This is a genomic window from Actinomycetospora flava (assembly GCF_037400335.1).
Classification (GTDB): domain Bacteria; phylum Actinomycetota; class Actinomycetes; order Mycobacteriales; family Pseudonocardiaceae; genus Actinomycetospora; species Actinomycetospora flava.
Genome location: NZ_JBBEGM010000012.1, coordinates 112732 through 228074, shown reverse-complemented (window position 1 = coordinate 228074; position 115343 = coordinate 112732). Strand labels below are relative to the sequence as shown.

Genomic DNA, 115343 nt, shown 5'->3' with positions numbered 1-115343 from the left:
CGGATCGGCCCCGCCAGCTGGGAGAACTCCTGGATACGACGGCCGACGACGAGTTCGGACTCGTCGACCTCGTCCGGGGGTCGCTCGGCAAGAAGGGTCATCGGCCGTTTCGTCTCGATCCTCGTGACTGCACCGACCACACCGCACCGGCGATCGTCACGAGCCTCCCGTCGTCGTCCTACCCCTCGCGGGCCCGCGAGGGCGGTACCGCCGACGTGCCGTCCTCCTGTCCGGTCATCGGTCGTCCCGGACGCCTGGTGGTGTTCCAACCGCCCGGGAAACGGTAAGGGCATCACCCACCGTGCTCACCGAGGGGGACGGTTGTTGCTCCACCTCGTTGCCCACGACCAGCAGCATCGCCGAATATTCGCCCGACCGGGGGAAGCAAGACCGACTTCACACCCACATTCGCCCGTCCGGTGACGATGACGCACGGTAGTAGGTCAGCGACGGCGCGGCGCACCGGGTGGCAGCTCGTGTCGCCGCACCTCGGTCAGGACGCCGTCCCGGATCTCCGCGGACATGTAGGTGCAGACGGGCTCGCGCCGCCGCTCGGTCGGCGACCCCGGGTTGAGGAGCCGGACGCCGCCGGGGGTCGTCGAGTCCCACGGGATGTGGCTGTGCCCGAAGACGAGGACGTCGACCGGGGTGTCGCCGCCGGGCCCGAACCGGGCGTCGCACCGGCGCTCGCGCCCGTCCGCCGCGCCGGTCTCGTGGGTCACGGCGACGCGCAGGCCGCCGACCTCCTCGACGGCGGTCTCGGGCAGGCGGGCGCGCAGGTCGTCGCCGTCGTTGTTGCCCCAGCAGGCGACGAGCCTCGCCGCCCGCTCCTCGAACGCATCGAGCAGCGCGGGGTCCATCCAGTCGCCGGCGTGCACGACGACGTCGGCCGCGTCGATCCGCTCCCAGAGCTCGGCAGGGAGCTCGCGGTTCGGGTAGCGGGGCGTGAGGTGGGTGTCGGTGGTGAGGAGGAGGCGGAGGGCCGTCACGGGGGTCAGCGCTCCAGCAGCAGCGAGTGCAGGGCGATCAGCGCGAGCGGGGCGTAGGCCAGGACGACCGGGGCGGGGCCGGTGGTGCGCAGCCAGGTGCGGGCGCCGACGCGCGGACCGTCGTCCGGGCCGGGGTCCTCGACGCCGTGCTCGAGGTGCAGCGTGATCGGCCCGACCCGCACGCGCCACGACCAGGTGCGCGCCGCCTCGTCGACGGCGAGGACCTCGAACGGCACGTGCACCACACCGGCCGCCCGGACGGTCCCCTGCAGGCCCTGGTGCAGGCGGCGGTGGCCCCCGGTCACCGAGACCCCCGAGATCTGCGGTGCCCAGTGGCTCCAGAGGTCGAGGTCGGCGTAGCGCTCCCACGCCGCGGGGGCGGGCAGCGGGCCGGTGGCCCGGAGGGTCGTCTGCACGGTCGGGGACGTACCCGCGACGGCCCTGGACGACGAACACATACTCCGAGTATGGTTTCGGCGAGCTGCCGGTACGGAGTCGTACCAACCGACCGCAGGAGGCCGCCCGTGTCCCAGAACCCGCTCACCGCGCTCGGCACCACGCTGCGCTGGGGCGCCACCCACGGCCTGATGCGCGCGGCCATCCGCCGCCAGGTGCGTGCCGGCAACCAGGACGCCCGCCTGCTGCTCGACCCGGCGATGCAGGCCGACCCGTTCCCGCACTACGAGACGCTGCGCCCGGCGTACCCGTTCGCCCTCGGCGCCTTCGCGCGGCTCACCGTCCACCACGACGTGGCGACCGCGGTGCTGCGCAGCGACGACTTCGGGGTCACGCATCCCACCCAGGTCGTGCCCGCCCCGGCCAAGGCCGCGCTGGCGCTCGCCGGCCCGCCGCGCAACCCCGGCCCCATCGAGCCGCCCTCGATGCTCGCGGTCGACGCGCCCGACCACCCGCGCTACCGCAAGCTCGTGAGCCGCGCCTTCACCGCGAAGCGTGTCGCCGCCCTGCGCGAGCGCACCAGCACGGTGGCCCAGGAGCTCCTCGACGAGATGGACCGCGCCGCCCGCGACTCCGGTGACCTCACCGTCGACCTCGTCGAGCGCTACGCGAGCCTGCTGCCCGTCACCGTGATCAGCGAGATGCTCGGGGTGCCGACCTCGATGCGCGACCAGTTCCTCGCGTGGGGCGACGGGGCGGCCACCTCGCTGGACATGGGGCTCACGCGCAGGGCGCACGCCTCGATGGAGCAGAACCTCGCCGCCCTCAACGACTGGATGCGCGGGCATCTGCGCCGGCTGCGCCGCGAGCCGGGCGACGACCTCCTGTCGAGCCTCGTGGGCCTGGTCGACGACGACGGCGCCGGCCTGTCCGAGCAGGAGCTGGTCTCCACCGCGCTGCTCGTGCTCGCGGCCGGGTTCGAGACCACGGTCAACCTCATCGGCAACGGCACCAGCCAGCTGTTCGCCCACCCCGAGCAGCGCGAGCGCCTGGCCGCCGAGCCGGAGCTGTGGCCGACCGCGATCGACGAGATGCTGCGCTTCGATCCGCCCGTCGAGCGCACCGCGCGCCGGGCGAAGGTCGACACCGAGGTGGCGGGCACGCCCGTCGCGGCCGGCGACCTCGTCGTCACCGTGCTGGCCGCCGCCAACCGCGACCCGCGGGTCTTCACCGACCCCGGCGCCTTCGACGTCGGGCGGGCGAACGCGAAGGACCACCTCGCGTTCTCCAGCGGCGCGCACTTCTGCCTGGGGGCGCAGCTCGCCCGGATGGAGGGCGAGGTGGCGCTGCGGGCGCTGTTCGAGCGGCACCCGCGCCTCGCCGCGGCCGGCCCGTCGCGGCGGCGGCCCACCCGCATCCTGCGCGGCTACGCCGAGCTGCCGGTGCGCCTGGAGCCTGCGGTGGCCGGCGTCGGTTAGGTGAAGGCGCTGAGCCCGGTGATCTCCCGGCCCACGATGAGGGTCTGGATGGTCTCGGTGCCCTCGAAGGTGTGGATCGACTCGATGTCGGCCATGTGCCGCACGACGTGGTTGTCGAGCAGGATGCCGTTGCCGCCGAGCAGGTCGCGGGCGTGGGAGAGCACCCAGCGGGCCTTGCGCGTGTTGTTCATCTTGGCGAGCCCGGCGATCGTCGGCGCCAGGTCGTCGTCCTCGGCGAGCTGCGCGATCTGCATGCAGTAGAGCTGCATGCCGGTCAGCTCGGCGAGCATCTGCACCAGGCGCTCCTGGACGATCTGCATGCCGGCGAGCGGCTTGCCGAACTGCTGGCGCTCGAGCGCGTAGCGCAGCGCGGCGTCGTAGCCCGCGGTCGCGTGGCCGAGCGCCATCCACGCGCAGGTGCCGCGCGTGGTGGCCAGCACCCGCCCGGTGTCCTTGAAGCTCTCCGCGCCGGGCAGGCGGTCGCGCTCGGGCACCCGCACGCCGTCGAGGCGGATGTCGGCCTGCCACACCGAGCGCATCGAGCCCTTGCGCGGGATGACCTCCGCCTCGTAGCCGGGCGAGGAGGTGTCGACGAGGAAGCCGAGCACCGTGTTGGTCTCGGTGTCGCGCGCCCAGATCACGGTGCGCCCGGCGATGCTGCCGTTGCCGATCCAGCGCTTGCGGCCGTCGAGCACCCAGTCGTCGCCGTCGCGGCGCGCGCTGCTCTCGAGCGACACCGAGTCCGACCCGTGCTCGGGCTCGGTCAGCCCGAAGGCGCCGACGAGGTCGAGGCGCGCCATCGCCGGGAGGAACTCCTGCTTCTGCTCCTCGGAGCCCAGCATCGCGATCGACTTCATCGCGAGCCCGGACTGCACGGCGTGGAACGTCGCGAGGCTGCCGTCGCCGCGCGCGAGCTCCATGGCGACGAGACCGCAGGTCAGCGGGTCGTTCCCGGGGCAGCCGTAGCCGGTGATGTCGTCGCCGACGATCCCCAGGTCGGGCAGCCCGCGGATGACCTCCCACGGCATCTCGGCGGCGTCCCAGGCGGCGGGCGCGGCCGGGGAGACGACACGGTCGACGTAGCGGCGGACCGCCATGAACGTGTCCCACTGCGCCTCGGTGAAGCGGCGGCGCACCGAGAAGAAGTCGGTGCCGAGCGCCTCGGTGAGCGGGCCCTCGCTGTCGACGGTCATGCTCATCCCTTCCCCGCCACCGTGATCGCCACGCCTGCGCCCGACCTGCGTCCGTTCGTACTAGCGTCCGCGCCTGCCAGCACGTTCAGCATCGAGCGCGGAGGTAGCCGCATGGCGGGCAAGTTCGAGGTGTACGAGGACAAGGCCGGCAAGTTCCGGTTCCGGCTGAAGGCCAGCAACGGCCAGATCGTCGCCTCCGGCGAGGCGTACGAGACCAAGGCAGCCGCGAAGAAGGGCTGCGAGTCGGTCCAGAAGGCCGCTGACGGCGCGCCGATCGAGGAGACCGTCTGAGCCGGTCGCCGCGACGCACCTGAAGGATCGCGCGGCCCCGGTCGTCCGGCGGGATCGCGGGTCGACCGGGGCCGCCGTGCGCCCGACCGCGGTATCAAGGTTCCTCCGATCAGGCCTGCCGATCTGGCCACAGAGCGACAGCCCTGACACGACAGCGCAGAGTTCGTGGTTTGTCCTGTTCCGTTCGCCCCACCGCCGGGGTATATCCACAGTCCTTCGTCACCCGTGTGGCCGCATCGGCGGCCCGCGGATCACGGTGGACCACCGCTGGGCGCCGCCCACACCACCGTGACGGTCCTCCGGGGGGAGTGGATGGACGGTCAGGCACATCCCATGTACGGCAACTCCACCGACGGCTGCTCCGAGTACCTCGTGGTGGTCGTCGATCCGGTCGGTCGCTTCCGCGACGCCTACGGGCCCTACGCCCTGGCGGCGGCCCACCGCGAGGCCGAGCGGCACCGTCGCGCGCTGGCCGAGGCGGGTGAGTACACCGCCGACGTCCGGATCGCCCGGCACCACCCGGTCGCGATCCCGCGGCCGCGCGGCCCCTGGCGCCCGGAGCCGTGATCGTCGGGCCGTGATCCTCGCGCCGTGATCCTCAGCCGGTCATCCGCGCCAGCATCCCGGCCTCGTAGGAACCGCCGCGCTGGTGGACGATCACGGCGAGCCGGTTCGCGGCGTTGATCAGTGCGACGAGGCAGATCAGCGCGGCGAGCTGGTCGTCGTCGTAGTGCTCGCGCACCCGGGCCCAGGCCTCGTCGGACACGCCTGGGTGCGCGTCGGCGAGCCTGCTGCCCTCCTCCGCGAGCGCCAGCGCCGCCCGCTCGGCCTCGGTGAACACGGTCGACTCCCGCCAGGTCGCGACGAGGTGGAGCCGCACCGCGGTCTCGCCGGCGGCCGCCGCCTCCTTCGTGTGCATGTCGACGCACCACCCGCACCCGTTGATCTGGCTGGCCCGCAGGGACACCAGCTCCTGGGTGGACGCGGGCAGCGGCGAGCGCGTGATGACCTGGCCGGCGTTCGCGAAGCGCTGGGCGAACCGGCCGGCGACGTCGTTGCCGAACAGGTCGAATCGGGGGTCCATGGTCCTGGCCTCTCTCGTGTGCTGCGGCGGACGCCCTCCAGGCGCTGCCGGCCCGGTCCCCGTGACAGCCCGTTGGAGGTGACGCCGGTCACGGCGGTCGGGTGTCACGCGCGGCGCCGTCCCCGCGTCCGGTGGGCGGGAGATCCAGCCGTCACGGGGAGCGCAGCATGAGCGAGGACACGGCGACCGACACCTTCGTCACCCACCGCAACCTGCTCTTCACCGTCGCCTACGAGATCCTCGGTTCGGCGGCCGACGCCGAGGACGTCCTCCAGGAGACCTGGCTGCGCTGGGCCCGGGTCGACCTCGGCGAGGTCCGGGACCGGCGCGCCTACCTCGTGCGCATCACGACCCGCCAGGCCATCGATCGGTGGCGAGCGCTCGGGCGCCGCAAGGAGTCCTACGTCGGCCCGTGGCTGCCCGAACCCCTTCTGACCACGGCCGACGTCGCCGAGGACGTCGAGCTCGCGGAGAGCGTGTCGATGGCGATGCTGCTGGTGCTCGAGACGCTGGCGCCCACCGAGCGGGCGGTCTTCGTCCTGCGGGAGGTGTTCGCGCTGGGGTACGACGAGATCGCCGAGGCGGTCGGCAAGAACACGGCCGCCGTGCGCCAGATCGCCCACCGGGCCCGCGAGCACGTGGCGTCGCGCCGGCCGCGCGGCGTGCCGTCGGCAGCCGAGACCCGGTCGGTCCTCGACGCGTTCGGCCGCGCGATCGAGACCGGTGACGTGCAGGGCCTCCTCGACGTCCTCGCGCCCGACGTCGTCGTGGTGGGCGACGGGGGCGGGGTCAAGCAGGCCGTCCTGCGCCCGGTCGCGGGTGCGGACAAGGTGGCCCGCCTGCTCACCGCCGGCCTGGCCCGGCTGCCCGCGGTGACGCTGGAGCCCGTGCAGGTCAACGGCGATCCGGCGCTGGTCCTGCGGGTCGACGGGGAGATCGACACCGTCGTCACGGTCCGGATCGACGACGGGCTGGTCACCGGCCTCTACGCCGTGCGGAACCCCGAGAAGCTCTCACGCATGCGGGAGGCGACCGCTCTGCGGCGCTGAGCCCGGGAGTCACGCCTCCGTCGCGTCGCGGACGTCCGTGCCCTGCTCGGCGAACGCCTTGAAGTCGTTCATGTGCTGCCGTGACTGCCGGCGGAAGACACCGCGCAGGACGTGGCCCATCAGGCGCATCGGCACGCTGTCGAACCGGTACTCGTTCTCGCTCACCCAGAGCGTCGACTCGGGACCGGCCGCGGTCAGCCGCTCGCGCGCCGCGTTCCACATGCCCGGGGCGGTGATCTCGCGTTCGTAGTGGAGGACGCCGTCGGCCCGCTCCCGGCGCGTGATGGTCTCGGTGGCCTCCATCGTGTGCTGTCCCGTCCGCAGCACGACCCGCGACGTGGTGCCGACCTCCCCGTGCACGCCGTCCACGGGTTCGTGCAGCACCAGGCCCCGCAGCCACCGGGGCAGCTGCGCGGGATCGGCGAGCAGCGCGACGACCGTCTCCCGCGGCAGGGCGATCTCGATCGCGTCGGTGTACCTCATGGCGGGAGGCACGCTAGCGATCTCGACTATATAAGTGCAGACTTATTCCGACATCTCAGGCGATGTGGCGCCCCGAGATCGCGCGGGCGATGACGAGCTGCTGGATCTGCTCGGTGCCCTCGAAGATGTCGTAGATCTGTCAGCGGTCTTCACTGACCTGCATCACGGCGGAGCCGAACCCGTCTGACCAGCACCGATGGTCTCAGTACTTCTCAGCGCCACTCGGCCTCGCCTGACCTCTGACGGCCTGAGGACGGCCTGGCAGCCGCGAGACGCTAGCTTCCGCGTCGTTGAATAACAATCATGTAACTCTGCCGGGTGACACGCCTTGCGCGCGCTTGACAGGCGCGACGCGTGCGCGGAGGTTGTAGGCGTAGACCGAGCCCGGCATGTGCCGGAGGTAGGCCTACCGTCAAGGGGGCCCCTCGATGAGGGGCCCCCCTTTTATCTAGGCCAGACCACGATGCCGTCGGGACGGCTATTGGTGACCTCAACGAGTAGTCGGTCTCGAATTTCGGACCACATCTCAGCCGAGCAAACTGACGCCCTCTTGCCTTGAGGCGGGATGACGCGACGCGACGCGGCGTACGCACTCAAGTCAGCCATCTGGATAAAGTAGGAATGCTGCGAGTCCCGACTCACAGGGTCTTCAATCAGCAGGGGCGCCGAGACCGCCCTACTTTGAGCATCCCAGCTAATCCGGCGAAACCTCCGGTGAATCTTTCTAACCTCGTCATCCTGACCCCTATCGTGCACGACGATGATCGGGTGACCCATTGCTTCGGTCCTCATCCTGAGGCGTTGAAGAAGCCAAGTCCAGGTTCTGTCGTGAAGATCGAGGTCAGGATTTGTTACCTTCTCTTTCTGGATCACCACCGAAAACACACCAGATGAAACCACGCTCGTTAGGCGAAGGTGTCGCTGATAGATATCCCGCAGTTGACCGTCTCCGAGCCCTAGGTCTCTGAAGTGCTTCTTCACTCCGGCCAGCCACTCACCCTTGACCTCCTGCGCATGCCGAAGACCGTAGATTGATCGGAGATCGCGGCGAAGGTCCACCAGCATGTCGAGCCTCTGCGTCCAGTAATCTCCGGGTACCAGCACGCAACCGAGCGCAAAGGTCTTCGTGCCACCGCTTCCGAAAGCACCCGGGTCTCCAGAGTCGTCGACGTAAGCGAACTCGACCGACGGCTTGTCGTTCGATGAAAGTACCCGGTGCAAGAGTTCCGAGTCGAGCCGGCCAGAGGAAGACATGAGCCGGAGTCAACCACGGCCGTACGCGGCTTTGCCGTAAGACGCCCCAGCAGCAAGCAGGTGACTTGGCTACAAGCCGGCCCTGGCCCCGGCCCGCCGCAGCGGAGCGGTAGGCCAGGGCCGGAAGGCCAGGGGCCGGCGCGGCGCCGGAGGCGCCGCCTTGACTGATGAGAGGCCAACTCGGCAGTGGTTCAGGGACACTCGGGGGCCTCGCCGGGTATCGTGCCGATGTCGCATGATCTATCGCTGTCGGTGCCCTCATCTAGACTCGGAGTCGTCTCGGTTCGCAGAGAAGAGGGCGATGACGACCAACCCGTTCAGGCCAGAGCGTCCTAGATCGCCGGGAGAGCCCGTTCCCCCTCGCCGACCGCTGCCGCCCAGACCGACGCCACCATGGCCAGTAGCCAAGCCAAGGCAAGCAGCGAAGCGTCGCAAGTACAGGGGCGACATCGACCCGATGACGAGGCTGTTCCTTGCCCCGCCCGATCCGTACTCGTATCGCGGTCGAGCCGATGACGAGCCACCGTGGGAAGACGAGTACCAGAAGGCGAAGGAACAAGGCGCCCGATGGAGCAAGCGCTTCTTTCTTGCGGATGAGGTCAAACGGTGGCTGGACCGTTGCCCAGGAGTCGGGGCCCCTACCGCGGAAGCGTTTCGAGAGCACGGAATCGGTCCTCGTCTTGCCGCCACGCGTCTGTGGTACGGGAAAGTGAACCCGGGCCGACCCTCGCTCGCCGACCGGGTCACTCGTGGCGATCTTACCGCGGACTCTGCTGCGGAGGAGCTTCGGAAGGCCGGACTGTTGCGCTCAGATGACGAATGAAATCGGCGGAAAGGAAGCCTAGTCCGCGGCTACGCGCCGTACCGCGCGGGTCTCGGTCTGTCGGCCCCCGGTTAGGTGGCGGGGTGCTGCCCCCGCCACGCTCGGAGCTCCTCAGCACGGGCGTGGAGGCTCGCAGTCAAGAGCGGACGAAGTCCGTCGCGAAGCGATGCGAAGCACTCTTGATTGGGAGTCAGCCCGTGTGACGCTCCGGGGGCAGACAGAGCTACCGACGAAGTCGGGTCCACCTTTGTCCTTGGCCAGCGCGGCCTTGAGCGCGGAGTCATCATACGCTACGGAATCGACGGCAAGCTATTTATCTGAAGGAGCCAAATGGTAGGGGTCCAACCGCGCGGGGGCGACCTCAGAGTAAGTGGAATCAAGATTCCGCTCGACGGGTCCGATCCTCCGCCCGTGAAGATCACGCTTCGGACCGACATGTGGCCGCATTGGCTTCTTGTCGCGATATCAAACGCGGAGCTGGCGAATGAGGGTGCACACGCCGCGCGCGAGGAACAGACAAGCGACCACGAGCCGGATGGCGGCCTGGATGGCCTGACGCGCGAACTCCACCACAGTCTCCAAGCCGTCACTGCCTGTGCGTTTGCGACAGACTCGCTGTACGCGGCCGTCAAGGCTCGAGCACCAGCGCTGACGGTGGAAGCTACGTGGAGAAAGAAAAGAACGAAACGCACTGCACAGATCAGCGAGACGCTTCGACAGCATCTTGGCATCAAGCCAAAGCGTGCTGGCGAGGTGCGCCAGCACCTAGACACTCTGTTCAGGTATCGAGACTGGGCTGTTCACCCGGGTTCGAGATTCGTCGAACCCTACACGCGCAGCGACCTGCAAGTGGCATTGGATTGGCACTACTCGGCGTTTAGTGCGGTGAGTGCAGTGAACGTTACCATCGCGACGGTCGGTTTGTTTCGAGCACTTGTACCACTTGCGGAGACTGCAAAGCATCCAGAGCTGCGAGAATGGCACGCTGGGGCTGCCGACCACGTGGAACGAGTAAGGCAAACCATGCGGTCGAACTGCTGGGGCGACTATGCCGCAGGCAGCGATTAGGGGAGTCGCGGCACGTCGAGGTAGTCTTTGATCGGTGCGGCGCAACGGATTTCTTCCAGGTACTGGGTAGCTCTCGCAGCGTGCTCGGCCTCCAAGCGCAGCGCCCGGGGCTGTCGGCCCCGGCTAAGTCGCGGGGCCGACGTCGCGGCCATGCTTGGAGCGCAGGGACACGGACGACGAGGCTCGCGATCAGCCAGTCGGAGTCCGTTGCGTAGCGATGCGGAGCGCTCCTGATTGGGAGTCAGAGCCCATATGACGCTTTGGGGCGACAGTCTTCTCGATGAAGTCGGGTCCAATGTTCTTCGGCTCGGCCAGGCGCGGCGTTGAGGGCAAACCCAGCCGGAGGCTCAGACGAGGGCTGGCCCCGGGAACGGGGTGCCGTGCTCGAAGTAGGCGCCACTCGTGCCGCCTGTCAGGAGGGATCGCACTCGTCGGGCGAGACGTGGGATCAAGTAGTCGTCGAGCTGGTCGGCGGCGACCCACTCCCACCGGTCGAGCTCGGTGCCGTCGAGCTGGATGCGGGCCTCGTCGTCGCCGAGGGGACCGCAGTCGAAGACGAACAGGAGCTTGTCGCCCTCGCGCTCATTCGGCGCCCAGTCGACCGCAGCGAGCCGGCGCGGCTCTCGGTCGAGGGCTAGCTCCTCGCGAACCTCACGTTGACACGCGGCCGCGGGAGACTCACCGCGCTCGACGTACCCACCCGGGATGTCCCAGGTGTCCTTGTAGGTCGGGTGGACCAGTAGCGCCCGGCCGTCGGCGTCGACGAACAACGCCCCGGCGGCGACCCGTGGGGTGGCGAAGGTGTCCTCTGGTGCGGCCACGCCCCGAGGCTACTGGTGGACGTCAGGATGACGTCTGGCAGCGGTCAGGCGGCGAGTCGGAGCCGGTGTGCCAGCGCGCCCAGCTCGGTGGTGACCGTGCCGCGCGGATTCTTCATCCACGACAGGACGAGCTGGCGGCTGATGAAGTGGTGCCGAACCTGCTCGGGCGCCAACCGCTCAGCGTCGAGGACGGTGCTCAGCGCCTGGTCTCGACGGCCCGAGACCGACAGGGCGCGCGCGGTCTCCAGGGCGTGCCGGACGCGCCTCTCGGTCGGTAGCGCCGTGGTGTCGACGGTTGGCCCGAGGTCGGCGGCCACCTGGACGTCGCCGAGTTCCATCGCCGTCGCGACCCGGTGGATCGCGACGTTGGTCGGACCGAACGCGGTCCACATGTGGTTGGCGTCGCCGCCGAGATAGCCGGCTGCGCGGCGGGCCTGCTCGAGGAAGTCGCGGGTCATCGTCCGGTCGTCCATGCGCGACGACGCCATGGCGCCCGCCAGGAACAGCGAGCCGTAGACCGACCACAGGTTCGCGTCGGCGCCGCCGAGGGAGGTCGACAGGTAGTCCGATCCGTCCGCGGTGAGCTGGGCGGCAGCGTCGAAGCGACCGGTCGCGAGCAGCGAGTGGACCACCGACCGGAACAGTGACCCCATGACCGGCAGGCTCCCGGAGCGCTGCGCGGCGGCCAGGCCCCGATCGGCGGCCATCCACGCGAGGTCGCACTCACCGAGTTTGGTGAGGGTCGAGGCTGCGACCTGGTAGGCCAGCGCCAACATCGCGTGGGCGCGCTCGCCCTCGTCGCCCTCGTAGGTGTCCGCTGCGGTGAGCGCGTCGGTGAGCAGCAGCGGGACCCGGCTGGTGACGAACCCGAACCGCGACGCCTGGTAGGCGTCGAACACGGCCGCCACGTCCCGCTCCACGGACGCCATCGCGGGCGGCTCGCTCGCCGGTGCGGCCCGGCGGAGCACGGCGTTGAGCTGGCGGTAGTCCATGAGCGCGGTGCGCAGCGCTGGGACGGTGCTCGTGCCCGTCTCGGCGGTCCAGTCGAGGAGCGTGGGCTCCCCGAGGAGGTCTCCCAGCGAGACGTCGAGGACGTCCGCGAAGCGGCGGATGACCGAGAGCCGGTCCAGCTCGGCTCGGTTGTTCTCGATCTTGCCCAGCCAGTCCTCAGTGCGGCCGACGAGCCCGGCCACGACCTCCTGAGACAGGCCGCGACGACGGCGGTAGAAGGCCACGCGCTCGCCGATGGTCAGTGACTCGGTCATCCCTCGCATGGCAAGAACCTCCTCCCGCCCTCGCGGAGGACCCCGGAATTTTCTTCCGGGTCGAACGCCGGAACCGCTCTGACGCTAGCTGCAGACCCCGACACGCGGGGTCGGATTCAGCGAACTGGAGCAACAGAGATGGCGATCAAGCGGCGGCTTCGAGTCTCGATGGAGGACCTGTTCCCGCATGGGGCGTTCCTGACCGGCGACGTCGCGCCGGTCCGAGACTTCGACCGATCCACTCGTGAGCAGTTCGTCCAGATGGTCGACAAGGACACCGGCTTCCCGCTGTGGGAGGCGACAGGTCACGACCCCGATCCCGAGGCACGCAAGAACGACCGGCAGTTCACGATGAAGTTCGCGACCACCCACCAGCCGGTCCCACCCGAGGCGCTGCCCGGGCTGCCGTTCCGACCGGTGGAGTTCGAGGGCCTGGAGGTCACGCCCTACCTCGACAGCAACGGCCCCCGACCCAAGATCGCGTTCAGCCTGCGCGCCACCGGCATGCGCACGCCGACCCCGGGCGGACAGAACGGCCAGGCGCCGCAGGCCCGCCAGGCCAAGAACGGGGAGGCGGCCTGATGCGCACCCTGTCAGTCGGGATGAACCTCGCGGGTCGGGCCGAGGTGCATGTCCCCGAGGACATGCCGCCGATCCTGGACGTCATCGCCGATCAGCGGGTCGTGCTGACCCTGACCGCACGTCGATTCGACGAAGTCAGCGTCGAGGAGCTGGAAGCGGCCCGGTCGCTGCTCGCGGCGCTGGCGGTGTTCGTCGAGCACGCCGCCCACTGGCTACCGCCCACGACGGAGCGGGCGATCGGCGGTGCGGCATGAGCACCACCAGCAACGGCACCAAGAAGATCACTGAAGCGACCCCGACCCGTACCGCGCGCCGGCTGACCCGCGAGCGGCTGCGCGCCCTGGTCCGGGAGCTGGTCCTCGACGGGCACCCGGTGCCCGACTGGCACTCCCACGCCGCCTGCGCGGGGATGGACGAAGCCCTGTTCTTCCCGGTCGCCGACGGCGGACCTCTCGGGATCGAGCGGATCGAACAGGCCAAGCAGGTGTGTGTCGGCTGCCCGGTCCGCAACACCTGTCTCGCGGACACCATGGCCCGCGAGTCCCCGACCGCCCGCTACGGCGTCTTCGGCGGCCTCTCCGCGGGTGACCGGGGCCGGCTCTACACCGACCTGCGTACCCGAGCGTTCCCCCTCGACGACGCGAGCGACGAGTCAGGAGCAGTGGCGTGAGCCGCCCACCGGCCGGACCGCGCTGCGAGGTCTGCGCCGCCCGCCTCGACCCGAACACCCCGGCCAACCGGCCCCGGCGCTGCGCCGAGCACCTCGCGCAACAGGCCCTCTTCCCGCTCGCAGCCGTCCCCGGCCGACGTCGGTGCGGCCGCTCGGGGGCCGATGACCTCTCGCCCCGGCACGACCGCCACCACACGACCACCGGGCGCGGCCGCTCCGGAAGGACTGAGTTCTGATGCCGATCGGACACACGGTCGGGCGCGGCGCCACCATCCGGCGCCGCGCCGACGTCCAACCCACCCTCATCGAGCCCTCGCGCACTTTCCTCGGACGGCTGCGACGCCGCGGCCTGCTCGCCGTCGGGCGAATGTTCGTCCTGGTCGTGTGGGGCGCGGTCATGGCCGCATGGCTGCTGGCCTACGTCCCCGTCCTGGCCGCCGCCACTGCCCTGGTCGCGGTGGTGTGGTCAGTGCAGGGCCGCGGTGCCGGCCTGGCCGTGATCGCACTGGTCGGCGTGGCGTTCTACGCCTGGTCGCGCGCCCATCCCGAGACCTGGGAACGGTTCGTCGCGTCGCGGGTGTGGCGGTTCACCCGGCGCATCCGCTACCGCTGGGTCTGGCGAGACCTGCTCGCGGCCGCCGACGTCCGCGCCCGCGACGCCCACCACGTCATCCGGGTGCCGCGGCTGCTGTGGGTCCGTCTCGGGCGCCACGCCGACCTGCTCACCGTGCAGCTCTGCCCCGGGGTCACCCCCGAGCACCTGGAAGCGGCTGCCGACGCGCTGCGCGCCGAGTTCCGCGCGCTGGAGGTCCGCGTCCTGCCTCACCAGCGCCGCGGGTGGGTGTCGCTGCGGGTGATCTGCGCCGACACCCTGCTCGGCACCATCGCCCCGCCCATGGGGTCCGAGACCGAGCAGGCGCCCCATGGGGTGGACCTCACCGCGCTGCACCTCGGACGCCGCGAGGACGGCGAACCGTGGCTGCTGCGCCTGCTCGGGCGCCACCTGCTCGTGGCCGGCGCGACCGGAGCCGGCAAGTCCAGTGTCGTCGCCTCCCTGCTCGTGGCGCTCGCCCCGGCCATCAAGGCGGGGACGGTGCGGCTGATCGGGATCGACCCCAAGGGCGGCATGGAGTTCGGCCTCTACCGCGACCTGTTCCACCTGCTCGCCTGCGAGACCGAGGAGGACATGGTCCGCGCCCTGGAAGCCGCCGCCGACCTGGTCGCCGAGCGCGCCCGTTCCCTCGCGGGCGTCGTGCGCCTGCACACCCCCACGGTGGACGCCCCGCTCATCGTCGTCCTGGTCGACGAGATCGCTTCCCTGACCGCCTACATCAGCGACAAGGCGCTCAAGGAGCGCGCCAAGCAGGCGTTGGGACGGCTGCTCACGAAGGGCCGCGCGGTCGGGGTCTCGGTCGTCGGCTGTGTTCAGGACCCGCGCAAGGACGTTCTGGAGGTCCGGAACCTGTTCACCACCCGCATCGGGCTACGCCTGGCGGAGAAGACCGAGGTCCCGATGGTGCTCGGTGACGGTGCCCGCGAGCGCGGGGCGCTGTGCGACCGCATCCCGATGAGCACGCCGGGTGTCGGCTACCTCGTCGAGGACGGCTCCACCGTCGTCACCAAGGTCCGCGCCGCCTACGTCGACGACGAGCAACTGCGCTGGCTCGCCGCCACCTACCCGTCCCCGAGCCGCGAGGTGCTGCCCGAGGTCACCGACCTCCCCGACAAGCCGCGGCGCCGCAAACGCGCCGCCGGCGAGGATCGGGAGGCGTCGTGATGAGCAGCCACGAGCAGGACACCGCGGCGGCCGGGCCGACCCCGGTCGGGAAGCTCACCGGCCCGGTGATGCGCGAGGTCGCCCAGAGCGCCGCCGAGCAGGTCGGGGCCTGCATCCGCCCGCTCGCGGTCCGGCGGATCGACCGGGAGACCGGTGCCACGACCGTCGTCCCGATCCCGTGTGGGGCCACCCGCGCGTCGGTGTGCGGGCCCTGCGCGGAGCGGGCCCGGCGGTTGCGGATGTGGCAGGCCCAGCAGGGCTGGCACCTCGACACCGAACCCGAGACACCCACCGAGGAGCCCACGGTGCGGCAGCGGGCGCTGCTCGGTCAGCGGGCTGACCTCGAGCACGACCACGCCGCTGCGCTCGAGGCCGGCGAGATGGCCCGCGTCCTCGAGGTCGAAGCTGCCATCGAGCAGACCGACGAGATGCTCCGGGCCGAGGGCGTCCGCGGTGGCGACACCCGCGCCCGTGGCGAGGACAAGCCGAAGCGGCGTGCCCGCTCGACGAAGCGGCGTCAGGACGTGCCCGACCTGCCTCGGCTCCCGGTCCGGGCGACCACCACCGGGCGGGTGTTCGAGGCCCCCAACGGGCGCACCTTCCGGCCGTCCACGTTCGTCACCCTGACGCTGCCCTCCTACGGGCCGGTCCGGGCGCAGGACGGCGCCCCGAAGGACCCGACCCGCTACGACTACCGCCGGGCCGCCCGGGACGCGATCCACCTCGGGGAGCTGTTCGACCGCTTCGTGCAGAACCTCCGACGGGCGGTCGGGTGGAACGTGCAGTACTTCGCCGCTGTCGAACCCCAACGCCGCGGTGCCCCCCACCTGCACGCCGCCATCCGCGGCACCATTCCCCGCCGGCTCATCAAGCAGGTCGTGGCCGCGACCTATCACCAGGTGTGGTGGCCCGCCCATGACCAGCCGCTCTACACCGAGGACCACCCGCCGGTCTGGGACGAGACCCGCGACCCGGCCTGCTACGTCGACCCCGACAGTGGTCAGCCGCTCCGGACCTGGGAGCAGGCCCTCGACGCGCTCGACGACGACCCCGACGCTGCCCCGGCGCACGTCATCGAGTTCGGCACCCAGGTCGACATCCAGGGCGTTCTGTCGGGGACGGAGAAGTCGGACAAGGCGATCCGGTATCTGACCAAGTACCTGACCAAGAGCCTCGGCGAGACCGCCGAGCCCGAGACTCCCGCGGCCGCCGCGCATATGGACCGCCTGGTCGAAGCGCTGCGGTGGGAACCGTGCTCCGAGGCGTGCCCGAACTGGCTCCTGTATGGCGTCACCCCGGATAACCCGAGGCCCGGGATGGTGCCCGGCCAGTGCCGCGCCAAGGCCCACAAGCGCGAACACCTCGGCTACGGCGGCCGGCGCTGCCTGGTCTCCCGGAAGTGGTCCGGCAAGACCCTCACCGAGCACCGCGGCGAACGCCGCGACCACGTGCTCAAGGTCCTCGGCGCCGTCGGCGCCACCGCCGAGCACGACACCGAGGACGGCGACCTCGCCCGCTACGACTGGCAGCTCATCGGTCCCCGCGACCGTGATCAGCCGGACCGCTTGCAACTCCTGCTGCGCTCCATCGCCCAACGACGGCGGTGGCGCGAGCAGTACGACCAGGCCAAGACCGACATCAGCTCGGCAACTCGTGATCAAGGAGAAGCGGCGTGACAGCCAACGCGACGGAGGGCCTCTGGTCGGTCGACGACGTCTCGGCGTACCTGGGCATCCCCGTGAAGACGCTCTACCAGTGGAAGTGGCGCGGCGAGGGTCCGCCGGTGCGGAAGATCGGTCGCCACCTCCGGTACGCGCCTGACCAGGTCCGGGCCTGGGCGACCCAGCCGAAAGCGGCGTGATCGCCAATGGGCCACGTACAAGACCGTTGGTTCCGCACCGTGCGGGACGAGCTCACCGGCAAGCCCCAGCGAGAACGCACTGACCTGCACGGCACCGGGCTGCGCTACAAGGTCCGCTACGTCGATCCCGAGGGCCGGGAGCGGTCCAAGTCGTTCCCCGACCGCCGTAAGAAGGCGGCGGAGGACTTCCTCGGGGAGATGGAGTCCGGCGTCCGTGCGGGGACCTATCTCGACCCCGACGCCGGCAAGGTGCCCTTCCGCGAGTACGCGGAGAGCTGGGTCAAGGGGCAGTCCAGCGACGCGTCCTCGCGACAGTCGATCGAGAGCCGGCTGCGCAGCCAGCTCTACCCCTTCTTCGACCGGCGCCCGGTCGATGCCATCGGGCCGGCTCGCGTGCGTGACTGGCTCGCGTGGCTGGAGGAGCGCCGGCTCGACGGGACGTATCGAGCAGTCCTCTTCGACACCCTCTCCTCGATCATGAACGCCGCAGTCGAGGACAAGCTCATTCGTGACAATCCCTGTCAGGCACGGAGCATCAAGAAGCCCCGACGGTCCAGCCGGCGCGTCGTGCCGTGGCCCGTGGAACGAGTCCGCGCCGTGCAGGACGGGTTGGCCGAGCGGTGGCGTCTGGCGGCCGATGTCGGAGCCGGGCTCGGTATGCGCCAGGGCGAGGTGCTCGGCCTCTCGGCCGGTGACGTCGACACCGCTGAGGCCGTCGTCCATGTCGTTCGGCAATTGCGGATCATCCGCGGGCGGCTGGTCTTCGCCCCGCCCAAGGGCGGCAAGTCACGGACGGTCCCGCTGCCTGACGAGGTCCGCGCCGCCATCGCGACGCATCGCCGGTCGTTCTCCTCGCCACGGGTACGGCTGCCGTGGCTGGAACCCGGAGGACGCACCGTCGAGGTCGAGCTGCTGCTCTCGAACGAGCGCGGCGAGCCGCACTCGGGCGATCACTTCAACAAGGTGATGTGGCGCGGGGCGTTCCGGGGCGCCGGGCTCGCCTACGCACCGCGGACCGACGGCATGCACGCCCTTCGACACTTCTACGCCTCGACGCTCCTGGCCGGCGGCGTCTCCATCAAGGAGGTCGCCGAGTACCTCGGCCACGCCGACCCCGGCTTCACGCTCCGGACCTACACCCACCTCGTGCCGTCGAGCCACGCCCGTGCTCGGCAGGCCGTGGACGCGGTGCTCGGGGCCGGCGCCGATACCTCCGACGGCCTGAGGACGGCCTGATCATGAAGATGTCGACGGCAACCGGGCACCGAGGGCCACTCCTGGCCTGCACACGCGACGACGTTGGTCACGAGCACAGCCTTCGTGACCAGCGCCGATGCCGCCGCGGAGGGTCAGGCGATGTGCCGCCCGGAAATGGCGCGGGCGATGACGAGCTGCTGGATCTGCTCGGTGCCCTCGAAGATGTCGTAGATCTTCGAGTCGCGGTGCATCCGCTCGACGGGGTGCTCGCGGGAGTACCCGGCGCCGCCGAGAATCTGGATGGCGCGCTCGGTGGCCCACACGGCGACGCGACCCGCCTTGAGCTTGGACATCGAGCCCTCGCCGGCCTCGAACGCGACGTTGTTGCGCCCCATCCACGCGGCGCGCCACACGAGCATGCGGGCCGCGTCGATCTCGGTCTTCATGTCGGCGAGCGTGAAGGCGATCGACTGGTTGTCGATGATCGGGCGCCCGAAGGTGACGCGCTCCTTCGCGTAGTCCAGCGCGTACTCGTAGGCCGCCCGCGCGATCCCGATCGCCTGCGAGCCCACCGTCGGGCGGGACAGCTCGAAGGTCTGCATCGCCGACGAGCCCTTCGACTTCTGCCCTTCGCGGGCGCGCGCCAGGCGCTCGTCGAGCTTCTCCTTGCCGCCGAGCAGGCAGGAGCCCGGGACCTTGACGTCGTCGAGGAAGACGTCGGCGGTGTGCGACGCCCGCAGGCCCATCTTCTTGATCTTGCGGGTGGCCTCGAGGCCCGGCGTGTTCGGCGGGACGACGAACGCCGCCTGGCCGCGCGAGCCCAGCGTGGAGTCGACCACCGCCTGCACGACGTGGATGTTCGCGATGCCGCCGTTGGTCGCCCACGCCTTCGCGCCGGACAGCGTCCACTCGTCCTTCGCCTCGTCGTAGATCGCGCGGGTGCGCATCGCGGAGACGTCCGAGCCCGACTCGGGCTCCGACGAGCAGAACGCCGCGACCTTCACGTCGCCGGCGTCGCCGTAGCACTGCGGGATGAACTCGACCATCTGCTCGGGCGTGCCCGAGGCGAAGATGCCGGCGACGGCGAGGGTGGTCCCGAAGATCGCCATCCCGATGCCGCCGTCACCCCAGAACAGCTCCTCGTTGACGATGGGCAGGGACAGGCCCGTCTCGTCACCCCAGAAGCTGGCCAGGGTCTCGAAGTTGTACAGCTCGATCTTCGCGGCCTCCTGCAGGACCGGCCACGGCGTCTCCTCGCGCTCGTCCCACTCGGCGGCGGCCGGGCGGATGACGTCGGCGGCGAACCCGTGGGCCCAGTCGCGCAGGTCGGTGTGGTCCTCGGAGAGCTCCATGGAGAAGGTCATCGCGGGGCTCCCGTCACGCCGAGGGGATGGTGAACATCTTCTGCAGCGCCGTCGCGAACCCGACGTCGCCCTGGACCTTGAGCTTGCGGGTCATGAAGAGCGTGACCGGCGAGGCGTTGTTCGTGACGACCTTGAGGAACTGCACGCCGTCCATCGAGAGCTCGGTGCGGGGCTCCTCCGAGAGCTGTTCGGAGACCTCGCACGTACCGTGCTGCATGGCCGTCTGGAAGTCGTCGCTGCCGCCGGACGACGCGCCGGTGACGTGCCAGTGCACGACCTGGCGCTTCGCACTGGAACCCTTCGAGGAGTAGAACTCCGCCATCCGCCCGAAGATGGCGTCCAGGACGGGCCGGCGGACATCGGACGACATGACGGCCTCGAGCTGGCCCTTGCCGGTGCTCTTGACCAGCCGCGCGAACAGGGAGGGATCGATGTCCTTGCCCCCGCCCTGGGCCAGGCCGTCGCGCAGGGCGTCGACCAGCTGCTCGTCGGACAACGACTTGGGGTCGACGCTGCGGCCCAGCTCGTTGACGTCGATCTTCTCGGGCACGGGTTCACTCCGTAGTTTCCGGTACTGGCGGTCCCGCCAACGCGCCGTACTTTACGCGCCGGTAGATAAGGCGCAAGCGTGACCTCGGAGACGTCCCGCCCCGGGCGGCAGCGCCTCGCGCCGGAGGTCCGGCGGCGCCAGGTCCTCGACGCCGCGGTGGCGGTGTTCTCCGAGGAGGGCTTCCACGGTGCGTCGATGGACGCGGTCGCCGCACGGGCCGGGGTCAGCAAGCCGCTGGTCTACGTGCACGGGGGCAGCAAGGACGAGCTGTTCGCCGCGTGCCTGCACCGCGAGGCGGACCGCCTCCTCGACGCCGTGCAGAGCGCGGCCGGGGCGCCGGGCGAGGCCCCGCTCGTCCGCCTGCGACGGGCGCTGCGCGCCTTCTTCCACGCCCTGACCACCCAGCGCGCCGGGTGGACGGTGCTCTACCGGCAGGCGTCGACGGGGCCGTTCGCCGGCGAGGTCGACGCCCTGCGCCGGCGCATCGTCGAGGAGGCCGCGGACCTCATGGCCGACGGGCTCGGCGTGCCCCGCGCCGTCGCGCTGCCCTACGCCCACACGCTCGTCGGGGCCGCCGAGGGACTCGCCGACTGGTGGCTCGGCGACCCCGACGCCGCCGGGGACGGGGTCGCCGAGCCGGCCGACGTCCTCGCCGACATGCTCCTGGCCGTCGTCGGGCCGGGCATCGAGGCACTGACGAACGGGTCGAGCGGGTCGATCGCGTCGTCTTCGTCCGTCTCGGGCGAACGCTAGACGGGCTGATACGAGGCGATCGACGCCTCGCGGACCGCGCGCACCGGGCCGGCTGCGGCGCGGGTGGCAGCGCGAAGGGCGCCTTCGCTGCGTCCGAGGCAGCGAGGGCGCCCTTCGCTCCCGGCGCGCGCGAGGTCAGCGCGAGGTCGGCGCCCGGTGCCCGCGGGCGAGGGCGCGGGCGACGACCGGCGACAGCGGCCGCGTCGGGCGCGGCAGGTCGGCCACGTCGGGCGTGGCGTCCGCCGTGTCCTCGGCCGGCTCGTCGATCCCCGCGGGGTCGGCCGGGGCCTGGATCTCGATCCACCCGGGCGCGAGCAGCGTGAACCGGACGTTCGCCACGCCGAGCCCGTTCGCCATGTGGCGCCCGGCCTCCGTGGCGTCCTCCCAGATCTGGGTGGGCCTCAGGCGGACGGTGAAGCGCAGCGGCGGGCCAAGGTGGACCGCCGTGACGTCGGGGACGGCCATGAAGGTCCCGGTCGGCGAGAAGATCTTCTCGCCGAGCCCGCCACGGATGGCGGCGGTCTGCCAGAGGGTGCGGACCTCGTGCTCGGCGAACCGGATCTCGGCCCACTCCCGGGCCCGGCGACGGCCGCGTGACCCCGGCCGGGGCACGGCGGTGGCGATCATCGACATGGTGGCCTCCCGACCTCGGCGGACCCGCCTGATCGGCGCGTTCTCGCTGGTCAGAAGCCTGCTCGCGACGCGAGGACGTCACGATGGAGTGCGCCCCCGCACGGCCGGGGCCGACCCCCGGAGCGGGTGGGGACGCCCCCCGGGGGGCTACCGCCCCAGCCGGCCCTGGAGCTCGTCGCAGGTCCGCAGGGCGGCCTCGGACGTGATCCGCAGACCCCGGGTGGAGGCCGGGTGGGCGAGCCGGACCTGCCAGAAGCGGCGTTCCGCCTCGAGCGCCTCCGCGAGCGCGGACGGGTCGGCGTCGGGCGGGAGGTTCAGGCGCAGGTGGGGGAGGTCGCCGTCGCCGCCCCAGAGCCGTTCGGCGCGCTCCTGGTCGGCGGGCGCCAGGCTCGGCGGGCGGGCGAGCAGCTCCACCTCGACGAGCGCGTGGTTCCCGACCCGCAGGCCCTCGAGCCGGTAGCGCAGCCGGTCGGTGCGCGGGTCGCGCGGCGTCGCGCGCAGGAACACGTCCAGCGCCTCGACCGCGGTCCGGGCGCGCAGGACGTCGGAGCGCGCCACGAGGCGGCGCTCGACCGCGGCCGCCGACCGCTGCGGCGTCCCGGCCGCGACGAGGGCGTGCGGCAGTGGCGGCCGGGGGCCGGGCCCGCCGACGTCGGTCAGCATCACGACGCCGTCCGGGCGGGCGTCGTCGACCACGACCGTGCCGCGGGCGAGGTGCTCGCCGAGCATCGAGCGCAACGTGGGGGCGGGCGCCGGGCCGACGCTGGAGCGGACGGCCAGGCGCAGGGCGCCCTCGAGCCGGGTGCGCATCTCCGCGATGCGCGCGGCCTGCGGCCCGCCGGGCCACGCGGACCGGGCCTCGTCGAGGATCTCGCGCACCCGGTCGAGCAGCATCCGCCCAGCCCGCGACGGGGCGCCCGCGACCGGCGGCCGGATCGGCTGCGGGGGCCCTGGGACGACGGCGAGCGGCGTGAGCGCGGTGACCGGCTCCCGGCGCGGCTCCGGGGCGTCCTGGGAGATCGGGCCGGGCGCGGTGTCCGGCGTGCCGTCGGGGGTGGACGCGGTGTCGAGTCCGTCGTCGCGGTCCTGCCCGTTCTCGCGACCGCGCGGCGGTTCCGGCGTCTCCTCGGGCTCGGGCTCCGCCTCGGCATCAGGCTCGCCGGTCTCCGACTCGGGCTCGCCGGTCTCCGACTCGGGCTCGTCGGTCTCCGACTCGGGCCCGGCCGGCTCGGTCTCCTCCGGCGCCTCCGGCTCGTCCACCACGTCGGGCACCGCCGGGGCCGGCTCCTCGGCGGGCTCTTCGGGCGGCTCCTCGGCATCGGGCCGCCGGACCGTCATCGTCCGCGCGTCGGCGTCCGGCGCGCTCACGGCCCCCGCGACGCCGACGACGTCCGTCGCGGCGGGCTCGGGTCCGGACGAGGACGCGGCACGGATGACCGGGGCCGTCCGTGACGGCGGGCGTTCGGTCAGCGCGGCCAGGGTGAGCGTGCGGGGGTCGAGCAGCGACGGGCCGACGGTGCTGGTGTCCGCGTCCGACAGCGGTTCGGGCGGCGGTGCCGCCGCCGGCTCGTCCGTGGCCGGCGCGACCGGGACGTGGCCCTCGACCGTCGTGCCCCGCCCCGGCGCGGAGTCGAGGCTGATGCCGCCGCCGATGCGCACGATCCGCGCGCTGAGGTTGCGCATGCCCTTGCCCGCGGCGCCGCCGAGGGACGCGGGATCGAAGCCCGGGCCGTCGTCGCGCACCACGAACCGCAGCTGCGACCCCGAGGGTCCCGCCGACTCGCTGAACCGCACGGTCACGGTGGCGCCGGGCGCGTGCTTGCGCGCGTTGTTCACGGCCTCGAGGCAGCAGAAGTAGACGGCGGCCTCGACGTCGCCGTCGAAGCGCCGGCCCTCGGCGAGCTCGGAGGACAGCAGGACCGGCGGGTGCACGCCGTGGAAGTCGGCGGTCAGCGCCGGGACGATGCCACGCTCGGAGAGCACGAGGGACGACACGCCGGTGGCGGTCTCGGCGAGCTTCGACTCGGCGGTCGCGATGCGCTCGAGCGCGTCGGCGAGACGCTCGCGCGCCTTCTCGACGCGGCCGGCGCGCACGTGGTGCTCGACGAGGCCGAGGCCCAGGCGCAGCGACACCAGGTGGTGCTGGGCGCCGTCGTGCAGGTCGCGCTCGATGGTGCGGCGCTCGTGGTCCATCTCGGCGACGACCTGGCGCCGGGAGGCGGCGATGTGCTCGGCGTGCGCGCGGGCGGCGCGCAGCTGGCGCTCGAGGTCGATGCCGAGCCTGCTCGCCTCGAGCACCGGGGTGAGGCTGTCGGCGATGTCGCCGAGCAGCCGGCGCCGGTCGGCGTCGAGGCCCGCGCCGGCGCCGCGGTCGACGGCCAGGGTGCCGATCCGCTCGTCGCCGCGGCGCACGGTGACCTCGGTGCCCTCGTCCGGCTCGCCCTCGACGCCCGGGGCCGCCCACTGGTAGGTGCGGTCCCGCAACCCGGGCCGGGTGACCGTCAGGCGGCACCAGCGCGCGCCGAGCCCGACTCCCACCGCCTCGGCGATCGCGGCGACGTCGGGGCCCTCCTCCTCGCCCGGGCCGGTCAGCGCCACGATCCCGGCCAGCGCGCTGTACGGGGTGGGGCGACGGCCGTAGAGGAGCTGGTCGACCGTGCGCTCGATGCGCTCGGACAGCACGGGGTAGAGCCCGGCACCGACGAGGATCGCGATCACCAGCGCGGCCACGCCGCCGAGGAACCCGGCCAGCGCGGCCTCGACGATCACGACGGTGCCGCCCGCGAGGACGACGAGCAGCGCGAGGGCCAGCCCGCGCCCGAAGCGCCGCTCGGCCGACCACAGACGGGGGCGGTCGGCGGCGAGGAGCACCGCCACCGGGATCGCCACCGAGGCGAGCCGCGAGCTCCAGAACAGGGGCCCGGTCGGCGCGTGCGTCCCGTGGGCGGTCGGGTCCACGAGCTCGAGGCCCGGGCGCCCGAACACCAGCAGGACCACGGTCATGAGCCCGAGGACCGCCGTCGTCACGACCGCCGCGATGAGCACGCTGACCACGAGCCGGACCTGGGTCCGCTGCTCCGAGGTGAGGCGCCCCGACCGCTGCCGGTGGGTCAGCGCGATCAGGCCCGCCCCGGGGACGACCGCACCGAAGAAGAGCACGCAGCTCACGGTGTGGGGCAGCAGCGCGGTGCCGAACCCGACCACGAGCAGCCCGACCGACCCGGCCGCGACGACGAGGCGCCCGGTGGTGGTCCGCATGTCGACGCCGGGCCGCCCGGTGGGGTGCAGGAGCAGCGCGACCACGAACGCGAGACAGGCGACGGCGTGCAGGACGACCTGGTGCACCCCGCCGATCTCGACACCGACCGCGTCGCGGGCGGCCGCGGCCGCCGCGTGGGCCTGCAGGTTGAACGCGCCGGCCGAGCCGACCAGCGCGACGACCATCCACCGCGCGACCCACCAGCGCGGCGCCCGGCGCATCAGCGCGACGGCCAGCACGATCGCCGCCACGGACAGCACGTAGTCGACGAGCGCCTGCCCGGCGGGCTCGCTGCGCGCGGCGGCGTCGGTGATCGCCCGCGCCCAGGTCCCCTCCGCGGCGTCCGGGGCGGCGAGTCCGGGGACGTACGCGGCGACGGCGATGACCGCCCCGAGGCCCAGCCAGACGAACGAGAACAGCGAGGTGAGGGCGAGCAGCAGCCCCCACCCGAGCGTGGCGGGACGCGGACCGCCGGCGCGGGCGGCCACGGTGGCCGGCTGCGTGGGCACGGTGGTGGCGGTCATCGGCGGGCCTCCGGAGCGGACTCCACCACCGGCTCGAGGTCGTCCGGCACCGACGCGACCATCCGCAGGCGTCCGTGGTCACGTTCCACGTGGAGCCGGCCGCCGAGCGCGGCCAGGCGGTCGGCGTCCTCGGAGACCGCGGCGCGCAGCGCGTCGACCGTCTCGGTCCCCCCGTCGACGACCGCTCCCACCTGCACGGCGAGCTGCCCGCCCTCGTGGGTCAGCACGGCCTCCACCGGGCCCTCGCCGTCGCACCCGGCCAGGTGGGTCAGCGCGGCGGCGGCCACGTAGTACAGGCCGGACTCCACCTCCCACGCCAGGCGCCGGGGGAGCTTCCCGACGATCGTGGTCGGGCGCGGCAGGTCGGCGGCCATCTCCTCGAGCGCCCCGACGGGGCCCTGCGCGGTGAGCACCGTCGGGTAGACCCCGCGCACGATCACCCGGAAGCGGTCGATGAGGTCCTCGAGCCCCTCCAGCGCCCGGGCCAGCGCGGGGCCGGCCGGGGCCGGGTCGTCGGCGTCCAGCGCGGCGCCCGCCTCGTCGAGGGCCGCGCGCAGCGCCTCGAGCCGGTCGGTGGTGACGTGCGCGAGCTCGGTGACGAGGCGGCGGCGCTCGGCGTCGCGGGCGCGGGTCAGGCGTCGCCGGGACTCGGTGAGCTCGCGGCCCAGGTCGTCGGCCCGCCGCACCCGGGCGGTCAGCCGGGCGTTGAGGCGGGCGCCGCGCACGAGCAGGCCCGCGCCCGCGGCGACGTCGCGCACGAGGCGGCGGTCGGCGGGCGTCACGGCCTGCCCGGGCTTCTCGAGCACCAGCACGGCGCGCAGGTCGTCCCCGGTGCGCACCGGCACGGCGTGGTCGACCTCGGGGCGGGCGAGCAGGGCCGCGAGGTCGGGCACGAGCACCTCGGGGCGGGCGGGATCCGCCTCGGCCGGCACGAGGCCGTGGTCCAGCGCGAGCCAGATCGACGCGCGGCGGGCCCGGGTGCCGTCGGCGAGCACCTGCGCGAGCCCGGCCAGCGCGGCCTCGAGCGACTCGGCGCCGGTGCGGGCGCCGGCCGCCGCGAGGGCCGCGTACGGCGACGTCGGGCGGGGATCCAGGCGGGTGGCGACACGCTCGAGGGCGGGCCCGGCGACGCGCAGCACCACGACCGCCAGCGCCGCGCCGAGGAACGGCGCCCAGATCCCGGCCGTGTCGGGCGGGGTGAGCGCCGACGACACGGCCAGGACCAGCCCGAGCACGACGACCACCACGCCCGCGGTGATCAGCGGGCGGACGAGGTGGGCGCGCAGGGGCGCCGCCCCCACCGTCGTGGTGCTGCCCGCCGAGCTGTCCGTGGTCACCGTTCCGGCCTCCCCTCCGGCGCGAGGCTAGGGCGCGGGGGGCCACCAGAACCAGGCCGGAACCGGGCTCGTGTCAGCCGTCCTCGCGCTGCGAGCGCAGGTAGGTGAGGACCGCGAGGACGCGCCGGTGGTGCGCGGCCGTGTCGGCCTGGAGCCCGAGCTTGTCGAAGATGTTCGCGATGTGCTTCTCGACCGCTTTCGGGGTCACGAACAGCTGGCCGGCGATGCCGTTGTTCGACCGGCCCTCGGCCATGAGGCGCAGCACATCGATCTCGCGCTCGGACAGCGCGGAGATCAGGCCCTTCTTGTCGCCCTGGGGTTTCTCCACCAGCCGTTTCGCGAGCACGGGCTCGATGACGATCTCGCCGTCGTCGATGCGCTCGAGGGTGTCGGAGAGGACGTCGACGCTGCCGACCTTCTCCTTGAGCCGGTAGCCGACCCGCTCGGTGCCGATCCCGAGGATCCGCATGAGGTAGTGCGACTCGGCGTAGTGCGACAGGAAGAGCAGCCCCATGTCGGGGTGGAGCGCGCGGAGGCGCTCGGCAGCGGTGAGGCCGCCGTCGGGCTCGGGGGGCATCCGGATGTCCAGGATCGCCACGTCCACCGGCTCGGTGGCGAGCAGCCGGACGATCGCGTCGCCGTCGGCCACCGAGCCGACGATGTCGTGACCGGCGGCCTCGAGCAGCATCTGCAGGCCCTCGCGGAAGAGGGCTCCGTCCTCGGCCAGCGCTACGCGCACGGGATCCTCGCTGTCACGGCCGTCACGGCCGTCTCCGGGGACCCGGACGGTCCCGTGTCGGTGCGCCCGCCGAGCGAGCGCGCGGTCTCCTGCAGGCGCGCCGTGGCGCCCGGTTCCAGCCCCGTCACCGCGAGGACCATCTCGTCGCCCTCGCGGGTGATGGCCACCTCGACCGCGGGCGCGCCGACCGGCAGCGCCGCGAGGCACTCGGCGACCGCGAAGTACGTCGCGCCCTCGAGCGCGGTCCCGAAGCGCTCGGAGTTGTCGACGATCGCGACCGGGGCCTCGGCGTGCTCGGCGACCTGGCGCAGCGCGGGCCCGAGACCCGCCTCGTCCAGGAGCGGGGGGTAGAGCTTGCCGGCGAGGTTGCGCAGTTCCTCCAGGACGGCGTGCAGCTCGTCCTGGACACCGCTGATGCCCTCGGCGAGGGCGGGGTCCTGACAGCGGTGGCTCAGCAGGCCCAGGCGCAGGGCGAGCGCGGAGAGCCGCAACGCCGGCCCGTCGTGCAGCTCGCGCTCCAGCCGCATGCGCTGGTGCCAGGGGTCGTCGGCGCCACCGGGGAGGACCGCGGGGAGCGAGTCCGGTGCCATGGCGTCATCGTGCGGCGGCGGCGGCGCGGGCGGGAAGGGTGCCCACCCGACTGCGAGGTGGGGTTTACCCCCCTTGCGCAACCGCGGTGACGACGGTCCGCGACCGGACCGTCGCCGGGGCTGATCGATCAGGGCGATCACTCGGCTTTCCTCCCCTCTCCGGTTACGATCCGTAGCAATATCGGGGGAGGGGACCTGATGTACAGCCTCGGTGTCGATATCGGGACGACGTTCGTCGCCGCCGCGATCGCTCGGGACGACCAGGTCGAGATGGTCAGCCTCGGGGACCGGTCGGTGGCCACGCCCTCCGTCGTCTACCTGCGCGAGGACGGCTCCCTGCTCACGGGCGACGCCGCGGCCCGCCGCGCGGTCAGCCACCCCGACCGCCTGGGCCGCGAGTTCAAGCGGCGCCTGGGCGACCCCACCCCGGTGCTGCTCGGCGGCACCTCGCAGCCGGTCACCACCCTGCTCGCCGCCCTGCTGCGCGACGTGCTGACCAGCGTCACCGACACCGAGGGCGGCAAGCCGGAGCGGGTCGTGCTCACCCACCCCGCGAACTGGGGCCCGTTCCGCCGCGGCCTGTTCGAGGAGGTGCCGGCCCTCGCCGGGCTGGACAACCCGCCCACCGTCACCGAGCCCGTCGCCGCCGCCGCGCACTACGCCTCCTCCCACGAGCTGCGCGACGGCGAGGTCATCGCCGTCTACGACCTCGGCGGCGGCACCTTCGACGCCACCGTCCTGCGCGCCCGCGACGGCGGCGTGGAGATCCTCGGGTCGCCCGAGGGCATCGAGCGCCTCGGCGGCGTCGACTTCGACGAGGCCGTCCTCTCCCACGTCAACCACGCCTCCGGCGGCGTCCTCGACGACCTCGACCTGCGCGACCCGCAGACCACCGTGGCGCTCGCGCGCCTGCGGCAGGACTGCGTGCTCGCCAAGGAGGCGCTGTCGGTCGACACGGAGACCGTGGTCCCGGTCTTCCTGCCCGGCCGGCACTTCGACGTCACCATCACCCGCGGCGAGCTCGAGAACATGGTCCGGGCACCGCTCGAGACCACCGTGACCGCGCTGTCCCGCACCCTGCGCTCGGCCCACGTCGACCCGTCCGAGCTCAGCGCCGTCCTGCTCGTGGGCGGCTCCTCGCGGATCCCGCTGGTCGCCGAGATGGTGGCCGCGGAGATCGGGCGCCCGACGCTCGTCGACACCCACCCGAAGTACGCCGTCGCGCTCGGCGCCGCGATCCTGGCCTCCGCCCTGCCCGACCCCTCGGGGCGTCAGTACGCGGCGCCCGCCGCGCCGGCGCCGGCCCCCCAGGCTCCGGCCGTCGCCACCCCGCCGACGCGGCCGTCGCCGCCGTCCGGGCCGATGCCGGTGGTCGGGCCGCCGTCGGGCGGCTTCCCCGGCGCGCGGCCACCCGGGCCTCCGCGGCCGGTCGGGCACCAGGCGGCCGCGCCGGTGGCACCGCCCCGCCCGGCCGCACCGCCGGCACCCCGCCCGCAGGCCCCGCAGCAGCCGCCGGCCTCGTCCGACCGCGCGACGACCACGACGATCACCCCCGGCGAGCAGCCCCCCGGCGACACGACCACGACGATCGGCCCGCGGGGCGGCGACCCCGGACGCGGCCGCCCAGCCGGTCCGGCGGGTCCCGGGGGCTCGGGTCGGGGCGGCCCGCCGCGGGGCCCAGCCCGGCACGATCGCGACGACCGGGACGACGACGCCCCGACCGGTCCGGTGCCGCTCGGGCCGTCGACCGGGTCGTTCGGCGCGGGCAGCCCGCCGCCGTCGCTGGCCGCACCGGCCCAGGACGCCGGCCGGCGTCGCCGGCGGCGCATCCTGGCGGTCGTGGCCGGGGTGCTCGTCCTGGCCCTCCTCGCCGCCGTCGGCGTGCTCGGTCTCCGGCTGCTCGGCGCGAGCACCCCGCAGGAGGAGGCGGCCGACGCCCCGCCGCCGACCGAGGTCGCCGCGAGCGTCCCGATCCCCACGCTCGGCACGGCGATCCCGGTGGGCCAGACCCCCGGGTACGCGCAGGTCTCCCCGAACGGCCGGCTGGTCTACATCGCCAACCGGACCGCCGGCGTGGTCACGGTCGTCGACACGTCGGTGAACGCGGTGACCGCCACGATCCCGATCACGTCCGGTCCCCCGCAGTACGTCACGTTCGCGCCGGACGGGAAGCGCGTCTATGTCAGCGTCTTCGACGACGCCCGCACGATCGCCGCGGTCTCGGTGCTCGACACGACGACCAACCAGGTCGTCGCGACCATCCCGGTCCAGACGCGGCCCTTCGCCGCGGCGGTGTCCCCGGACGGCTCGCGGCTGTGGGTGCCGAACCACGACTCGGGCTCGATCTCCGTGATCGACACGGCGTCCAACACGATCGTCCGCGACGTGCCGGTCGCCAAGAACCCGCACTGGGTCGAGTTCTCCCGCGACGGCACGCGCGCCTACACGCCCAACCACGAGTCGAACCTGATCACCGTGCTGGACACCGCGACCTTCGGGGTGATCGCGGAGGTCCCCGTCGGCACCAGCCCGCACAGCGTGGCGGTGAACCCGGCCCGCCCCCTGGTCGCGAACGTCAACTTCGACAGCGACGACGTGACGATGATCGACACGGACACGAACACGCTGGTCGCGACCATCCCGGTGGGCGACAACCCGCAGGAGATCACCTGGGCGCCCGACGGGCGGTTCGCCTACGTCGCGAACAACTCGAGCAACACGGTGTCGGTGATCGACGCGCAGACCCAGGCGGTCACGGCGACCCTGCCGACCCCGGCGGGCCCGAGCAGCGTGGCCGTCACCCCGGACGGCCGCACCGGCTACGTCACGACCATCCAGGGCGGCGTGCTGGCGGTGCTCAGCCTGTCCTGAGGGCCCTCACGCGGCGGTCAGCAGCGCGCGGGCGGCCGGGGTGAGCTCGGGGGTGCCGGTCGGCGCCACCCGGATCAGGCCGGCGGCCCGCAGGCGCGCCCCGGCGAACTGGTCGGCGCAGCGGTAGCCGTCCACCACCAGCGCGAAGCCGGTGCCCGACGCGACGGCCACGCGGCCGGCGGCGATCGCGGCGAGGATCGCGCGGTCGCGACCGGTGACGGCGGCCTTCATCGACACGGTCGTGGCGGTGGGGCGCTCGAGGGTCGCGGTGCTGGTCATCGTGGGCTCCGGTGGGTGCGGTCTCGCTGGTGGTGTGTGGCCTTGCTGACACCTCGAAGCCTGCTCTGCGGCGGGCCCCGCCAGGAGGACGTGCGCCCTACGACCGCCGGGGCGGACCCGCCTCCCGGGGTGGGGTTGTCCCCACCGACGACGAAGGGCACCACCGCCGGGTGGCGGTGGTGCCCTGGTCGACCGTCGTGGTCAGGCGGCGGCCGGCACCTCCCGGCCCAGCGCGCCGCGGATCGCGTCGACGAGGATCGTGCAGGCGATCTCGACCTGCTCGGCGGTGACGTTGAGCGGCGGGAGCATCCGCACCACGCAGTCGTCGCGGCCGCCCAGCTCGACGATGAGCCCGGCGCGCAGGGCGCGCGCCTGGACGTCCTGGGCCAGCGCGGTCACCGTGCGGCCGTCGGCCGGCGCCGCCAGCTCGATGCCGAGCATGAGCCCGAGCCCGCGGACCTCGACGACGCCGGGGTCGTGCGCCAGGTCGGACAGGTGCGCGAACACCTGCGCGCTGCGCTCACGGACGTTGGCGAGTACGTCGTCGCGCTCGACGACCCGCAGCGTCTCGACGCCGGCGGCGAAGGCGAGCTGGTTGCCGCGGAACGTGCCGCTGTGCGCGCCGGGCGCCCAGACGTCGAGGGACTCGTCGTACATGATGATCGCGACGGGTTGCCCCATGCCGGAGAGCGCCTTGGAGGCGACCACGACGTCGGGCTCGATGCCGTACTGCTCGAAGGCCCACCAGGTGCCGGTGCGGCCGCAGCCGGTCTGCACCTCGTCGACGATCAGCGGCACGCCGAGCTCGCGGGTCAGCGCGCGGACGCGCTGCACGAACTCCTTGCGGGCCGGGATGACCCCGCCCTCGCCCTGCACCAGCTCCATGATCACCGCGGCCGGGAGCGCCACGCCGCCGTTGGCGTCGTGGAGCGCGGCCTCGAGGAGGGCGACGCAGTTGGTCTGGCAGCTCTCGGGCTTCAGGGCCAGCGGGCAGCGGCTGCACGAGGAGTAGGGGAAGAACTGCACCCCGGGCATGCCGTTCTGGATCGGGCGCTTCTGGGCGACCAGGCCGGTCATCGCCATGGCGGCGTGCGTGCTGCCGTGGAAGCCGCCCTGGAAGGACACGATGTCGCCGCGGCCCGTGGCAGTCTTGACGAGCTTGATCGCGGCGTCGACGGCGTTGGCGCCGGTGGGCCCGCAGAACTGGATGCGCATCCGGTCGCGCATGCCCTCGGGCAGCATCGCGAGCTGGGCCTCGGTGAAGGCGTCCTTGGCGGGGGTGGCCATGTCGAGGCCGTGGGTGAAGGTGCCCATCTGCTCGACGGCGGCCGCGACGACCTCGGGGTGGTTGTGGCCGAGCGAGAGGACGCCCGCGCCGGACAGGAAGTCGAGGAAGACGTTGCCGTCGACGTCGCGGACCCAGCTGCCGGCGCCCTCGGCGATCGCGAACGGGAAGTGGCGCGGGTAGGCCCGCGCGTTGGACTCCCGCTCGCGTTGCCGGGCGAGCAGCTCCTCGGAGCGGGGCCCGGGCAAGGGGCCGGCGACCGCCGGGGCGGCGGTGTCGCGCAGGGCCGGGGTGATGGGGGTGACGGTGGCGATCGGGCTGGCGGTCATGTCGGGCTCCTGGGTGCTTCGCGCCGGGTGGCGGTGTTGGGGACGAGCCTGCTGCGCGGCCGCGTCGCCGACCATCGCGTCGACCCCCGGTCTCCCGGGGCGGTCCCGCCTCCCCGGGGTGGGGTCTGCCCCCGGCCCGGCGCTCCGGGGCCGGGCACGCCGACGACCCCCGTCGCCGGCGGCGACGGGGGTGCGGCGGTGCTGGTCGGTCAGGCGACCACCCGCAGGTCCGGGCGGGTGCCGGTCCCGGGCGCCGGCACGGTGGCCGGGCCGGCCGGGATCGCCGGGGCGCCGGCGGCGTCGGTCACCAGGGCGGCGTGCAGGACGCGCAGGGCGTCGTCGACGTCCTCCGCGGCGACGTGGACGGTGATCCGCGCGGGGCTGGTGGTGACGATGCGGGGCTCGATGCCCGCGGCGGCCAGCACGTCGAGCGCGGAGGCGGCGACCTCGGGACGCCGGGTGAGCCCGGAGCACACGACGCCGACGGTCCCGAGCTTCTCGTGCACGGCGACGTCCATGCCGGCGGCCTCGAGCGCCGCGGTGACCGCCGACGGCGCGGCGTCCTGGGCGGTGAACCGCACCTCGCCGGACTCGATCAGCGTCGCGCCGAGGGCGAGACCCCGGCGGGCGAGCGCGGCGGCCACGGCCACCGGCGTCGCCCCGGGGGCGGCGTAGAGCGGCTCGGCCCGGCGGTGGCCGATGCCCGCCACGGCGACGCTCTCCAGCTCGGCGCACGGGTCGGGGCGGGAGCCGACGACCGTGCCGTTCCCGGAGTCGAAGCTCGAGCGCAGGTGGATCTCCACCCCGTGGACGGCGGCGAGCTCCACCGCGCGCGGCTGCAGCACGCCGGCGCCCGCCTCGGCCATCTCGAGCATCTCGTCGGTACGGACCGAAGACAGCGGCCGGGCGTCGGGCACGACGCGGGGATCGGCGGTGAACACCGCGGGGACGTCGGTGAAGATGTCGCAACGCGAGGTGCCGAGCGCCGCGGCCAGCGCGACCGCGGAGGCGTCGGAGCCGCCGCGGCCCAGCGTCGACACGTCGCCGGACGCCGTAACGCCCTGGAAGCCGGTCACGAGCACGATCGCGCCGCGGTCGAGCTCCGCGTGGATGCGGCGGGGGTCGATGTCGGCGAGGCGGGCGTGCCCGTGCCCGTCGTCGGTGGTCACGCCGGCCTGGGCCCCGTCCAGCGACACGGCCGGGACGCCGAGCGCGTCGATGGCCATCGCGGTGAGGGCGCAGGAGATGCGCTCGCCGACCGCGAGCAGCGCGTCCATCTCCCGGGGTTCCGGGGACTGGTTCAGCTCGTGGGCCTGGGCGACGAGCTGGTCGGTCGTCTTGCCCATCGCCGAGAGCACCGCGACGACGCGGTGGCCGGCCTGGTGGGCGGCGACCATGCGCCGGGCCACGGCGCGGATGCGGTCGTGGTCGCCGACGGACGTGCCGCCGAACTTCCAGACGAGCGGCGGGGTGGGCTGCTGCGCGGTCATGACTTGTCCTCCTCGACGTCGAGGCCGCCGCGTGGCGCGTGCCCCGGTGCTGTTCCTGGTCATGAGCCTGTCCGGTGCGCGGCGCCGGGAGCAGCGTGCCGACCCCCGGGCCGGCGGAGCCGACCCCCGCAGCGTGGGGGGACATCCCCCCGGTGCGTCCTCGCCGGTCGGGGGTCAGGTGTACCGGGTCCGCTCCGGCGAGCTGGTCGACCAGCAGCTGGCCGCTCTCCCCGGCTCGGGCCGCGACTCGTTCCAGCGGCTCCGGGACACGCTCGCCGACGCGCCCCTGGAACTGCCCGCCGTACGTGGCGAGCCGCCCCGGACGGGCCGATGCGGACCACGACCTTCGCCGACGGCCAGGGAGTCGTCTACTTCCTGATCCTCGAGCGCCAGCAGATCGTGGACCTGCTCGACGTGCTCTGGTTCGGCTGACCTCGAAGCCGTTCCACCTAGCGCCGCGGCTGCGGCGGGATCACGACCGTGACCGGCGGGCCGGGCTGGTGCCCCGGGGGTGGAGCCATCGGACGCGGAGCCGCCGGGCGCGGGCCCGCCGGACGCGGCGCCCGGGGCGGAAGGGGCGCGGGGTGCCGGGCCGGCGGCCCGGCCATCGGCGGCCGCGGCGCCGGCACCGGCCGGGCCTGGCCCCGCGGGCCGGGCCCCGGAGCACCGCCGCGCGGCGGCATCCCGTTCATGATCGGCGTGGCGTTGCGGACGTTGAGTGTCTGCGGCGCCACGCCGCTGACACGACCGGCACGCCCACCGCCGGGGGTCATCGGGCGGGGCGGGACCGGCGCGGCGGGGGCGGGCACGGCGACGGGGTGGGCGCGCGGGGCGGGGACGACGGGCACGACGGTGGTGCCGGCGGCCAGCGCCGCGACGGGGAAGACGTGGCGCGCCTCGGTGGCCGGGTTGCCCCGCCACACCGACCGCGGGCCCATCTCCTCGCCCTTCATGAGGAACGCGTCGGCCTCGAGCACCGCGCCGTCGCCGATCACCGTGCCGTAGTGCACGAACGACTTGAGGCCGAGGGTCACGCCGTGGCCGACGTGGATGCGGTCGGACTTGAACAGGCCGTCCTCCAGCGAGTGGCCCTGCAGGACCGCCAGCGCGCCGAGCACCACGTCGTCGCCGACGGTGGTCAGGGTCTTCTCCGGCATGATCGCGCCGTCGTCGAGGACCCGGCGGCCCATGCGGACGCCGGCCAGGCGCCAGAGCATCGGGTTGAACGGGGTGCCGGTGAACGGCGGGGTCACGAAGAGCTTCCACAGGCGCTCGTGGCGCCAGAAGTCGCGGTCGTAGATGCCCGACTCGCGCGGCTGCAGCGCGCGGAAGCCCAGGACCGCGCGCTCGGCGAGCACCCCGGACAGCACGATCACCAGGCCCACCGCGGCCAGCCCGGCCGCGATCACCGGGATGCCGAGGTCGCCGTAGAGGTCGGCGGCCACGGCCAGCGCCACCAGCGCGGTCGCGAACTGCGCCCACCGGAAGGCCAGCACCCCGAGGATGCCGCGCAGGTTGTGCCGGTTCTTGGCCGTCAGCTGCTGCCGGAGCACCGCGGGGTCGGTCGGCACCGGGCACGCGTTGCTGCGCGGGATCTCGATGGCCGGCGAGCCCAGCAGGCCCACGTCGGAGCGGACCGGGCCGTCGATCGGGACCAGCGCCTTCGTCGCGAGCAGGACGTTGTCGCCGACGCGGGCCCGGCTCGGGTAGACGACGTCGTTGCCGACGAAGTTGCGCTCGCCGATCACCAGCGGCGTGACCCGGAACGAGGAGCTCGAGAAGTCGGCGTTCGCCAGCGACAGGCCGTCGGAGATCATCGTGCCGGTGCCGATGCGCACCAGGTGCGGCGCGTCGTGCTTCATCTCGGTGCCGAAGTTCGAGCCGGTCTGCTCGACGTTCGGGAGGTCGTAGCCGAGCGCCCGGACGAACGTGACCGCGAACGAGCTGTCCCCGAAGAGCAGCATGAAGAACGTCGAGTTGCTCAGCGTCGTGATGATGTTCTGCACGACGTGGTGGAAGCCGTAGAGCGGGTAGGTGCGACCCGGCGTCACCAGGCCCTTGAGCAGGCGCGGCACCGTGACCATCAGCAGCAGCGAGCCGACCACCATGCCGGCGAACAGCACCACCGACGCGATCAGCAGCACCAGGTAGAAGCCGGCCGAGGTGACGAAGGCGTGGCCCGGGCCGAGCAGCGCGTCGACCTCCGGGATCACGGTCAGCGCGACGACGCCGATCCCGAACAGCACCGGGATCACCAGCGTGACCAGCAGCTGCAGGGCGCTGTAGACGACCTTGCGCACGGGGCCGCAGGGGGCCGGGCCGACGGCGCGGTAGTCGGTGGACGTGGGACGCGCCGGCGAGCCGTGCCAGCGCTGACCGCCCGGGACGGCCTCGCCGGTGTGCAGGGCGGAGGCGTTGCCGAGCTGGCCGCCGTCGCCGATCGCGGTGCCGACCTCGAGGACGCTGCCCTCGCCGACGACCGCGTAGCGCCCGATGCTCACCGGGCCGGTCTGCACGGCGCCCGCGACCACGCGGTACGCGGTGAACGAGGAGTCCTTGCGGATGACCGTGCCGTCGCCGATCGCGAGCAGGTCGGTGGCGACGGGGACGATCCGGGACTGGATCAGCACGCTGTGCCCGATCCTCGCGCCCAGGGCGCGCAGGAAGACGTTGTAGAGCGGCGAGCCGGCGAAGAACACCATGGGGCTGGTGCGGATCAGCAGCTTCACCGTCCAGAACCGCAGGTAGTCGACGCTCCAGAGCCGGATCGACCGCGTCGTCCAGCGGCCGATCAGCAGCCACTTCGCCGCGATCGGCAGGAGGCAGTAGCCGAGGAAGGCGCCGACGGCGAACACGACGGCGCGCTGGTAGGTCTCGGTGTAGCCGTCGGCGGCGACGATCCAGCGGTAGGCGCGGTCGAGCAGGAACGCCGAGAGCGCGAGCAGGGCGACGAACACCCCGAGCTGGGCGACCCCGGTCCACGCGTAGGCCCGCGAGCTCGCCGGGCCGACCGGCGGCGCGGTCACCGCGGGGGCGGCCTTAGGAGCCCCGCCGGCGGCGGCCGAGGTGGCGCCGAACGCGGTGGCGAGCGCGCGGATCGTGCGGTGCTCGTAGATGTCGCGCATCGACACCGTCGGCAGGTCGTCGCGCTTGCGCAGCTTGCCGGTGAACTGGGACATCAGCAGCGACGTGGCGCCGAGGTCGTCGAAGAAGTGCGCGTCGACCGACACCTTGTCCACGCCGAGGACGCCGGCCAGCACCGCGGCCATGCCCTCCTCGACGGGGTTGGTCGCCGCGACGTGCTCCTGGGCCGCGCCGCCCCCGCGCCGCGCGCGGGGCGCGGGCAGGTTCTTGCGGTCGGCCTTGTCGCTGGTCGTCATCGGCATGACGTCGAGGTGCTCGAGGTAGGCCGGGACCATGTACTTGGGCAGCCGCTCGCGCAGCATCTCGGCGATCTGCTCCTGCTCGACCGACGGCGTGTCGGTGCGCAGCGTGTAGTAGCCGACCAGCTCGACGACGCCGGGCTCGGGCTCGTAGGTGTCGACGACGGCCTGCGCGATGCCGGGCACCTGCAGGAGCACCGACTCGATCTCGGTGAGCTCGATGCGGTACCCGCGGATCTTGACCTGCAGGTCGATCCGGCCGTGGTACTCGATCTCACCGTCCTCGTTGACCCGCCCGAGGTCGCCGGTGCGGTAGATGCGGTGCGACGGGTTGCCGGGGATGCCGAGGAAGTCGTCGATGAAGACCTTCGCGGTCTTCTCCGGGTTGTTGACGTAGTCGCGGGCCAGCCCGATGCCGGCGATGCCGATCTCGCCGACCTCGCCGTGCGGCAGCGCCGCCGGCTCGCCCTCGGTGGTCAGGATGACCGTGGAGTAGGTCGGCAGCGGCACGCCGATCGTCACGGCGCGGTCGGGGTGGACCTCGGTCCAGGTCGCGGTGACGGTGGCCTCGGTGGGGCCGTAGACGTTGAGGAAGCGCCGGTCCTCGCGGTACCAGCGCGCGATGAGGTCCTGCGGGCACGCCTCGCCGGACACCAGCAGGAAGCGCAGCGCGGGGACGTCGTCGTCGAGGGTGGCGAGCAGGGTGGGCACGCAGCACATCGCGGTGACGCCGCGCTCGACCAGGAACTCGTGCAGGTCGACGCCGAGCAGGCTGGAGCCGGGCGGCTTGGGCACCAGGGTGGCGCCGACGGCCCACGGCACCCAGATCTCCTCGATCGAGAAGTCGAAGGCGATGGTCAGGCCCTGGTAGACGCGGTCGTGGCGGCGGATGCCGTACACCTCGGCGGCGACGCGCACGAAGTTGCAGATGCTCGCGTGCTCGATCGCGACGCCCTTGGGGCGGCCGGTCGAGCCGGACGTGTAGATGATGTAGGCGAGGTCGTCGACCGGCGTGCCGCGCTCGTCGTCGCGCAGCGGGTGGGCGTCCTGCGCGGCGATGCGGGGCAGGTCGTCGTCGACGCACAGCCACGGCGCGCCCGGGCCGCCGTCGAACTCCCAGCCGTCGCGGACGTGCGCGAGCGAGAGCACGCGGGTGGCCTCGGCGTCGCCGACGATGTAGGCGATGCGGTCCTCGGGGAAACCGACGTCCAGCGGGATGTAGGCGGCGTGGATCTTCAGCACCGCGAGCATCGCGACGTAGGAGTGCACCGGACGGTCGAACAGCAGGGCGAGGCGGTCGCCCGGCCGGACGCCCTCGCGCTGCAGGTGGCGCGCCAGCTGGTTCGCGCGCGCGTCGAGCTGCGGGTAGGTGAGCTGCTCCTCGCCGGTGTCCACGGCCAGGTGGTCGGGGCGGGCGAAGCGCATCATCCACGCGACCTGCTCCTCCCAGACCTCGTGCATGCGCTCCCCGGCGCGACCCCGGCGGGCCTGCGGCCAGCGCGGGTCGATGAGCACGTTCCGCACGTCTCCACTGGGCGGTGCGGCAACGGCGTGGCCGTTCGCTTCCTGGCCGGTGTGCGCGATCATGGCGGTGGCTCCCTCGGTGAGCTCGGGTGACCGTCGAGGACGGGGGTGTGGCAGTGGCTCCGAGCCTGTTCCGCGAGCGCGCCCGTCACGATGGGGAGCGCCCGTCGGGCACCCGGAGCACCCCCCGGCCGCGGGTGGGGTTCTCCCCCCGCGCGCGGGTCGCGGCGGGTGCCCTGGTGCTCGCGCTGCTCGCCGCCTGCGGCGGGACCGGGTCCGCCGCGGAGCCCTACGGCGCGACGATCTGGCCCGAGCGCCCGGCCGTAGAGCTCGCGTTCGACGTCGCCGACGACCTCCGGTCGGTGACGGGCACCGAGACCGTCCGGTTCACCCCCGACCTCGAGGTCTGCGAGCTGGTGTTCCGCGCCTGGCCGAACACGCCGACGATGGCGGGGACCGGCACGTCCCTCACGGTCACCGCGGCGAGCGTCGACGGCGCCCCGGTCACGCCGGAGACCACCGCCGCGGGCGCCCCGGAGGGCGCGCCGGGCACGATGGTCACCCTCCCGCTGGCGCGGTGCGCGGCCCCGGGCACCGCGGTCACCGCCCGCCTGGAGTTCCGGCTCGTCCTCGGGGTCGACGCCGACGAGCGGGTCGCGACGTCGCCGGCCACCGGGACGGTCTGGTTCGGCTCGGGCTATCCCCTGCTCGCGTGGGAGCGCGGCCGCGGGTGGGCGCGCGAGCCGGCCGTCCCGATGTACGGGGAGTCGGCGACCAGCGAGGCCGCCGACACCACGGTCTCCGTGACCGCCCCCGCCGGGCTCGCGGTGCTCGGGCCCGGCGTCGCCGCGCCGCCCGCCGCCGGTCCGCCGGGGCGCACCGTGCACGGCTTCCGCGCGCCGGCCCTGCGCGACGTGGCGATCGCGGTCGGGCGCTACGCGGTGCTCGAGCGCGACGTCGACGGGGTGCGCCTGCGCCTCGCGACGCCGCAGTCGGGCACGCGGGTCCCTCCCCAGCGGTGGGCCGACGAGCTCGCCGCCGCGATCACCGCGCAGACCCGGCTGCTCGGCCCGTTCCCGTACCCCGAGCTGACCGTGGCGATCACGCCCGGCCAGAGCGACGGCACCGAGTTCCCGGCCGCCCTGCAGTTCGGCGACGTCCCCGCGGGCCAGCTGCGGGCCCTGGTCGCCCACGAGGTCGCCCACCAGTGGTTCTACGGGCTGGTCGGCAACGACCAGGCCCGCGACCCCTGGCTCGACGAGTCCTTCGCGACCGCGGTCGAGGCCCTATCCACCGGCGGCGACTACTCCGCCGACGACGTGGACCCCGCCCTCGTCGGCCGGCTCGGCGAGCCCATGGCCGCCTGGGCCGCCGACGGCGGGTTCCGCGCCTACGTCGACGGGGTCTACGACCAGGGCGCCGCAGCCCTCCTCGCCGGCCGCGCGGCCGACCCGGAGGGCTTCGACACGGCGCTGCGCGGCTACGTCGAGCGCGGCGCCCACCGGATCGTCACCCCCGCGGACGTCCAGCAGGCCTTCGCCGGGCAGCAGGCCACGCTCGACGCGCTCACCGCGGCGGGGGCGTTCACCGGGGGTCGATGACCGGCATCCGGGGCGGCAGCGGTGTCCACACGGGGACCTGCTGCGCCGCCGGAGCCGCCGGGCCCGACGGCACGGGAGCCGGCGGCACGGCGATCGGGCCGGTCGGCGGACCCGACGGCGCCGGGCGGTGCGGCGGACCGGGCCGGTAGGGCAGCCCGCGGATCGGCCCGGTGGGCGGGTCGACGGGCGGGTCCCCCATGTCGGGTCGCCCGGCGGCCGCCGCCGCCCGGCTCGCCAGGGTGCCCGCGACGGCCTCCAGCGGGCCACGGGAGAACGTCCGGCGCCACAGGACCGCCGCGGCGAACAGGACGAGGACCTGCCCGACGTACACGGGCACCGACTCGAACTCCGCCAGGTCGGATCCCATGAAGGCGACATGCGTGACGTACAGCGTCAGCGTCATCGACCCGGCCGCCACCAGCGGCGCCTGCACCACGTCGGTCACGCGGCGGACGGCGGCGGGGAGATGCCCGAGCAGCAGGAACACCCCGAGCAGGGCCAGCGACGACCCGATCGTCGCCGCCATGTCGAGCGGCGTGCCGGAGTGCGGGGCGGCGCCGGCCAGCCACCACGGGTCGCCGGGGGGCACGACGCCGTCCGGGCCGAGGACGAGGGTGTCGGTCACCTCGTTCGCGTCGAGACCGCTGGTGGCCGTCAGGCTCGCGGCGCCGCCGAGCGGGCCGAGCAGCACCCACGAGACCAGGGGCGCCACCACGGCCAGGCCGGCGCCGACGCCGAGCAGGCGCACGGCGACCCGGGCCGAGGACAGCGTCAGCCGGCCGACACCGAGACCGACCGCGATGTAGGCCATCCACGTCAGGGCCGGGTAGGTGCCGGTCAGCAGGAGCTCGAGGACCGCACCGACGGGGTCGCTCAGCGAGTCCGGCGAGATGTTCTCCCCGGACGCCTCGGGCAGGCCGGTGCGCAGGAACTGGCTCACGACCGGGACGACGACGGCCACGACCGCGCCGGTGACGAGGACGGTCCGGGTGGAGAGGAAGAGCAGGGGGATCGCGAGCAGGAACATCACGGCGTAGGCGGGGAGGATCACCGCGACGGCGTCCTCCTGGTCGACCCACCCGAGCCCGATCACGCCGATGAGCCCGATGACCCCGGCGCGCGTCACGAGCGTCGCGACGGCCGATCGCGCCGACGGGCCGGGCGTGACCTGCCGCCGGCCGGTCATGAACGCGATCGCGACGCCCGCCAGCACCGCGAACAGCGCGGCGGAGCGACCGACGGCGACGAGCTGGGTGACCGAGGGGTCGGCGGCGGTGGTCTCGGTGAAGCAGTGGACGGCCATCATCCCGAGCAGGGCCACGCCGCGGGCGGCGTCGACGCCGAGCAGGCGGGGCTTCTTCCCGGGATCGGTGGGCGGTCGGGGGGACGGGCGCAGGGCGGGGTCCGGAGTCATGTCTCCTTGGTAGGGACCCGGACGGCCCGGTCCCAGCGTGTCCGCCCCCGTCGCGGGGGAGCTGTCCCTACCGCGACACGCCGATCGCGGTTTCTCGGCAGATATCGGGCAGGCGCTAGAGAACCCCATAGTGTCCGAGGGAGACGAAGCCTGCGGAGCTCGACCCGGAGAGTGCGCATGGACCCCGTGCGGAACCCGTACGCCCCCGGTGCGGGTCAGCGCCCGCCCGAGCTGGCCGGCCGCGACCGCGAGGTCGACGCGTTCGACGTCGTCCTCGAGCGGGTCGCGCGCGGCCGCCCGGAGCGCAGCCTCGTGCTCACCGGGCTGCGCGGGGTGGGCAAGACGGTGCTGCTCGGCGAGCTGCGCTCGATGGCGGTGCGGGCGGGCTGGGGCGCGGGCAAGCTCGAGGCCCGCCCGGACGCCGACCTGCGCCGGCCACTGTCGGCGGCGCTGCACCGGGCGATCCGCGACCTGGCCGTCCACCACCGCGCGCCCGACCGCGTCGAGGAGACCCTCGGGGTGCTCAAGGCGTTCGCGCTCAAGGCGACGCCGTCCGACGCGAAGATCAAGGACCGCTGGCAGCCGGGCATCGACGTCGCCGTGCGCACCGGGCGCGCGGACTCCGGCGACATCGAGATCGACCTCGTCGAGCTGTTCGGGGTGTGCGCCGAGCTCGCGGCCGACGTCGGCGTGGGCATCGCGCTGCTCATCGACGAGATGCAGGACCTGCGCGACGACGACGTCTCCGCCCTGTGCGCCGCGTGCCACGAGCTCTCGCAGTCCGGCGCGCCGCTGGTGGTCGTCGGCGCCGGCCTGCCGCACCTGCCCGCCGTGCTGAGCGCCTCGAAGTCCTACTCCGAGCGGCTCTTCCGCTACGTGACGATCGGTCAGCTGGACCGCGCGGACGCCGACCTCGCCCTGACCGTCCCCGCCAAGCGCGAGGACGCCGAGCTCACCGAGGCCGCCCTCGACGCGCTCTACGAGGTCTCCGGCGGCTATCCGTACTTCGTGCAGGCCTACGGCAAGGCGGCCTGGGACGCGGCGGTGCGCAACCCGATCGACGCCGACGACGTCCGCATGGCCGCCCCGGAGGCGAGCGCCGAGCTGGCGGTCGGGTTCTTCGGCTCCCGCTACGAGCGCGCGACCCCCGCCGAGCGGGAGTACCTGCAGGGCATGGCGGAGATCGCCGAGGGCCGCGACGAGCCGGTGCCGACCTCGAAGCTCGCCGCGCACCTCGGCCGCAAGCCCTCGTCGCTCTCGCCGGCGCGCGACAGCCTGCTGCGCAAGGGGCTCGTGTTCTCCGCCGAGCGCGGCTGGATCGCCTTCACCGTGCCGCACTTCGGGCGCTTCCTGCTCGGCCGCGACTAGGTCCGACGAGGCCCGGCTCGTCCGAACGGGTGAACCGGGACCGCCCCGGTAACGCGCCCCGGTCCGGGGACGAACTACCCGGCGAGCCCCGTGGCGCTGCCGGACCCCCGACCTGGCAGGGCCACGGGGCGTTCCACGTTCCGGGCCTTCTCGGCCCGCTGCCGGCCCTCTCCGTGGCCGCGCGCGACCCGTCCGCGGCACCCGGCCCTGCGCACTGGGCCGATCCGGGCGCCCCGTACGATCCCGGCGTGTCGGATCCCAGGCTGGAGATCCAGATGCTCCACGACCGTGTGATGGTCGCCCCCGTCCAGGGCGAGGGTGAGCGTCGCAGCAGTGGAGGCATCGTGATCCCCGCGACCGCCCAGCCCGCCAAGCGGCTGGTGTGGGGCGAGGTCTACGGGACGGGCCAGCACGTCCGCAGCGTGGCGGTCGGCGACCGCGTGCTCTACGGCCTGGACGACCACTTCGAGGTCGACGTCTCCGGCCGCAGCTTCGTGGTGCTGCGCGAGCGCGACCTGCACGCGGTCGCGAGCGAGACCAGCGAGTCGACGAGAAGTTCGAGCGGGACGGGGTTGTACCTGTGACGTCACCAGGGGGACGGACGCCCGAGGACACGACCGTCGACGGCGACCCGTCGCCGGACGCCCTCGACGAGCCCACCCGGGCGATGTCCGGCGACACCGTCGGCGCGCCGGGCAGCACCGTGGTCGGGTCGCCGCTCGAGACCGAGACCTCGGTGTCCGACGCGCCCGACCACGTGGCGCCGGACCACGTCGAGACCACCGACCCCGACCGCACCGCGTGGATCCCGACGGTCCCGGGCGACGGGCCGCCGCCCGCCTCCGGTGCCGACGAGGCGTCCTCGGGCGGCGGGCGCCGGCGCCCCCTGCTCATCGGGGCGGCCGTCGTCGGGCTGCTCGCGGCCCTCTACATCGGCGACCTGCTGCTGTCCTCCACCGACGTGCCGCGTGGTGTCGCCGTCGCCGGCGTCGAGATCGGCGGTATGAGCAAGCCCGAGGCCGAGGAGGCGCTGACCTCGCAGCTCTCCGGCCGCACCTCCGAGCCGGTGGCCCTGGAGGCCGGCACGGCGACGGCCACCGTCGACCCGCGCGCCGCGGGCCTCGAGCTCGACGTCGAGGGCACCATCGCCCGCGCCGGCGAGCAGCCCTTCAACCCCTGGACGCGGTTGACCTCGCTGTTCGGCACCCGCGACGTCGCCCCGGTCACCCGGGTCAACACCTTCGCGCTCGGCCAGGCGCTCGACGGCGTCCGCCCGCAGCTCGACCGCCCCGTCAGCGAGGGCACCGTCCGCTACGAGGGCACCGAGCCGGTCGCCGTCCCGTCGGTGCCGGGCTCCGTCGTCGACGGGGCCACGGCCGGCCAGGCCGTCGTCGACCACTGGCTCGACCCCGCGCCGGTGGCGCTGCCCGTCACCGAGACCCCGGTGACTGTGACGCCCGAGGGCATCCAGCGCGCCATCGACGGCTTCGCCCGCCCCGCCGTGGCGGGCCCGCTGACCGTGGTCGGCGACGCGAAGAACGCCACCGTGACCACCCGCGCGATCACCTCGTTCGTCCGGTTCACCCCCGACGGCAACGGCGGTCTGACGCCCGGCATCGACGAGCCGGCCGCCATCGCGGCGATCGAGCCGCAGCTGCGCACGACGGTCACCGAGCCCCGCGACGCGACGCTCGCCTTCAACGGCGCCGCCGCCACCGTGGTGCCGGCCGTCGTCGGCCGTGAGATCGACTGGCCGCGGACGTTCTCAGGGGTCGTCGAGGCCCTCGGGCGCCCGGACGGCGAGGCCCCGCCGGTGTTCACCCCGCCGCCCACGGCCCCCGGCGCGGAGCCCGCGGCCCCGCCGCCCGCCACCGGCCGGGCGATCAACGCCGTGTACACCACCACCCAGCCCCGGGTGACCACCGAGTCGCTCGAGGCCCTCGGCCCGGCCGAGATGATCGGCGAGTTCACCACCCGGGGCTTCAAGCCCGACTCGGGCCAGAACATCCGGCGCGTCGCCGAGATCGTGAACGGCCAGGTCATCGCGCCGAACTCGGTGTTCAGCCTCAACGAGGCGTCCAGCCCCCGCAACGAGGCCAACGGCTTCGTGCCCGCGGGCATCATCGACGACGGCGCCCCGGGCCGCGGCGTCGGCGGCGGCGTCTCGCAGTTCGCCACGACGCTCTACAACGCCGGCTACTTCGCCGGGCTCCGCAACGTGGAGCACAAGGAGCACAGCTACTACATCAGCCGCTACCCGGCGGGGCGCGAGGCGACGGTCTTCGAGGGGTCGATCGACCTGCGCCTCGGTAACGACGGCCCCACGCCGATCTACATCCGGACCCAGTGGACCCCGTCGTCGATCACGGTGCAGCTCTACGGCATCAAGCGCTACGACGTCACCTCGGAGCCGGGGCCGCGCACCAACCAGACGCCGCCCGGTGTCCGTGACCTCGGCGGCAACCCGGAGTGCAACGCCTCCCAGGGCTCCGAGGGCTTCACGATCACCGACACCCGGGTGCTGCGGAACCTGCAGTCCGGCGAGGTCCGCCGCGAGCCGCGGACCGTGCGCTATGAGCCGCAGCCCACCGTCACCTGCAACGGCCGGTGAGCTCCTCGGCGGAGGCCTCGTCGGACGACTCGTTCTCGCGCACCGTCGACGGTGCGCGCGACCGGCTGCAGGACGTCGGCCGCGGCGACGGGGAGGGCGAGGCCCCGCACCGGGCCGTCGAGCTGCTCGGCCGCGTCGGGCTCGTCGGCTACGGGCTCGTGCACCTGCTGATCGGGGTGCTCGCCGTCCAGGTCGCGACGCAGGGCGGCGGGCAGGCCGACCAGCAGGGCGCGATCGCCACGCTCGCCGCCGAGCCCTTCGGCTTCGTGGCGATCATCGTCATCGTCGTCGGCCTCGTGGCCTTCGCACTCTGGCAGGGCATCGCCGCCGTCTCCGGCTTCCGCTGGACTTCGGGCTGGAGCCGCACCCAGCGCCGGATCGGGGCGGGCGGCAAGGCGCTCGGCGTGCTCGGCGTCGCGCTCGTCGGCGTCCAGCTGCTGGTCACGGGCTCGTCGGGCTCGAGCAGCGGCGGCTCGCAACAGGCCACCGCGAGCCTGCTGACCCTGCCCGCGGGCCAGGTCCTCGTGGGGCTCGTCGGCGTCGTCGTGATCGTCGTCGCCGGCGCGACCGCCTGGTCCGGGTTCACCGCCGACTTCGCCGAGGACCTCGACTGGTCGCGCATCCCCGCCCGGCTGCGGAAGCCGGTGCGGTGGCTGGGGATCGCCGGGCACGTGCTGCGCGCGGTGGCGTTCGCCGTGATGGGCGTGCTCTTCCTCGTGGCCGCGTTCCGCGCCGACCCCTCGTGGGCGAGCGGCCTCGACGGCGCGCTGAAGACCCTCGCCGCGCAGCCCTACGGCCCGCTCCTGCTGATCGTGGTCGCCCTCGGCTTCGTGGCCTTCGGCGTGTTCACGATCGCCGAGGCGAGGGCGCGCCGGATCTGACCCGCTCCCGCAGGCCCATCGCGTCGAACGGGGCATGCACCTTGACGTCGTTGTCGAAGTAGACGACGACGTCGCGGCCGTCCGGTGCCGCGGGCGGCGGGTCGTCGGGGGCGACCGTGTCCTCCGAGGTGGGCGCGTTGCCGGCGGCCCAGGCGCGGATCCGCTCCGCCCAGCGGTCGAGGGAGGCGGCGGTGTAACCGCTGGCGTAGAGCTCGGTGTCGCCGTGCAGGCGCACGTAGACGAGGTCGGCGGTGACATCGTCGAGGCGCGGGAACGTGCCCGCGGTGTCCGCGACGACGAGCGCGACCCCGTACCGGCGGAGCTGGGCGACGAACCCGGGGTCGCGGAAGGTCGCGTGCCGGACCTCAATGGCGTGGCGCAGCGGGCGGTTCGGTTCGCCGGTCTCCGTGCAGGGCTCGGGGACCTTGTCGGTGTGCCCGGCGGCCATCGCGGCGGCCTCGCCGGCGGTGCGGGGCAGCAGGGCCAGGAAGTCCTCGATGCGCGCGGCGTCGTAGCCGAGGTTCGGCGGCAGCTGCCAGAGGACCGGCCCGAGCTTGGGCCCGAGCGCGAGGGGGCCGGAGGCGAAGAAGTTCGCCAGCCCGACCTCGACGCCGCGCAGCTTCTTCATGTGCGTGACGAAGCGCCCGCCCTTGACCGCGAACACGAAGTCGTCCGGCGTGCGCTCCGCCCACGTGCGGTAGCTCGAGGCGCGCTGCAGCGAGTAGAACGAGCCGTTGATCTCGACGGTGTCGAGACGCTCGGCGAGATAGGTCAGCTCACGACGCTGGACAAGGCCCTCCGGGTAGAACACCCGCCGCCAGGGCGGGTAGATCCACCCGGAGGTCCCGATCCGTACCGCCACGGCTCAGAACGATGCCACGTCCAGTTCCATGATCGAGTTCTCGGCGCCCTCGATGATCGCCCGGCGCGACGAGAGCTCGGGCAGCACGTTGCGCGCGAAGAAGCGCGCCACGGCGATCTTGCCCTCGTAGAACGCCTGGTCACGGCCCGCGCTGCCGGCGTCGAGCGCCTGACCGGCGACCTCGGCCTGGCGCAGCAGCAGCCAGCCGACGAGCATGTCGCCGACGCTCATGAGGAAGCGGACCGCGTGCTGGCCGACCTTGTAGAGGTTGGTGACCTCCTCCTGCGAGGACGTCAGGAAGCCGACCATCGCCCCGAGCGACGCCTGGACGTCGGCCAGCGCGGTGGCGAGCAGCGCCCGCTCCTCCTTGAGCCGCCCGTTGCCGCCCTCGGCGTCGAGGAACGCCTGGACCTGGCCGGCGACGTGCATGAGCGCCTGGCCGTTGTCCCGGACGATCTTGCGGAAGAAGAAGTCCTGCGCCTGGATCGCCGTGGTGCCCTCGTACAGCGAGTCGATCTTGGCGTCGCGGATGTACTGCTCGAGCGGGTAGTCCTGCAGGTAGCCCGAGCCACCGAGGGTCTGCAGCGAGTGGATCAGCTGCTCGGAGGCCCGCTCCGACCCGACGCCCTTGACGATGGGCAGCAGCAGGTCGTTGACCTTCTCCGCGAGCGCGATCTCCTCGGCGGACACGGCACCCCGCTCGGCCTCGGGCGCCTCCCCGAAGCGGATCACGTCCTGGTAGGTCGAGGTGAACGTGTAGACCGCGCGCAGACCCTCAGCGTACGCCTTCTGCGTCATGAGGCTGCGGCGCACGTCGGGGTGGTTGGTGATCGGGACGCGCGGGGCGGTCTTGTCGGTCTGCTTGGTGAGGTCGGCGCCCTGGACGCGCTCCTTGGCGTACTCGAGGGCCCGCAGGTAGCCGGTCGACAGCGTGCCGATGGCCTTGGTGCCGACCATCATCCGCGCGTACTCGATGACCTGGAACATCTGGGCGATGCCGTCGTGCACGTCGCCGAGCAGCCAGCCGATGGCGGGCGTGCTCGTGGCCCCGAAGGTCACCTCGCAGGTGGCCGAGGCGTTGAGGCCCATCTTGTGCTCGACGTTGGTGACGTAGGCACCGTTGCGCTCGCCCGGCTCGCCCGTCCGGTCGTCGAAGTGGAACTTCGGCACGAGGAACAGCGAGAGGCCCTTGGTGCCCGCCTTCGCGCCCTCGGGGCGGGCGAGCACCAGGTGCATGATGTTCTCGTTGAGGTCGCCGGCGTCGCCCGAGGTGATGAAGCGCTTGACGCCCTCGATCGACCAGGTGCCGTCGCCGTTGTCGCGGGCCTTGGTGCGCCCCGCGCCCACGTCGGAGCCCGCGTCGGGCTCGGTGAGCACCATCGTGGCGCCCCAGCCGCGGTCCACCATGAGCTGCGCCCAGCGCTGCTGCTGCTCGGTGCCGTTGCGGTAGACCACCGAGGCGAAGTTCGGGCCCGCCATGTACATGAAGACCGGCGCGTTGGCGCCGAGGATCATCTCGCCGGCGGCCCACTGGACGGTGGGCGGGACGCCCATGCCGCCGATCGCGTTGTCGGCCGAGAGCCGCCACCACTCGCCGTCCCACAGCGCCCGGTACGACTTCTTGATGCCCTCGTCGAGGTGGGCGGTGTTGGTCGCCGGGTCGAAGCGCACGGGGTTGCGGTCGCCCGACTCGTAGGAGTCGGCCAGCGGACCCTCCGCGATCGACGCGACCTCGCCCAGCAGGGCGCGGGCCGTCTCCTCGTCGGCGTCCGCGAACGGGCCGGACCCGAAGCGGTCCTGGACGCGGAAGACCTCGAAGAGGTTGAACTCGATGTCGCGGACGTTCGCCCGGTAGTGGCCCATCCCGCCTCGCTCCTGTGTCACCGTGGTGTCGGCCGACGTCTTCTACCGACCGGTAACCCGAGACTATTACCCACAGGTAACCCCTGTCGAGGACGGTCCGGGCCCGTTCGCTCGTGCGAGACTCCGCGGGCCGGGGAGCGCAGCCGAGGGAGGAGCGGGTGAGGGGGCGGCGATCGGGCGGGTCCCTCGACCTGCGGACGTGGCTCGCCGGCGTCGACCCGGGCCTGATGCGCCTGCGCCTCGCGTCGATCGCGGTCGCCGCGATGGTGCTCGCGGTCGGGGTGGTGGCGCTGGTCCGGGCGCTGCTGGCGCCCGCCGAGCCCGTCACCGTCCTGCTGTTCGCGGGCGTGCTGGCGATGGTCTCCAACCTGGCGGTCAACGAGCCCGACCTGCCGCGGCGCCGGGTCACCACCGCCCTCATGCTCCTGCCCGCGGCGGCGAGCACGGTCGCCGGCGCGTTCATCGCACCCCACCGGATCCCCGCGGCCGCGGCGTTCGTGGCGGTCATGGTGCTGGCGGTCTGGGTCCGGCGGTACGGCCCGCGCGGGTTCGCGCTCGGCATGGCGGGCTTCATGCCGTTCTTCTTCACCCAGTTCCTGCAGGTCGCGCCGGCGCAGGTGCCGTGGCTGCTGGTCGCCGTGGTGGTGGGGATCTCCTCGACCCTGCTGCTGCGTGGGGTCGTGTTCGCCGAGCGCCCGGCCCGCACGCTGCGGCGGATGGTCACCGCGTTCCGGGCGCGGGCGTACGCGCTCGTCGGGGCGACGGACGCCCTGCTCGCCGCGATCGGCGGGGACGGGCCGGACGAGGGTGACCTCGAGGCGCTGCGGCGCACGCGCGCCCGCCTGCAGGAGGTGTCGCTGCTCGTCGAGGACACCCTCGAGCAGACCACCGCCGGGCGGGTCTGGCCCGGCCTCGAGGACGACACGCTGGCCCTGCGGATCGCGGACGCGGAGCTCGCGCTCGAGCGGCTCTCCGTCGTCACCCGGCGCCTCGCGCTGCCGCAGCGCAACGACCCGCAGGAACCGATCGACGCCGTCGTCGTCGCCGCGCTGCGCACCGGGCTGCGACACCTGCAGACGGCGCTGACGTCCGGCCAGGCGCACCAGGCGATCCTGGAGGCGGCCAACGACGCCCGCGCGGCCGTCGCCGGGCTCGTCGCGGACACGCGGCCCGGCCACGAGCGCGTCCAGCGCACCGCCTTCGCCGTGCGCCGCGTCGCCGACGCGATCCACCACGCCCAGGTCGACGCGCCGGCGCGGCGCCCCGACGGCGGGGCCCCGGCGGCCGCCCCGCTGCGTCCGCCGCCCCCGCCGGCCGGTGGCGGCCCCGCCCCGGACGCCCTCGCCGACCGGCCCCCGCCCGACGAGCGGCCGGGCCCGGCGTCGGAGCGCCCCGAGGACGACGACGTGGGCCGGGAGGAGACGGAGCGTGCTCCGGGGGCCGGCGGGATCGCGCTGTCCACCCGGCAGGCGGTGCAGGTCGGGGTCGCGGCGACGCTGGCGATCGTCGTCGGCGAGCTGATCGCGCCGTCGCGCTGGTACTGGGCCGTGATCACCGCGTTCGTGGTGTTCGCGGGCACCAACAGCCGCGGCGACCTGCTCTCCCGCGGCTGGGGACGGGTGCTCGGCACGGTCGGCGGCGTGGTCGCCGGGATGGGGCTCGCGGCGCTCGTCGGCGGCAACACGGTGGCCTCCCTGCTGCTGCTGGCCGCGTGCGTCTTCCTCGCGCTCTACCTGGTGCGGGTCTCGCCGTCGATGCTCGCGTTCTGGATCACCGCGGTGCTGGCGCTGGTCTACGGCCTCATCGGCCAATTCAGCGTCCAGACGCTCGTGCTGCGGATCGAGGAGACCGCGATCGGCGCGATCGCGGCCGTGGTCGCGGCGTTCCTCGTCCTGCCGCGCGGCACCCGGACGGCGTTCGGGGAGGCCGTGGGCGAGGTCGTGGACGCCATGGACCGGGTGCTCGCGGAGGCCACCGACCGGCTCGTCGGCCGCCGGACCGCGGCGCCGCCCCGGGAGGGCGTGCGCGCGATGGACGACGCCCTGGCCACCCTGCGCCTGCGCGCCCAGACCCTCGCCGCGCCGTTCGCCCGCCGCCGGGCGCGGTCGAGCTACCAGCGCGGGCTGCGGGTGCTCGTCGTGTGCGACGTGTACGCGCGCTCGCTGGCCCGCACCGCCGACCATGTCGCCGACCCCTCCTGGGCCGCGACCCTGGACCCGGCGGCGGCACGGGTGCGCGCCAACCTCGACGGGCTGCGCGACGTCCTGGTCCGCGGCCGGCGGGCCTCCGACGGCGGGCAGGTCCGCGCCCGCTCCGCCGAGCGCCTCGTCGACGCCGCCGAGGAGCACGCCGCGCGGACCGGGGACCCGCAGCGCCGCGCGACCATGCTCACCGCCGCCCGGCTGCTGCGCCGGATCGACCAGGCCGTGGTCGGGCTCGCCGTCGACCTGGGGGCCGCCGAGGACCCGGACGACACCGACGAGGAGGGTCAGTCGCCGAGCACCGCGTCGAGCGCAGGCGTGGCGAACACGCGGTCGGGGTCGTAGTCGTCGCGGACCCGCCGGAAGTCGGGCAGGCGGGGATAGGCGGCCGCGGTGTCCTCGACGGTCCAGTCGGAGCGCGAGGCCCAGTGCGGGCGGCCGCCGTGGTCGCGCAGCACGCGCCACGCGCGCTCGAGGACCGGGGCGTGATCGGTGCCGCGCGGGACGCGCACGGCCACCCAGCCGGTGGCCCGGTCGTGGGCGGGGTGCAGCCAGCCGGTCTCGGGCGGCCCGACCCGCAGGCGCACGGGCAGCCCGACCTCGAGACCGTCGTCGGCGAGCGCGGCGAGCAGCTGCCGGGTCCCGGCGGCCATCGCGGCGCGGGGCAGCGCCCACTCGGTCTGCTCGAAGCGCACCGCGGGCGGGCTGGAGAGCACCCGGTGCATCGGGCCGGTCGCGGTGACGGTGCGCGCGAGCCGCGACACCGCGCGGTTGAAGCGCGGGACGAGGCGGGGCAGGGCCCGCTCCACGAGGACCGCGCCGCCGAGGGCGTTGCGCCCGGTGGCCCCGGCGACCGTGACGCCGACGGTGCGCTCGGGGGCGTCCTCCTCGTCGTCCGCCTCGTCGGTGTCGGCGTGCTCGGGGCGCGGCTCGACCCAACGGGTCAGCGCCGTGCTCGCCGACGGGAAGACCGCGGCCTCGACCACCGGGTGGGCGGTCCAGAAGTCCTCGGTGAGGACCTCCTCGACGGGGCGCGGGGCGCGGGTGACCCGGACCCGGCCGGCGGGCACCACCGCGAGCTCCGCCTCGAGCACGACGCCGAGGGCGCCGAGCGAGGTGCGCGCGGCGTCGAGGTCGGCGGCGGACACGTCGCGCAGGCGCCCGCGACCGTCGACCAGGCGCAGGCCCGCGACCGCCGCGGACAGCGAGCCGACGGCGGGCCCGCTGCCGTGCATCCCGACGGCCAGCGCGCCGCCGACCGTGGGGGCGGCGAGCTCGAGGGGCGCCTCGAGGGCGAGCCCGCGACCGGCGAGCTCCTCGTGCAGCCGGGCGAGCGTGGTGCCGGCGCGGACGCGCACCGTCGGACGGCCGCCGCGGACGCCGATGCCGGTGATCCCGCTGAACGCGGAGAGGTCGACGTGCACGCCCTCGGTGACGGCGATGGCGCTGAAGGAGTGCCCGGACCCGACGGGCCGGACGGCCTGGCCGCGCTCGGCCGCGCGGCGGACGACCGCGGAGACGCCGCTGTCGTCGAGCGGGCGCACCGTCGCCGTCGGCCGGCACTCCTGGCCGCCGGACCAGTTCGTCCACACGGCCGCCACCCTAGGGGCTCACGCCGCGCGGCGAGGACCGGTGCCGGGGCCGCCACCGCCGGCGGCGGCCCCGCGCGCGATCACGACGCCAGCGAGCCGATCGCGACGTCGACGCCGTCCACCACGTTCTTCCGGACCTTGTCGCCGACCTCGCGGAGCTTGTCGCCCGCGTCGTCGGAGTGCCCGGTGAGCTCGTCCGCCCGCTTCGCGAGCTTGCGGGCGGCGCGGCGGCCGCGCCAGCCCAGCGACGGCTTCCCGCCGGTGTCCACCGCGGCCAGGATCAGCCCGCCCAGGATGCTGACGTTCTTGAGGAACTGCTGCTGGTCGGCCTGCTTCTCCGCCGGGTCCGACTTCTCCCAGAACGGGTGCCCGGCCACCGTGGTCGGCACCAGCGTGGCCGCCAGCGCCAGCGACGCGAGCCGCGGGAGCTTGTTGACCGCCAGCAGCGACCCCGCGGCGATCTTCACCCCGGCGTCGATGCGGACGAGCTGGTGGGGCTCGGACGGGACCTGCTCCGGCAGGCTCGGCGCCGCCTTCTCCAGCAGCGGCGTGGCCTTCTGGATGCGCGGCTCGGGGTTGAGCAGGGTGTCGACCCCGCCCTTGATGAAGATGGCGGCCAGCATGGGCCGGGCGAGACGACGGACGATCACGGGAGCGACCTCCACGGGCGCGACGAACAGCTCGACTGGGGCGCCGGAACGGACTCGCCAGAGGCCGACGGGGCCGCGCAGGGCCGACCAGCGGCCGCAGCATAGCCTCGCACCGGAGCCCCGTTCGGAGCCCGCCCGAAGCGCCGGGCCGCCCCGGACGGGGCGGCCCGAGGGGTCGTTACCCGTCGCGGGCGTCAGCGACGCAGGGCGTGCCGCCCGCCCCGGATCTCCTCACGCCAGGCGTGCCGGCCCCCGCCGTCGCCCCGCGCCTCGTCCGACCGCGGGCGGCGGCGACGCTCGGCGCGGCGGCGCAGCTCGTCCTCGGGCGACTCGTCGAGGCCCGCGGCGCTGGAGCCGTCTTCCCGGAGACGCAGCGCAGCGGAGCTCGACCCGTCCACAGCGGGCGGCGGCACCGTCGGGACCTCCGAGAGGCGGCCGCGTCGCCGTCCTGACCCGTCCTGGACCGGCAGCGGCCCGGACCCGGGGTGGGGCTCCGGCACCGCGAGGGCGTCGCGGTCGCGGTAGGCCCGCCGCGGCCGGGTCCTGTCCTCGGTCAGCTCGTGGAAGATCGGCGTCGGCTCCCCGCCGGTCTGCCCGAGCGTCGCCAGGGCCCGGTCAGCGCCGACCCTGGTCTCGCGTGCCGTCGGCTCCGCACGCCGCAGCGCGCCGATCCCCGCCCCGGGCCGCTCCAGCGGCGAGGGCTCGTCCCACACCCACGTGCCGTACGCGTCCAGCCGCCACCCGCCGGCCCCCGAACGCGCGTCCCCGGTCCCCATGTCGTCCCGCCACACCCACACGATCTCTCGACCTCCCCGACTGCTGATCGTTCAGCTCGCCACCCCGCACCGCCGAACGGCGCAACGGCATCGAGCGTCTGGTCCCCTCTACGGCAGCCGCGCGCGAAGACTTGGGGGGCGAATCGGGACCGATTCGCGACGACACGGCCTTTCGCCCGCGACACGCCGAGGGATCCCCCGGGCGTGTGTCACCCCGATAGCGGCATCGGGGTTTGAGGACCGGCGGGAACGGGTCGGTAGCGGTCGACACTGCGGGGCGGCGCGCCAGGCACGACGATCGCCTCGTGCGATGCGTGGTCACCGGCGCGACCGGTTACATCGGCGGGCGTCTGGCCCCGCGACTGGCGGCCGAGGGCCACGACGTCCGGTGCGTCGTGCGCAACCCCGACAAGATGCGCGACGTCCCCTGGGCCGAGCAGGTCGAGATCGTGCGCGGCGACGTGCTCGACGAGGAGTCGATGCGGCGCGCCTGCCAGGGCGCCGACGTCCTCTACTACCTCGTGCACTCGCTGTCGGAGAAGGGCTTCGCGGCCGTCGACCGCCAGGCCGCCATGATCAGCGCGCAGGCCGCCCGCGAGGCCGGCGTGTCGCGGATCGTCTACCTCGGCGGCATGCACCCCGACGGCGTCGAGCTCTCCGAGCACCTCGCCTCGCGCGCCGAGGTCGGCGAGATCTTCCTGCGCTCCGGTGTCCCCACGGTCGTCCTGCAGGCCGCGGTGATCCTGGGGTCGGGGTCGGCGAGCTTCGAGATGCTGCGCTACCTCACCGAGCGGCTGCCGGTGATGCTCACGCCGTCCTGGGTGCACCACCGCGTCCAGCCGATCGCGATCCGCGACGTCCTGCACTACCTGGTGCGGGTCGTGACCCTCCCGCACGAGGTCAACCGCACGTTCGACATCGGCGGGCCGGACGTGCTGACCTACCTGCAGATGATGGAGGGCTTCGCCGAGGTCGCCGACCTGCCGAAGCGCGCCATGCTGCCCGTCCCGGTGCTGACGCCGCGGCTGTCCTCGCACTGGGTCAACCTGGTCACCCCGGTGCCGCGCTCGACGGCCGTGCCGCTGATCGACTCGCTGATCCACGAGGTCGTCGCGACCGAGCACGACATCGACCGGTTCATCCCGCAGCCCGAGGGCGGGCTCACGGGGTTCCGGCGCGCCGTGTCGCTCGCGCTCTCGCGCATCGGGTCCGGGCAGGTGGAGACGCGCTGGTCGGGCGCGAACGCGAGCTACGCCCCGTCGGACCCGCTGCCCTCGGACCCGGAGTGGGCGGGCGGCACGGTCTACACCGACGTCCGCGAGCGCCCGTCGACCGCGTCGGTGGAGAACGTCTGGCACATCGTCACCGGGATCGGCGGCGAGCGCGGCTGGTACTCGTTCCCGCTGGGCTGGTGGGCGCGCGGGGTGCTGGACCGCCTCTTCGGCGGGGTCGGGCTGCGCCGGGGCCGCCGGGACGCCGACTCGCTGAAGGTCGGCGACGCCCTCGACTGGTGGCGCGTCGAGGAGTGCCTCGACGAGGCCCACGGCCCGCGCGAGGACGGCACCGAGCTGCGGCCGGGCGAGCGGCTGCTGCGCCTGCGCGCCGAGATGAAGGCGCCGGGCCTCGCGTGGCTCGAACTGCGGGTCGCGCCGACCGAGCAGGGCTCGCTGTACCGCCAGCGGGCGATCTTCTTCCCGCACGGGCTCGCGGGCCACGCCTACTGGCGCGTCATCGCCCCGTTCCACGTCCTGGTCTTCGGCGGCATGGAGCGGCGGATCGTGGCGGCCGCCGAGCGGGCGGAACGCGGTGAGGACCCGGACCCGCCGACCGGGCTCGTCGCGCGGCTCAAGGACCGCCGGGCCCGGCGCGACGCCGAGCGCGCCCGGCCCGCGCGACGCACCGGCACGTGATCTCGTGAGCGGACTCCGGTGCCATGGCACCGAAGTCCGCTCGCGAGGGGTCAGGCGGCGGCGTCCAGGGTGGCGACGGTCTGGCGGTCGAGCTCCAGCGACGCGGCGCCGCAGTTCTCCTCGAGGTGCTCGAGCGAGCTGGTGCCCGGGATCGGGAGCATCACCGAGCTGCGCTGCAGCAGCCACGCGAGGGCGACCTGGGCCGCCGTCGCGCCGAACTTCTCCGCGGCCTGCTCGGCGGCGTTGCCCGGCTCGGCGAGCTTGCCCGCGTCGGCGGGCGCCCACGGGATGAAGCCGATGCCGTGCTCGGTGCAGTGGCGCAGGACGTCGTCGGACGAGCGGTCCACGAGGTTGTAGCGGTTCTGCACCGAGGCGACGTCGACGATCCTGCCGGCGGCCTCGATGTCGGCCACCGACACCTGGCTCAGCCCGACCTCGCGCACCTTGCCCTCGCGCTGCAGGTCGGCGAGCAGACCGAACTGCTCGTCGGCGGCGACGTGCGGGTCGATGCGGTGGAGCTGGAAGAGGTCGAGCGTCTCCACGCCGAGGCGGCGCAGGCTCATCTCGGCCTCCTGGCGCAGGTAGTCCGGGCGCCCGCAGGGGATCCACCGGTTCGGCCCCGTGCGCAGCAGCCCGGCCTTCGTCGCGACCGTCACCCCGCGGTAGGGGTACAGCGCCTCGCGGACGAGCTCCTCGCTGACGTACGGGCCGTAGGAGTCGGCCGTGTCGACGAAGTCCACGCCGAGGTCGACCGCGCGGCGCAGCACGGCGAGGGCGTTGTCCGGGTCCTTCGGCGGACCCCAGATCCCCTCGCCCGTCAGGCGCATCGCTCCGTACCCGAGGCGGCGGACCGTGAGGTCCCCGCCGAGCGTGAACTGTCCAGAGGCGGCCACGACGCCGGCCCCGACCTCGCTGTCGTCGGTCATCTGCTCACTCTCTCCCGGCCGTGTCAGGTTCAGCCGTGGGACCCAGCCTGGCATCCACGGCCGACCTGCGCGGGCGGGCGTGTCCGATGTCCCACCGGACCCTTCCGCACGGCCCCGGACGACTGACGCCCGGGTTCGTCATGCGGACATCCAGCGGGCCGTGATCGCGAGCCCCTCGGCGATCCCGCGCGGGGCGGCGCCGAGCGCCCGGGCGCCGCCGTCGCGGACCCGGTAGCCGCCGAGGTGGCCGTACACGACCGAGCGGTCGGCGAACGGCGGAGCGTCCGCGGAGAGCTCGCTGCCCTGCGGGAGCGCCCGCACGCGGTGGGGGCTGCCGGCGAGCTCGCAGTAGGTGTCGAGCACCTCCGGGAAGGACGCGATCTCGCCGCACAGCACGTAGCGCCGGCCCGCCTCGCCGGCGGTGAACGCCAGGAGCTGGCCCGCGGCCACGTCGTCGGCGAGTGTCCAGCCGACGCGGGTGTCGACGATGCCCGCGACCTCGCCGCGGGCGGCCGCGGCGAACAGCTGGTTGTAGCTCAGCGGTCCGCGCGGCGAGGGTCCGTAGACGTTGACGACGGTCGCGACGACGGCGTCGAGCCCGTCCGCGGCGACGGCGTCCAGCACGACCGCCTCCGCCTCGGCCTTCGTGACCGAGTAGGGGTCGGTGAGCGCCGTGCCGCCCGCCGCGTCCTCCGCGACGACGCAGCCGGGCCCGTCGGGGTCGGGGACGCAGACGGCGGCGCTGGTCGAGGTGTGGACGAGCCGGCGCACCCCGGCGCGGCGGACGGCCTCGACGACCCGGCGCGTACCGCCGACGTTGAGCTCGCGCGCCTCCGGGCCCGGCATGCCCACGGCGGCCGCGAGGTGGAAGACGCCCTCGCAGCCGTCCATCGCCCGGGCCAGGGAGTCGGCGTCGGCGAGGTCGGCGGCCACCCGCTCGATCCCGGCGGGCAGGACGTCGGCGCGGGACGGGTCGCGGACGACCGCACGCACCGCGTGCCCCTGCCCGTGGAGGAACGCGGCGACCGCCGACCCGACGAACCCCGTGGCACCCGTGACGAGGAGCATCGGCGCATCGTGGCACGGACCCGGGAGACGCCGATGACATCGTCCGAGACGACCGCCCGTGTCGTCCTGACCACCACCGACTCCGCCGACGACGCCGAGCGCCTGGCCCGCGTGCTGGTCGACGCGCACCTCGCGGCCTGCGTGCAGATCGCCGGACCGGTGCGCAGCGTGTTCCGCTGGGAGGGCACGGGAGACGCAGCGGAGCGGAGCTCGGCCCGTGGAGCGGTGTCGGTGGAGCCGGAGTGGCAGCTCTGGCTCAAGACCGACGTGGCCCGTGTCGACGACCTGACCGCCCGCCTCGTGGCCGAGCACACCTACGACGTGCCCGAGGTGCTGGTCCTGCCGGTGGTGGGCGGGCACGGGCCGTATCTGGCGTGGGTGACCGACGAGACGCAGCGGGAGCAGGCTCCTGACAGTTAGCCTCGGCAACGATGTCGATGTCGGTGGTGTCCGCGGAGCCGGCGGCCCTGCGTCGCGGGCAGCCCGGCTTCCGGCCCGTCGCCGTCGGCCTGTTCTTCGCGGGCTTCACGACGTTCGCGCTGCTCTACGCCACGCAGCCGCTGCTGCCCGCGCTCGTCGACGCCTACGGCATCACCCCGGGCACCGCGTCGCTGTCGATCTCGGTGACCACCGCCGCGCTCGCCCTGGGTGTCATCCCGGCCAGCGCGCTGTCGGAGCGCTGGGGGCGCCGGCCGGTGATGGTGGGCTCGCTGGCCGCCGCGGTGGTGTTCGGTCTCGCCGCGGCCGTCGCGCCCGGGTTCGGGATGCTGCTCGTCCTGCGGGCGCTCGAGGGCCTCGCGCTCGCCGGCCTCCCCGCGGTGGGCATGGCCTATCTCGCCGACGAGATCCACGGCGAGCACCTCGGCGGCGCGATGGGCCTCTACGTCGCCGGCAACTCGGTGGGCGGGTTCGGCGGCCGGATCGTGGTCAGCTCGCTCGCCGAGCTCACCGGCTCGTGGCGCTGGGCGCTCGGCGGGATCGCACTGCTCTCGGCCGCCTGCCTCGTCGTGTTCGCGCTCGTCCTGCCCGCCTCCCGCCGCTTCCGCCCGGCGCCCGTCGGGGTGGGCGAGCTGGTGCGCACGGCCCGCGCACACCTCGCGGACCCCGTCATGCGCCGGCTCTACGGGGTCGGGCTGCTCGTCATGGGCGTGTTCGTCTGCGCCTACAACTACGTGACGTTCCTGCTGCTCGGCCCGCCGTTCCGCCTGCCGGCGCTCCTGGTCGGGTTCGTGTTCGTGCTCTACGCGGTCGGCACGGCCACCTCGACCCGCGCCGGGCGCCTCGCCGACCGCCTGGGTGCGCGCCCCGTGCTCCTCGGCGCCGCCGGGGTGGGTGTGGTCGGCGCCGTCGCGATGCTGGTGCCGTCGGCGGGCGTCGTCGTCGCCGGGCTCGCGCTCGTCACCGTCGGCTTCTTCGCCGCCCACACCGTCGCGAGCGCCTGGGTGGGCCGGCGCGCCGAGCACGGCCGCGCGGTCGCCTCCGGGCTCTACCTGGGCGCCTACTACGTCGGCTCGTCGGTGGGCGGGACGCTCGGCGGCGTCGCGTACGGCGCCGCCGGCTGGCCCGCGACCGTCGCCTTCATGGTCGTCCTGTTCGCCCTCGCCGCCCTGGTCGCGCGCCCGCTGCGCTCGGCCTGACGGAGGGTGGCGACGGGACCACTCGGGCGAACCACCACGGCCACCCGGACGGCTCTCGTCGCGAGGTGTCCGGACGGGCCATCGTGAGCGTGATCGTCACGAGGGGGCGCCATGGGCGAGGACGACATCCGCCTGCTGACCGTCGAGGAGCACCTGTTCCTCCGTGACGTCCGCCGCCGCACACCTCGCGGGATCGACCTCATGGGCAGCGGGCGGTGGGCCGACCTCGCCGCGCACTGGGGGGACCTCGAGGGCCGGGCGATGTTCGACGTCGGCTACGCGAGCTGGGCCGCGGACGCCGGCGCGCGGCGGGTCGTCCTGATGAGCCAGTTGCAGCTGCTGGTCGCCCGCCTGCAGCTCGCGGCGGCGGGCCACCGGCGCCACCTCGGCCCCGCCGTCGACCTCCTCGGTTCGGTGACGCGCCAGGGGGCCTTCGCGCCCGCCGAGTTCGGCGACCCGCGCGTCGCCGAGGTCTCCAACGCCAACTTCCTCACCGTCCTGCGCGCCGCGCAGGAGTGGGGCGAGGCGGTGTGGGGGCCGTCGCGGCTCGGCACCCTCGGCGACCGCGACGACACCGCCGTGGCCGCCGCGCTGGGCGCCACGCGACGCCGGGTGCGCGAGCTCGAACGACGCACCGCGGCCTGAGCGGGCGCGCTCAGCCCCGGGCGATGTCGCTGAACCGGCTGTAGTGCAGCTGGTGGGCCACCGTGATGGTGGCCGTGGGCCCGTTGCGGTGCTTGGCGAGGATGAGGTCGGCCTCGCCGGCCCGGGGGTCGTCGCGCTCGAACGCGTCGGGGCGACTGATGAGCATGACCATGTCGGCGTCCTGCTCCAGCGACCCGGACTCACGCAGGTCGGAGAGCATCGGCTTCTTGTCGGTGCGCTGCTCGGGACCACGGTTGAGCTGGCTGATCGCGACGAGCGGGACCTCGAGCTCCTTGGCCAGCAGCTTGAGCTGCCGGGAGAACTCGGAGACCTCCTGCTGGCGGGACTCGACCTTCTTGCCCGAGGTCATCAGCTGCATGTAGTCGAGGATGATCAGCTTGAGGTCGTGGCGCTGCTTGAGCCGCCGCGCCTTCGCCCGGATCTCCATGATCGTCATGTTGGGCGAGTCGTCGATGAACAGCGGCGCCTCGCTGATCTCGCTCATGCGCCGCGCGAGCCGCGTCCAGTCGTCGTCGGTCATCGTGCCGGCGCGCATGTCCGCCAGACGGATCTTCGCCTCGGCGGACAGCAGGCGCATGACGATCTCGGTGCGGCTCATCTCCAGGGAGAAGAACGCCGAGGTCAGACCGTGTTTCACGCTTGCTGACCTGGCAAAGTCCATGCCCAGGGTGGACTTGCCGATACCCGGCCGCGCGGCCACGATGATCATCTGGCCGGCGTGCAGGCCGTTGGTGACGTCGTCGAGGTCGGTGAACCCGGTGGGCACGCCGAAGGACACGCCGCCGCGCGAGGCGATGGCGTCGATCTCGTCCATCGTCGGCTGCAGGACGTCCTCGAGCGCGACGTAGTCCTCGGTGACGCGACGGTCGGTGACCTCGTAGACCGCGGCCTGGGCGCGGTCGACGATGTCGTCGGTGTCCGAGCCCTCGGCGCCGTGATAGCCGAGCTGCACGATGCGCGTACCCGCCTCGACCAGCCGCCGCAGGATCGCGCGGTCGGCCACGATCTCGGCGTAGTAGCCGGCGTTCGCGGCCGTCGGCACCGTCGCGATGAGCGTGTGCAGGTACGGCGCGCCGCCGATGCGCAGGAGCTCGCCGCGCTTCTCGAGCTCGGCGGAGACCGTCACCGGGTCGGCCGGCTCGCCGCGGCCGTAGAGGTCGAGCACGCACTCGTAGACCGTCTGGTGGGCCGGGCGGTAGAAGTCGTCGGGCTTGAGCATCTCGACGACGTCGGCGATCGCGTCCTTGGACAGCAGGATCGCCCCGAGCACCGACTGCTCGGCGGGGAGGTCCTGGGGCGGCTGCCGGTCGAACTCCGGCGGGGAGGCACCCGGCCGCTCCGGTCCTCGTCCGGACGTCCCCCGATCGTCCAGCACCGCCACGACGGTCACTCCCTCCCGCTCGCCCGGACGCGGCACGGAGACCCGTGCCCGTCGAACACCTGTTCTAGCAGCGCCCACCGACAGCCCGGCGGGACCGGCGCAGCAGGTACGCCGCGCGAGTCCCGCCGCGGCCGTCGCGACCGCGTCGACGGCACGTTAGGTCCCCGCCGTCCGCCGTTCCAGCGGCCCCTGGGGATGGCCTGGGGACAAGACCGGGATCGGTCCACCGAGCACACCTCCACCGTGGGCACACACCTGGGGACAACCTGTTGGCAACCACTCCTGTGGGTGTGTCGGTGCAGGTCAGCGACCTGTGGGTACTGTGGACAACAAGTGGATGAAGGCGGCCCGGCGCGTCGCGCGAGGGCGTGTCGTCGGCGTGTTCGCGCGCTCGCGGCCCGTGTCGAGCCGAACGGGGCCCGGGGCTCGCCGGACGGCCCGTGAGTGATCGACGACATCGCGTGGCCACCTCCCGGTCACCGGTCGTCGCACGGTGGAGTTCCGCGGAGATCGACGGAGATCCGGGCCCGCACACACGTCGGGCCCGGACCGCGCGTGGCGGTCCGGGCCCGAGGTGGGGTGCGGGAGACGGGCGGAGCCGGAGCTCGACCCCGTCGATCCGGCGAGGGTCAGCCGCCCTGGACGTCCAGGGGCAGCGCGACCGCGACGTCCGGGTGCAGCCGCACGGTGACCTCGTGGTCGCCCGTGGACTTGATGTGCCCGGTGATGTCGATGAACCGCTTGTCGAGGTTCGGGCCGCCCTGCGAGCGGACCGCGGACACGACGTCGGCCGGCGTGACCGAGCCGAAGAGGCGCCCGCCCTGGCCGGCCTTGCCGGTGACCGTGACGGTGCCGAGGCCCTGGATCTGCCCGGCGACCTCCTTGGCGTGGTCGAGGTCGCGGATCCGCTTGCCCTCCTGGGTGCGGCGGATCGTCTCGACCTGCTTCTGCGCGCCGCGGGTGGCGACGATGGCCAGCCCGCGGGGCAGCAGGAAGTTGCGGCCGTAGCCGTCCTTGACCTCGACGGTGTCGCCGGGGCCGCCCAGGTTCGGGACGTCGGCGGTGAGGATGAGCTTCATGTCGGCCTCCCTCAGCGCGCGGTCGAGGTGTAGGGCAGCAGGGCCATCTCGCGCGAGTTCTTCACCGCGGTGGCCACGTCGCGCTGGTGCTGGCTGCAGTTGCCCGACACCCGGCGTGCACGGATCTTCCCCCGGTCGGAGATGTACTTCCGCAGGAGGTTGGTGTCCTTGTAGTCAATCAGCTGGTTCTTGTCCTTGCAGAAGGTGCAGACCTTCTTCTTGGGCTTGCGCACCGGCGGCTTCGCCATGGTGTTTCTTCTCCTGAGCAGAACTGGGATGTGTGAGATCTAGAAGGGGGGCTCGTCGTCGTAACCGCCGCCGCCCCCACCCGAGGAACCCGCGGCCGGGGCCGAGGCCCAGGGGTCGTCCGACCCTCCGGACCAGCCACCGCCGCCGCCGCCGGAGCCTCCGGAGCCGCCGCCGTAGCCGCCGCCCCCGTTGCCGCCGCCACCGCCGCCCCGCGAGGCCTTGGTGACCGACGCGGTGGCGTAGCGCAGCGAGGGGCCGATCTCGTCGACCTCGAGCTCGATGACGGTGCGCTTCTCGCCCTCACGGGTCTCGAACGAGCGCTGCTTGAGGCGGCCCTGCACGATCACGCGCGCACCGCGGGTGAGCGTCTCGGCGACGTTCTCCGCGGCCTGACGCCAGATGTTGCAGCGGAGGAACAGCGCCTCGCCGTCCTTCCACTCGCCGCTCTGGCGGTCGAAGGTGCGCGGCGTCGACGCGACCGTGAAGTTGGCGACGGCGGCACCGGACGGCGTGAACCGCAGCTCCGGGTCGGCGGTGAGGTTGCCGACCACGGTGATGACCGTGTCGCCGGCCATCAGTTCGCCTTGCCCCGGCGCCCGGCGAAGGCGGGGTCGCGACGCATGACCTTGGTGCGGAGCACGGACTCGTTCAGCGCGAGCTGACGGTCCATCTCCTTGACGGTCGCGGGCTCACAGTTGATGTCGAGGACGGCGTAGATGCCCTCGGCGTGCTTCTCGATCTCATAGGCCAGACGGCGACGGCCCCAGACCTCGACGTTCTCGACCGTGCCGCCGTCGTTGCGGACGACGTTGAGGAACGTCTCGAGCGACGGGGCGACGGTGCGCTCGTCGAGGCTCGGCTCGAGGATCACGACCAGTTCGTAGTGGCGCACGAGAACCACCACCTCCTATGGGCTGCGCGGCCACGGACGTTCCGTGGCAGGAGGGTCTCGTGGCTCAAGGTTAGCAATCGGCGACCGCTGCCCCGTCGAGGCCCTACCAGGTCCGACGCAGCAGCGCGCTCCCCGGTTCCGTCCGGTTTCCTCAGGCGGGGACGGGGGTGCGCGGGGCCGCCGTGGTGGCGGCCTCCTCGGCGTCCTCGGGCTCGTCCTCGTCGACGGGAGCGTCCTCGAGCTCGCCCCGCGCCTCGTCCCCGGCCGGCTCGTCGGTCTCCGGGGCAGCCGGAGCCGCCGGGGTGGCCGGCGCGGCCTTGCCCAGCACGATCCGCCGCACCGCGAACGCCGCGACGCCCGAGAGCGCGAGGACCGCGATGAGCGCGGGCACGCCCACGCCGCCCTCGGTCAGGCCGTCCACCGGCAGGGCCTGGACCTGGCTCGCCGTGGTGACCGCGCTGGCCGCGTCGTAGCCGAGGTAGGCGGGCGCGCCGGCACGCAGGCCCGGGAACGCCGAGCCGAGCAGCATGTTCGGGTCGTAGGTCGCGAGCCCCGGGGCCGGGCCGCTGGCCGAGCGCAGGAACGACGACGGCAGCGTGCCGAAGGCGGGCGCGAACGCGGGCGCCGCGGCCGCGGCCTGCTGCGGGGTGAAGGTCGGCGCGGCCGCGGCCGGCGGGATCACGGCCGCGGAGCGCGGGGTGGTCGCCTGTGCCTGCGGGGTCGGCGCGAGCACGGCGCCCGTGCCCCGGCTCAGCTGGTCGGTGGCCGGCCGCAGCGGCGGCGCGGCCTGCGCGACGCCCGCGGTGACGGGCTCGACGACCTGGACCTGCACGCGGCAGAGCAGCCCCCCGACGCCGCCGAGGACCTCGCGGATCGGCGCCATCCCGCGGCGCACCTCGCGCTCGAACGGGAGCCCCAGCTCGGGGATCACCTTCACGGTCTGGCCGGGCTCCGCGGAGACGGTCTGGCCGCAGCGCGCCTCGACGACGTCCTCGTCGGCCGCCGGGGCCGACGGGGCGGCCAGCGCGGGGCCGGCGCCGAGGAGGAGCGAACCGGTCACCAGCCCACCGGCGAGGACGGCCGTCAGCAGGCGGCGGGGAGCACGCAGCGCCATGAAAGGGGACCTTTCTCGGAATGCCCGGGGAGTGCCGGAGGACCCCGCGGGGGAGCGGGCCGACCGGCGGCACGTGGTGACCAACGAGGAGGTCGCCCGGTGGTGACGCCCAGCCTCACCCGGCCGCCGAGCTCGTCGCCCAGCGACACGCCCGCACCGCGGCACCCGACCTCATCGAGGGACTCCAGTGCGCTCCCGCCGGCGCAGCGGGCGCGCCACCACCTCGATGACGGCGTCGGCGCGTGACAGGCGACGGGTGTCGTCGGGCGCCCCGTCGAGGACGCCGCCGTCGGGGTCGTCGAGACCCCGCGAGAACGACGGGTCCCGCGGGGTGCGCACGGGGTCGCGCTCCGGGCGCAGCACCGACCGCACGACGAGCCCGGCGATCACCAGCACGGCGACGTCGCGCACGACGACCGCCCCGTAGAACCACGGCGCGGGCAGGCCCTTGGCGTCGGTCCCGAGGTAGTAGTACATCCGGGGCGCCCACAGCAGGGCGTCGATCAGCATCCACGCGAGCAGCGGACGCCAGCGCGGGTAGGCGAGGACGGCGAGCGGCACGAGCCACAGCGAGTACTGCGGGCTCCACACCTTGTTGGTCAGTAGGAACGCGACGATCACGAGGAACGCGATCGCCGCGAACCGCGGCCGCCGCGGCGCCTTGACCACGAGCACCGCGATCGCGAGGCAGCACACCGCGAACAGCACCGCGCTCACGGCGTTGAGCACCGACGGCGGCTCCCCGGGCGCGAGCGTGCCGTCGAACCCGCTCCACCCCGTGAAGCCCGAGACGACGTTGTAGAGCGAGTCGGGGTCGGCGCCGCGCTGCCCGTTGAGCCGGAAGAACTCCCACCACCCGGTGGGCGCGGCGAGCGCCAGGGGCAGGTTGATCAACGACCAGGTCAGCACCCCGGCGGAGGTCGCCTGCGCCCAGGCCCGCAGCCGGCCCGCCCGCAGGCACAGCAGCAGGAGCGGGAAGAGCAGGAACAGCGGGTAGAGCTTGGCGGCGGCGCCCACGCCGAGGATCACCCCGGCGAGCACGGGTCGTCGGCGGGCCCACGCGAGCATGCCGAGGGTCGCGGCGGCGACGGCGAGCGTGTCGAAGTTGGTGAAGGCGTGCACCGCGACCAGCGGTGACACGGCGGCGAGCGCGGCGTCCCAGGGACGCCCCGGTCGCAGGCGCACCAGCGCCCAGATCGTCACCAGCCACGCCAGGGCGAGCCAGAACGCCGACAGGTCGAAGTACACGACCACCGCCAGCCCGCCGGGGAGCAGCCCGGCGTCGGCGCCGGCCAGCCAGGCGTCCGCGAGGCGGGCGTTGGCCCACTGGAAGAACCCGGTGAGCACCGGGTACTCCATGTACCGGACCTGCTCGCTGCCGTCCTCGCGCCGGTCCACCCACGACGTCAGGTAGGGGACGCCGCCGACGTCGAGCCGCTCCGCGGTGTAGAGCGGGACGGTGTCGGAGTAGCACATCGCCACGTACTGGCGCCCGTCGCGCCAGTCGAGCTCGAGCCCGTTGTCGCCGGGGTACTGCTGCAGGCACGGCGCCTTGGCGAACCAGGCGAGCGCGAGCGTGACGACCGCGAGGAGCAGCACGACCCGCAACGGCGTGAGGAATCGCGCACGGCCGGCCACGGCGTGCTCGCCGAGCGGGCCGCCGACCACGGAGGACAGCGACGCGACGAACGGGTCCTCCTGGGTGGGCCGCACCCGCTGGTCCGGCCCGAGCGACGCCGGGTCGTGGGCGCGCGCCCGTCCGGTCGGACCCCCGCCGGCGTCACCGGTGCTGCTCCGGGTCGGTGCGCCGGTCATGCGGTCCCGCCGGCGGGGTATCGGTCAGGCCGGTCAACCACCACCGGCACCGAACAGGCCGCCGTCGTCGGGTTGCTGACCGTTGTCCTGTTGTTGGCCCTGCTCGCCGCCCTGGTCACCGCCCTGGCCCTGATCGCCACCCTGGCCCTGGTCGCCACCCTGGCCCTGGTCACCGCCCTGGCCCTGATCGTCACCCTGGCCCTGGTCACCGCCCTGGCCCTGGTCACCGCCCTGGCCCTGGTCACCGCCCTGGCCCTGGTCACCGCCCTGCTGGTTCTCCGGCGGGCAGGGCTGGCCCTCGACGCAGTTCTGCTGGTCCGGGGGCGCGGTCGGGGTGGTCTGCGGCGGGGTGCCGATCGGCCGGAAGTCCGAGAACTGCTCGACGGGGTCGTTGCGCACGGCGTCGTTCATGTAGCCCTGCCAGATCTGGCCGGGCACGCCGCGCCCGTAGATCGGGCGCCCGTCGCGCGTCTTGATCGGGGTGTTGTCGTCGGTGCCGACCCACACCGCGGTGGAGATCGACGGCGTGAACCCGACCGTCCAGGCGTCGTTGTTCTGCCCGTCGACCGACGACTGCACGGTGCCGGTCTTCGCCCCCACCGGGCGCCCGCCCGCGAGCGCGATGCCGGAGTGGTCGGCCACCTGCAGCATCGACTCGGTGACGTTGCGGGCCAGCTGCTGGGTCATGCGCTGCTCGCCCGCGGGTGCGCCGGCGTCGAAGAGCACCCGCCCGTCGGCGGTGGTGACGCGGCTGACGAGGTGCGGCCGGTGGTAGACGCCGTCCGCGGCGAACGTCGCGTAGGCCGCGGCCATGTCGCCGGGCCGGACCTCGCGGTCGCCCAGCGAGATGCCGCCGCTGGGGTTGGGCAGGTCGGCCGAGATGCCGGCCTGGTGCGCGGCGTCGGCCACGCGCTGGGGGCCGACCTGCACGCCCAGCTGGTAGAAGACGGTGTTGATCGACTGCGTCATCGCCGTGCGCAGGTCGCAGTTGGCGCAGTTCTCGCCCTCGTTGTTCTCGACCTCGGTGCCCGCGATGGTCTGCGGGCTCGACCCGTCGAAGGTGGTGCCGAGACCGATCGGCGAGGGGTTGCGCTGCAGCCCGGCCAGCAGCACGAAGGGCTTGAACGACGACCCCGGCTGGCGCTGGGCCTGGGCGTAGTCGAAGCCGGACCCGTCCTCGCCGCCGTAGTAGGCGACGATCGCGCCCGTGCGCGGGTCGACCGACACGAGCGAGGTACGCAGGTTCTGCGGCTGGCCGCGCAGGCGGCGCTCGACGGAGGCGACCGCGTCGTCCTGCAGGTCGGGGTCGATCGTCGTCGTGACCTGCAGGCCCTCCTGGTTCACCTGCTGCTCGGTGATCCCGTAGGAGTTCAGCTCGGAGCGCACCGCGGAGACGATGTGGCCGCGGTCGTTGTCGGGGATGCCGCTGCGGCGGGGCTGCGGCGGGATGGCGTTCGGGAAGACCTGTCCGGCGCGCTCGGCGGCCGGCAGCCAGTTCTGGCTGACCATGCCGTCGAGGACGAAGTTCCAGCGCTGCTCGGACATGCCGCGGTCGACGGCGGGGTCCCAGCGCGACGGCGACTGGATGAGCCCGGCGAGCATCGAGCCCTCGGAAACCGAGAGCTGCGAGACGTCCTTGCCGAAGTACGCCTGCGACGCGGCCTGGATGCCGTAGGCGCCGCGGCCGAAGTAGATCGTGTTGAGGTAGTTGCCGAGGATCTCCTCCTTGCTCTGCTCCTGGGAGATCTTCGCAGCGATCACCACCTCGCGGTACTTGCGCCAGATCGAGTACTCGTCGCCCACCAGCACGTTCTTCACGTACTGCTGGGTGATCGTCGACCCGCCGCCGCTGCCGCCCGTGGCCTGGAGCCACACGGCGCGCAGGATGCCGACCGGGTCGAAGCCGAGGTTGGAGTAGAAGGAGCGGTCCTCGGCCGAGAGCACCGACTGCTGGACGTGCAGCGGCACCTGGGTGATCGGCACCTTGATCCGGTTGCCCTGCTCGGGCACCAGGGAGGCCAGCGAGGAGCCGTTCGCGTAGGAGATCGTCGCGAGCTGGTTGTTGGTCGCGTCGTCGGGCGTCGGCACCCGGAAGAAGATCCAGCCGATCGCGAAGGCGAGGACGGGGCCGAGCACCACCAGGCCGAGCAGGATGTAGGTGATGCGGCGGAGGCGGCGGTTCCGCCGCTTGCGGGGGTCCGGACCGGACCCGGGGCGCTTCGGTCGCCGCCCGCCCGGCGGCTCGTCGCCGCCGTCGTCCCCGCCTCCGGGGCGGGTGCGTGCCGGGGCGACGGCCGTGCCGGACAGGCCGCCGTTGCGCATCGCGGAGGTGCTCGCCGTCGGGGCCATCGCCCGCGTCGCCGTGCCCGTGCGGGCGCCCCCGTCGACGCGGGTCGGGCGGCCGCTGTCGTGGGTCAGCAGACGCGGTTCACGCGCGGACTCGCGGCCCTCGGGCGGGGTGACCGTGCCGACGGCACTGCGCCGCGCGGCGGGCGCAGCGACCGCGGCCCCGGTGGCCAGGGTCGGGGCGTCGGCGGGAGCGCGGTGGGGCCCGTCGGCCGGGTCGTGGTGGTGGGTCGGGTTCTGCGACGGCGGCACCGACCGCCAGCCGGGCGGCAGGCCGTTCTCGGGCGGGCGCTGGGGTCCGTTGGGGCCGGGCGGTCCCGGCGGGCGCTGCCCTCCCTGGGGCGGGAGCGGGCGGCCCTGGCCCGGCGGAGGACCGGGAGGGGGGCCCTGCTGCTGGGGCGGCGGGCCGGGCGGGCGGCCGTTGCCGTTGCCGTTGGGGGAGCCGTTCGTGGGGGCGCCGTTCGGTCCACCGGGTGGCGGTCCCTGGCGGTCGCTGCGCGGACCGGACCCGGCCGGAGGTGCGGGCGGGGTGCCGCGGTCGGGCCCCGGGGGTCGACCGCCCCCGCGGTCCGTGCGCCGCTCGTCGTCCACCGATCGCCTCCCGATGCCGGGTGGTTCTCTCGTCAGGCCCGTCGGCGTGCCCGTCGGGACCCGGGCCCGCCGGCGTCAGGGGGAGGCGGTCCGGCGCCGCCGGCGGCCCCCTCCCGACGCATCGTCGGTTCCCAGGACGTATGACTGTACGAGGTGGTTCCACCGGCACGACCGGCAGACCTCCACGACGTGCACGGTGAACTCGCTGATCGCATCCGCCAACCGGTTGATCTCGTCGGCGGAACGAGCGGATCCGGCGGCCGCACCGAGCCGTTCACCGAAGATCCACATGACCTCGACGACCGGTTCCCGCTCGCACAGCGGGCACGTCCGGGTGGTCGGCCGACCGTGGTACGAGGCGGCCTGGAGCAGGTAGGTCCCCGCGTCGCAGGCGTCCGCGGTGGGCACGCGGCCCGCGGCGACGTCGGCGAGCACCGCGCGGCGCTGCAGCGCGTAGTCGACCACCTGACGGACTCCCGGCACGACACCAGCCTAGCCATCCCCGGCGTCCCGCGTCCCCTGCTCGGGGGCGCCCGCGGGCGGTCGCCGCGACTGTGACGTGATCGCGGACCGGCGACGCCTGATGTATCGGTCCGATATGGTCGGCGACAAGGACGTCGTGATCGTCACGGCGGAACCGGAGATCGGGACGGATCGACGGGTCGGACGAGGGGGAGGTGGCCGTGCTCGAACTCGCGGTGCTCGGCCTGCTCCACGAGGCCCCGATGCACGGGTATCAGCTGCGCAAGCAGCTGCACGCCCGGCTCGGCACCTTCCGCGCGTTCTCGTGGGGATCGCTGTACCCGACGCTGCGCAGGCTTCAACGCGCCGGGCTGATCGCCGAGACCACCGACGCGCCCGGCGAGGCCACCGAGGAGGGCGCCGAGACCGCCGCGTCCTCCCGGTCGCGGAGCTCGTCCCGCAGCACCTGGGGCTCGAAGTCGAAGACGCGGCGGGGCCGGCGTGTGTTCGAGCTCACCGCGGAGGGCAAGGACCGCTTCGACGAGCTGCTCGCCGAGGTCGGTCCGCAGGCATGGGACGACGAGAGCTTCGGCATCCACCTGGCCTTCTTCTCCCGCACGCCGGTCGAGGTGCGCATGCGCATCCTCGAGGGCCGGCGCCGCCAGGTGGAGGAGCGTCGCGAGGGACTGCGCTCGACGCTGTCCCGCGCGGGCGAGCAGATCGACCACTACACGCGCGAGCTGCACCGCATCGGCCTCGAGTCCACCGAGCGCGAGGTCCGCTGGCTCAACGAGCTGATCGCGGCCGAGCGTGGGGAGCAGCCGCCCCCGTCCCCCGACGACGACCCGGGCACCGGAGCCCGCCCGGCCCCCCACGGCGCCTGACTCCCACAGGTCCCGTCACCCGTCACCCCCGAGAAAGAGACAAAGAGGAGAACAGCCATGGGTTCGGTCCGAGTGGCGATCGTGGGCGTGGGCAACTGCGCCGCGTCGCTCGTCCAGGGCGTGCACTACTACGCCGACGCCGACCCGGCCGCGCGGGTGCCGGGTCTGATGCACGTCGACTTCGGCGGCTATCACGTCCGTGACCTCGAGTTCGTGGCGGCGTTCGACGTCGACGCCAAGAAGGTCGGCCAGGACCTCGCGGACGCCATCAGCGCCTCCGAGAACAACACCATCAAGTTCGCCGACGTGCCGCCGACCGGCGTCACCGTCCAGCGCGGGCACACCTACGACGGTCTCGGGCGCTACTACCGCGAGATCATCACCGAGGCGGACAGCGACCCGGTCGACGTGGTCTCCGCGCTGCGCGAGGCCCGCGCCGACGTGCTCGTCTCCTACCTGCCCGTGGGCAGCGAGGACGCCGACAAGTTCTACGCGCAGTGCGCCATCGACGCCGGCGTGGCCTTCGTCAACGCGCTGCCGGTGTTCATCGCGTCGGACCCGGAGTGGGCGCAGAAGTTCACCGACGCCGGCGTCCCGATCGTCGGCGACGACATCAAGTCGCAGGTGGGCGCCACGATCACCCACCGCGTGCTGGCGAAGCTGTTCGAGGACCGCGGCGTGCACCTCGACCGCACGATGCAGCTCAACGTCGGCGGCAACATGGACTTCCAGAACATGCTCGAGCGCGAGCGCCTGGAGTCGAAGAAGACCTCGAAGACCCAGTCCGTGACCTCGCAGATCGACCGCGACATGGGCAAGGGCAACGTGCACATCGGCCCGTCGGACCACGTGCCGTGGCTCGACGACCGCAAGTGGGCGTACGTGCGCCTCGAGGGCCGCGCCTTCGGCGACGTGCCGCTCTCGCTCGAGTACAAGCTCGAGGTGTGGGACTCCCCGAACTCCGCGGGGATCATCATCGACGCCGTCCGCGCCGCGAAGATCGCCGCCGACCGCGGCATCGGCGGCCCGCTGCTCGCGCCGTCGTCGTACTTCATGAAGTCGCCGCCGGAGCAGTACCGCGACTCGGTCGCCTACGACCGCGTCGAGGAGTTCATCCGCGGCGAGCGCGGCCCGGCCTGACGGTCGGTTCGCGCTGGTGGTTTCCGACCGAAGGGCCCCTTCGATCGGCTAGATCGGCGAAGGGTGACCTCGGTCGGAACGCCGAGGGGCACCGGGTGGTGAGCGAAGGGCCCCTTCGGTCGGCTGGATCGACCGAAGGGGCCCTTCGCTCGTCACGGGGCCAGCAGGTCAGGCCGCCGAGCTGCGCAGGGCTCGCAGCTCCTCGAGAGCAGCACGGAGCTTGCGGCGCACGCCGTCCGGATCCTCGCGCAGCTCCTTCGGGGTCACGGGGACGACGACGTAGCCGGCCGCCGTGAGCTCGCCCTGGCGGCGCATGGTCGCGTCGTAGGTCTCGAGGTCGGCGTGGTGGGCGAACGAGTGGACCTCGATGACGAGCGGGACCCCGTCGACCAGTCCGTCGACCGTGGCGAGGCGAGAACCGTCCGCTCGTCGCAGCTCGGCGTTCCAGTGCACGGTGGGGAAGTCGTCCATGCCGAGCACCAGCTCGCGCAGCCACGCCTCCGCGGCCGACCGGATGCCGTCCTCGAGCTCGGCGATCACCGTTCGGACCAGCGCCGTGCCCCGACACGACCCCTTCTCGATCTCCGCCCGGAGTGCGGGGACCGCGACCATGCGCCGCTGGACGGCTTCGCAGAGCAGGGCGCGGACCTCGTCGATGCGCACCAGGCGACGCGCGCCGTCGAGGAGGGCCCGGGGCAGCGAGGCACAGCGGATCCCGTCGAGAACCCGGGACGTCGGCATCCGGGTCGTGCGCTCGACCACCAGGAAGCCCTCGGATCGCCGCCGGTTCCCGTGCTCGACGAGGACGTGAACCTCCTCGTGGTCCGGCACCCGCTCCAGCCCGTGGAGCCGGCAGGCGGCGAGCCCGGTGACGAGGGCGTCGTCGCCGGCGGCGAGCAGGGCGGCGACGAGGCGCTGGTGGACGGTCAGCGCTCCCCGGGCGAGCGCCACGAGGCCGAGGAGTGGGTGCCACCAGGGGCCGCCCGCCTTGCGGCAGCGGAAGGCGATGGTGCTCGGCGGGACACCGAGCGCGCGGAGATCACGGACGAGGATGAGGCCGTCCGGGGCGGCAGCGCTGACCGCGTCCCAGTCGACCCGTGCACGACGAGGCATGCCTGGTTCGACGCAGCAGCGAGGCGTTCGGCTCCCGTTTCGAGCGAAGGGAACCTTCGGTCGGAACGAGCGCGGCGGGGCGGCCCTGATTCCGCGGCTTCTGGCGACCGGAGGCATGCTCCGCCGGTTCCGGCGAAGGGCACCCCTCGCTCGTCTACCCGAGCGAAGGTGCCCTTCGGTCAGCGCCTCGGGCCCCCGTGCGCCGGCACCACAGCGCGCGCCGTTCCGGCGAAGGGTGCCCCTCGCTCATCTATCCGACCCGAGGTGCCCTTCGGTCGAAACCCCCGGGCCCGGCGCCCTTCCGCGTCAGCGGACGATGTTGACCAGGCGTCCCGGGACGACGATGACCTTGCGCGGGTCCGCGCCCGCGAGGAGCTCGGCCACCTTGGCGTCGGCCAGTGCCGCCGAGCGGACGTCGTCCTCACCGGCGGCCGCCGGCACGGTGATCCGCGAGCGGACCTTCCCGTTGACCTGGATGGGGTACTCGACGGAGTCCTCGACGAGCAGGTCCGGGTCGGCCTCGGGGAACGGGGCGTACGCCAGCGTCTGCGGGTGGCCCAGCCGCGACCACAGCTCCTCGGCCAGGTGCGGGCACAGCGGCGCGAGCAGGAGCACCAGCGGCTCGATCACCGACCGCGGGCTGCCGCCGTTCGGGTAGGTCTTCGTCAGGTGGTTCGTCAGCTCGATGAGCTTGGCGACGGCGGTGTTGTAGTGCATCGCCGGCAGGTCGGTGCGCACGCCGTCGATCGCCTTGTGCAGGGCGGTGAGCGTGTCGCGGTCGGGCTCGGCGTCGGAGACGCGCAGCTCGCCGGTCTGCTCGTCGATCACCAGGCGCCACACGCGCTGCAGGAAGCGGTGCGAGCCGACGACGTCGCGCGTCGACCACGGCCGCGACGCCTCCATCGGCCCCGTCGACATCTCGTAGAGCCGGAAGGTGTCGGCCCCGTAGGCCTCGCACATCTCGTCGGGCGTCACCACGTTGCGCAGCGACTTGCCCATCTTCCCGTACTCCTGGCGGACGGGCTCACCGTTCCACGTGAATCCGGTCGGCGAGGAGGAGTCCTCGGCGACCTCCTCGGCGGGCACGTACACCCCGCGCGCGTCCGTGTAGGCCCAGGCCTGGACGTAGCCCTGGTTGAACAGCCGCCGGAACGGCTCCGACGACGACACGTGGCCGAGGTCGAAGAGCACCTTGTGCCAGAACCGCGAGTACAGCAGGTGCAGCACGGCGTGCTCGACGCCGCCGACGTAGAGGTCGACGCCGCCGGGGTCGCCGGGCGCGCGCGGGCCCAGCCAGTACCGCTCGACGTCGGGGTCGACGAAGCGCTGCTCGTTGTGCGGGTCGAGGTAGCGCAGGTAGTACCAGCACGAGCCCGCCCACTGCGGCATCGTGTTCGTCTCGCGCAGGTACTCGGCGAAGCCGCGCTCGGGGTCCGAGGGCAGGTCTGCGGAGAACGACACCCAGTCGGTCGCGCGGGCCAGCGGCGACTCCGGCGAGGAGTCGCGGTCGTCGGGCGCGAACGACTTCGGCGCGTAGTCCTCGACGTCGGGCAGCACCACGGGCAGCGACGACTCGGGCAGGCCGCGCGGGATCGACGGTCCGCCGTCGGTCTCGCCCTCGGCGGCGTACGCGATCGGGAACGGCTCGCCCCAGTAGCGCTGGCGGGAGAACAGCCAGTCACGCAGCTTGTACTGCACCACCGACTCGCCGGCGCCCCGGCCCGACAGCCACGCGACGATCGCCGCCTTGGCCTCGTCGACGTCCAGCCCGTCGAGGCTGACCTCGTCGTTCGCGGAGTTGATCGCCGCGCCGGCGCCGGTGTACGCCTCGCCGTCGAAGTCCTCCGGCGGCTGCACCGTGCGGCGGATCGGCAGGCCGAAGACCGTCGCGAAGTCCCAGTCGCGCTGGTCCTGGCCGGGCACCGCCATGATCGCGCCGGTGCCGTAGCCCATGAGGACGTAGTCGGCGACGAAGACCGGCAGCGGCTCGCCGTTGACGGGGTTGGTCGCCCAGGCGCCGGTGAACACGCCGGTCTTGTCGCGGGCCTCCTGGCGCTCCAGATCGGAACGGGAGGCGACGACGCGGCGGTAGCCCTCGATCGCCTCCGCGGGGGTGGCGGCGCCGCCGGTCCAGCGGCCGTCGAGCTCCTCGCCGGTCGGCGGCGACGGCCAGGCGGCGGGCGTCAGCGCGTCGACCAGCGGGTGCTCGGGCGCCAGGACCATGTAGGTCGCGCCGAACAGCGTGTCCGGGCGGGTGGTGAACACCTCGATGGGCGGCACCGATGGTCCGGCTCCGCTGCGCTCCGCGTCCGGCGCGCCGACGTCGAACCGCACCTGCGCACCCTGCGAGCGCCCGATCCAGTTGCGCTGCATCGTCTTGACCGAGTCCGGCCAGTCGACGCCGTCGAGATCGTCGGCCAGGCGGTCGGCGTACGCGGTGATCCGCATCATCCACTGGCGCAGGTTGCGCCGGAACACGGGGAAGTTGCCGCGCTCCGAGCGCCCGTCGGCGGTGACCTCCTCGTTGGACAGCACCGTGCCCAGCGCCGGGCACCAGTTCACGGGCGCGTCGGCCAGGTAGGCCAGGCGGTGGTCGTCGAGGACGCGGTCCTGCTCGGGGCGCGACAGCGTCGTCCAGTCCCGGCCGTCGGGCAGCGCGCGGATGCCCGCGCGCAGCTCGTCCTCGAGCTCGGTGATCGGGCGGGCGCGGCCGGCCTCGGTGTCGTACCAGGAGCCGTGGATCTGCAGGAAGATCCACTGCGTCCACCGGTAGAAGTCGACGTCGGTGGTGGACACCGACCGGTGCTGGTCGTGCGCCAGGCCGAGCTGGCGGATCTGGGCGCGGTAGCGGGCGATGTTCGCCTCGGTGGTGGTGCGCGGGTGCGTGCCGGTCTGCACCGCGTACTGCTCGGCCGGCAGCCCGAACGCGTCGAACCCCATCGTGTGCAGCACCGTGCGCCCCTGCATGCGCAGGAAGCGGCCCAGGACGTCGGTGCCGATGAACCCCAGCGGGTGCCCGACGTGCAGCCCGGCGCCGGACGGGTAGGGGAACATGTCCATCAGGTAGAACTTCTCGCCCGCCGGCGCCGGGCCGTCCGCCGACGGGTTGGCCACGGCGAACGTGTCCGCCGACTCCCAGTGGTCCTGCCAGCGCCGCTCGATCTCGTTCGCGAGCGCGGCGGTGTAGCGGTACGGCGGTGCGCCGTTGCCGCCGCTGTCGGCGCGGCTCGCCACCTCGGGCTCGGCGGTCACGGCTTCCTCCTGGGATCTCGAGCTGGGGTCCTCCCGCGGGGAGCCCGCAGCCGGGTCCGGCGCCGCACGACGGGGCACCGCGGATCCCTGCGAGGACGCATCGAGCCTACTCTGGGGGTGTGATCGTCCCGGCCCTGGTCCTGGCGGCGGCGGCCCTGGTGGTGGGGGGCGCCGGCGTCCTCGCGCTGTTCCACCGCCTGCCCCGCAACCGCGTCCTCGGCGTGCGCACCGTGTGGACCATGGGCAGCGTCGACGCCTTCCGCCGCGCCAACCGGGCCGCGGCGCCGGCCTTCGTCGGCGCGGGCGTCGCCGGGCTCGTCGGCGCGGGGGCCGCACCGGCCGCCGCGACCACCGGCGCGGGCGTGACGATGCTCGTGCTCGGCGCCCTGGCGCTGGTCGGTCTGCTCGGCGCCGGGGGCGTCGCGGGGTCGCGGCTCGCGGACGCGGAGCACGCCGAGAACGACGCGCTCATGGCGCTGCCGGCGACGCCGTGCACGGCGGTCGTGCCCGAGGAGTCCCCCGTTCCGGATGACGACTGCGCGCCGACCCCGTCGGGTCTGTGCGGCGGCTCGTGCGCGATCTGCCCGCGGGCCTGACTACCAGCCCCAGGTGCCCGGCGCGCCCTTGAACGGGCCGACGACGTCGGCGGTGATCCAGCCGCCGTAGAAGCCGCCGGGCTGGGGCTCGACGCGCTCGCCGTCGAGGGTGATCTCGTCGAACGGGGCGGGGTAGAGCGCGACACGGTCGGCGAGCTCCGGGTAGACGGTGCTCACATCGTCCTCCGGGTACCACCAGCCCACGTCGGTCAGCGGCACCGCGCCCGGCACGACGATGTCGACGTAGCGCGCGGTCCCCTTCCACTCGCAGACCGTGCGCCGCTGCGCCGGGTGCAGGACACCGTCGGTGAACGCCGTGCGCGGGAGGTACCAGGTCGGCGGGTGGCTGGTCTCGAGCACGCGGACGAGGTCGTCGGAGTCGGCGACGACGGTGCCGGCGTGCGTCACCACCGCGCGGCGGCGGACCGCCTCGGCGCGGGGTGGACGGGGGTAGTCCCACACCGACTCCTGGCCGGGACCGGGTTCGACGCGTCGCACACCGCCGACGGTAGGCACGGACCGCCGCGCGAGCAGCGCGAACGGGGCCTTCGCGCGCAGAGAAGCCGCGAACGTCCCGTTGAGCACGCCGATAGGGCGCTCGCCGCGGAGCCGGGGCCGCGCCTAGTTCCGGCGCGGCTCGGTGACGTGGGTCGCGAGGAGGGCCAGCGGGACGCCCTGGCGGCGCAGGACGCCGCCCCAGAGGTCGTAGCCGGCGGGGGCGAGGACGTCGTCGGGCAGGGCCGGGACGACGTACCAGTCGCCGCGGCCGATCTCGCCGTCGAGCTGGCCGCGGTCCCAGCCCGAGTAGCCGGCGAAGACGCGCAGGCCGCGGACGCGGGGGGCGAGGTCGTCGGGGTCGCCGTCGAGGTCCACGAGCGCCACGGGGCCGCGCACGCCGACGACGCCGCCGGTGCTCGCCGGGTCCTCGCCGGTGCGCAGGGCCGCGAGGCACAGGGCGGTGCGCTGCTCGACCGGGCCGCCCACGAAGACCGCGTTCGGGCTGGTCGTGTGCGGGTCCCAGCCGGGGAGCACGTCGCCGACCGACACCTCGCTGGGGCGGTTGAGCACCACGCCGAGGGTGCCGGCGGGCCGGTGGTCGATCACGAAGACGACCGAGCGCGCGAAATTGGGGTCGGTCAGGGTCGGGGAGGCCACGAGCAGCGTCCCCGCCTCGACCTCGGCCTGCTGATGTTCACCCACACCACTGGCCACGCACCCCATCGTCGCACCGGCGCACCGCGGCGCGGCAGGCACGTCCGGCCCTGCGCCGCCCGCCGCGACGGAGAGGGGGGACGGGCCACCGTCGTGCCCCGACCGGGCGACACCCCGACGACGCATACCCGACACCGCGCCCCGGACCGTGCTCGCCGCGGACCGCGTAGCGTGGACGCCCGTGTCCGTCGCTTCCGGTCCGACCGCTCCCGCGGCCACCGGCGCGACCCCGGCACGCGGGCCGCTGCGCCGGCTGCGCGAGCTGCTCGTCCACCCCGGCTTCGGCAAGCTCCTGACGGTCCGGCTCGCCGCGCAGTGGGGCGACGGCGTGTTCCAGGCGGCGCTCGGCGGGCTGGTGCTGTTCAGCCCCGAGCGCGAGGCCGACCCGGTCATGGTCGCCCTGGGCGTGGCGACCGTACTGCTGCCCTACTCGCTCATCGGCCCGTTCGCCGGCGCGCTGCTCGACCGGTGGGACCGGCGCCGCGTCATGATCGTCGCTGGCGCCCTGCGCGGGGTGCTGACGCTGATCACGGCGGCGGTGGTCCTCGCCGGGGTCACCGGGCCGGGGCTCTACCTCGGCGCGCTGGCGACGATCGGCGTGAGCCGGTTCATCCAGGCCGGGCTCTCCGCGGCGCTGCCCCACGTGGTCGCCGAGGAGCACCTGATCGGCGCGAACTCCCTGGTCACGACGTCGGGAGCGGTCGCCGCGGCGATCGGCGCCGGCTGCGCGATCGGGATCCGCGGGATCATCGGCCCCGAGGACGCGAACGCGGCGTGGACGACGTCGGTGGCCGCCGTCGGCTCGCTGATCATCGTGCTCGTGGCCGCGACGATCGCCCGCGGCTCGCTCGGCCCCGACGAGCGCAGCGAGGCCGCCCAGGCGCTGCGGGCCGTCGCGCACGGCCTCGTCGACGGCGCCCGGGCGGCCCGCGACGCCCCCGGCGTGCTGGCCGCGTTCGGCGCCGTCGCCGCCCACCGGCTGGCCTTCGGCATCACGACGCTCGTGGTGATGCTGCTGATGCGGAACTCGCTGACCGACGTCGGGCCGCTCAAGGCCGGGATCGCCGGGCTGGGCGAGGTGGTGGCCGCGGTGGCCGCCGGCCTCGGCGTCGCGGCGGTGGTGACGCCGTGGCTCAGCGGGCGGATCGGGCGCACCGGGACCATCCGCGTGATGCTCGTGCTGGCCGCGGTCGCCCTGCTCGGGCTCGGGCTGCCCATGACGCTGCCGACGGTGCTCGCCGGGTCGTTCGTGCTCGGGCTCGTCGGGCAGGCGATCAAGCTCTGCTCGGACGCCGCGGTGCAGCGCGAGGTCGGCGACGACGTGCGCGGGCGGGTGTTCTCGCTGTCGGACACCACCTTCAACGTCACCTACGTGATCGCCGTGGCCGGCGCGGCGTTCCTCTGCCCGCCCAGCGGGCGCTCGCCGCTGCTGCTGGTGCTGGCCGCCGCCATCTACCTGCTCGGGCTGGTGGTGCACGAGCTCGCGATCCGCTGGCAGAACGCTCACGGCGGCATCCAGCCCGCCGCGCCCTCACCGACCAGCGTGTCCACCGCGCCGTCGCCGTCGGTGTCGACGAGCAGCACGTCCCAGCGCGCCGACGGCGAGCCCGGCTCCGACGACAGGTAGGCGAGCTCGGCGCGCCCGTCGCCGTCCGCGTCGACCAGCAGCTGCTCGGCGCGCCCGTCGCCGTCGAGGTCGCACACCACCTCCGCGCCCGCCTCATGGTCGGCGTCCACCGCCACCCCGTCGAGCACGCCGTCGCCGTCGGTGTCGAGCGCCGCCGTGGCCTGCGCGGACCGGCCGCGGACGTCGGCCCAGGTCAGCGTCGCGCCCGCCGGCTCCGCGCCGGGGAGCTCCGCGCGGGTGTCCCACAGCCCGCGGCCCGACGGGTCGGTGTAGGCGTGGTCCGGGCGGCCGTCGTCGTCGAGGTCGAGCACCGAGTGGTCGGCGACGCCGTCGCCGTCGGCGTCCCACAGGGCGTCGTCGACCCGGCCGTCGCCGTCGAAGTCGAGGGCGACGGCGTCGCGGGCGCCTGCCGGGCCCAGGTCGAGGTCGGCGGGGGAGACGTGGCGGTGCACCGGGCCGTCCCCGGTGCCGAAGACGTAGGCCAGAGAGGTCACACCCGGTTCGACGCAGGCGTCAGCTCTCCGGTTCCGTGCCGATCCCTTCTTCGGCAGCCCACCGCAGCAGCTCCTCGCTGGCCTCGTCGTGGTCGAGCGGCCCGCGCTCGAGCCGGACGTCCTTGAGGTGGCGCCACGCCTTCCCGACCAGCGGCCCCGGCGGGATCCCGAGCAGCTCCATGATCGCGTTGCCGTCGAGGTCCGGGCGCACACGCGCCAGGTCCTCCTCCTCGGCGATCCGGGCGATGCGCTCCTCGAGGTCGTCGTAGGAGCGCTGCAGCGCCGCGGCCCGGCGCTTGTTGCGGGTCGTCGAGTCGGACCGCACGAGCTTGTGCAGCCGCTCGAGCAGCGGACCGGCGTCGGTGACGTAGCGGCGGACGGCGGAGTCGGTCCACTCGCCCTTGCCGTAGCCGTGGAAGCGCAGGTGCAGGAACACGAGCTGCGCGACGTCCTCGATGACCTGCTTCGGGTAGCGCAGCTCGCGCAGCCGCTTGCGCGTCATCTTGGCGCCGACCACCTCGTGGTGGTGGAAGCTGACGCGGCGCCCGGGCTCGACTTTGCGGGTCGCGGGCTTGCCGATGTCGTGGAGCAGGGCGGCCAGCCGCAGGACCAGGTCGGGGCCGTCGGTCTCCCGTCCGATCGCCTGCTCCATGACCGTCAGCGAGTGCTCGTAGACGTCCTTGTGCTGGGCGTGCTCGTCGATCTCCAGGCGCATCGCCGGGACCTCGGGCAGCACGACGTCGGCGAGCCCGGTGTCGACCATGAGCTCGATGCCCCGCCGCGGGTACGCGCCGAGCAGCAGCTTCGAGAGCTCGGCCTGCACCCGCTCGGCGGTGATCCGCGCGAGCTGCGGCGCCATCTCGGTCATGGCCTCCTGCACGCGCGGCGCGACCTCGAAGCCCAGCTGCGCGACGAAGCGGGCCGCGCGCAGCAGGCGCAGCGGGTCGTCGCCGAAGGAGGTGCGCGGGTCGGTCGGGGTGTCGAGGACGCCGCGGGCCAGCGCCGCGAGGCCGCCGTACGGGTCGACGAACGTGCGGTCGGGCAGGGAGAGCGCCATGGCGTTCGCGGTGAAGTCGCGGCGCACGAGGTCGCCCTCGACGGTGTCACCGAACGCGACCACGGGGTTGCGGGTCACGCCGTCGTAGGCGTCCGCGCGGAACGTCGTGATCTCGCAGGTCACGCCCTGGCGGACCGCGCCGACCGTGCCGTAGGCGATGCCGGTGTCCCAGACGGCGTCGGCCCACCCCGACACCAGGCGCTGGATCGCGTCGGGCCGCGCGTCGGTGGTGAAGTCCAGATCCGTGGAGAGCCGGCCCAGCAGCGCGTCGCGCACGCTGCCGCCGACGAGGTAGAGGCGGTGGCCGGCGTCGGCGAACCGCTGCGCGAGCTCGTCCGCCACGGGGGAGTAGCTCAGCATCTCGACCACCGCCGCGTGATCGGCGCCGGTCGTGGACGTAGGAGCGGGCGCGGGTCCGGGCACGACAGGACAGAGTACCGCGCGGGGGTGCGGCCACCCCGACGGCGGGATGTCCGGAGCGCGACACCCGCGCGTCGACCGGCCGACAGATCCCCGTCACCGCGGGGGCGCCGTACGATCGCGGGCGTGTCCAGCCCGTCCCGCCGGTCCGGCGACCGGCGACGGCGGGGCTCCCGGCGGCGGATGCGCACGGTCGACGAGACCTCGGCGGGAGGCCTCGTCGTCGACGCCGCCGGCACCAGCGCGGCCCTCATCGGCCGCCTCGACCGTCGCGGGCGCCTGCTGTGGTCGCTGCCGAAGGGCCACCTCGAGGAGGGCGAGACCGCGGAGCAGGCCGCCGTGCGCGAGGTCGAGGAGGAGACCGGCATCACCGCGTCCGTGCGGGCGTTCCTCGGCAGCATCGACTACTGGTTCGTGGCCGAGGACCGCCGCATCCACAAGACGGTGCACCACTACCTGCTGCGGGCCCACGGCGGCGAGCTGTCCGACGCCGACGTCGAGGTCACCGAGGTGGCGTGGGTGCCGCTCGGCGAGCTCGACTCCCGCCTGGCCTACGCCGACGAGCGGCGTCTGGTACGCCGCGCCACCCAGATCCTGGAGGAGTCGGCGTGAGCCCTCCCCGCCGTCCGCGGGGACTCCGTCGTGCGCCGCGGGCCCTCGGGTCGGGCGTCGTGCTCGCCCTGGTGGGCCTGCTGTTGGCCCTGCTCGCCCCGCCGGCGGCGACCGCCGCGCCCGAGGAGGCCGAGGAGGCCGACCCGGCCCCGGTGACGGTCGTGCTCGACACCATGGCGCCCCGGGTGGTCACCGCCGACGGGCCGCCCGAGCTGGTCGTCGGCGGCCGCGTCGTCAACACCTCGGCGGTCACCGCGCGTGACGTCGAGGTCCGCCTCGAGCGCGGCGCGGCCTTGACCGGCAGCCGGGCGGCCCTGGGCGCGCTCGAGGGCGACGGGCTCGGCGGCGCCGTGCGCACCCCGCCGGTCGACGTCGCACCGCAGATCGCCCCGGGGACCGAGGCGTCGTTCCTCGTGCGGGTGCCGCTGACCGGCCCCGGGTCGCTCGGGATCGCCGCGACGGGTGTGCACCCGCTGCTCGTGGGCGTGGACGGCTCGCTGGGCAGCGGCGGCGCGACCCGGCTCGGGGCGGTCCGCCTCCTGCTGCCGGTGGTCGGCGTCCCGGGCGGAGGACCGCCCGCGGCACCCCCGGTCGGCCGCGCCACCGGGCTCTCGCTGCTCTACCCCCTGGCCGACCGGCCGCGCCGCGTCCCCGTCCTGCCCGGCGCGCCGACGCTGCTCAGCGACGACGACCTCGCCGCCTCGTTCGCCCCCGGCGGCCGCCTCGCCGGCCTCGTCGACGCGCTGGCCCGCGCGGCACCACCCGGCTCGGCCGCCGCCCGCTCGGTGTGCCTGGCCGTCGACGCCGACCTGCTGGAGACCGCGCAGGCGATGGCCGCCGGCTACGAGGTCCGCACGCCCGGGGGCGGGACGGCACCCGGGGCGGGCGCGGAGGCGGCGGGCCGGTGGCTCGACGCCGTGCGCACCCAGGCCCGCGGGCGCTGCGTGACCGCCCTGCCCTACGCCGGCACCGACCTCGTCGCCACGGCGCGCGGCGACCAGCCCGGCCTCACCGCCGCGGGCGTCGACACCGGAACCCGGCGGGTCGCCGCCATCCTCGGCACGACGCCGGTCCCCGGCACCGTCTGGCCCCCCGGCGGCGTCGTCGACGAGCGCACCCTCGGCGACCTCGCAGGCGCCGGCACCCGGACCGTGCTCCTCGACGGCGACGCGCTCGACGGCACGCTCCCCGCCGGCGGGCTGGCCCGGCTCCCCGGCGGGACCACCGCGGTCACCCTCGACCCGGTCGCCGCGGAGGCGCTCGGCCCGCGCGACGACGACCGGGGCGGCTCCACCAGCCCCGCCGGCACGCCCGGGGCGCTCGCCGCCCAGGACGCGCTCGGCGTGCTGGGCCTGCGCGCCCTGCAGACCGCGCCCGCGACCGGGGCACCGCCCGTCGAGGTCGTCGCCCCGCCCACCGACTGGGCCGCGAGCGGCGCCGAGGCGAGCGCGCTGCTCGCGGGCGTCGACGACCTCACCCGCCTCGGCCTCGCCCGCCCCGTCGACCTCGGGAGCCTCGTCGGCCCGGCCGGCGCCGGCACCCCGCTGCCCGGGGCCACCCTCGCGACCCCGGCCCGCGAGGTCGACGCGGTCCAGGCCTCGGTCGTGGCCCGGGCCGCCGCGGTCCGCGACCGGCAGCGCGAGCTGCTCGCCGCCACCGAGCGCGACGGCGTCGGCGCCCCCTCGCCCGGCGACTTCGTGGAACCGCTCACCGACGGCGTCCTGCGCAGCCTCTCCGCCGCGTGGCGCGGCGACCCCGCTGTCCAGGACGCCCAGGTCGGCGCCGTCGAACGGCAGGTCGACGAGCTGCGCGGGGCGGTGCGGGTCGTCCAGCCGTCCGGGTCGTACTCGCTGGGCACCAACGACGCCCCGCTGCTGCTCACGGTGGAGAACCGCCTGCCGGTGGCCGTGCGCGTGCAGGTGGTGCTCGAGCCCACGAACGGCCTGCGCACCGCGCCGCTGCCCGTCGTGACCGTGCCCGCGTTCGGCAGCCGGCAGGTGCAGGTCGAGGTCGAGGTCACCCGCGCGGGCCAGTTCCAGGTGGACGCGCAGGCCCGGACACCGGGGGGTGAACCTCTCGGGCCCACGGCTCGTCTGCTGCTGCGATCGACGGCCTACGGCACGATCACGGTGTGGTTGACCGCGTCCGCAGCCGTCGTGCTGGTGATCCTGGCGAGCGTCCGGATCGCTCGCCGGGTGCTGGCGGCCCGGCGCGACCGGAGGTCCCGCCGCAGGCACCGTCGCGGACCCCCGACGGGCCCGGAGGAGCCGGACCTCCCGACACGCGAGCTGCAGAGACGGTGACCGCCCGCGACCCGGGCCGCCGGCCGGACGACGCCGACGTCCCCGCCGACGTCCCCGCCGACGTTCCCGCCGACCGGGTCGGGAGCGGGCGCGAGGCCGACGCGGCTCCCGAGGTCGTCCCCCCGCCGCCCCCACCCGCCCACGGCGACGTGCCGCCCGTCCGCCCGGGCGGGCTCGGCGAGCCGGCCCACGGCCGCGGCGGCCCGGCGCCGGGCGCGCCGGCCCCGCCGCTGCCCGGTGCTCCCCAGGGACCGCCGCCCGGGGGGCCCCAGGGTCCGAGGCCCCCGGGGCCTCCCCAGCACCGGCCCCGCCAGGGGCCGCCCCCGCCCGGCCCGCCGCGGCCCCCGCCGGGAGCACCCCAGCCACCCCAGGGCCCACCGCCCGGTGCGCCACCTGTTCCGCCGCCCGGTCCGCCGCGGGGCCCGTCGGGGCCGAACGGGCCAGGACGCGCCGGCCCACCGCCGGCCGGCCGGCCCAGCGGCCCGGGAGCACCCGGGGGCGCTCCACTGCCCCCACGTCCACCCGGCTCGCCCCCCGGCGCCGCCGCGGACGAGGCGTCCACCACCGGCCTGACCGCGCCCACCGCCGCGGTCGAGGCCGTGGACATCGCCGACGCGGAGGACCTCACGGCGACCGTGCCGGGCGGCCCGGTCGTCGACCCGCACCGGACCGAGGCCCTGCGCGCCGACCCCCTCAACGAGCGGACCGTGCGCACCGCGCGCCCGGCCCCGCTCGCGTCGTGGAGCTACGGCGGCTCGGCCGACGAGACCGTGCTGCTCCCGCGCGCACCCCTCGAGGACGGCGCGCCCGCGGTCCCGAAGCCGCGCGACCCCGCGGACGACTCGGGCCGCGACGACAAGGCGCTCGTGAAGGCCTCGGGCGGCATGGCCGTCGCGACCCTCGTGAGCCGCCTCACGGGGTTCCTGCGCACGCTCGGGCTGACCGCGATCGTCGGCCTCAACCTCGTCGGCAGCTCGTTCAACGTCGCGAACACCCTGCCGAACATCATCTTCGAGCTCCTGCTCGGCGGGGTGCTGACCAGCGTCGTCATCCCCGTGCTCGTCCAGGCCGCGAAGGAGGACGGCGACCGCGGCGACGCGTTCGCCCAGAAGCTGCTCTCCGGCGCGACCGTGGGCCTGCTCGTCGCCACGACGCTCGCGACGGTCGCGGCGCCCCTGCTCATCCGCCCCTACCTGGACCCGAGCGTCGACGTCGACCTCGCGGTGGACTTCGCCTACCTGCTCCTGCCGCAGATCTTCTTCTACGGCATGGGCGCCCTGTTCGGCGCGATCCTCAACTCGCGGGCCAACTTCGGCCCGGCCGCCTGGGCGCCCGTGCTCAACAACCTCGTGGCGCTCGTCGCGCTGGGGATCTACGCGGTGCTCCCGTCGCCGCCCGAGGGCATCTCGACCACCCAGCTGCTGGTCCTCGGGATCGGCAGCACGCTCGGCATCGTCGTACAGGCCGTCGTGATGCTCCCGGCGATGCGCCGCGTCGGCTTCCACTGGAAGTGGCGCTTCGGATGGGACCGCCGCCTCTCGGCGTTCGGCGGCCTCGCCGCCTGGGTCGTCGGGTACGTGCTGGTCAGCCAGGTCGGGCTCGCCGCGATCCTGCGGGTGGCGTCCGGCTCCGACGAGGGCGGGCCGGCCATCTACAGCTACGCCTGGCTGCTCATCCAGGTGCCCTACGGCGTGCTCGGCGTGTCGCTGCTGACCGCCCTCATGCCCCGGATGAGCGCCGCCGCCGCGAACGGGCGCACCGACCAGGTCGTCGCCGACCTCTCGCTCGGCACGCGGCTGTCGACGGTGACGCTGCTGCCGATGAGCGCCCTGCTCACGGTGTTCGGCTCGCAGCTGGGCATCGCGCTGTTCAGCGTCGGGCGCTCCGGCCCCGAGGGCGCCGCGTCGCTCGGCGGAGCCATGGCCGCGTCCGCCTTCGGCCTGCTCCCGATGGCCGTCGTCATGCTCCAGATGCGCGTGTTCTACGCGATGAACGACGCCCGCACGCCGACGCTCATCATGGTCGTCATCACGGCGCTCAAGGTGCCGATGGCGTACCTCTGCCCGGTGCTGCTGCCGCCCGAGCAGGTCGTGCTGGGCCTGGCCGGGGTCAACGCGTTCGGGTTCGTGGTCGGCCTCGTGGTCGGCAACATCTGGCTGCGCATCCGGCTCGGCAACCTGGACACCCGCCGGGTCCTGCGCACCTTCGTGCTCACCCTGCTGGCGTCGATCGTCGCGGTGCTCGTGGCCGTGCTGTGCGTGACGCTGCTGGAGCGGGTCCTCGGCGGGAGCACCTCGCTCGTCCTGCGGTCGTGGATCGTCCTCGTCACCGGTTCGGCGGTCTTCCTCGTGGTCGTCGCCGTGGCCATGCGGGTGCTGCGCGTCCCCGAGCTGGAGCCGGTGGTCTCCCGCCTGCGCCGCCTGTTGGGCCGACGGCGCGCACCCACCACCTGACGTTGGTCCGCGCGGGTGTCCCCGGGCAACCCGGATGCGGGCCCGGCGTCCCCCGAGGCGGCACGGGAGTCCCGTAGGCTCGCACGACGTCGAGGGGGAGGTGAGCAGGGTGGCCGGCGAATCGTCGGGGGACCGCACGCCCACGGGCCCCCCGCCCGAGCAGACCGAGGGCGCCGGCCAGGAGACGAACGGGCACGACGCGCCCGCGTCCCGCCCGCCGCGCCGCACCGGTGTGGGCATCGACGGTCCGACCATGCACGTGGCGCGCAGCGAGGCCCCGGCGTCGTCCGCCGCGCCCGAGAGCGGCTCCCCCGGCACGGGCACCGGCACCACCGCGACCCCGAACGGGTCGGGCGGGGGCGCCGGGCGCGCGCCGCGCGGCCCCGCCGCGCAGGGTCCCGGCCCGGGTCCCGGCCGCCCCGCCGGACCGTCGTCGGGGCCCGTGCCGGCACCGCCCCGCCGCCCCGGACGCGGACCGGGCGGCCCCGGCGGACCCGGTGGGCCGTTGCGCCCCGGGCCGTCGTCCGGCCCGCTGCCCGCCGCCGGGGCGCTCATGCCCGGCACCCTGCTGGCCGACCGCTACCGCCTCGTCGCCGAGGTGGGCCGCGACCGCAGCGCCGACGCCACCCTGTGGAAGGCGCGCGACGTCATGCTCGAGCGCGACGTCGCGATCACGCTGCTGGTCGGCTCGTGGCAGGGCGACGCGCGCGCGTCCGCGGCGCTGTCGCGGGCCACCCGCTCGGCGCACTTCGAGCACCCCCACGCCGCCCGCATCCTCGACGTCGTCCGGCCCGGCGGCAGCCCGCTGCCCCCCGGGGTGCTGGGTGCCGCGGTCGCCGAGTGGACGCCGGGGCGCGACCTCGCCGAGCTCGTCACCGACGGCCCGCTGCGCCCGAGCGCCGCGCTGCGCGTCATCGAGCCGCTCGCCGACGCGGTGGCCGCGGCGCACCGCTCCGGGCTCGTCCTGGGCCTCGACCACCCGCAGCGCGTGCGGGTCAGCGCCCGCGCGGCCACCCGCCTGGCGTTCCCGATGCCGCGCGGCGACGCCACGAACGCCGACGACGTCCACGGCCTCGGCGCCCTGCTCTACCTGCTGCTGACCGCGCGCTGGCCCGGCAGCGAGGGCGCCCGGACCCCGGCCGGTCTGCGGCCCGCGCCTCACGGCCCGGACGGCGAGCCGGTGTCGGCCCGCCAGCTGCGCCCCGACCTGCCCACCGAGCTCGCGGCGCTCGTCGACCGCACCCTCGACGAGGACGGCGGCATCCGGACCGCCGCCGCCGTGCACCGTCTCGTCACCCAGATGCGCGAGGGGCTCGAGGACGACGGCGTGCTGCTGCCGGTGCTCGAGGACGGGCAGACGATCGACGCCGACGACCCCACCGAGGTGTGGCACGACCACGCCGTCCCCGAGCCCGTCCCCGACCCCTCGCGCAAGCGCAAGCTGCGGGTCGGCGTCACGGCCCTCGTCCTGGCGACCCTCGCGATCCTCGGGTTCGTGACCTTCCAGATCGTGTCCGTGGTGGCGGGCGGCGGGCAGTCCGGACCGCCGGTCGTCGTGATCCCGCCCGAGACCTCGGCGCCCGCACCCGCGCCCGGCACGGCGGCTCCGGCACCCGCGCCGGCGCCGGCCCCGGGCGGACCGGTCCAGCTCTCCAGCGTCGCGGTGTACAGCCCGGCGGGCAGCCCGGACAACCCGACGCGGATCAACCGGGCCGCCGACAACGACCCGTCCACCACCTGGTCGACCTCGCAGTACCGCCAGCAGCTCCCGGGGCTCAAGCCCGGGATCGGGATGATGACCACCTTCACCGCGCCGGCCTCGGTGGCGGCGGTGACGGTGCAGTCGCCCAGCCCCGGCACGCGCATCGAGGTGCGGGCCGCGCCCGCCGCGGACGTGCCGGTCGACCGGACCCAGCTCCTCGGCTCCGGCACCGTCGAGGGCGACCAGCTCCGGATCCCCCTGCAGGCCGCGCCGCCGACCGGCAACCTGCTCATCTGGATCACCGCGCTGGGCCAGGACGACGACGACCGGTACATCAGCGAGCTGTCCGAGGTGACCATCGAGCGCGCGGGCCCCTGACCGGAGCCCCGACGAGCTTTCCGGAACGGCCCTCGGGACGGCGCGCCCGCGGCTAGCGTCCGCTCCGTGCCCGAGCCCGACCCGCGCAGCGACCGCGAGCTGCTCGCGGCGCACGTGGCGGGGCAGGCCGGGGCGTTCGACGAGCTCGTGCGCCGCTACGCCGAGCGCCTCTGGCTACTGGCCTTCCGCACGCTCGACCACCGCGAGGACGCCGCCGACGCCGTCCAGGAGACCTTCGTGTCGGCCCTGCGCAGCGCGCACCGCTACCGCGGGGAGTCCGAGGTGTCGACGTGGCTGCACCGCATCACCGTCAACGCCTGCCTCGACCGCATCCGGCGGCGCCGCACCCGCGCCGCCGAGCCGCTCGCCGGCCACGACCTGCCGACCCCCCGCGACGGCATCGACGACCACCTCACCCGGCTGACGGTCGCCGACGCCCTCGCGACCCTCCCGGACGGGCAGCGCCTCGCCGTGGTGCTCGTCGACGTCCACGGGTTCTCGATCACCGAGACGGCCGCGATCCTCGGGGTCCGGGAGGGCACCATCAAGAGCCGGTGCGCCCGGGCCCGCGGCCGCCTGGCCCTGCTGCTCGGTCACCTGCGGCCGCACGACGAGACCGGCGGGAACGCCGGGGGCGCCGGCGGCGTCCAATCCACGAGCGGACCGATCAGGCCGGCCCGGAGGGGAGGGGGACCGTGACCGACGACGACCACGACCTCGGCGACCTCGGCGACCTCGGCGACCTCGGCGACCTCGGCGACCTCGGCGACCCCGGCCCGGACCCCGACGACCCCGCGGTCGCCGCCGCCCTGGCGCGCACCCGCGCCGACCTCGCCGCCCACGGCGCCGCCACCCCGGCGATGCCCGCCGGGCTCGTCGGTGACATCGACCGGGCGCTCGCGGCGGAGCGCGGCGCGCCGTCCCCCGAGGGCGTCGGCGGCGGCCCGGGACGGTCCCGCCGCGTGCTCGTGGGCGCCGCGGTGGCCCTCGTCGCGGCCGCCGCCGTGCTCGCGGCTGTGGTGGCGTCCGTCACGGCCACGGACCCGCCCGACGCCCCGGCGCCGAGCGCCGCGCCGCTCCCGCCCCCCGGGACTCCCGTACTGAGCGGTGCCGACGGCGTGTCGGCCCTGCGCGCCGGGCTGGGCCGCGCCGACTACGGACCGCTCGCCGACCCCGGACGTCTCGCCGGCTGCCTCGCCGCGCACGGGGTCGCCCCGGACACACGACCGGCCGGCGCACGCCAGGTGGTCGTCGACGGCCGTGCCGGCGTGCTGCTCGTGCTGCCCACGGGCACGGCCGCGCGCTTCCGGCTGCTGGTCGTGGACCCCGGATGTGCGCCCGGGGCACCGCTCACCGTCTCCGACACGCTCGTCGGCCGGTGAGCGGGGTCGCGCGGGGAATCCTGCGGGGGCCCAGGACGTTGACGCCCACGTGAGCGACCACATCCACGACGTCATCATCGTGGGCTCGGGCCCGGCCGGGTACACGGCGGCGGTCTACGCCTCGCGGGCCCAGCTCGACGTGGTGGTGTTCGAGGGCAGCCAGTTCGGCGGCGCCCTCATGACCACCACGGGTGTCGAGAACTATCCCGGCTTCGCCGAGGAGATCCAGGGCCCCGAGCTGATGGACCAGATGCGCCGCCAGGCCGAGCGCTTCGGCGCGGTGCTGCGCCCCGAGGACGTCGACACGCTCGACCTCACCGGGGACGTCAAGTCCGTCCGTGCGCACGGCACCGAGTACCGCGCCCGCGCCGTCGTCCTCGCGATGGGCGCCCAGGCCCGCTACCTCGGTGTCCCGGGCGAGGAGAAGCTGCTGGGCCGCGGCGTCAGCGCCTGCGCCACCTGTGACGGCTTCTTCTTCCGCGACCACGACATCGTCGTGGTGGGCGGCGGCGACTCCGCGATGGAGGAGGCCACCTTCCTCACGCGGTTCGCCCGGTCGGTGACGATCCTGCACCGGCGCAGCGAGTTCCGGGCATCCGCGATCATGCTGGACCGCGCCCGCAAGGACCCGAAGATCACCATCCGCACGGACACGGTGGTCGAGGAGGTCCTCGGCGACACCACCGTCGAGGGCGTCCGGATCCGCAACACGCAGAGCGGCGAGGAGGAGACGCTGGCCGTCACCGGCTTCTTCGTCGCCGTCGGCCACGACCCGCGCTCGGGCCTCGTGCGCGACGCCGTCGAGACCGACGACGAGGGCTACGTCCGCGTGGCGCTGCCCGGCACCGGCACCAACCTGCCCGGCGTCTTCGCCTGCGGCGACCTCGTCGACCACACCTACCGCCAGGCCATCACGGCCGCCGGCAGCGGGTGCCAGGCCGCGATCGACGCGGAGCGCTGGCTCGCCGAGCAGGACTCGTCCGAGACCTCGCCGCCCCCCACCCCCGGGGTGGACGGCGCCGAGGTCGACGGCCTCGCCTCCATCGGTCCGCGCCGCAACGGTGGTTCGGTGGACGAGGGTTCGCCCGAGCCCGCCGGCGATGCCGTCCCCGCCCCGTCCTGATCCGCCCACCCAGCCTCCGGTCATACAGCCCGTCACCATCCCCTGGGAGAGGAAAGCCGCGATGAGCGCGCCCGTGAACGTCACCGATGCCACCTTCGCCGACGAGGTCCTGCAGAGCGACAAGCCCGTCGTCGTCGACTTCTGGGCGACCTGGTGCGGCCCCTGCAAGATGGTCGCGCCGGTCCTCGAGGAGATCGCCGCCGAGCACGGCGACAAGCTGACCGTGGCCAAGCTCGACATCGACCAGAACCCGGCCACCGCGCGGGACTACCAGGTCATGTCGATCCCGACCCTCCTGGTCTTCCAGGGCGGCAAGCCGGTCAAGCAGATCGTCGGCGCCAAGCCGAAGTCCGTCCTGCTCGACGACCTGTCCGACGTGCTGGCCTGATCCGGTCCACGTCCTCGGAGCAGGACCGTTCGTCGATCCCGGCGCCGGGTGACCGTCCCCTCGGACGGCCGCCCGGCGCCGTGGTGCGTCCGCCCGGCGAGCCCGAACCGTGACCCACGGGCGCCGGACGACATTGCCCCGCTTCACGGCGCGACGCCCCGGACAGGGCACAATGAGACGCCGGTGAAGCGCGACCACGCGTGGAGTCCGGACCCTGGACGGACGATCGGGAGCGAAGTGCATGCAGCTGCTGAGCCGCGGTGACGCCGGCCCGCCGGTCGCCGAGGTCCGTGCAGCACTCGAGGAGATGGGCATCCTCGAGCCGGCCGGACCCGGTCCGGCCCTGTTCGACGAGTTGCTCGAGCAGGCCGTGCGCATCTTCCAGCAGCGGCGAGGCCTGATCACCGACGGCGTCGTCGGACCCGCCACGTACCGCGCCCTGCGCGACGCGCGCTGGGCCCTGGGCGACCGGATGCTGCTGCTCAACACCCAGCAGCCCCTCACCGGGGACGACGTGTTCTCCCTGCAGGAGCGGCTCCTCGAGCTCGGGTACGACTCCGGGCGCGCCGACGGCGTCTTCGGCCGGCAGACCGAGCAGGCCCTGCGCAGCTTCCAGCGCGACTACGGCATGAGCCCCGACGGGATGTGCGGCCCGCGCACCCTGCGCCACCTCGGCTACCTGGGCCGCAAGGTCACCGGCGGCCGCCCGGGCCTGCTGCGCGAGCAGGAGCGCCTGCACCGCGCCGGGCCCCGGCTCTCGGGCAAGCGCATCGTCATCGACCCGGGCCACGGGGGCGCCGACCGCGGCGTCTCGGTGGGCCAGGGGCCCGAGGCCGTCACCGAGGCCGGGATCGTCGGCGACATCGCCCGCCGCCTCGAGGGCCGCATGGCCGCGGCCGGAATGGAGGCGCTGCTCTCCCACGGCCCGCAGGACTGCCCCAACGACGCCGAGCGCGCCGGGTTCGCCAACTCGGCGGGCGCCGACGTCGTGCTCTCCCTGCACGTCGACGCGAACGCCAGCCCGGCCGCCAACGGGCTCGCGGCGTTCCACTTCGGCACCGGCACCGGTGCCACCTCCACCGTCGGCGAGGCCCTCGCGGGCTTCATCCACCGCGAGCTCCTCGCCCGCACCCGCATGCTCGACTGCGGGGTGCACCCGCGCCCGTGGGAGCTGCTGCGGCTCACCCGCATGCCGGCCGTGCGCGTCGAGATCGGCTACCTCACCAACGACCGCGACCGCGCCGCCCTGCTCGACCCGGGCTTCCGCGACGTCGTCGCCGAGGGGATCCTCGTCGCGGTCAAGCGGCTCTACCTGCTCGGCCAGGACGACAAGCCCACCGGCACGTTCACCTGGGCCGAGGTCCTGCAGCGCGAGAGCAACCGGCCCGCCGGCGTCTGAGGCCCTGTCGTCCTCGGCGACGAGGAGACGGCCTGACAGCGCTCCTTCGTCGCGCTGCCCTGCCGTTCCCGCGCCTCCGTCGTCCTCGGCGACGAGGAGACGGGCCTCACGCCATGCCGCGCCTCAGTTCACGCGGGCCGGCGCCGCGGCCGGAGCCGTCGAGATCGTCACCGAGCCCAGCAGCTGGGCGATGGCGGCCTCGACGTCCTCCTTCCAGTTGAAGCCGGTGCGCAGCTCGTAGCGCATCCGCGGCCAGCGGGGGTGCGGCGCGACGGTCTTGAAGCCGACCGCGCGCAGGAACGCGGCGGGCAGCACGCAGGTCGGCGTGTCGAGGTCCGTGCGGCCGTGGCCCTCGGCACGCGGGCGGTCGGTGTCGTCGGCGAACGACTCGACGGCCTTGACCCCGCGGCGGGTGAGGTCGCGGACGACGTCCTGGACCAGCAGGCGCCCGATGCCCTCGCCGGCGAAGTCGGGCAGGACGTGCAGCCCGCAGAGGAGCACCGCGTCCGGCGACACGGGCGCCGTCGGGAAGGCCGCCGCGCGCGGCACGGCCGTCGGCGGGGCGTAGAACGCGAACCCGGCCGGGACGCCGTCGACGTGCGCGATGCGCCCGCACGAGCCCCACTCGAGCAGCACGCCGGAGACCCAGGCCTCCTTCTCGAGCTCGACGGTGCCGAACTCCTCCGCCTGGTCGCTCAGGTGCGGGGGGATCTCCCAGTAGACACAGCGACGGCACTGCTTCGGCAGCTCGTCGATGTTGTCGAGGGTGACCCCGACACAGGTGCGCGACACGCGTTCCGCCTTCCCCGACGTCCTCCGACCATGGGATCGGCCTCCGCTGCAACGCGTGCCCGACCGCCGTCCGCCGAGAGCCTACGGTCTCCGCTGCGGACGGTGCCCGCCACGGGGTCCCCCGGGTGGACGAACGACCCTCCGGAATCACCCGTTGTGCCCGGACCCTGGTGCCGGCCACCGCTCTCCGTCGATCTCAGGGCGCCCCCAGATCGACGCTGAGGCCCTGGACGATCAGTCCTGGGGTGAGGACCCCGAGGAGGGGTCCGGACCCATCAGACGCGCGATGCGCTCCAGATCGTCCACCGAGCCGAACTCGACGACGATCCGGCCCTTCCGCTGGCCAAGCTCGACCTTGACCCGGGTGTCGAAGGTGTCCGACAGCCGCTCGGCGAGGTCCTGGAGCCCCGGGGCGTGCATCGGCCGGCGGGCCGGGGCGCGCTTGCCCGTGTCCTTCTGCCCGCCGCGGGCCAGCGTGACCGCTTCCTCCGCGGCGCGCACCGACAGGCCCTCGGCGACGATGCGGGCCGCGAGCTCCTCCTGGGCGCCCGCGTCGTCCAGACCGAGCAGAGCGCGCGCGTGGCCGGCCGAGAGGACGCCGGCGGCGACGCGACGCTGCACCGCGACGGGCAGCCGGAGCAGCCGGATCGTGTTGGTGATCGCGGGGCGGCTGCGGCCGATGCGGTCGGCGAGCTGCTCGTGCGTCACGTCGAACTCGGTGAGCAGCTGCTGGTAGGCGGCCGCCTCCTCGAGCGGGTTGAGCTGGACGCGGTGGATGTTCTCGAGCAGGGCGTCGCGCAGCAGCGTGTCGTCGGGTGTCCGGCGCACGATCGCCGGGATGTGCTCGAGCCCGACCTTCTGGGCGGCGCGCCAGCGGCGCTCGCCCATGACCAGCTCGTGGGTGAGCGTCGCGCCGCCGTCGGCGCCCGGCTCCGGCTCGGACAGCTCGCGGACGACGATCGGCTGCAGGAGCCCGAACTCGCGGATGGAGTGCTCGAGCTCGGCGAGGGCCTCCTCGTCGAAGACCGTGCGCGGCTGGCGCGGGTTCGGCCGGATCCCGGCGAGGAGCACCTCGCGGTACACCGCGCCGGCGACCTCACCGGAGGGCTCCGGGGTCGGGGCCGCGCCGTTCGTCGTGGGCGCGTCGTCGACCGGGGGCGCGGGGGCGTCGGTACGGCGCGCCCCGAACATGACATCGGCGGCCTGGTTGCCCAGACCGTGGCGTGACGGCGCGGCGTTCCCGTCGGTCTCCGGGGGACCGGTCGGGATCAGGGCGGCGAGACCCCGTCCGAGTCCACCTCGACGCTCGGTCTTCAACGGTCCAGCTCCGCTGCGCTCCGTGTCCGCCCGCTCCGTCATCGTGCTCCCTCGCCCTCGGGCTGGCGCCGCACGACCGTGCGGGCCGCGAACTCCCGGGCGGCGTCGAGGTAGCTCATCGCTCCACGGGATCCCGGGTCGTAGGTGAGCACCGTCTGGCCGAAGCCCGGTGCCTCGGAGACCTTGACGCTGCGCGGGATCACCGTGCGGAGCACGACCTCGCCGAAGTGGTTGCGCACCTCGGAGGTCACCTGGTCCGCGAGCTTGGTGCGGCCGTCGTACATGGTCAGCAGGATCGTCGAGACGTGCAGCCGCGGGTTGAGGTGCGACTGCACGAGGGCGATGTTGTTGAGGAGCTGCGACAGGCCCTCGAGGGCGTAGTACTCGCACTGGATCGGGATCAGGATCTCGGGCGCCGCGACCATCGCGTTCAGGGTGAGGAGCCCGAGCGACGGCGGGCAGTCGATGAGGACGTAGTCGACGTCGAGGCGGTCGAGCGCCTCGGCGGTCAGCGCGGCCTTCAGGCGCGACTCGCGGTTCATCATCGAGACGAGCTCGATCTCCGAGCCGGCGAGGTCGATGGTCGCCGGGACGCAGAGGAGGTCGTCCGAGCGCTCGCAGACCGCGGCGGCCTCGTCGATGGACAGCTCGCCGAGCAGGACCTCGTAGATCGACGGCGTCCCGCTGCGGTGGTCGACGCCGAGCGCCGTGCTCGCGTTGCCCTGGGGGTCGAGGTCGACCACGAGGACGCGCGCGCCGTGCAGGGCCAGCGCCGCGGCGAGGTTGACCGTGCTGGTCGTCTTGCCGACGCCGCCCTTCTGGTTCGCGACGGTGATGATCCGACGCTCCGAGGGACGGGGCAGCCGGTGGTCCTCGGGGTGCAGCACCCGCGCGGCGCGCGCCGCCTCCTCAGCGATCGGTGTGAGGCCTTCCTCGCCGTGGGGGTAGAGCACCTCGCCGGCACCGACCACGCCCGCACCGACACTCGCGGCGGCGTCGCTGACGGCCTCGCGCACCTTCTCGGCGGAGGGTCGGTCGCCGCGCGTTTCACGTGGAACGGTGCGGCCGGACGGGGAGGTCGGTCGCTCAGTCACGGGCACGATCCTTCCTGCCGCGGGCGCGGCGTCCGGAACCGGGGGAGGGGCCGCGTCGCTCGCTCCGGCTTACCAGCACAACGGTGGTCGCCGCGTCTCCCACGCCGCAGCGCACCACCCGGGGGTCGTCCCCGCCCGCCGCGCGAATCTCCTTCAGGTCGCGCTCGACCTCGTTCGCGGCGCTCGCGCCCTTCATCGCCGCCAGGATCCCACCCGTCCGCACGAGCGGGAGCGTCCAGGCCGCGAGTCGCCCGATCGGCGCCACCGCGCGGGCCGTGACGACGTCGCTCTCCCCGCACCGGCGCCGCGCCTCGCGCTCCTCGGCGCGGCCGCGGACCACGGTCACCGTGAGGCCGAGCTCGTCGACCACTCGCTCCAGCCACGCCACGCGGCGGGCCATCGGTTCCAGGAGCGTGATCGTGAGATCGGGGCGGGCGAGCGCCAGCGGGATGCCCGGGAGCCCGGCACCCGACCCGACGTCGACCACCGTGGCGTCCGCGGGCAGCACCTCGCCGATCGCCGCACTGTTGAGCACGTGCCGGTCCCACAGGCGCGGGAGCTCCCGCGGCCCGATCACGCCCTGCGCGTGGCCGGGCCCGGCGAGCAGCGCCACGTACTGCTCCGCCGCGGCGAGCCGGTCACCGAAGACCTCGGCGGCGGCGGACGGGGTGGGCGGTACCTCCGGCGTCTCCAGGACGGCCGGCGTCTCGAGGGGGCCGGTGCCGTCTGCGGAGCCGTCGTGCGTCGTGTTCATCGCCGTGTTCCACGTGGAACGTCGTGGCGAGGCACCTCAGCCGACCGGGTGGACCACGACGCGACGGCGGGGCTCCTCGCCCTCGCTCTCGCTGCGCACCCCGCCGGCCGCGGCCACGGCGTCGTGCACGATCTTGCGCTCGAACGGCGTCATCGGACGCAGGCGCTGGGAGCGCCCGGTGTCCTTCGCCTCCTGGGCCGCGGTGCGGCCGAGGTCGCTCAGCTCGGAGCGGCGCTGCGAACGCCAGCCCGCGACGTCGAGCATGAGCCGGTTGCGGGAGCCGGTCGACTGCTGCACCGCGAGGCGCGTCAGCTCCTGCAGCGCCTCGAGGACGTCGCCCCGGGCACCCACGAGCTTCTCGAGGTCCTTGCCGCCGTCGACGCTCACCACCGCGCGGCCGGCCTCGACATCGAGGTCGATGTCCCCGTCGAAGTCGAGGATGTCGAGCAGGCGCTCGAGGTAGTCGCCCGCGATGTCGCCCTCACGGACGAGCTGGTCCTCGGAACTGCGCTCGGCGCGCGAGGCGTCCTCCGCCGGGGCGGTCTCCGCCGACCCCGCCTCCACCGCTGACTCGTCCTTCTCCTGCGACGCCACCGTCTCCGACACGCCGTCTCCTTCCGCCGGGCCCCGGTCGCGGGGCCTCTCCTGGCACGCGCCGCGCCGTTCTCGCGGGCGTCGCGTGCGGGTCCGTGGGTCCGGCTCGCGCGGCCCGTGGGGACGGCCCGTGCGCGGTGGCCGGGGACTCGCGGCGGCGGGGTGGCGACCGTGGGGCCGTCATCGTCCGCCGCCGGCGAGCTACTTCTTCTTCTTGCCGCGCTTGGTGCCCTGACCCGACGACGTGAGCTGTCCGCCCTTGCCGCCCTTGCCCGCGTTCCCGGACCCGTTCCCGGAGCCGTTGCCGGACCCGTTGGCCGAGCCGTTGCCGCGGTTGACCTTGCCCGGTGAAGCGTTGCCGGAGCCCTGCCGGGCGCCGCCGCCGTTGCGTGCCGGCCCGACCTTGCCGGGGGCGCGCTTGCCGGAGCCGGACTTGGCGCCGCCGTTCGCGGCCGCGCCGGTCTTCCCGCCGCCCTGCGGGGCGGCCGGCGCCTCGTCCGGCGCGTCCCCGTCGGCGATGCCGTCGGTGATCTCGTCGGACGTGTCGGCGGCGGTGTCGGCGGCGGCGCGCTGACGCTGCGGCTTCTGACCGACCTGCGGCTTCTGCCCCACCTGCGGCTTCTGCCCCGGCTTGGGAGCGAGGGCGTCACGCGCCTCGCGCGCCTGCTCCCGCTGCTCCTCCTCCTCGCGGGCGATCTTGCGGTAGATGAGGAACTGCTGGCCGAGCGTCCAGGTGTTCTGGCTGAGGAAGTAGATGAGGATCGCGATCGGGAAGAAGGCACCGAAGACGAGCAGACCGGCCGGGAACAGCCACATCGTGATCTTGCCCATGATCGCGGCCTGCGGGTTCGCCGCGGCGGCGGGGCTCTGGTGCTGCTGTGAGACGCGCGCCGTGAAGTGCGTGGCGACCGCCGCGAGGATCATCAGCGGGAGCGCGACGGGCAGGACGTGCGCCTGGAACTCGCCGAAGTTGAACGAGAAGGTGCCCAGCGACTGCATCCCGCCGGCGATCGCCTCGTTCAGCTTGACGCCGAAGATGTCGGCGTTGGTGAACGACTCGATGTCGGCGCGGTCGAAGACGTAGTTGTACGGGTAGTTCGGCTGGAAGCCCCGTAGCACGTGGAACAGACCGATGAAGACCGGCAGCTGCACCAGCAGGGGGAGACAGCCGCCGAGGGGGTTGACCCCGTGCTCCTTCTGGAGCTTCTGCATCTCCTCGGCGAGCTTCTGCCGGTCGTTCTTGTACTTCTCCTGCAGCTTCTTGATCTGCGGCTGGAACTCCTGCATCTTCCGCATCGAGCGGACCTGGCTGATGAACGGCTTGATCAGCAGCGCGCGCAGGGTGAAGACCAGGAAGATCACCGACAGCGCCCAGCCGAGTCCGCTGGCGGGCCCGAGGACGAAGCCGAACACCTCGTGCCAGAACCACATGATTCCCGACACCGGGTAGTAGATGAAGTTCAGCACTGCTCTCGCTCCTCGGTGTGGGGGGTGTCGGCCCCCGTGTCGGCGGCGCGGCGGGGCCACCCGCACCACGTCCGGTGCCCGCGGGGCGGCACCGGATCCAGGCCTCCAGGGTGCCAGGGTGCGCACTTGGCCACCCTGACCAGGGTCAACCCCGTGCCGATCACGACCCCGTGGGTGCGCAGCGCGCCGATCGCGTAGGCGCTGCAGCTGGGGTGGAAGCGGCACGAGGGCGGGAACAGCGGCGAGATCCACCGCTGGTAGACGCGGAGCACGGCGGCCAGGGCGCGGACCGCGACGGACGGGCGGCGCGCACCGGCGTCCGGGGACGCGGCCACCTCACCCACCGATGCCGTCCTCCTCGTCGGGGCCACGGGCGCGCGCCGCGGATGCGTTGCTGGGGCTTCCGTCTCCGTGGGTCGCGCCGGCCCCGGTGCTCGACTCCATGGTGCCCGTCCGCGCGCCGGGAAGCGACCGCCCGGGCCGGGTCGTCCCACCCTCGTGGGAGCATCCGCGCCGTGTCGATCGCCGGAGGGACGCCCACCGAACGACCCAGCGCGGGAGACGGAGCGCAGCGGAGCTCGACCCCCGGGCCGGGAGACGGAGCGCAGCGGAGCTCGACGCTCCGGAGCCACGGGACGCGCCGCTCGCGCGCGGTCCACGGCGCCCTCGTGGCCGCCGCCCGCCAGGGCACGGTCGTCGAGAAGGAGATCCTCGGGCTCGCCGAGCTGGTCGGGCCGGGCGACGTCTGCCTCGACATCGGCGCCGAGTTCGGGCTCTACACCCATGTCCTCGCCGACCTCGTCGGTCCGGACGGCGCCGTGCACGCCTTCGAGCCCCAGCACGGCGCGCACCGGGCGCTGCGGCTCGGGGTGCGCGCCGCCGGTCTGTCGTGGGTGCACCTGCACCGTCTGGCGCTCTCCGACACCCCCGGTACCGCCGAGCTCTCCGTCCCGCGACGGCGAGGGCTGCCCGTGCACGGGCGCGCCTACGTGACCGCGGGGGCGCGGGACGCCGGCCCGAACCGCGAGTTCGCCGGCCACCGGCTGGAGTCCGTGGCCGTCGAGACGGTCGACACCGTCGTCGCCGACCTCACGCCGGGCGGGGTGTCCTTCGTGAAGGCCGACGTCGAGGGCGCCGAGGGCGCGCTGCTCGACGGGGCCGCCGCGACGCTCGCGGATCACCGGCCCCACCTCCTGCTCGAGATCGAGGACCGGCACACGCAGAAGTACGGCGTGCGCGCCGCCGACCTCTTCGACCGCCTCACGGGCGAGCTGGGATACCGGGCGTTCACGTGGTCGGCGGGCTGGCGGCCCGCCGCGGGGATCGTCGACACCGAGCGCAACTACCTCTTCAGTCCCTGAGCCGCAGGCGGGCCAGCGCGGCGTCGAGGTCCTCGCCGAGCTCGGCCGAGGTCGCCTCGCCCGCGGCGGGCTGGGCACGGATGACCAGGTCGGTCCCGGGCGGCAAGGCCTCGAGGCGGGTGCGCAGGAGGTGCCGCAGCCGCCGGCTGACGCGGTGCCGGACGACCGCGGGCCCCACGGAACGGCCCACCACGAGCCCCGCCCGCGCCGGACGGTCCGGGGTCGGGGGCACCGCCGAGGGCGCCAGGGCGTGCACCACCACCCGGCGCTTCCCGGCGCGCCGTCCCCGGCGCAGCACGTGTCGGAAGTCCTGGGGCCGGGTGATCCGGAGTGGGCGCGGGAGCACGACGGGAAGAGGCGGGGCGGACGACCCGGCACACGACGAACGGGACCGCATCCGGCGTGGGAGCGGTCCCGTCCTGGAGGTCGTGCCGGCGGGCCGTTGCCCGCACACCGATCAGGCGCTGAGCGTCTCGCGGCCCTTGCGGCGACGCGCGGCGAGCACCGCACGGCCGGCGCGCGTCCGCATGCGCAGCCGGAAGCCGTGGGTCTTGGACCGCCGACGGTTGTTCGGCTGGAACGTGCGCTTGCCCTTGGCCACTTTCGCGTTCTCCTGCTCCAACGCGCCGCGTGATCACGACGCCACGGTGGGTGCCGCACGTCCACACGGGTCGTCGGCTCCGGTCGTGACCAGGGTAGCCGGTGCCGCCGGGCACGGCCGCACCCCGGGTCCGCACGCCAGGGTCGGCGCGCGTCGGCTCCGGTCGGGGAGGTTGTGGGGGCTGCCGGGACCTTGTTAGCGTCCAGCACTCGCCGAGGACGCGGACCTCGGCCCCGGGTCCGGCACACGTGCCGCCCGAGCGGGGGAGAAGAAGAGGACCTCGGGTGCTGGGGGGCGCCCGTCGCACCCGCTCGTCACCGCCAACGAGCCGTCGTGCACAGTTGTGGACAAGGCTGTGGACGCGCATGCCCACGGGCGAGTCGGCCGGTCCTCGCGCCGGGTCAGGGACGGAGGGGGTGCGCGGTGTCGGACCAGCTCTTCGACCTCGACGAGACCTGGGGCCAGGTCGTCGCCGAGCTCACCGCCGGCTCCGGCGACGGCGCCATGCTCTCCCCGCAGCAGCGGGCCTGGGTGCGGGTGACGCGCCCGCTCGGGCTGCTCGACGACACCGCGCTGCTGGCCGCACCGAGCGAGTTCGCCAAGGAGGCGATCGAGCGGGCGCTGCGCGACCCCATCGTCGCCGCACTCTCCCGCCACATCGGCCGGCCCGTCTCGCTCGCCGTCCGCGTCGACCACAGCGCGCGCCCCACCCCGGAGATCGGCCCCACCACCTCGCCGCTCCCGCGCGTCACGCTCCCGCCGGCCGCCAACGGCGACCCGTCCAGCGACGGCCACCACTCCGGCCCGGACACCGGCTACCTCGCGGCGACGTCCTCGCCCTCGGAGCCGACCTCGTCGCACCGCGCCGAGGCGATCGCCGCGGCCGCCGGCGTCGGGCGGGTCACGCACAACCCGGACCGGGCGCACCCCGAGGAGGAGGTCGACGAGGTCCGCGACGGCCTCGCCGCCGTCCACGAGATCTGGCAGCCCCGCGGCCCCGGCGAGCCGGTCACCGAGCTGCGTGACACCGGCCCGGACCCCGCACGCGGCGCCCCGCGCTCGCAGACGCGCCTCAACGAGAAGTACACCTTCGACACGTTCGTCATCGGGGCCTCGAACCGCTTCGCCCACGCGGCCGCCGTCGCGGTCTCCGAGGCGCCGGCGCGCGCGTACAACCCGCTGTTCGTCTGGGGCGACTCCGGGCTCGGCAAGACCCACCTGCTGCACGCCGTCGGGCACTACGCCCAGCGGCTGTTCTCCGGCATGCGGGTGCGGTACGTGTCGACCGAGGAGTTCACCAACGACTTCATCAACAGCCTGCGCGACGACCGCAAGATCGCCTTCCAGCGGCGCTACCGCGACGTCGACGTACTGCTGGTGGACGACATCCAGTTCCTGGAGGGCAAGGAAGGGACCCAGGAGGAGTTCTTCCACACCTTCAACACCCTCCACAACGCGAACAAACAGATCGTCGTGTCCTCCGACCGCCCGCCCAAGCGGCTGGAGACGCTCGAGGACCGCCTGCGCACGCGGTTCGAGTGGGGCCTGATCACCGACATCCAGCCCCCCGAGCTCGAGACCCGCATCGCGATCCTGCGCAAGAAGGCCGCCGGCGAGCGGATGGCCGCGCCGCCCGAGGTGCTCGAGTTCATCGCCGACCGGATCGAGCGCAACATCCGCGAGCTCGAGGGCGCGCTGATCCGCGTCACGGCGTTCGCGTCGCTCAACCGCCAGCCGATCGACCTCCAGCTCGCCGAGATCGTGCTGCGCGACCTCATCCCCGACTCGCGGCAGTCGGAGATCACGGCACCGACGATCATGGCGGTCACCGCCGAGTTCTACGGCGTCTCCATCGACGACCTCTGCGGCCCCGGCAAGACCAAGGCGCTCGCGCTGGCCCGCCAGATCGCGATGTACCTGTGCCGCGAGCTCACCGACCTCTCGCTGCCCCGCATCGGGCAGACGTTCGGCAACCGCGACCACACCACGGTCATGCACGCGGACAAGAAGATTCGCAAGGAGATGGCCGAGCGGCGCCGGACCTACGAACAGGTCCAGGAGCTCACCGCGCGCATCAAGCAGCGCGCCCGCGGCTGACGCAGCCCCCGCTCGCTGCTTCTCCGCGTCCGAAGTCCCCGTTCGCGCCCGCCCGCCCGATGTACGCCACCGCTTCGCGCGCCCTGAGAGGCAGCGAGGGACTCCCTCGCTGCTTCCACGGCGCCTCGAACACCCACGGCACCCAGCACGCCCTCGGCGCCCCGACACAGCGACGCCGCGATACTCCGAGGGCGGAATGATGACGCTGCGTCGAGATCTTACCGCTCCTTGAGCGACACACCGTGACCACTGGAGCAGAGGGCCGGCGACGAGATGCCGTCCCCGATCGCCGAACACCGAGGCCGGTAGCACACCGCGATCGTTCGACTCCCGATCGACCCACAGCTGGGGACAAGTCTGTGGACATCTGTCCGGGCCCGGTGGAAACGGGCGGGACGAGCAGGACGGAGCGCCGTCCGTCCACCGGACACGCCGGTCTGTCCCCGGATCCGGGCACCGCCCGCGCCGAGGTGTCCACACCGGATCCGGCCGCCCCACCAGCGCCGACGGCCTCGATCCACACCACGCACAGGACCTACTGGTACTGCTGTTCTTCTCTTCTCGGAGAACTACAGAAGAACAGGTGGTGTGGACACAGGGATGAGGGCTCGCCGTGATCAGGCACGGGCTACCCGATCGGCTCGAATCGAGACCGGGCCCGGAGTGTCGGACCCCTCCTGCACGCTCTACCGTGATGCACCCGCGCCGGGGTGCGTCCCGCGTCCAGGGATCACGCCACAGGCCGAGCAGGGGGAGGACCCGCGATGAAGTTCCGCGTCGAACGAGACGCCCTCGCCGACGCCGTCGCCTTCGTCGCCCGCAGCCTGCCGAGCCGCGCGCCCGTCCCGGTCCTCGGCGGCGTCCTGCTCGACACCGAGGGCGACGGCACGCTGACGGTCTCGGGGTTCGACTACGAGGTCTCCGCCCGCGTCGAGGTCCCGGCGATGATCGGCGACGCCGGGCGCGCGCTGGTGTCCGGCCGCCTGCTCGCCGACATCACCCGCGCCCTGCCCCCGCACCCGGTCGACGTCACCGTCGACGGCCCGCGCGCCGCCATCGCCTGCGGCAACGCCCGCTTCAGCCTCCCGACCATGTCGGCGGAGGACTACCCGCAGCTGCCGGACATGCCCCCGGTCGCCGGCGCGCTCGCCCCCGAGGTGTTCGCCCAGGCGGTCGGGCAGGTCGCGGTGGCCGCCGGCCGGGACGACACGCTGCCGATGCTCACCGGCATCCGCATCGAGATCGACGGCTCGACGCTCACGCTCGCCGCCACCGACCGGTTCCGCCTCGCCGTCCGCGAGTTCACGTGGGAGCCGGGCGAGAGCTCGGGCGCCGGCGAGTCGGGCGAGGTCGCGCTGCTCGCCCCCGCCAAGACGCTCGCCGAGGCCGCGAAGACGCTCACCTCGTCCGGCTCCCGCATCGAGCTCGCCCTGGCCCGCGGCGACGGCCTGCTGGGCCTCGCCGGCGGCGGGCGGCGCTCCACCACGCGGCTGCTCGACGCCGAGTTCCCGCGCTACCGCCAGCTGCTGCCCAAGGAGCACACCTCGGCGGCGGTCATCGAGATCGGGCCGCTGGTCGAGGCGATCAAGCGCGTCTCGCTGGTCGCGGAGCGGGGCACGCAGGTGCGCCTCGAGTTCGCGGACGACTCGCTGCGCCTCACCGCGGGCGGCGACGACGAGGGCAGCGCCGAGGAGGAGCTGTCCTGCCGGTTCGTCGGCGAGCCGCTGACCATCGCGTTCAACCCCGGCTACCTGCTCGACGGCCTCGGCGCCCTCGGTGCCGACCACGCGCACCTGTCGTTCACCACGCCGAGCCGGCCTGCCCTGCTGCGGCCCGCGAGCCCCGCCGGGGAGTCGGGCGGCGCCGGCGGCGACGACGGTTCCGAGCCGGCCGAGGGCGGCGCCACCGCGGTCGAGCCCGGGCCGGGCGACCACGCCGACGACCTCCCGGATCCCCGTCCCGGGTATCTCTACCTGCTGATGCCGGTGCGGCTCCCGGGCTGAGGCCCGCTCGCCCCCGAGACTCCCGACCCGAGCGCAGACACGCCCCGCGGTGGGGCGGCCGACGAGAGGAACGCGACGTGCAGCTGGGGATGGTCGGGCTCGGACGCATGGGCGGCAACATGGCCGAACGGCTCCGCGCCGCCGGTCACGAGGTCGTCGGCTACGCCAACGACGGGTCGGGCGACGTCAAGTCGCTGGCCGATCTCGTCTCGGCGCTCGCGGCGCCGCGCACGGTGTGGCTGATGGTCCCGGCCGGCGAGGCCACGAACTCGACGGTGACCAGCCTCGCCGACCTGCTCGAGGCGGGCGACCTCGTGATCGACGGCGGCAACAGCAAGTTCACCGACGACGCCGTGCACGCCGAGCTCCTCGACGCCACGGGCGTCCGCTACGTCGACTGCGGTGTCTCCGGCGGCGTCTGGGGTCGCACCGAGGGCTACGGCCTCATGGCCGGCGGCGACGCGGCGGACATCGAGCGTCTGCTGCCGGTGTTCGACGCCCTGCGCCCCGAGGGCCCCCGCGAGGAGGGCTTCGTCCACGCCGGCCCGGTCGGCGCGGGGCACTACGCGAAGATGGTCCACAACGGCGTCGAGTACGGCCTCATGCAGGCCTACGCCGAGGGCTACGAGCTGCTGTCCGCGGGCGGCCCGGTCGACAACGTCGGCGCCGTGATGAAGGCGTGGAGCCGCGGCACCGTCGTGCGCAGCTGGCTGCTCGACCTCATGGTCCGGGCGCTCGAGGCCGACCCGCACCTCGACCAGATCACCGGCTACGCCGAGGACTCCGGCGAGGGCCGCTGGACGGTCGACGAGGCGATCGTGCACGCCGTCCCGGCGCCGGTGATCTCGGCGGCGCTGTTCGCGCGGTTCGCCTCCCGCCAGGTCGACTCGCCGGCGATGAAGGCGGTCGCGGCGCTGCGCGCCCAGTTCGGCGGGCACGCCACGCACAAGGCGGGCGAGGCCGCGAACGAGCCGCCCACGGGGGGCTGAGCCCTCACGATGCATGTGCGGGCGCTGTCGGTCACCGACTTCCGGTCCTGGGAGCAGGCCGACCTCGAGTTCGCGCCCGGCGTGTCGGTGCTCGTCGGCGCCAACGGCCAGGGCAAGACCAACCTCGTCGAGGCCGTCGGCTACCTCGCCACCCTGTCCTCGCATCGTGTCGCGGGTGACGCTCCGCTCATCCGGCGCGGGGCGACGTCGGCCACCGTGCGGGCGGTCGCGGTCAACGAGGGCCGCGAGCTCACCGTCCAGGTCGAGATCGCCAGCGGGAAGGCGAACCGCGCGCGGGTCAACCGCTCGCCGGTGCGCAGCCCCCGCGAGGTGCTCGGGATCGTGCGGACGGTGGTGTTCGCGCCCGAGGACCTGGCGCTCGTCCGGGGGGATCCGGGCGAGCGGCGCCGGTTCCTCGACGAGCTGCTGGTCTCGCGCGCGCCGCGCTGGGCCGGGGTGCGCGCCGAGTACGACAAGGTGCTGCGCCAACGCTCGGCCCTGCTCAAGACCGCGCGGCACGCCCGCGGCGACACGAGCACGCTCGACGTCTGGGACGCCCACCTCGCCCGCGCCGGCGCCGCGCTGGTCACCGGGCGCCTCGAGCTCACCGCCGCGCTCGCGCCCCACGTCACCGCCGCGTACGCGGAGGTGGCGCCGGAGTCGGAGCCGGCGGGGGCCCGCTACCGGTCGCGCGCGGAGACGGTGGACGCCCTCGGCGCCCCGGAGGCCGCGCTGCCGGCCGCGGAGGACGTCGAGGCGATGCTGCTCGAGGAGATGGGCCGGCGGCGCGGGCAGGAGATCGAGCGCGGCGTGTGCCTCGTCGGGCCGCACCGCGACGACCTCGAGCTGACCCTCGGCGAGGGACCGGCCAAGGGCTATGCGAGCCACGGCGAGTCGTGGTCGCTCGCGCTGGCGCTGCGCCTCGGCGGGTTCGAGCTGCTGCGCGGGGAGGGGTCCGAGCCGGTGCTGATCCTCGACGACGTCTTCGCCGAGCTCGACGTCCGGCGCCGGCGCGCGCTGGCCCGGACCGCCGCGCGGGCGGAGCAGGTGCTCGTGACGGCGGCCGTGGACGACGACGTGCCCGACGACCTGCAGGGTGCGCGTTACGTAGTCGAATCGGGCACGGTCAGTGAGATGACTGCGGTCGGTAGGGCGACAGGGGGTGGATCTGATGGCCCGGACGCGTGATCTCGGTGGAGGTCCTGGGGACAGACCTGTGGATGCTGTGGACAACTCGAGCGACAGGACGTCGGCAACCGGTGGTCCGGGCCCGGATCCGGGGCGGGAGCAGGGCGACTCCCCGTCGGGTGCTGTCCACACCCCTGATCGTGACGATCCGGGCACCCCGCGCGACGCTGCGACGGACGGTGACGGGGCGCCACGGCGTGGCGCCGACCTCGCCCGCGACGCCCTCGCGGCGGCCCGCGCGGCGACCGCCGAGCGCCGAGCCGCCGCGGGCGGCGGGAACGGCGCGGCCGGGGTGCGCAAGCCCGTCCGGCGGTCGGGGACGGGCCTCGGGCGCCCCCGGCGGCGGGGCTGGTCGGGGTCCGGCGCCGACGAGCGCGACCCGCAGACCCTGGGCCGGCTGGCGTCCCGGCTCTCCGGCGACCGCGGCTGGGCGCCGCGCCTGGCCAGCGGGTCGGTCTTCGGGCGCTGGGCCGAACTGGTGGGTGACGAGGTCGCCGAGCACGCCCGCCCCGAGTCGCTGCGCGACGGCGTCCTCACCGTGCAGGCCGACTCGACGGCGTGGGCGACGCAGCTGCGCCTCCTGCAGCGCCAGCTGATCGCCCGCATCGCGGCCGGCCTGGGCGACGGGGTCGTGACGTCCATGCGCATCCACGGCCCGGCCGCACCGAGCTGGCGGCGCGGCCCCCGCCACGTGTCCGGTCGGGGTCCCCGGGACACCTACGGGTGAGCGCGGGGGCGTCAGCGGCGCTCCTGGGGCGCGCGAGACGCCTGCGAGAGCCGCGAAGGGTGCCTCTCGGCCGGTCGGACCCTCCCGACGTCGTTCCGGTCGACGTGTGACGCGCTGAGCCGCGTGCCCGACCCGTTCTGGAGAGGGCGACCCGGTAGAATGAAAGGCAGTACTTCCGCCCGCGCGCACGTCGCTCGGGCACGTGCCCACGCGAGGGAGACACCGGAGCCCGTGGCAGCCGCACAGAACTCGGCCCAGAAGAAGAACAACGGGGACTACAGCGCCTCGTCCATCACCGTCCTCGAGGGCCTCGAGGCCGTCCGCAAGCGGCCCGGCATGTACATCGGCTCCACCGGCGAGCGCGGTCTGCACCACCTGATCCAGGAGGTCGTGGACAACTCCGTCGACGAGGCGATGGCCGGCTACGCCACCAAGGTCGAGGTCACGCTGCAGGCCGACGGCGGGATCTCGGTGGTCGACGACGGCCGCGGCATCCCGGTCGATACCCACCCGGTGGAGAAGAAGCCGGCCGTGGAGATGGTCCTGACCATGCTCCACGCGGGCGGCAAGTTCGACGACAAGTCGTACGCCGTCTCCGGTGGTCTGCACGGCGTGGGCGTCTCGGTGGTCAACGCGCTGTCGACGGCGCTGGACGTCGAGATCCACCGCGACGGCCAGATCTGGACGCAGCACTACGAGCGCTCGGTGCCCGGCCCGCTCACCGAGGCCGGCCGGACGAAGAAGACCGGCACGAGCATCACGTTCTGGGCCGACCCGGGCATCTTCGAGACCACCACCTACAACCTCGAGACGATCTCGCGGCGCCTGCAGGAGATGGCCTTCCTCAACAAGGGCCTCACGATCGTGCTGCGCGACGAGCGCAAGCCCGAGGGCACCGAGGACGGGGACGCCGCCGAGGTCGACGACGCGCCGGACGCCGAGGGGTACGTCTCCAAGGTCAAGGAGCGCACGTTCCACTACCCGGGCGGCCTCGAGGACTTCGTCGCCCACATCAACCACGCGAAGGAGCCGATCCACCGCAAGCCGGTGGGGTTCCAGGCCGAGGGCACCGGGCACCAGGTCGAGATCGCGATGCAGTGGAACTCGGGCTACTCCGAGTCCGTCTACACGTTCTGCAACACGATCAACACCACGGAGGGCGGCACCCACGAGGAGGGCTTCCGCTCCGCGCTGACCGCCACGGTCAACCGCTACGCGCGCGACAAGAAGCTCATCAAGGACAAGGACCCGGCGCTCACCGGCGACGACATCCGCGAGGGCCTCGCCGCGATTGTCTCGGTGAAGGTGGCCGAGCCGCAGTTCGAGGGCCAGACGAAGACCAAGCTCGGCAACACCGAGGTCCGCTCCTTCGTCCAGAAGGTCTGTAACGAGTACCTCGCCGACTGGTTCGAGGCGAACCCGGCCGAGGCCAAGACCATCATCAACAAAGCGGTCGGCTCGGCGCAGGCGCGTCTCGCCGCCCGCAAGGCGCGCGAGCTGGTCCGGCGCAAGACGGCGGGCGACCTCGGCGGGCTGCCCGGCAAGCTCGCCGACTGCCGCAGCAACGACCCGGAGCGCAGCGAGGTCTACATCGTCGAGGGCGACTCGGCGGGCGGCTCCGCGAAGTCGGGCCGCGACTCGATGTTCCAGGCGATCCTCCCGATCCGGGGGAAGATCATCAATGTCGAGAAGGCCCGCATCGACCGCGTCCTCAAGAACAACGAGGTCCAGTCGATCATCACGGCGCTCGGCACGGGCATCCATGACGAGTTCGACCTGACGAAGCTGCGGTACCACAAGATCGTGCTGATGGCCGACGCCGACGTCGACGGCCAGCACATCCGGACGCTGCTGCTCACCCTGCTGTTCCGGTTCATGCGGCCGCTCGTCGAGAACGGCCACGTGTTCCTCGCGATGCCTCCGCTCTACAAGATCAAGTGGAGCGGCCGCGGGGCCGAGCCGGAGTTCGCCTACTCCGACCGCGAGCGCGACGGACTGCTCGAGGCCGGCCGGGCGGCGGGCAAGAAGATCAACAAGGACGAGGGCATCCAGCGCTACAAGGGCCTCGGCGAGATGAACGCCAAGGAGCTCTGGGAGACCACGATGGACCCCGACACGCGCCAGATGATGCAGGTGACGCTGGACGACGCCGCCACGGCCGACGAGCTCTTCAGCGTGCTGATGGGCGAGGACGTCGAGTCGCGCCGCTCGTTCATCACCCGCAACGCCAAGGACGTGCGGTTCCTCGACGTGTAGTCGAGGTGGAGGGGCGGGGCGGAGGTTTCCCGTGGAACGTCATGCCCCGTCCCGAACCGGACAGGCTCGCTGACCGGCGCGAACGCGCCGCGACGGGCCGTCCGGGGGAGCCGGGGAGCGACCCCCGGCCCCGATAGGATCGACAGCGTCCGGCGGCCCGCGCGAGGGCCACCAGGAGGGTGAGAACCGCGTGACCGAGACGACCCTGCCTCCCGGTGGGTCCGGCGACCGCATCGAGCCGGTCGACATCCAGCAGGAGATGCAGCGCTCCTACATCGACTACGCGATGTCGGTCATCGTGGGTCGCGCGCTGCCGCTCGTGGAGGACGGCCTCAAGCCGGTCCACCGCCGCGTCCTGTACTCGATGTACGACTCGGGTTTCCGGCCCGACCGCAGCTACGTCAAGTGCGCCCGCGTCGTCGGCGACGTCATGGGGAACTACCACCCCCACGGCGACTCCGCGATCTACGACGCGCTCGTGCGCCTCGCGCAGCCCTGGTCGATGCGCTACCCGCTCATCGACGGCCAGGGCAACTTCGGCTCGCCGGGCAACGACCCCGCCGCGGCCATGCGCTACACGGAGTGCCGGCTCACCCCGCTCGCGATGTCGATGCTCGCCGACATCGACGAGGAGACCGTCGACTTCGTCGACAACTACGACGGCCGCACCCAGGAGCCGGCCGTCCTCCCGAGCCGCGTGCCCAACCTGCTGATCAACGGCTCGGCCGGCATCGCGGTGGGCATGGCGACCAACATCCCGCCGCACAACCTGCGCGAGGTCGCCTCCGGCGCCGTGTGGGCGCTGGACAATCCGGAGGCCTCCGAGGAGGAGACCCTCGCCGCGCTCATGGAGCGCATCAAGGGGCCGGACTTCCCCACCGCCGGCCTCGTGGTCGGCACCGACGGCATCGAGTCCGCCTACCGCACCGGGCGCGGCTCGATCCGCATGCGCGCCGTGGTGGAGGCGGAGGAGGACGCCAAGGGGCGCACGATCCTCGTCGTCACCGAGCTCCCGTACCAGGTCAACCCGGACTCGCTCATCGAGTCGATCGCGACGCTCGTGCGCGACGGCCGCATCCAGGGCATCTCCGAGATCAACGACGAGTCGTCGGACCGCGTGGGCCGCCGCATCGTCATCACGCTGCGCCGCGACGCCGTCGCGAAGGTCGTCCTGAACAACCTCTACAAGCACACGCAGCTGCAGTACAGCTTCGGCGTCAACATGCTCTCGATCGTCGACGGCGTGCCGCGCACCCTGCGGCTCGACCAGATGATCCGGCACTGGATCCGCCACCAGATCGACGTCATCGTGCGGCGCACGCGCTACCGCCTGCGCAAGGCCGAGGAGCGGGCCCATATCCTGCGCGGTCTGGTCAAGGCGCTCGACGCGCTCGACGAGGTCATCGCGCTGATCCGCCGGTCGGAGACGGTCGACGTCGCCCGCGCCGGCCTGATCGACCTGCTCGAGATCGACGAGATCCAGGCCCAGGCGATCCTGGACATGCAGCTGCGGCGCCTCGCCGCCCTCGAGCGCCAGAAGATCATCGACGAGCTGGCGGAGATCGAGGAGACGATCCGCGACCTCGAGGACATCCTCGCCCGCCCCGAGCGCCAGCGGCAGATCGTCCGCGACGAGCTCGGCGAGATCGTCGACAAGTACGGCGACGACCGCAAGACCCGTCTCGTCGGCTACGACGGCGAGGTCGCCGACTCCGACCTGATCGCGGTCGAGGACGTCGTCGTGACGATCACGCGCACCGGCTACGCGAAGCGCACCAAGACCGACCTCTACCGCGCGCAGAAGCGCGGCGGTCGCGGTGTCCAGGGCGCGACGCTCAAGCAGGACGACCTCGTGGCGCACTTCTTCGTGTGCTCCACGCACGACTGGCTGCTGTTCTTCACCAACAAGGGCCGGGTGTATCGGGCGAAGGCCTACGAGCTGCCCGAGGCCAACCGCAACGCCCGTGGCCAGCACGTCGCGAACCTCCTCGCGTTCCAGCCCGAGGAGCAGATCGCCCAGGTCATGCACATCAAGGACTACGACGCGGCGCCGTACCTGGTGCTCGCGACGAAGGCCGGCCTGGTGAAGAAGTCGCGCCTCACCGACTTCGACTCCAACCGCTCCGGCGGCCTCATCGGCATCAACCTGCGCGAGGCCGACGAGCTCGTCGGCGCCGTGCTGTGCTCCGCCGACGACGACCTGCTGCTCGTCTCCGCCGAGGGGCAGTCGATCCGGTTCACGGCCGGCGACGACGCGCTGCGGCCGATGGGCCGGGCGACGTCGGGCGTCACCGGCATGCGCTTCAACTCCGGCGACGAGCTGCTCTCGCTCGGCGTGGTCCGAGAGGGCACGTTCCTGCTGGTCGCGACCGGTGGCGGGTACGCGAAGCGCACCCCGATCGACGAGTACCCGGTGCAGGGCCGGGGCGGCAAGGGCGTGCTGACGCTGCAGTACGACCGTCGCCGCGGCACCCTCGTCGGGGCGCTCATCGTCGAGCTCGACGACGAGCTCTACGCGATCACGGCGAGCGGTGGCGTGATCCGGACGACGGCGAAGGAGGTCCGCAAGGCGGGCCGCCAGACCAAGGGCGTGCGTCTGATGAACCTCGGCGAGGGTGGCACGCTGCTGGCCATCGCCCGGAACGCCGAGAACGCCGGCGACCCGGACGCCGGCGGCTCGACGACGCCGCCGCAGCCGTGAGCCCCGCCCTGACCCAGCCGTGATCTCCCGTCACCGACCGACGAGACGAGTCCTCCCGTGAGCACACCGAGCAAGCCGGACGACCCAGACCCCGCGACGCCGGAGGCGTCGGGCGGCGGCGGGACGCGGACGAGCACGCAGGAGTCCGCTCCGGAGTCGGACCGCAACGGAGACGCGGAGTCGACCACCCGCGTCGACGCGGTCGAGGAGAAGTCGTCGTCGACGGCGGGGTCTTCGGCGTCCTCGGCCTCCGAGACCGCGGCGAACGGTGAGACCTCGGCGGCTCCTGCGGCGTCCTCGGGCTCAGCGAGTTCGGAGACCGAGGCGTCGGGCGGGCCCGCGGGTCCGCCCCCGCCGTGGCAGCGCGGCGGAGCGGCCGCCGGCCCGCCGTCGGGTCCGATCCCGACCGGCACCCGGCCCGGCGGCCCGCCCACCCCGGGTGGCGGGCAGCCGCGGCCCGGTCCGGGGGGTCCCGGCGGCCCCGGTGGTGCGCACCCGCCGTCCGGACCGTTCCCGCGGCCCGGCGGCGCGGGTCCGCAGGGTCCGCAGGGCCCTCAGGGGTCCGGCTACGGCCGTCCGCCCGGTGACGGGTCCGGCACGCCGTCGGGTGGGATCCCGATCGCCGCGCGCACCGCGCCCTCGCCGGGGTCGGCCCGGCCGGGTGGCACGGGCGAGGGCCAGGGCGGGCCCGGGACGACGAGCTCGTCCGGCATCGACGCGC

At 74.1% G+C, this 115343-nt stretch carries 97 protein-coding genes (2 of these 97 only partly in view); 46 read left to right on the top strand and 51 right to left on the bottom strand.

The genetic code is table 11. From position 1 onward, the window contains the following. The 3 genes from WCD58_RS25690 to WCD58_RS25680 form a co-directional block, all read right to left on the bottom strand. On the bottom strand, positions 1-101 hold the 5' end (the start) of the coding sequence (locus tag WCD58_RS25690) for a glycosyltransferase family 2 protein (protein ID WP_337705938.1). It extends 2914 nt beyond the left edge of the window; only the first 101 of its 3015 coding nucleotides appear in the window; it begins with the start codon at positions 99-101; its stop codon lies off the left edge, out of view. Positions 102-443: 342 nt separating this feature from the next. Then, positions 444-989, bottom strand: a complete 546-nt coding sequence (locus tag WCD58_RS25685; protein WP_337705937.1) for a metallophosphoesterase family protein — start codon at positions 987-989, stop codon at positions 444-446. 5 nt (positions 990-994) lie between these two features. Next, complete coding sequence (locus WCD58_RS25680) at positions 995-1405, bottom strand: SRPBCC family protein (protein ID WP_337705936.1); 411 nt, start codon at positions 1403-1405, stop codon at positions 995-997. Between the two features lie 108 nt (positions 1406-1513). Between WCD58_RS25680 and WCD58_RS25675 the strand changes: the two genes are divergently transcribed. Further along, positions 1514-2863, top strand: a complete 1350-nt coding sequence (locus WCD58_RS25675) for a cytochrome P450 (protein ID WP_337705935.1) — start codon at positions 1514-1516, stop codon at positions 2861-2863. Here WCD58_RS25675 and WCD58_RS25670 read toward each other — a convergent pair. Continuing rightward, positions 2860-4056 (bottom strand): acyl-CoA dehydrogenase family protein, encoded by a 1197-nt coding sequence (locus tag WCD58_RS25670; protein WP_337705934.1) that lies wholly within the window; start codon positions 4054-4056, stop codon positions 2860-2862. The two genes, WCD58_RS25675 and WCD58_RS25670, sit on opposite strands and share 4 nt — an antisense overlap. A gap of 111 nt (positions 4057-4167) precedes the next feature. Between WCD58_RS25670 and WCD58_RS25665 the strand changes: the two genes are divergently transcribed. After that, positions 4168-4347 carry a YegP family protein gene (locus tag WCD58_RS25665; protein WP_337705933.1) on the top strand — a complete coding sequence of 60 codons (180 nt, stop codon included), beginning with the start codon at positions 4168-4170 and terminating at the stop codon, positions 4345-4347. A gap of 312 nt (positions 4348-4659) precedes the next feature. Beyond that, positions 4660-4914 carry a hypothetical protein gene (locus WCD58_RS25660; protein WP_337705932.1) on the top strand — a complete coding sequence of 85 codons (255 nt, stop codon included), beginning with the start codon at positions 4660-4662 and terminating at the stop codon, positions 4912-4914. 31 nt (positions 4915-4945) lie between these two features. On the opposite strand, the gene WCD58_RS25655 is transcribed toward WCD58_RS25660, so the two are convergent. Further along, the gene (locus WCD58_RS25655) at positions 4946-5431 is read right to left on the bottom strand and encodes a carboxymuconolactone decarboxylase family protein (RefSeq protein ID WP_337705931.1); all 486 of its coding nucleotides are present in this window, start codon (positions 5429-5431) and stop codon (positions 4946-4948) included. A 167-nt stretch (positions 5432-5598) separates the two neighbouring features. On the opposite strand from WCD58_RS25655, the gene WCD58_RS25650 reads away from it, so the two are divergent. Further along, positions 5599-6480 carry an RNA polymerase sigma-70 factor gene (locus WCD58_RS25650; protein WP_337705930.1) on the top strand — a complete coding sequence of 294 codons (882 nt, stop codon included), beginning with the start codon at positions 5599-5601 and terminating at the stop codon, positions 6478-6480. 9 nt (positions 6481-6489) lie between these two features. On the opposite strand, the gene WCD58_RS25645 is transcribed toward WCD58_RS25650, so the two are convergent. Next, positions 6490-6963, bottom strand: coding sequence for an SRPBCC family protein (locus WCD58_RS25645; protein WP_337705929.1), 474 nt, complete (start codon positions 6961-6963; stop codon positions 6490-6492). A 444-nt stretch (positions 6964-7407) separates the two neighbouring features. Then, positions 7408-8217 (bottom strand): DUF3800 domain-containing protein, encoded by an 810-nt coding sequence (locus WCD58_RS33740; RefSeq protein WP_373696280.1) that lies wholly within the window; start codon positions 8215-8217, stop codon positions 7408-7410. Positions 8218-9451: 1234 nt separating this feature from the next. Between WCD58_RS33740 and WCD58_RS25640 the strand changes: the two genes are divergently transcribed. Next, positions 9452-10108, top strand: a complete 657-nt coding sequence (locus WCD58_RS25640) for a hypothetical protein (protein ID WP_337705928.1) — start codon at positions 9452-9454, stop codon at positions 10106-10108. Positions 10109-10455: 347 nt separating this feature from the next. Here the strand turns inward: WCD58_RS25640 and WCD58_RS25635 are convergent, their stop codons facing one another. Together WCD58_RS25635 and WCD58_RS25630 are read right to left on the bottom strand one after the other, a co-directional pair. Then, positions 10456-10929 carry an NUDIX domain-containing protein gene (locus WCD58_RS25635; protein WP_337705927.1) on the bottom strand — a complete coding sequence of 158 codons (474 nt, stop codon included), beginning with the start codon at positions 10927-10929 and terminating at the stop codon, positions 10456-10458. A gap of 44 nt (positions 10930-10973) precedes the next feature. Next, complete coding sequence (locus tag WCD58_RS25630) at positions 10974-12194, bottom strand: helix-turn-helix domain-containing protein (protein WP_337705926.1); 1221 nt, start codon at positions 12192-12194, stop codon at positions 10974-10976. Positions 12195-12332: 138 nt separating this feature from the next. On the opposite strand from WCD58_RS25630, the gene WCD58_RS25625 reads away from it, so the two are divergent. From WCD58_RS25625 to WCD58_RS25595, 7 genes are all read left to right on the top strand, one after another. After that, positions 12333-12776, top strand: coding sequence for a plasmid replication, integration and excision activator (locus tag WCD58_RS25625; RefSeq protein ID WP_337705925.1), 444 nt, complete (start codon positions 12333-12335; stop codon positions 12774-12776). Between the two features lie 20 nt (positions 12777-12796). Further along, positions 12797-13030 carry a hypothetical protein gene (locus tag WCD58_RS25620; protein ID WP_337705924.1) on the top strand — a complete coding sequence of 78 codons (234 nt, stop codon included), beginning with the start codon at positions 12797-12799 and terminating at the stop codon, positions 13028-13030. After that, positions 13027-13446: a WhiB family transcriptional regulator gene (locus WCD58_RS25615; protein WP_337705923.1), complete on the top strand. Its 420-nt coding sequence runs from the start codon at positions 13027-13029 to the stop codon at positions 13444-13446. Before WCD58_RS25620 ends, WCD58_RS25615 begins: the two co-directional genes overlap by 4 nt. Before the next feature lie 235 nt (positions 13447-13681). Next, positions 13682-15223 (top strand): FtsK/SpoIIIE domain-containing protein, encoded by a 1542-nt coding sequence (locus WCD58_RS25610; RefSeq protein WP_337705922.1) that lies wholly within the window; start codon positions 13682-13684, stop codon positions 15221-15223. Further along, positions 15223-16899, top strand: coding sequence for a replication initiator (locus WCD58_RS25605; protein ID WP_337705921.1), 1677 nt, complete (start codon positions 15223-15225; stop codon positions 16897-16899). The genes WCD58_RS25610 and WCD58_RS25605 overlap by 1 nt, the downstream gene beginning before the upstream one ends. Further along, the gene (locus WCD58_RS25600; protein ID WP_337705919.1) at positions 16896-17084 is read left to right on the top strand and encodes a helix-turn-helix domain-containing protein; all 189 of its coding nucleotides are present in this window, start codon (positions 16896-16898) and stop codon (positions 17082-17084) included. Before WCD58_RS25605 ends, WCD58_RS25600 begins: the two co-directional genes overlap by 4 nt. A gap of 39 nt (positions 17085-17123) precedes the next feature. Then, complete coding sequence (locus tag WCD58_RS25595; RefSeq protein WP_337705918.1) at positions 17124-18320, top strand: tyrosine-type recombinase/integrase; 1197 nt, start codon at positions 17124-17126, stop codon at positions 18318-18320. Between the two features lie 113 nt (positions 18321-18433). On the opposite strand, the gene WCD58_RS25590 is transcribed toward WCD58_RS25595, so the two are convergent. Together WCD58_RS25590 and WCD58_RS25585 are read right to left on the bottom strand one after the other, a co-directional pair. Continuing rightward, on the bottom strand, positions 18434-19645 hold the full coding sequence (locus WCD58_RS25590) for an acyl-CoA dehydrogenase family protein (protein ID WP_337705917.1): 1212 nt from the start codon (positions 19643-19645) through the stop codon (positions 18434-18436). A 13-nt stretch (positions 19646-19658) separates the two neighbouring features. Then, complete coding sequence (locus tag WCD58_RS25585; protein WP_337705916.1) at positions 19659-20195, bottom strand: SCP2 sterol-binding domain-containing protein; 537 nt, start codon at positions 20193-20195, stop codon at positions 19659-19661. 78 nt (positions 20196-20273) lie between these two features. Here WCD58_RS25585 and WCD58_RS25580 point away from each other — a divergent pair, with 78 nt between their 5' ends. Further along, positions 20274-20948 carry a TetR/AcrR family transcriptional regulator gene (locus WCD58_RS25580; RefSeq protein ID WP_337705915.1) on the top strand — a complete coding sequence of 225 codons (675 nt, stop codon included), beginning with the start codon at positions 20274-20276 and terminating at the stop codon, positions 20946-20948. Between the two features lie 135 nt (positions 20949-21083). Here the strand turns inward: WCD58_RS25580 and WCD58_RS25575 are convergent, their stop codons facing one another. The 5 genes from WCD58_RS25575 to WCD58_RS25555 form a co-directional block, all read right to left on the bottom strand. After that, positions 21084-21581: a hypothetical protein gene (locus WCD58_RS25575; RefSeq protein WP_337705914.1), complete on the bottom strand. Its 498-nt coding sequence runs from the start codon at positions 21579-21581 to the stop codon at positions 21084-21086. 147 nt (positions 21582-21728) lie between these two features. Beyond that, complete coding sequence (locus tag WCD58_RS25570; protein ID WP_337705913.1) at positions 21729-25364, bottom strand: sensor histidine kinase; 3636 nt, start codon at positions 25362-25364, stop codon at positions 21729-21731. Continuing rightward, positions 25361-26701: a sensor histidine kinase gene (locus tag WCD58_RS25565; RefSeq protein ID WP_337705912.1), complete on the bottom strand. Its 1341-nt coding sequence runs from the start codon at positions 26699-26701 to the stop codon at positions 25361-25363. The genes WCD58_RS25570 and WCD58_RS25565 overlap by 4 nt, the downstream gene beginning before the upstream one ends. A gap of 73 nt (positions 26702-26774) precedes the next feature. Beyond that, positions 26775-27440, bottom strand: coding sequence for a response regulator transcription factor (locus WCD58_RS25560; RefSeq protein ID WP_337705911.1), 666 nt, complete (start codon positions 27438-27440; stop codon positions 26775-26777). Continuing rightward, the gene (locus WCD58_RS25555) at positions 27431-28030 is read right to left on the bottom strand and encodes a histidine kinase (RefSeq protein ID WP_337705910.1); all 600 of its coding nucleotides are present in this window, start codon (positions 28028-28030) and stop codon (positions 27431-27433) included. The genes WCD58_RS25560 and WCD58_RS25555 overlap by 10 nt, the downstream gene beginning before the upstream one ends. Positions 28031-28228: 198 nt before the next feature. Between WCD58_RS25555 and WCD58_RS25550 the strand changes: the two genes are divergently transcribed. Beyond that, positions 28229-30901, top strand: coding sequence for an Hsp70 family protein (locus WCD58_RS25550; RefSeq protein ID WP_337705909.1), 2673 nt, complete (start codon positions 28229-28231; stop codon positions 30899-30901). Positions 30902-30907: 6 nt separating this feature from the next. On the opposite strand, the gene WCD58_RS25545 is transcribed toward WCD58_RS25550, so the two are convergent. The 4 genes from WCD58_RS25545 to WCD58_RS25530 form a co-directional block, all read right to left on the bottom strand. Then, positions 30908-31180 carry a hypothetical protein gene (locus tag WCD58_RS25545; protein WP_337705908.1) on the bottom strand — a complete coding sequence of 91 codons (273 nt, stop codon included), beginning with the start codon at positions 31178-31180 and terminating at the stop codon, positions 30908-30910. Positions 31181-31381: 201 nt separating this feature from the next. Beyond that, entirely contained in the window at positions 31382-32794 is a 1413-nt protein-coding gene (locus tag WCD58_RS25540; RefSeq protein ID WP_337705907.1) for an aspartate aminotransferase family protein, read from the bottom strand. A gap of 209 nt (positions 32795-33003) precedes the next feature. Continuing rightward, positions 33004-34284, bottom strand: a complete 1281-nt coding sequence (locus tag WCD58_RS25535) for an aspartate kinase (protein WP_337705906.1) — start codon at positions 34282-34284, stop codon at positions 33004-33006. Between the two features lie 449 nt (positions 34285-34733). Beyond that, entirely contained in the window at positions 34734-39254 is a 4521-nt protein-coding gene (locus WCD58_RS25530) for a Pls/PosA family non-ribosomal peptide synthetase (RefSeq protein WP_337705905.1), read from the bottom strand. Positions 39255-39301: 47 nt separating this feature from the next. On the opposite strand from WCD58_RS25530, the gene WCD58_RS25525 reads away from it, so the two are divergent. Then, positions 39302-40792, top strand: coding sequence for a M1 family aminopeptidase (locus WCD58_RS25525; protein ID WP_337705904.1), 1491 nt, complete (start codon positions 39302-39304; stop codon positions 40790-40792). On the opposite strand, the gene WCD58_RS25520 is transcribed toward WCD58_RS25525, so the two are convergent. Then, positions 40776-42206 (bottom strand): heparan-alpha-glucosaminide N-acetyltransferase domain-containing protein, encoded by a 1431-nt coding sequence (locus tag WCD58_RS25520; RefSeq protein ID WP_337705903.1) that lies wholly within the window; start codon positions 42204-42206, stop codon positions 40776-40778. The two genes, WCD58_RS25525 and WCD58_RS25520, sit on opposite strands and share 17 nt — an antisense overlap. Positions 42207-42383: 177 nt before the next feature. Here WCD58_RS25520 and WCD58_RS25515 point away from each other — a divergent pair, with 177 nt between their 5' ends. The 4 genes from WCD58_RS25515 (at position 42384) to WCD58_RS25500 (ending at position 47066) form a co-directional block, all read left to right on the top strand. Next, entirely contained in the window at positions 42384-43574 is a 1191-nt protein-coding gene (locus tag WCD58_RS25515; RefSeq protein ID WP_337705902.1) for a DUF8462 domain-containing protein, read from the top strand. Between the two features lie 248 nt (positions 43575-43822). Beyond that, positions 43823-44158, top strand: a complete 336-nt coding sequence (locus WCD58_RS25510; protein WP_337705901.1) for a GroES family chaperonin — start codon at positions 43823-43825, stop codon at positions 44156-44158. Next, positions 44155-46185 carry a VanW family protein gene (locus tag WCD58_RS25505; RefSeq protein ID WP_337705900.1) on the top strand — a complete coding sequence of 677 codons (2031 nt, stop codon included), beginning with the start codon at positions 44155-44157 and terminating at the stop codon, positions 46183-46185. Before WCD58_RS25510 ends, WCD58_RS25505 begins: the two co-directional genes overlap by 4 nt. Then, positions 46182-47066, top strand: a complete 885-nt coding sequence (locus tag WCD58_RS25500; protein WP_337705899.1) for a DUF1206 domain-containing protein — start codon at positions 46182-46184, stop codon at positions 47064-47066. The genes WCD58_RS25505 and WCD58_RS25500 overlap by 4 nt, the downstream gene beginning before the upstream one ends. Here WCD58_RS25500 and WCD58_RS25495 read toward each other — a convergent pair. Beyond that, complete coding sequence (locus WCD58_RS25495) at positions 47032-47928, bottom strand: DUF72 domain-containing protein (protein WP_337705898.1); 897 nt, start codon at positions 47926-47928, stop codon at positions 47032-47034. The genes WCD58_RS25500 and WCD58_RS25495 overlap by 35 nt on opposite strands. Positions 47929-47931: 3 nt before the next feature. Beyond that, positions 47932-49791 (bottom strand): acyl-CoA dehydrogenase, encoded by a 1860-nt coding sequence (locus WCD58_RS25490; protein WP_337705970.1) that lies wholly within the window; start codon positions 49789-49791, stop codon positions 47932-47934. Positions 49792-49949: 158 nt separating this feature from the next. Here WCD58_RS25490 and WCD58_RS25485 point away from each other — a divergent pair, with 158 nt between their 5' ends. Continuing rightward, positions 49950-52337 carry an FUSC family protein gene (locus WCD58_RS25485; RefSeq protein WP_337705897.1) on the top strand — a complete coding sequence of 796 codons (2388 nt, stop codon included), beginning with the start codon at positions 49950-49952 and terminating at the stop codon, positions 52335-52337. Here WCD58_RS25485 and WCD58_RS25480 read toward each other — a convergent pair. The 3 genes from WCD58_RS25480 to WCD58_RS25470 form a co-directional block, all read right to left on the bottom strand. Further along, a complete protein-coding gene (locus tag WCD58_RS25480) occupies positions 52280-53584 on the bottom strand; it encodes a D-arabinono-1,4-lactone oxidase (RefSeq protein WP_337705896.1) in 1305 nt (434 codons plus the stop codon). The genes WCD58_RS25485 and WCD58_RS25480 overlap by 58 nt on opposite strands. An 80-nt stretch (positions 53585-53664) precedes the next feature. After that, complete coding sequence (locus WCD58_RS25475) at positions 53665-54234, bottom strand: DoxX family protein (protein WP_337705895.1); 570 nt, start codon at positions 54232-54234, stop codon at positions 53665-53667. 194 nt (positions 54235-54428) lie between these two features. Further along, complete coding sequence (locus tag WCD58_RS25470) at positions 54429-55010, bottom strand: hypothetical protein (RefSeq protein ID WP_337705894.1); 582 nt, start codon at positions 55008-55010, stop codon at positions 54429-54431. Positions 55011-55315: 305 nt separating this feature from the next. On the opposite strand from WCD58_RS25470, the gene WCD58_RS25465 reads away from it, so the two are divergent. After that, positions 55316-56920, top strand: a complete 1605-nt coding sequence (locus WCD58_RS25465; protein ID WP_337705893.1) for an SDR family oxidoreductase — start codon at positions 55316-55318, stop codon at positions 56918-56920. A 50-nt stretch (positions 56921-56970) separates the two neighbouring features. On the opposite strand, the gene WCD58_RS25460 is transcribed toward WCD58_RS25465, so the two are convergent. Together WCD58_RS25460 and WCD58_RS25455 are read right to left on the bottom strand one after the other, a co-directional pair. Further along, positions 56971-57846 (bottom strand): aldo/keto reductase, encoded by an 876-nt coding sequence (locus WCD58_RS25460; RefSeq protein WP_337705892.1) that lies wholly within the window; start codon positions 57844-57846, stop codon positions 56971-56973. 138 nt (positions 57847-57984) lie between these two features. Then, entirely contained in the window at positions 57985-58914 is a 930-nt protein-coding gene (locus tag WCD58_RS25455) for an NAD-dependent epimerase/dehydratase family protein (protein ID WP_337705891.1), read from the bottom strand. Positions 58915-58947: 33 nt separating this feature from the next. On the opposite strand from WCD58_RS25455, the gene cutA reads away from it, so the two are divergent. The 3 genes from cutA (at position 58948) to WCD58_RS25440 (ending at position 61196) form a co-directional block, all read left to right on the top strand. Beyond that, entirely contained in the window at positions 58948-59334 is a 387-nt protein-coding gene (gene cutA / locus WCD58_RS25450; protein ID WP_337705890.1) for a divalent-cation tolerance protein CutA, read from the top strand. Positions 59335-59345: 11 nt separating this feature from the next. Next, a complete protein-coding gene (locus WCD58_RS25445; protein ID WP_337705889.1) occupies positions 59346-60551 on the top strand; it encodes an MFS transporter in 1206 nt (401 codons plus the stop codon). Between the two features lie 111 nt (positions 60552-60662). Then, positions 60663-61196, top strand: a complete 534-nt coding sequence (locus WCD58_RS25440; RefSeq protein WP_337705888.1) for a hypothetical protein — start codon at positions 60663-60665, stop codon at positions 61194-61196. A 10-nt stretch (positions 61197-61206) separates the two neighbouring features. Here the strand turns inward: WCD58_RS25440 and dnaB are convergent, their stop codons facing one another. The 9 genes from dnaB to WCD58_RS25395 form a co-directional block, all read right to left on the bottom strand. Further along, positions 61207-62598 carry a replicative DNA helicase gene (gene dnaB / locus WCD58_RS25435; protein WP_373696279.1) on the bottom strand — a complete coding sequence of 464 codons (1392 nt, stop codon included), beginning with the start codon at positions 62596-62598 and terminating at the stop codon, positions 61207-61209. A gap of 629 nt (positions 62599-63227) precedes the next feature. After that, the gene (gene rplI / locus WCD58_RS25430) at positions 63228-63677 is read right to left on the bottom strand and encodes a 50S ribosomal protein L9 (protein ID WP_337705887.1); all 450 of its coding nucleotides are present in this window, start codon (positions 63675-63677) and stop codon (positions 63228-63230) included. Positions 63678-63688: 11 nt separating this feature from the next. After that, positions 63689-63925, bottom strand: a complete 237-nt coding sequence (rpsR, locus tag WCD58_RS25425; protein WP_116707953.1) for a 30S ribosomal protein S18 — start codon at positions 63923-63925, stop codon at positions 63689-63691. A gap of 39 nt (positions 63926-63964) precedes the next feature. Next, the gene (locus WCD58_RS25420; RefSeq protein WP_337705886.1) at positions 63965-64501 is read right to left on the bottom strand and encodes a single-stranded DNA-binding protein; all 537 of its coding nucleotides are present in this window, start codon (positions 64499-64501) and stop codon (positions 63965-63967) included. Beyond that, positions 64501-64827 (bottom strand): 30S ribosomal protein S6, encoded by a 327-nt coding sequence (rpsF, locus tag WCD58_RS25415; RefSeq protein ID WP_444876327.1) that lies wholly within the window; start codon positions 64825-64827, stop codon positions 64501-64503. Before rpsF ends, WCD58_RS25420 begins: the two co-directional genes overlap by 1 nt. A 142-nt stretch (positions 64828-64969) precedes the next feature. Then, the gene (locus WCD58_RS25410) at positions 64970-65932 is read right to left on the bottom strand and encodes a hypothetical protein (RefSeq protein ID WP_337705884.1); all 963 of its coding nucleotides are present in this window, start codon (positions 65930-65932) and stop codon (positions 64970-64972) included. A 171-nt stretch (positions 65933-66103) separates the two neighbouring features. Next, positions 66104-67747, bottom strand: coding sequence for a glycosyltransferase family 87 protein (locus WCD58_RS25405; protein WP_337705883.1), 1644 nt, complete (start codon positions 67745-67747; stop codon positions 66104-66106). Between the two features lie 33 nt (positions 67748-67780). Beyond that, positions 67781-70684, bottom strand: a complete 2904-nt coding sequence (locus tag WCD58_RS25400; RefSeq protein ID WP_337705882.1) for a transglycosylase domain-containing protein — start codon at positions 70682-70684, stop codon at positions 67781-67783. Positions 70685-70759: 75 nt separating this feature from the next. Next, entirely contained in the window at positions 70760-71167 is a 408-nt protein-coding gene (locus WCD58_RS25395; protein ID WP_337705881.1) for a DUF5318 family protein, read from the bottom strand. A 200-nt stretch (positions 71168-71367) separates the two neighbouring features. Between WCD58_RS25395 and WCD58_RS25390 the strand changes: the two genes are divergently transcribed. Continuing rightward, positions 71368-72030 (top strand): PadR family transcriptional regulator, encoded by a 663-nt coding sequence (locus tag WCD58_RS25390; RefSeq protein ID WP_337705968.1) that lies wholly within the window; start codon positions 71368-71370, stop codon positions 72028-72030. Between the two features lie 57 nt (positions 72031-72087). After that, positions 72088-73170, top strand: a complete 1083-nt coding sequence (locus tag WCD58_RS25385) for an inositol-3-phosphate synthase (protein WP_337705880.1) — start codon at positions 72088-72090, stop codon at positions 73168-73170. Positions 73171-73338: 168 nt separating this feature from the next. Here WCD58_RS25385 and WCD58_RS25380 read toward each other — a convergent pair whose 3' ends face one another. Together WCD58_RS25380 and WCD58_RS25375 are read right to left on the bottom strand one after the other, a co-directional pair. Further along, positions 73339-74283: a putative endonuclease domain-containing protein gene (locus WCD58_RS25380; RefSeq protein WP_337705879.1), complete on the bottom strand. Its 945-nt coding sequence runs from the start codon at positions 74281-74283 to the stop codon at positions 73339-73341. A gap of 306 nt (positions 74284-74589) precedes the next feature. Then, a complete protein-coding gene (locus WCD58_RS25375) occupies positions 74590-77517 on the bottom strand; it encodes a leucine--tRNA ligase (protein ID WP_337705967.1) in 2928 nt (975 codons plus the stop codon). A gap of 137 nt (positions 77518-77654) precedes the next feature. Between WCD58_RS25375 and WCD58_RS25370 the strand changes: the two genes are divergently transcribed. After that, positions 77655-78131, top strand: a complete 477-nt coding sequence (locus WCD58_RS25370; RefSeq protein ID WP_337705878.1) for an SdpI family protein — start codon at positions 77655-77657, stop codon at positions 78129-78131. On the opposite strand, the gene WCD58_RS25365 is transcribed toward WCD58_RS25370, so the two are convergent. Together WCD58_RS25365 and WCD58_RS25360 are read right to left on the bottom strand one after the other, a co-directional pair. After that, positions 78132-78629 carry a DUF427 domain-containing protein gene (locus WCD58_RS25365; RefSeq protein WP_337705877.1) on the bottom strand — a complete coding sequence of 166 codons (498 nt, stop codon included), beginning with the start codon at positions 78627-78629 and terminating at the stop codon, positions 78132-78134. It lies immediately after the preceding gene. 123 nt (positions 78630-78752) lie between these two features. Then, positions 78753-79352 (bottom strand): YqgE/AlgH family protein, encoded by a 600-nt coding sequence (locus tag WCD58_RS25360; RefSeq protein WP_373696278.1) that lies wholly within the window; start codon positions 79350-79352, stop codon positions 78753-78755. A gap of 172 nt (positions 79353-79524) precedes the next feature. Between WCD58_RS25360 and WCD58_RS25355 the strand changes: the two genes are divergently transcribed. Further along, entirely contained in the window at positions 79525-80970 is a 1446-nt protein-coding gene (locus WCD58_RS25355) for an MFS transporter (RefSeq protein WP_337705875.1), read from the top strand. 513 nt (positions 80971-81483) lie between these two features. Here WCD58_RS25355 and WCD58_RS25350 read toward each other — a convergent pair. Then, positions 81484-82944 carry a CCA tRNA nucleotidyltransferase gene (locus WCD58_RS25350; RefSeq protein WP_337705874.1) on the bottom strand — a complete coding sequence of 487 codons (1461 nt, stop codon included), beginning with the start codon at positions 82942-82944 and terminating at the stop codon, positions 81484-81486. A gap of 180 nt (positions 82945-83124) precedes the next feature. Here WCD58_RS25350 and WCD58_RS25345 point away from each other — a divergent pair, with 180 nt between their 5' ends. The 9 genes from WCD58_RS25345 (at position 83125) to WCD58_RS25305 (ending at position 94681) form a co-directional block, all read left to right on the top strand. Then, positions 83125-83553, top strand: a complete 429-nt coding sequence (locus WCD58_RS25345; RefSeq protein ID WP_337705966.1) for an NUDIX hydrolase — start codon at positions 83125-83127, stop codon at positions 83551-83553. Then, positions 83550-85856, top strand: a complete 2307-nt coding sequence (locus tag WCD58_RS25340; protein ID WP_337705873.1) for a DUF6049 family protein — start codon at positions 83550-83552, stop codon at positions 85854-85856. The genes WCD58_RS25345 and WCD58_RS25340 overlap by 4 nt, the downstream gene beginning before the upstream one ends. Continuing rightward, on the top strand, positions 85853-88309 hold the full coding sequence (gene murJ / locus WCD58_RS25335; protein WP_337705872.1) for a murein biosynthesis integral membrane protein MurJ: 2457 nt from the start codon (positions 85853-85855) through the stop codon (positions 88307-88309). The genes WCD58_RS25340 and murJ overlap by 4 nt, the downstream gene beginning before the upstream one ends. A 109-nt stretch (positions 88310-88418) precedes the next feature. Continuing rightward, positions 88419-90389: a protein kinase family protein gene (locus tag WCD58_RS25330; protein ID WP_337705871.1), complete on the top strand. Its 1971-nt coding sequence runs from the start codon at positions 88419-88421 to the stop codon at positions 90387-90389. 66 nt (positions 90390-90455) lie between these two features. After that, complete coding sequence (sigM, locus tag WCD58_RS25325; protein ID WP_337705870.1) at positions 90456-91088, top strand: RNA polymerase sigma factor SigM; 633 nt, start codon at positions 90456-90458, stop codon at positions 91086-91088. Continuing rightward, positions 91085-91771 carry an RsmA family anti-sigma factor gene (locus WCD58_RS25320; RefSeq protein WP_337705869.1) on the top strand — a complete coding sequence of 229 codons (687 nt, stop codon included), beginning with the start codon at positions 91085-91087 and terminating at the stop codon, positions 91769-91771. Before sigM ends, WCD58_RS25320 begins: the two co-directional genes overlap by 4 nt. A gap of 49 nt (positions 91772-91820) precedes the next feature. Next, entirely contained in the window at positions 91821-92894 is a 1074-nt protein-coding gene (gene trxB / locus WCD58_RS25315; RefSeq protein ID WP_337705868.1) for a thioredoxin-disulfide reductase, read from the top strand. A 61-nt stretch (positions 92895-92955) separates the two neighbouring features. Continuing rightward, positions 92956-93282, top strand: coding sequence for a thioredoxin (gene trxA / locus WCD58_RS25310; protein WP_337705867.1), 327 nt, complete (start codon positions 92956-92958; stop codon positions 93280-93282). 241 nt (positions 93283-93523) lie between these two features. Further along, on the top strand, positions 93524-94681 hold the full coding sequence (locus tag WCD58_RS25305) for an N-acetylmuramoyl-L-alanine amidase (protein WP_337705866.1): 1158 nt from the start codon (positions 93524-93526) through the stop codon (positions 94679-94681). A gap of 123 nt (positions 94682-94804) precedes the next feature. On the opposite strand, the gene WCD58_RS25300 is transcribed toward WCD58_RS25305, so the two are convergent. From WCD58_RS25300 to yidD, 7 genes are all read right to left on the bottom strand, one after another. After that, a complete protein-coding gene (locus tag WCD58_RS25300; RefSeq protein WP_337705865.1) occupies positions 94805-95473 on the bottom strand; it encodes a GNAT family N-acetyltransferase in 669 nt (222 codons plus the stop codon). 234 nt (positions 95474-95707) lie between these two features. Beyond that, positions 95708-96832 carry a ParB/RepB/Spo0J family partition protein gene (locus WCD58_RS25295; RefSeq protein WP_337705864.1) on the bottom strand — a complete coding sequence of 375 codons (1125 nt, stop codon included), beginning with the start codon at positions 96830-96832 and terminating at the stop codon, positions 95708-95710. Continuing rightward, on the bottom strand, positions 96829-97743 hold the full coding sequence (locus WCD58_RS25290) for a ParA family protein (protein ID WP_337705965.1): 915 nt from the start codon (positions 97741-97743) through the stop codon (positions 96829-96831). The genes WCD58_RS25295 and WCD58_RS25290 overlap by 4 nt, the downstream gene beginning before the upstream one ends. Positions 97744-97876: 133 nt before the next feature. Next, positions 97877-98638, bottom strand: a complete 762-nt coding sequence (rsmG, locus tag WCD58_RS25285; protein WP_337705863.1) for a 16S rRNA (guanine(527)-N(7))-methyltransferase RsmG — start codon at positions 98636-98638, stop codon at positions 97877-97879. A gap of 36 nt (positions 98639-98674) precedes the next feature. After that, a complete protein-coding gene (locus WCD58_RS25280) occupies positions 98675-99244 on the bottom strand; it encodes a Jag family protein (RefSeq protein ID WP_373696277.1) in 570 nt (189 codons plus the stop codon). A 189-nt stretch (positions 99245-99433) separates the two neighbouring features. After that, complete coding sequence (gene yidC / locus WCD58_RS25275; protein WP_337705862.1) at positions 99434-100699, bottom strand: membrane protein insertase YidC; 1266 nt, start codon at positions 100697-100699, stop codon at positions 99434-99436. Continuing rightward, a complete protein-coding gene (yidD, locus tag WCD58_RS25270; protein ID WP_337705861.1) occupies positions 100693-101043 on the bottom strand; it encodes a membrane protein insertion efficiency factor YidD in 351 nt (116 codons plus the stop codon). The genes yidC and yidD overlap by 7 nt, the downstream gene beginning before the upstream one ends. Positions 101044-101367: 324 nt before the next feature. Here yidD and WCD58_RS25265 point away from each other — a divergent pair, with 324 nt between their 5' ends. Further along, a complete protein-coding gene (locus WCD58_RS25265) occupies positions 101368-102060 on the top strand; it encodes an FkbM family methyltransferase (protein WP_337705860.1) in 693 nt (230 codons plus the stop codon). Here the strand turns inward: WCD58_RS25265 and rnpA are convergent. Both rnpA and rpmH read right to left on the bottom strand, forming a co-directional pair. Beyond that, positions 102050-102457 (bottom strand): ribonuclease P protein component, encoded by a 408-nt coding sequence (gene rnpA / locus WCD58_RS25260; RefSeq protein ID WP_373696276.1) that lies wholly within the window; start codon positions 102455-102457, stop codon positions 102050-102052. The two genes, WCD58_RS25265 and rnpA, sit on opposite strands and share 11 nt — an antisense overlap. A gap of 60 nt (positions 102458-102517) precedes the next feature. Further along, positions 102518-102661, bottom strand: coding sequence for a 50S ribosomal protein L34 (gene rpmH, locus WCD58_RS25255; RefSeq protein WP_133826811.1), 144 nt, complete (start codon positions 102659-102661; stop codon positions 102518-102520). Between the two features lie 504 nt (positions 102662-103165). On the opposite strand from rpmH, the gene dnaA reads away from it, so the two are divergent. From dnaA to WCD58_RS33735, 8 genes are all read left to right on the top strand, one after another. Next, complete coding sequence (gene dnaA, locus WCD58_RS25250; protein ID WP_373696284.1) at positions 103166-104758, top strand: chromosomal replication initiator protein DnaA; 1593 nt, start codon at positions 103166-103168, stop codon at positions 104756-104758. A gap of 764 nt (positions 104759-105522) precedes the next feature. Then, the gene (gene dnaN, locus WCD58_RS25245) at positions 105523-106761 is read left to right on the top strand and encodes a DNA polymerase III subunit beta (protein ID WP_337705857.1); all 1239 of its coding nucleotides are present in this window, start codon (positions 105523-105525) and stop codon (positions 106759-106761) included. A gap of 77 nt (positions 106762-106838) precedes the next feature. Further along, positions 106839-107750 (top strand): phosphogluconate dehydrogenase (NAD(+)-dependent, decarboxylating), encoded by a 912-nt coding sequence (gnd, locus tag WCD58_RS25240; RefSeq protein WP_337705856.1) that lies wholly within the window; start codon positions 106839-106841, stop codon positions 107748-107750. A 9-nt stretch (positions 107751-107759) separates the two neighbouring features. Then, positions 107760-108938 (top strand): DNA replication/repair protein RecF, encoded by a 1179-nt coding sequence (gene recF, locus WCD58_RS25235; protein ID WP_337705855.1) that lies wholly within the window; start codon positions 107760-107762, stop codon positions 108936-108938. A 37-nt stretch (positions 108939-108975) separates the two neighbouring features. Then, on the top strand, positions 108976-109665 hold the full coding sequence (locus WCD58_RS25230; protein WP_373696283.1) for a DciA family protein: 690 nt from the start codon (positions 108976-108978) through the stop codon (positions 109663-109665). 231 nt (positions 109666-109896) lie between these two features. Beyond that, positions 109897-111921, top strand: a complete 2025-nt coding sequence (gene gyrB, locus WCD58_RS25225) for a DNA topoisomerase (ATP-hydrolyzing) subunit B (RefSeq protein ID WP_337705853.1) — start codon at positions 109897-109899, stop codon at positions 111919-111921. 190 nt (positions 111922-112111) lie between these two features. Then, positions 112112-114622, top strand: a complete 2511-nt coding sequence (gene gyrA, locus WCD58_RS25220) for a DNA gyrase subunit A (RefSeq protein ID WP_337705852.1) — start codon at positions 112112-112114, stop codon at positions 114620-114622. A gap of 57 nt (positions 114623-114679) precedes the next feature. Continuing rightward, a protein-coding gene (locus WCD58_RS33735; protein WP_373696275.1) for a DUF3566 domain-containing protein crosses the window boundary here: on the top strand, positions 114680-115343 show its 5' portion. The gene runs 473 nt beyond the window's last position; 664 of the gene's 1137 nt are visible here — the first part of the coding sequence; the start codon lies at positions 114680-114682; its stop codon lies off the right edge, out of view.

What these genes read in the sequence shown, in the direction of transcription:
- WCD58_RS25670 (WP_337705934.1), bottom strand. Translation starts at nt 4,056, where the DNA reads ATGACCGTCGACAGCGAGGGCCCGCTCACCGAGGCGCTCGGCACCGAC.
- WCD58_RS25665 (WP_337705933.1), top strand. Translation starts at nt 4,168, where the DNA reads ATGGCGGGCAAGTTCGAGGTGTACGAGGACAAGGCCGGCAAGTTCCGG.
- WCD58_RS25660 (WP_337705932.1), top strand. Translation starts at nt 4,660, where the DNA reads ATGGACGGTCAGGCACATCCCATGTACGGCAACTCCACCGACGGCTGC.
- WCD58_RS25655 (WP_337705931.1), bottom strand. Translation starts at nt 5,431, where the DNA reads ATGGACCCCCGATTCGACCTGTTCGGCAACGACGTCGCCGGCCGGTTC.
- WCD58_RS25650 (WP_337705930.1), top strand. Translation starts at nt 5,599, where the DNA reads ATGAGCGAGGACACGGCGACCGACACCTTCGTCACCCACCGCAACCTG.
- WCD58_RS25645 (WP_337705929.1), bottom strand. Translation starts at nt 6,963, where the DNA reads ATGAGGTACACCGACGCGATCGAGATCGCCCTGCCGCGGGAGACGGTC.
- WCD58_RS33740 (WP_373696280.1), bottom strand. Translation starts at nt 8,217, where the DNA reads ATGTCTTCCTCTGGCCGGCTCGACTCGGAACTCTTGCACCGGGTACTT.
- WCD58_RS25630 (WP_337705926.1), bottom strand. Translation starts at nt 12,194, where the DNA reads ATGACCGAGTCACTGACCATCGGCGAGCGCGTGGCCTTCTACCGCCGT.
- WCD58_RS25625 (WP_337705925.1), top strand. Translation starts at nt 12,333, where the DNA reads ATGGCGATCAAGCGGCGGCTTCGAGTCTCGATGGAGGACCTGTTCCCG.
- WCD58_RS25620 (WP_337705924.1), top strand. Translation starts at nt 12,797, where the DNA reads ATGAACCTCGCGGGTCGGGCCGAGGTGCATGTCCCCGAGGACATGCCG.
- WCD58_RS25615 (WP_337705923.1), top strand. Translation starts at nt 13,027, where the DNA reads ATGAGCACCACCAGCAACGGCACCAAGAAGATCACTGAAGCGACCCCG.
- WCD58_RS25610 (WP_337705922.1), top strand. Translation starts at nt 13,682, where the DNA reads ATGCCGATCGGACACACGGTCGGGCGCGGCGCCACCATCCGGCGCCGC.
- WCD58_RS25605 (WP_337705921.1), top strand. Translation starts at nt 15,223, where the DNA reads ATGAGCAGCCACGAGCAGGACACCGCGGCGGCCGGGCCGACCCCGGTC.
- WCD58_RS25590 (WP_337705917.1), bottom strand. Translation starts at nt 19,645, where the DNA reads ATGACCTTCTCCATGGAGCTCTCCGAGGACCACACCGACCTGCGCGAC.
- WCD58_RS25575 (WP_337705914.1), bottom strand. Translation starts at nt 21,581, where the DNA reads ATGTCGATGATCGCCACCGCCGTGCCCCGGCCGGGGTCACGCGGCCGT.
- WCD58_RS25570 (WP_337705913.1), bottom strand. Translation starts at nt 25,364, where the DNA reads ATGACCGCCACCACCGTGCCCACGCAGCCGGCCACCGTGGCCGCCCGC.
- WCD58_RS25555 (WP_337705910.1), bottom strand. Translation starts at nt 28,030, where the DNA reads ATGGCACCGGACTCGCTCCCCGCGGTCCTCCCCGGTGGCGCCGACGAC.
- WCD58_RS25550 (WP_337705909.1), top strand. Translation starts at nt 28,229, where the DNA reads ATGTACAGCCTCGGTGTCGATATCGGGACGACGTTCGTCGCCGCCGCG.
- WCD58_RS25545 (WP_337705908.1), bottom strand. Translation starts at nt 31,180, where the DNA reads ATGACCAGCACCGCGACCCTCGAGCGCCCCACCGCCACGACCGTGTCG.
- WCD58_RS25540 (WP_337705907.1), bottom strand. Translation starts at nt 32,794, where the DNA reads ATGACCGCCAGCCCGATCGCCACCGTCACCCCCATCACCCCGGCCCTG.
- WCD58_RS25535 (WP_337705906.1), bottom strand. Translation starts at nt 34,284, where the DNA reads ATGACCGCGCAGCAGCCCACCCCGCCGCTCGTCTGGAAGTTCGGCGGC.
- WCD58_RS25530 (WP_337705905.1), bottom strand. Translation starts at nt 39,254, where the DNA reads ATGATCGCGCACACCGGCCAGGAAGCGAACGGCCACGCCGTTGCCGCA.
- WCD58_RS25520 (WP_337705903.1), bottom strand. Translation starts at nt 42,206, where the DNA reads ATGACTCCGGACCCCGCCCTGCGCCCGTCCCCCCGACCGCCCACCGAT.
- WCD58_RS25515 (WP_337705902.1), top strand. Translation starts at nt 42,384, where the DNA reads ATGGACCCCGTGCGGAACCCGTACGCCCCCGGTGCGGGTCAGCGCCCG.
- WCD58_RS25490 (WP_337705970.1), bottom strand. Translation starts at nt 49,791, where the DNA reads ATGGGCCACTACCGGGCGAACGTCCGCGACATCGAGTTCAACCTCTTC.
- WCD58_RS25470 (WP_337705894.1), bottom strand. Translation starts at nt 55,010, where the DNA reads ATGGGGACCGGGGACGCGCGTTCGGGGGCCGGCGGGTGGCGGCTGGAC.
- WCD58_RS25460 (WP_337705892.1), bottom strand. Translation starts at nt 57,846, where the DNA reads ATGACCGACGACAGCGAGGTCGGGGCCGGCGTCGTGGCCGCCTCTGGA.
- WCD58_RS25455 (WP_337705891.1), bottom strand. Translation starts at nt 58,914, where the DNA reads ATGCTCCTCGTCACGGGTGCCACGGGGTTCGTCGGGTCGGCGGTCGCC.
- cutA (WP_337705890.1), top strand. Translation starts at nt 58,948, where the DNA reads ATGACATCGTCCGAGACGACCGCCCGTGTCGTCCTGACCACCACCGAC.
- WCD58_RS25445 (WP_337705889.1), top strand. Translation starts at nt 59,346, where the DNA reads ATGTCGATGTCGGTGGTGTCCGCGGAGCCGGCGGCCCTGCGTCGCGGG.
- WCD58_RS25440 (WP_337705888.1), top strand. Translation starts at nt 60,663, where the DNA reads ATGGGCGAGGACGACATCCGCCTGCTGACCGTCGAGGAGCACCTGTTC.
- rplI (WP_337705887.1), bottom strand. Translation starts at nt 63,677, where the DNA reads ATGAAGCTCATCCTCACCGCCGACGTCCCGAACCTGGGCGGCCCCGGC.
- rpsR (WP_116707953.1), bottom strand. Translation starts at nt 63,925, where the DNA reads ATGGCGAAGCCGCCGGTGCGCAAGCCCAAGAAGAAGGTCTGCACCTTC.
- WCD58_RS25420 (WP_337705886.1), bottom strand. Translation starts at nt 64,501, where the DNA reads ATGGCCGGCGACACGGTCATCACCGTGGTCGGCAACCTCACCGCCGAC.
- WCD58_RS25410 (WP_337705884.1), bottom strand. Translation starts at nt 65,932, where the DNA reads ATGGCGCTGCGTGCTCCCCGCCGCCTGCTGACGGCCGTCCTCGCCGGT.
- WCD58_RS25405 (WP_337705883.1), bottom strand. Translation starts at nt 67,747, where the DNA reads ATGACCGGCGCACCGACCCGGAGCAGCACCGGTGACGCCGGCGGGGGT.
- WCD58_RS25385 (WP_337705880.1), top strand. Translation starts at nt 72,088, where the DNA reads ATGGGTTCGGTCCGAGTGGCGATCGTGGGCGTGGGCAACTGCGCCGCG.
- WCD58_RS25380 (WP_337705879.1), bottom strand. Translation starts at nt 74,283, where the DNA reads ATGCCTCGTCGTGCACGGGTCGACTGGGACGCGGTCAGCGCTGCCGCC.
- WCD58_RS25360 (WP_373696278.1), bottom strand. Translation starts at nt 79,352, where the DNA reads ATGGGGTGCGTGGCCAGTGGTGTGGGTGAACATCAGCAGGCCGAGGTC.
- WCD58_RS25345 (WP_337705966.1), top strand. Translation starts at nt 83,125, where the DNA reads ATGCGCACGGTCGACGAGACCTCGGCGGGAGGCCTCGTCGTCGACGCC.
- trxA (WP_337705867.1), top strand. Translation starts at nt 92,956, where the DNA reads ATGAGCGCGCCCGTGAACGTCACCGATGCCACCTTCGCCGACGAGGTC.
- WCD58_RS25305 (WP_337705866.1), top strand. Translation starts at nt 93,524, where the DNA reads ATGCAGCTGCTGAGCCGCGGTGACGCCGGCCCGCCGGTCGCCGAGGTC.
- WCD58_RS25295 (WP_337705864.1), bottom strand. Translation starts at nt 96,832, where the DNA reads ATGACGGAGCGGGCGGACACGGAGCGCAGCGGAGCTGGACCGTTGAAG.
- rsmG (WP_337705863.1), bottom strand. Translation starts at nt 98,638, where the DNA reads ATGAACACGACGCACGACGGCTCCGCAGACGGCACCGGCCCCCTCGAG.
- rnpA (WP_373696276.1), bottom strand. Translation starts at nt 102,457, where the DNA reads ATGCGGTCCCGTTCGTCGTGTGCCGGGTCGTCCGCCCCGCCTCTTCCC.
- dnaA (WP_373696284.1), top strand. Translation starts at nt 103,166, where the DNA reads ATGCTCTCCCCGCAGCAGCGGGCCTGGGTGCGGGTGACGCGCCCGCTC.
- dnaN (WP_337705857.1), top strand. Translation starts at nt 105,523, where the DNA reads ATGAAGTTCCGCGTCGAACGAGACGCCCTCGCCGACGCCGTCGCCTTC.
- recF (WP_337705855.1), top strand. Translation starts at nt 107,760, where the DNA reads ATGCATGTGCGGGCGCTGTCGGTCACCGACTTCCGGTCCTGGGAGCAG.